Consider the following 115,343-nt stretch of genomic DNA (forward strand, 5'->3'; position numbering starts at 1 on the left):
AGGAGCCAGTGTCCAATGATTAAAGCTTGATGCCAGAGAAAACACAGCCGCCTGCTCAGTTCCTGGTTCAATCCCTAATTCTTCAGGCGGAGCACTGAAGTGAGTAATAGGTTCAGCTAATCCCCAAAACAGAATTCCTACTCCAATTCCAGCGGTTAATGAGATGGCAAACCATGTGTATTTGTTTAAAATAGGCTTAGCATCCGGACCCCCGAATTTGATCGAACCGTATTTAGAAAATCCTAAATACAAACATAGAAATATAAGAAAAAGAACCGTTAAATTAAATAACCACCCAAAATTTATGAAAGCAAAATCCACAATCTTTGTCTGCACATTATAAAACCCGGTCGGGCTAACCACCCCCAGGATTACCGTTGCTGTAAGCAAGAGGGCCATCGGTAAAAAAACTGACCATCGTACTTTTTTAGATTCTTCCATATAAACTACAAACCTCCTATTTCGTAACATTCTTATCCTTCTACCCTAATTGTTTTACTAATATCTTATTTTTGCAAATTTTTATGGAAACCGTCTTAATTATCCATATAAAAAAGACGAGCATCAGCTGCTCGTCTCTTAGGTTTTTCTCTACTCATTATTAGCATGAAACATATTTGTTTTCGAGAAAAATAAAGTCAATCCTACAGTAATAACAAAAGTAATTCCCATTCCGATAAAATAAGAAGCCCAATGTTCAGGGTAGACGGATAAGAAAGAAAGTACGCCTCCTACACCCACTGATGTCGCTTTCACCTGTTGAAATGCGATAAAGGCGCTTCCGAAGGCGCTTCCAATCATGACCGCAATAAATGGGTAGCGAAAACGAAGGTTAATCCCATAGATTGCAGGTTCTGTAACTCCAAGCCAGGCTGAGATCGTGGCTGTCAGTGATACCCCTCTTAGCTTCGCATTATGCTTAAGAATGAGGAACATTGTAAGTGTTGCTGCTCCTTGAGCGAGCGTAGCCGTTTCGCTTACTGGCCATAATGTCACATACCCCAGTGTTCCTGCCATTTGAAGGTTCACACCGAGAAAGATGTGGTGCATTCCTGTAATAACCAGAGGCGCTGAAATCAAGCCGTAAATTCCACCAGCAAATGCAGGAGATACTTCAAATAAATATAGAATACCGTCTGTAATCCAGTTGGACCCTGTCATTGTAATTGGGCCGATAACGATAAATGTTAACAGTCCAGCAAAAATAAGAGCGAACGGTGCGACAAAGATCATCTGCAGGTTTCCTGGAATAAAATTCTTTAAATGCTTCTCTGCCCAAACGAGCAGCCATGTAGCAAATATTACCGGCAGTACCTGTCCCTGATAGCCTATTTTAGCAACTTCCCAGCCGAACATATTCCAATACTCTACATCTCCTGGATTTTCAGCATAGGCATAGGCTGACATAAGATCTGGATGTACTAACAGCAGCCCAAGGACAATTCCCAGAAGAGGACTTCCGCCGAATTTCCTGGCTGCTGACCAGGTAATTAATACAGGCAGAAATGTAAAAGCCGTATTGGCAACTACTGCTATAAACTCAGCAAACCCTGTCCACCCCGTATAAACATCCAGCAGAGACTGCTCATCATAAAAGATTCCCGGATTTGCGAGTAAGTTGTTCAGTCCTAACAGTAAACCGGCGGCCACAATAGCAGGCAAAATTGGAATGAAAATATCAGCAAGTACACGGACCCCTTTTTGAAGAAGGTTCCCCTTTTCTACATTCCTTTTTTTCATCTCATCTTTACTCATTTCTTCAGCATCCGTCTGCTTCATAAATTCGTTGTATACCTTCTCCACTGTTCCTGGCCCTATTATAACCTGGAACTGCCCGCTGGCAGAGAAGACCCCTTTGACCAGATCATTTTCTTCTAATTTCTTTATATCTACAGCGCTTTCATCTTCAAGGATTAAACGCAGCCTTGTTACACAGTGTGTCGCACTGTTTACGTTACTGGCTCCGCCTACATTTTCTATAATCTTGGTAACGTTTTCTTTAAAACTCATAAAAAAATTCCTCCTCACCTTATATTGTTTCCAAAGTTTTTTGACGACTTGTTTAAACAAGTTCATTATAGTACAGTGAGAATAGTTGTCAAGAAAATTCGATAAAGGAGTGTTGTCATTTGAATATTAAAAATACCCCTATGAGCCACTTCGGTTCTTATATGGCATTGACTTACCAGACTAGCCATGAGGCCGAAAAAGACGGCTTATACATTAATTCTGTAAGAGGAAAATCGAAACAGCATCAGAATGCTCTTAAAGTCATTCCCACAAAGAATGGTAAGCCTGCTGCTTACAAATACAAGGCAGATGAGTTTCAAATTGTCATTACTTTAGACAGCGGAGAACTCCGAATCTGCTTTGAAGATGATAAAAGAATCTTCGTAAAAGGGACAGGGAAAGGTGTCGGTCTTTCTTTAGATACCCAGCCCGTCTATAACTTTGAATATAATTATCTGCTTGGAAAACAAGGCGAAGAATACTGTATCGTAAATAGTTATAAAAATCTGACTAAATACATGATTTTTGCACCAGAAGGAACGGTTTCTTTAAAGCAGAATGTGTTTATGGATACAACAGGAAGCACAAACAAAGCGGATAATTTATCAACTATACAAATTGAAGCTGATACAGATCAATTCTTAGGTATTATTGAAGATGTACCGACAAACGGTGCCGTGCCTGGTGACCGTCATTACAGCTTTCAACAAGCTCTCGAGAAAAGCACTAGACACTTTGAAGAGTTTCTCTCTAAACAGCCAGATGTTCCCGAAGAGTATCAGTCCACCCTAAGAAAAGCCGCTTATCTTAACTGGACATGTACAGTTAATGAAGAAGGCCTGTTAAAGAGGAAAGCGGTATATATGTCCAACAGCAATTTTCCAGGTGTGTGGAGCTGGGATAACGCCTTTAATGGATTAGCGCTGGCCGGTGTCGATAACCAGCTGGCATGGGATCAATTTCAGGTACTCTTTGATCATCAGGATGAATTAGGTCAGATACCAGGATCTGTCAGCGATTCGACCATCCGCTGGAATTTTTCCAAGCCGCCAATCCAGGGCCTATTTATTTTAAAAATGATGAAACAATTAAACCTATCAAAGGAACAGCTTGAACAAGCCTATAAACAGATTAAGGTGCATGTAGAATACTATTTCCACTATAAGGATTCCAATAACGACGGAATTTGTGAATACCATCATGGCAATGATTCCGGGCAGGATAACAGCACGGTTTTTCGCAATGCGGACGTCATCGACTCGCCAGACTTAACGGCCTTTTTAATTAAATCTATCGATATGCTTGCTGTTGTTGCTGATAAGCTGAATCACTCTGAAGATAAAAAATACTGGGAGGAAGAATCGAAAAAGCTGACAGACCGATTCTGTGACTATTTTCTTGTAGATGACCTGCCTGTAGCACGGTTTATGAGAACAGGAGAAGTTATTGAAAGTGAAAGCTATCTGCCGCTAGTATCTATTATTCTTGCTGATAAACTACCAAAAGCTACAAGAGAAAAAATCATTTCTATATTAAGCAGTGATAAACATTTAACAGACTGGGGCATTGCCTCTGAAGCGCTAAGCAGTCCTTTTTATAATGAAGATGCCTACTGGAGAGGACCGATCTGGGCACCAACTACTCTTCTATTTATAGATGCTTTCGAGGCATGCGGAGAGCATGAATTAGCTCAGGAAACCGCTAAAAAATTTTTAGAGATGTGTAAACAAAGCGGATTTGCAGAAGTTTTTCATGCCGAAACAGGCGAAGGATTAAGAGATCTGGCGCACACATGGACTTCTAGTGTCTTTATCCATTTAGCTGCAAGACAGAATGAGAGGAAGTAAAAAAGAGTATGAGGACACCCCTTCTGGGAATCCTCATACTCTTTTTTTATTTCCTCTGCTGTGTTTGATCGAAAAAAACAAAATTACCAGGCGTATGACGGGACTGTGTGCGTTCGAACATAACACCGTCTTCGTTATAAATATAACTCGTTACTACAACGACACAGTTATATCCTTCAAGATTAAGATACTTCTCATCCAAATCTGTCGTCTTCTCAACAACCATTTGCCTTTTTGCAGTAACCATCCGTTGGTTTAACTCTTTTTCCATGTATTCGTAAATAGAATCCTCAGCAATTTCTTTCGTGAGAAATTGAACGATGTCTCTTCTAAAGTAATTATGGTCGATAATGACAGGATTTTCATCAAGATAACGAACCCGCTGTAAATGGTAAAGCTCCGTCCCAACCGGCATAGAAGTAATGCCCTGAATCTCTTCATCCGCTGTTACTTCTTCAAACAGAACGACCTCTGTACGGTGCTGCTTATGGTTACGCTGCGCAAACTCTTTAAAAGTTTCTGTTTCTCCAAACATATATTCGTTCTGCTTAAAATCCTGATAAATCACTCGGACACCTTTGCCATGCTTCGTCTGCAGATATCCTCTGGCCACAAGTTCAGCGATCGCTCTTCTAACCGTATTCCGCGTACAGCCGTATTCTTTTGCCAGCGTGTTCTCCGACGGAATCATCTGCTGATACTCGAATACATTTTGCTCTATTTTGTCTTTTAAATCTTCATATATATCCATAAATTTTGTTCTAGGCATAGCAGCCTCCTATATGTAAACCTAATATATGTCTACGATAATCATATAATTAGTTCTTAGCTGACTGCAAGCCTCTCGCTAAAAGTAATACCGATATTCAAGATATAATTTACTTCGCATTTACATTACAAAATTGTTGAAGGAATTCATTCTTTTCTTTTTAGCTACGAAAGACTGTTGTTGATAATGGGTGGGAGTTATACCTTCATATCGTTTAAAGACCCTTGCAAAATAATTTGAATCAGTAAAACCGCACTTCTCACTTATCTCAGTTATATTATCCTGTTGGTTCCTTAGATATTCTTTCGCTTTATCCAACCTTCTAGCTGTAATATACTGAGTAATCGTACAGCCTATTTCTTGTTTAAAGAGCCTGCTTAAATATTGATCACTAAGATGGACAAGTTCAGAGAGACTTTCCAAAGTTAAATCTAGTTGAAGGTTTTTTTCTATATGACTAATAAGAATTTGAATATGATCGCAGGACACATCAATTGAAGGTGGATATGGATAATTTACTTCTGGAATAAACTTTAATAAGGCTTGCCTTATTTCTTTCGGATGAGCAGGTTTCAGCAAATAATCCTCTACCCCCAGTTTAATTGTTTGAAAAGCGTAATCAAATTCATTATGAGCTGTAAGAAAAATAATCCGACAGTCTGGAAAATCTTTTTTTATTAATTTAGCTGCCATCAAGCCGTCCATAACAGGCATTTCAATATCCATAAGAATGAGATCCATTTTCTCCTGCCTCACTTGATCGACAGCATCAGCTCCATTTACAGCAGAGAATAAACGGCTAATTTGCAAGTTTTCCTTTTTAAGCATTAAGGTTAAAACCTCTCGTTCTAAAGGTTCATCATCTACAATCATAACCTTCATTTATTGCACCTCCTTAAAAGGGAGCTCCAATCGAACCTTTGTCCCAGTCCCAATTTGACTTTCAATCGCAGTAATTCCATATTCTTCGCCATAATAATATTGCAGCCTCTTATGCACATTAGGAATTCCTATTCCTGTATTATGGCCGTTTCTAAATTTGTCTGACTGCGAGAGAATATGATCTAATTTCCCTTTGTGTATACCAGTCCCCGTATCAATAATTTCTAAAACAAAACACTCATTATCTACATAACCATGAATTTTAATAACTATATGATCATCCCCATTTTTAAGACCATGTTTAATAGCATTTTCAATTAAAGGTTGGATGGTAAGGATGGGTAACTTTATCATTTCTGAATCAATATCTATTATCTTTTGAAATTGGACACGGTCTCGGTATATAGATTGCTGAATATTCAGATAATTATTGATATAATCTACCTCTTCTTTTAACGTAACAAGTTGGTCTATATTACGAAGACTGTACCTCATAATCTTTGAAAGAGAATAGGTTACACTTTGGGTTTGCTCCGCATTCTCTAAGTACGCAAGATGCGCAATAGTATTTAATGTATTGAATAAAAAATGAGGGTTAATTTGTGATTGTAATACTTTGAATTGAGTTTGCTTAAGAGTTTTCTCTAAGCTGATACGAAGTTTTTCTTCCTTCCCCAGCAATTGATTCTTTTCGTTTGCCTCATCTTTAGCCATACGAACTGCACCAAATTTGGTAATGTAGTTTGCAACAAGCTGCAGCATTCCAGCTGCTGACTCAACCTGCTGCTCACTTGTAAATTCAATCTTAGCAAGAAAAAGATTTAAAAGATCCTGGTCAATAGGTATCCTTTTTATTTTTTCTCGAATATCACTTAAAAACTTTTCATCCTGATCTTTTATCAATACCTGGCCACATAATACCGAACCAAGATGGTTTCCGTTATAAACTATAGGCGCAGCCATATCAACTAACCCAGAGTGACAATAATGTTTGGCCACTTTTCCTTCTTCAACTGCCAGCAAACCTACAGTTTTATCTGATAATATACAGCATTGTGACCCCTCTGGGGAAGAGCGTATTTTCGTACAAAAGCTTGTGAAGTTTGTTGGCTTTGTTACAGGTATCCCTTGGTTATCTGCAATAATTACAGCAAAACCAGTAGCATTTGAAAAGCTTTCCTGAATCTCTTGAAGTTCCTCAACATCCACAATGTTACGTAAAGTCAATACACTCAACAGCTTGCCTCCTCTTAAATTAATGGTAGAGTCTCAATTATATCTCAATAATATATTCAATGTAACCGCTTACTACTGTATAAACGATATGTAATAGGATATTTCCCCCAAACTTTAATAACAAATACCCTTAGAACCAGAAGGTCATAACCTCCTGGTTTCATAAGGGTATTTAAAGTAAAACTGCGTATTTTATTTAACTTTGAAATAAGCTGGATTCATCGAACATATTAACAGCAGCTTGAGCAACACGTATATCTTCTTCAACAGCTCCCCCACTCACCCCAACTGCCCCAACTATTTTGTCTTTCTTACGCAGTGGTATCCCTCCGCCAAAAATTACTATTCTGCCATTATTGGTTGTATTAATTCCATATAGCTCATCTCCTGACCCAGCTGCTTCAGCTAAATCTGCGGTAGGCATTTTCATGGCTACTGATGTCCAAGCTTTGTTCTGAGCAATTTCTACACTAACTAACAAAGCATCATTCATTCTATGACAGGCTATGAAGTTTCCGCCTTCATCAACTATGCTGATCACCATTGGGATCCCCAATTTTTCAGCTTCATTCTCTGCACTTTCAATGAGCTTTTTTGCTAACTCTAAATTAATTTGGTCCATCTTTTGATCCTCCTTTAATAATATAGGGGCAGCCCTTTTATCAATCGGCCCGCATTCTTCCCCGAAATTCGCGCATTTTTTATATTATCCTGCAAATATGGTTTATCAGGATTTAGCTTTTGATGGTGTACACAAATACTCCCCCTCTTATCAATTCCCACACCTACTTCTAACGGGGACATTGAAGCTGCCTTCCACCCAATTTCAATAAAATGACTGTTGTTCTGATGCTCCCTTAGTAAATAAGGAACCCCTTCTTCTTCAAGTCCAGCAGCCACTTCTTGAATCGACGCTGCTGGAAGAGGACTTTCATATGAAATCACTATATAAACATTATGTTTTTTCATTTAACCACCTCTTTTTGAACAGAGGATAATACTAAACCAGTAGCAACTGCATTGCGCGGTCCTTCTTTTCCACGTATATTTGCAAAACCAGCTACAATTCCATACTTACCTAATTCTTCTGTTAACATTTGTGGAATTTCAAAGTCTAACGCGGAGCCTCCTAGCATTACGACAAAAGATATATGGTTTAAATTTCCTGTTGGTACTACTCCCTTTAGGGACCGAAGTACATTTGTTACAAACACTCTACGTTTTGCACTTCGTCGTATATCCTTAATTCTCTCCATAGGTGTGCTACCTGCCAGAGGAGTAAGTTCTCTATCTTCTCGAATCACGACTCTTCCAAAAGTATAAGATGGAAATGGATCTTCAGAAAATAAAGTTGTTCCATCTTCTAATTGCATATGGAATAAACTTACTACTTTTCCTAAGGGATATTTTTTTATTTTTTCGGCAAGTTCAATATCCTCTAGTGCAAGCTCTGAATTGATCAGCATGGTAACCATGTCTCCTGCACCAGCCAAGTGTGTTGTTGTAATTTTTCCTGATTCATTCATCATCGCAGCATCAGTAGAACCGCCTCCCATATCCAGGATAATGATCGGCTTCCTAGTACCAGGAGTCGTTAACGCTCCCCGAATCGCCATTTCTGCTTCTACTCCGCCCACTTCCACAGGAATGCTTAGATCACTTTCTAATCGATCAGCGACTTTTTGAACAGGGATCTTATCCGTTTTTACCATTGATGCTAGAGCGACGCCGCTTTCCATAGAAAGTTCACCAGCTATTGCCCCACTAATAGAAGTCGGAATTACTGCATTAACTGCTAGAAAATCCGAAATTGCTATTTCATTTGCTGATTGCCCAGTAAGGGAGGCCAAATCATGTCGAAGCCTATTAAACATTCCTCCAACATTTGTCCCTGTTTCTCCCTGAACGTCTTGCAGATCTCCCAGCTTTTCATACGTATTCATAATGGCCTCTGCTCCATCATTGATGGATACACTTAATTGCTGACTCGTCGGACCTTTTAAAATTACATTGCCTGCTGCAATTTTTCTTTCAACAACTTCGCCTTCTGGAGTCCTGATTACTACAGCTGACCTGTTTCCTACTAACGCTTTAGCGACTAAAGATACTTGTTTTGTTTGGTCTGGATCAAGCTCAAATACGGTAGATAAACCATAGGGATTACTTAATGTTCGAATCACATAGCCAGGCAGAGCCACTTCTACTGCTGCTAATTTAGAAAGAGGAACTTTTTCTATTAATGATACTTCGTCAACAATAGGTATTTTATTGTTTAAACGATTGTAAATTAACACTCCGTCATCTTTTTGAACCACAGCACCTGTAATAGATAATCCTTTTTCTGCAGCTTTGTTTAAACGATGGGCCACCCATTCATAATCAAATGTTTTTGGTATAACTACTATAAAATCTTCTTTTTGTCCTTTGATCTCATCTAATTGATCAATCAAGATGGTTACTCCAATCCCTAAGCCTATACCGCCCGGAGTATCAGGATTGTGACCGATCATAGAAGATTCCGTTATAACTGTTTCACTTATCAAGTCCATAGCCAGGTCCCCAATGACAGGAACTGCATCATTTAACCGAATAAGATCGATATCCTGAAGATCCATTTCAGCTTTTTTAGCTGCTTCCCGCAATGCCAACCGGATTCCATTAATATTTTCTTCCGTTCCTTTTATTCCTGTTGTTTTCACTAAATGCTGGGAAACGAACTCACAGCGTTCTCCGTAAACACGTGCAATTGCTACTTCAGTGGATGAATTACCGACGTCTACTCCTGCTAAAGTTGTATTCATAACTTCACTATTCTTCACTTTTCTTTAAACTTCCTCGTCTTTCATATACATCTGCAGCTTCTCTGATTAATTCTGCATTTTCTTTTGCTGAATAATCTTTTTCTAGTTCATCGGCAATCATAAGAAGCTCTTCCTTAGTTGACCGATTAGGCCGTAAAGCATTATAAATTTCTAAAATTCGAGCATCAGATATGTTGATCATTTCAGCAGCTCGCCTAAAGTTCTTCGCAAGCTGTGTTCTTCCCAAGCTATCGCTTATTTCTGCATGCATCTCCAGCGTCTTTGGACTTATCCGTAAATCGTCTTTAGTTATTTCTCCATTTAAAGCAGCATCTAACGTTAAATCGTTATAAGATTTATCTTTGGGGGTATAAACTAAATCAGGTCTTTTCTGCCCGAGTGGATAGTCCTTTTTTGTTAAACTTGTCATTATCTTTCCTCCTATTCTTTTATTGAAAAGTCTACTTTTAGTTCGCTGGGTTTTTGATCAGGAATTCGAGATTGACATTCTTTTAAATAGAGCAGGGCTGCCGCTGCCTGATATTTAGGCCTTGCCATTTGATCATTTGCTACTGGCACAGGGCTTGGACTCTCCCCCAAAGCATACATAGCAGCATTTCTTCCAATCATTCGGTAAGTTTCTAAAGTAATTAAAGGAGACTGAGGAAATAACTCAAAATTACTGAGTGGATCAAGGTTTTTCTGATGGATCACTGCCGTACCTCTCGATTGCAGTCCAATGCTGATTCCTGAACCGCTCATTTTTGCTGCCCCATGAGCCATAAATGCTAAGTCTGCTATACTCACACTTCGAATCACTCTCGATTCTGCTCCTTGCTCTTCAATCCCTGCAAGAATTTCACGCAGAACGGAGGTATGAGGGACACCTACAATGGTTTTGTTCATTTCTTTTCCGAAAGCCGGGCCAATAGCTACAATTACTTCTTTTGGATTTGTTCCTTTTGCTGCTTGACTAATTTCCGTCAGTTTCATCTCTATCGAAAAAGTTTCTACAGTCATTATAGTTTCCCCTCTCAATCAAAGTCTCTCGGACTGATAGCCTGGCGAATATTCTTAATCTCTTCCCATCTTTCGGGACTTAGTCTATATCCTGTTCCCGGTCCTTTGTAATCGTTTTCATCATTAATTGCACTAACTACTATATTTTCTTTATTAATAATCGCTGAAGTATGAAGATAATCTCCAGCAACTCTTTGTTTTAAAAGGTTAAAAATTCTTTCCGCTGTTGTGCCATATCCACGTTGAGCTAAAATTAAAGCAATATCAAATCCAGAAATACCATCTTGTAAAATTCTCTCTGCTGCTTTTAAGTCTTCTACCACATTCCTTTGAGGCATATCTTCACTACTATTACCATAAGTTGCTGCATCTACTTCTTCATCGGTAATAATAGGAAATCCCAGCTCTTCAAAAACTACTTGGAGAGATTTAGCAGCCTGATAACGAGCTTCAATTACCTTTTCTTCGTCTACTGGTTTTAAGCCGCCATCAACCATCATATCTCGCTGAATAATTAAATAATCGTCTAGATCACTTGAATCCATATTTGACCCCGCAAACATATCTTCATTATTTGGAACAGCACTATATCCAGAAAAAATAAAATCTGTGCCCGGAAGCATTTGACAAAGCATTTTGGCACTCCGCCTTATTTCTGAATGAGAGAAAGTTTGGTCATTGCCAGAAGCCACTTCCATATCAAACAAGGTAGTAGCTAAGTTTTCCGCTAAAACTGCTCGAATACCACTCGGGACAGAAGCAGGTATACCAATACAGCTGATTGAACCATTTTGCAGTCCTTGAACCCCTACTCCCTTAGCCATCATGACACAGCGGATTTCTAAATAAAGCATGGATTTTCCTTCTGCACCTGCCATTTGCACTTCAGAACCTGTCCCTGAAGTGAAACGCATTTTCGCACCACGTGAAGCATAGGCAGAAGCTAAAAAGGATTTCGACCAAGGTGTATCGTCACCATCTATAAACACTGATTCTGTGCCATAGATAGAAATAGTTTCAGCATATGAAGTTAATCCAAGCATTGCCAGACGGAGTTCTGTAGCTTCCTCTAAGGAATCTTGAGTTAATATTCCACCTCTAGCTGTTTGGGAACCTATAAGTAATGCCAATGCATTAAAAGGAGCATAGCGCACAACACCTACAGTGGTTTCTTGTTCATCAAACCCATAAAGTCCCGCTTCCGCTGCATCTGCTGCCATAAGTACTGGGTTATCACGAACATTTGTAACATGACATTGATTAGAAGGAGTTTTTCTTGCCCTCATCTTTTGTAAGGCCATCATCATTTCTACCACATTCATATGATTAAGCACTTCCAATACCTTAGCAGGAGTCATACCTTTAGAAATTTCTATTATTTCGGTACGGGAAACGTTTATATCAACCATTTTGCGGGCGATATCTAAACTATCAAGCTCCATAACTTTTTCAGCAGCAATTGGATCAATTGTGTAATCCGCAATAAACTGATCAAGCATGTCAAAGTCTTCTCGTTTCTTTTCATCCAATTCAATTATTCTTCCATTCTCCACTTTAACTGTGGGCTTAGGATCATTTGGACTAGCCATAGCTACAAAGCCCATTTCCGGCCATTCAGTTACAAAACCATCTTTGTTTACAGGTCTTTCTTTTAAGATTTCAAATCTTTTTGAATGCTTCATTTAGAAATTATCCCTCTTTCTATAATTAGTTAACATTCATAAATCATGAAGGACCAGATACTAAATAACGGTTGGCCTTACACTGCCTAATGAACTTGCTAGCTTTTCACTCTCCTTTTTGTTTTGCGTCCATTATAGTACTCCAAATCAAAAAAGTCCCTAGAGATAACATACATTTCTTAGGACTTTATTAACCTGTTAATGAAAACTTTGCTTTTTAAAAGCTACTTCACAACATTTATGTAAACCCTTACATATTACCTATTGTTTTTAAAAATTCTATTAGTTATAGTAACGATAAAGTTAATCAATCAATTGGAATAAGTTTTACTATTTAACCTTAATAAAGGTTGTTATAAAGAATTAAGTTCTTCAGATTTCGCTGACTTATTAACCCTATTGGAGAAAGGAGGTTATTTATGAAAAGAAGAGGGTTTAAACTGGTACAGGAACTTAATCAGTTTCGAATACTTGATATGATTCGAAAGAATGGCCCAATTTCCAGAAGTGATCTTGCCAAAAATTTAAATCTTAGTCCAACAACTGTAGCAACTGCAATTAACCAGTTTGTTACAGAAGGACTCGTCGTTGATGGGATGACAGGGCATTCCAGGGGCGGGAGAAAGCCAATTTTAGTAAGTTTTGTTCCGTCCAGTAAATATTTAATTGGTGTTTCCATTACAAATTCTTTGATCACGATCGCCTCGATGGATATGGAAGCAGCCATCCTTCACAAATCTACTTATGTCCTTAATATATTGAAACAAGACAACATTGTAGATTCGATCGTTTCGAGGATAAATGACTATGTGGCAAAAGTTCCAGAGCTGGAGCATTGTCTGGGAATTTCTATTATTTGCCCAGGTATTGTAGATGCTGAGCATGGGATTATTCGCAAGAACACGAAGCTCCAACTTGAAGATGTGCCTTTAAAAGCTCTCGTTGAAAAACAAACAGGTTTAAAAACGTGGGTCGATAATGATGCAAATGCTATTGTGCTAGCTGAAAAACAATTTGGAGACTTTCAGGATAAAAGAAATGTACTTTATATTCAGCTGGGAGAAGGACTTGGGGCTGGAATCATTATTAACGATGAAATTTTTCGGGGAAAAAGCGGTGGTGCTGGAGAGCTGGGGCATATCAGCATTAATAAGCATGGTCCTGTATGCGAATGTGGAAATACCGGCTGCCTCGATCATTATGTTGGCTGGCCGGCGATTTACGGAAAAATTTTATCTTCTCTCACCCGCGGACATTCTTCTGCCATGCTTTCACTGGCTGAAAATGAAATGAGCCGTATTGATGTATCGATCTTTTTGAAAGCGCTAGCACAGGAGGATGAAATGGCTTTGTCAATTGCCAGCGAAATGGCAGAAGATTTAGCTTCCGGCTTAGTGACACTGGTGCACCTGTTCAATCCCGATGTGCTCCTTATCGGCTGGGAAGCTGTTCATAAAGAGCCATCGTTAATGAGTCAAATAGAGAAAAAGCTCAGGGATCATTCTTTCACTCTATTTACGAATAAACTCGAAGTTCACCCTGCCACCCTTGGGGATAATCCCGGACTGAAAGGAGCAGCAGCTGTACTATTGCAGGATATTTTCAATTTTTCTATATAAAGGAGCGAACGTTGTGAAAAACATTTTATTAATTGGTGCTGGCACGATGGGAACGGTGCATGCCCAAACCTATCAGTCTATAAAAGATGCTAATTTAGTTGGAATTGTAGATTTTAGAAAAGAGAAAGCCAATGAACTTGCTAAGGCTTCAGAGACACAAGCCTTCTATTCTCTTGAAGATGCTGTGGAAGAACTTGAACAAATCGATTTGATCGATATTTGTCTACCCACCCACCTGCATAAGGAGTATGTACAAAAAGCAGCAGACCTGGGTGTCCATGTATGCTGTGAAAAGCCATTGGCACTCACTTTAGAAGAAGCTGACGAAATGATGAATTATTGTGATGAAAAAGGCGTCCGCCTTTTTGTAGGTCATGTCGTACGATTCTTTCCAGAGTATGTACAGGCTAAGGAGAAAGTTGAGCAAGGTGTCATAGGTAAACCAGCAGTGGTACGGACATCAAGAGGCGGTGTATTTCCTACAGGATGGACTGACTGGTATGCCGATTTTAATAAGAGCGGCGGCCTCTTACTGGATTTAGTCATTCACGACTTTGATTATTTACGCTGGTGTTTTGGTGAGGTTGAAAGAGTATTTGCAAAGAATCTCTCCAGCAGAAGAAACGACCGAAACGATTATTCCTTAGTTACTTTAAGATTCAATAATGGGATCATCGCCCATGTGGAAGGAACGTGGGCCCATGAGGGATTCTCTTCTAAGTTTGAGTTTGCCGGCACTAAAGGCATTATTGATTACGACAGCTCAGAAGTCTCCCCCGTAAGAGCCGTTAAAAAATCACCCGTCCAGCAAACAAGCGGAGTGGTCGTACCTGAAAGCCCATTAAAAGCTACCCCATTCTATAAGGAGTTAAGCCACTTTATTGAATGCCTGGAGAAAGATCAGGAGCCTATCGTTACACCTCAAGATGGTTATAAAGCTATGGAAATTGCTTTTGCAGCCAAGAAATCAGCAGAAACTGGCGAACCCGTATACCTTAATCATAATTCATGAAGGAAAGGAAGTTAAATGATGAAAGTTGGAATCATTAGTTTTGCTCATATGCACGCCTATAGTTATGCAGAGGCACTGCTTAACCAGGACGACGTTGAAATTTCAGGTATTTATGACAGTAATGCGAAACGCGGAAGAAATGCCTCCTCTAAATACTCAGCCACTTTTTATACAAGTCTTGAAAGTTTACTATCATCAGATATTGAAGCAGTCGTTGTTACTTCCGAAAATGTGTATCACCGGGAACACGTAACAGCTGCTGCGAATGCAAAGAAACATGTACTCTGTGAAAAACCAATTGCAACTACAATCGAAGACGCAAAAGCTATGATTCAGTGCTGTGAAGAAAACGATGTTCTCCTGCAGACAGCTTTTCCTGTACGGTTCAGCTCTGCGATCATTAGAGCAAAAGCGATTATTGATGAAGGCGAGCTTGGGGATATCTTAGCAATAAAAGGAACGAACCGCGGCACAAATCCAGGAGGCTGGTTTAACGATAAAGAGCTTTCCGGCGGCGGTGCAGTAATTGATCATACGGTCCATGTCGTTGACGTTATGCGTTGGATTCTGAAATCAGAAATCACTAGTGTCTATGCAGAAATCGATCATTTAATCAGTGAAAAGCCGATTGATGACTGCGGAATTTTAACGATGGATTTTGATAATGGTGTTTTTGCTTCCTTAGACTGCAGCTGGTCGAGAAACGATGCCTATCCTACCTGGGGAGATGTAACTTTAGAATTTGTTGGAACAGAAGGTACTCTATCTGTCGATGCATTCGCTCAAAAAATTAATGTCTACAGCAATGACAGCGGTGTGCACTGGAGTTTCTGGGGTGATGATATGAATCAGCAGCTCATTGCTGATTTCGTTGAAGCCATTCGTGAAAAACGCCCGCCTTTCATTACGGGAGAAGACGGTTTAAAAGCTGTAGAAGTAGCTTTAAAAGCATACGAATCTTCGAATAAAAAATCATCTGTTCATATGTAATTTTCACAAGGAGGGAGCATTATGAATAATTTCACATTTCTCGACTACTCGATTCTGATTGTCTATATTCTTGTTGTAGCGATCGTAGGTGCTTTGTTCGGAAAAAATCAAAAATCTACAAAAGATTATTTCCTTGGCGGCAGAAGCATTCCATGGTGGGCGATCGGCCTTTCCGTTATGGCGACACAGGCCAGTGCAATTACATTTATCGGTGCGCCCGGCTGGGGATATGAAGGCGGGCTGGAGCGGCTGATTATGTATTTAAATGTGCCTCTTGCTATTGCATTTTTAATTGTAACCATCGTTCCTTTTTTCTATCGTACGGAAGTTTATACGGCTTATGAATATTTAGAAAAAAGATTTGATGTGAAGACTAGAAGTTTTGCCGCTTTCTTATTTCTTGTAGCCCGAGGCCTGGCTACCGGTGTGGTATTATATGCTCCTGCCCTGGTATTGTCAGTAGTGACAGGTTGGGATATTGCTTTCACTATTATCTTAATGGCTGTATTGGCGGTTGGCTATACCGTTTTGGGAGGCATCAGCGCTGTTATTTGGACTGATGTCATCCAGATGTTCGTCCTTTGGTTTGGTGCGATTATCAGCATGATTGTAATTTTTACAAAAGTGCCAGGCGGCTGGGAGCAGATTGTCTCAACCGCTTCAACTGCTGGACTGCTTGAACCACTCAACTGGTCGATGGACCTGTCTGTAGAATATAGTGTGTGGGCTGGAATTATAGGAGGCTTCTTTCTTCATATTGCTTATTTTGGCACAGACCAAAGCCAGATTCAGCGAGTATTGACGAGTAAATCCATTAAAGAAAGTAAACTTTCCTTGTTATTAACGGGTGTTCTCATTATTCCGCAAATGCTCTTATTCTTATTTATTGGAATTCTGCTTTATGTGTTCTATCAGTTTAACGGAAATCCTGAAATTTCTGATTTAAATGAGCTGTTTCCAATGTTTGTCGTCAATGAACTTCCTTCTGGAATCTCAGGTCTAATTATCGCGGGCGTATTCGCTGCCGCCATGTCCAGTCTAGATTCGGGGTTAAATGCATTATCAGCGGTTACGATTCGCGATTTTTACAGCAAATTCTTTAAAAAGAATGCATCTGAGGAGCATTATCTTAAAGCATCAAGGTGGGCGACTCTACTCTGGGGAGCCTATGCTACCGTATTTGCCTTTTTCGTTGCAAATTTAGGCCCCGTTATTGAAGCGATTAACAAAATCGGCTCACTCTTCAATGGTGCATTACTTGGCGTATTTCTTTTAGCACTATTTACGAGAAGAACAAACGGGACCGGGGCATTCGCCGGCCTTATCGCAGGTATGGCCTCAGTATGGGCGGTCACTCAATTTTTTACCATTTCTTTTTTATACAATAATATTGTCGGCGCTGCAGCGGCATATATCATCGGGTATGCGATAAGTCTAATAGGATCAAAACCTGAAGAATATAAATTGAAAGGGTTAACAATGAAGGAAAAAGAAGTTTCCACCCAGGAAAAACTGGCTAAAAGAGCGGAATCTGCTGCTTCAGTAGAAGAGATGCAAGAAGAAGAACCTGTAAACAGATGGCCGTTTTACTTAATTGGTTACTTTGTCATCGCCCTTATCTTCTTACTGATTATTCAAGCAGGATAAAAGCTGTGAAGGAGTGAACCCCATGAAGCCCGAATATTATATAAAGCCGGAAGTAACACGTGAAGAAGCTGTATGTAGAATCAGCGAGCATATGTCGAATAAACTAATAAAGATAATAAAAAGGAGACAGAAGCTTGTTTCCATGGAACTAGTCTATCTCCCCTTCTGGTGCTACGAATATACTCTAAATACCTCTTCCCTTAAGGAAGAGATTAGAGGGAAAATCGCTATTGAAACGATTGCAAAAACACCGGCAATTCTTCCAAGCAGCTATCCTCTTGAGCCTTTAAATGAAGAGGTTAACAAACTGGCTGTCATTGGGCAGGAAGATCAAGAAGCGGCGCGAAAGGCCATTTACTGGGAAGCCTTTAATAAGGAAAAACGAAAAAAGTCAATAGACCTTACACTACATTCCTCGTGGATTCTCTATATGCCTTACTGGATTGGTTATCTGGAGGGTAAAACCTATGAGATTCTTCCTGTTGACGGTGTTTCAGGCAGGCTTGATTTTACAGTGAAAGATGCTTTCTTAAAGATATTTAGTGAAGCGGGATAACTTTTCACAGTGAGCCGGTGAGCTAGCTTGTTGCACTCACGGATCTCACCATAGAACTAACTTCCTGCAAGAGTCTCGCCATTTTCTCGCTTTTTCTCAATAGTAATAGAGAAAGAACAGTTCCGTTTATCTCGTGTGGAGAAACGAGGCTGGGAAATAGCTCGCTTTCCGCGGGGAGCCGGTGAGCTAGCTCGTTCCACTCGCGGATCTCACCTTGGCTCTATCTCCCTGCAGGAGTCTCGCCATTTCGAGCAGCTTTATCATTGATGGTATAAACAGAACGCTGTAATTTCAGCAACCGCTCTAAAGGAAATAGTCTTCTCTTACTCAATGTTCCGTTACTCCAAATAACATAAAGGGCCAGGGGAAACGGCGAGACTCCTATGGGAGAATAGAACATGGTGAGATCCCGGAAGGCTTTAGCCTGAGGAAGCTCACCGTTCGCCCATGGAAAGCGAGTCTTTCCCCAGGCCCGGGTCTCTATATTCAGATAAACGGAACTCTCTTCCCCTTTAATCGAGAATCAAAAAGCTTCCTTGGGAACACAGAGAAGGGTGAGCCTACGGAAGGCGTCAAGCGTGAGGAAACTACCGTTGTAAAATGAACTACTCTCTCCTTAAAAAAATAAATTCCAACAAAAAGGCTGGCGAGTGTATCCTCGCCAGCCCTTTTAAATGTCAGTTGGAACTCTAAGGCAGGTCGTTCCCTGCCGAACGGTAAAGCTCATACCATTCTTCTCTTGTAAGCTCAACATCAGAAGCTTTAACAATATCTTGCAGCCGTTTTGGATTCATCGTCCCGACCACTGGCTGAATATTGGCTGGATGTCTTAATATCCATGCTGTCGCAATTGCGGTATCTGTAACACCTTTAGCTTCAGCAATTTCCTTCAGCTTTGCATTTACTTCCGGAAACTCCTTATTTCCAATAAATGGACCTTCAATCATCCCATGCTGGAATGGAGACCATGCCTGGATCGTTATATCATTTAGCCGACAATATTCAAGGACCCCGTTGTCACGGACGACGGCCGGCTCATTCATCATGTTAACGTTAAATCCGGCATCTATCATTGGCGTATGTACAAGACTTAACTGAAGCTGATTTACAATAAGATCCTCATTAAAATACTTTTTAAGCAGCTCAATCTGTATTGGATTCTGGTTGCTGACGCCAAAGTGTCTGACTTTACCGCTTTCTTTTAATTCAGTAAAAGCCTCAGCTACTTCCTCAGGCTCCATCAATGTATCCGGGCGGTGGAGCAGCAGGCTGTCCACATAATCTGTTTTTAAACGGCGGAGGCTGTCTTCCACTGATTGTAAAATATGCTCTTTTGAGAAATCGAAAAATCCGTCGCGAATGCCGCACTTCGTTTGCAGCTTCATTTTCTCCCTGAGATCATCATTCATAGAAATGGCATCCGCAAATACCTCCTCGGACTTTCCTTTTCCGTAAATATCCGCATGATCGAATAAATCTACGCCTAGTTCTAACGCATTTTCGATAACATAAGCAGCATCTTTTTTATCAAGTTCACTGATCCGCATGCATCCTAAAGAAATTTCCCCAACTTCCAAATCACTTTTGCCTAATTTAAGATTTTTCAAGCCACAGCACCTCTTCCTCTTTTTTTCTATCCTATCACATGAAAGCCTTAAGTCCTTTCTATTTGCATGGGACTTCCTCTCTTTTTCATAAAATTGAAAAGGATATGGCCCTAAGAAAGGGGGGGAGCTATGAAGAAAGTGGTTAAAATAGGAGCTGTTTATCCTCTAAGTGGTTCGCTTTCATCGATTGGGGAAGATATTAAGAAAGCATTACTCTTAGCACAGGACATTTCCAATCATTCGAAACAGCTGCCCGAAGGACTGGATACATTAAACTGCTTTACCTCCACTAAATATAAGATTGAACTCGTCTTTGGGGATTCACAGGGTGATCCCGTGATCGGAGTTCAAGAAGCAAGACGTTTAATCAGCGAGGAAGGAGTCTCTGCCCTGATCGGCGCTTATCAGAGCAGTGTCACGGATGCCACTTCTCTGCTTGCGGAAACACTGGAAATCCCTTACGTGAACCCTGAATCTTCTGCTCCAACTTTAACTCAGCGCGGGCTTAAGTGGTTCTTCAGAACTGGAGCAGATGATGTCTTATATACACGTCTGATGTTTGAATTGTTCCGTTTTTTAAAAGATGTGCAAGGACAGGATCTTTCAACATTCGGCATCCTATCTGAAGGATCTGAATTCGGACTTGAGGCATCAGCTGTTGAAATAGCTGATGTGAAGGGGTTTGGAGGGGAAGTTACAGCTTTTGAACCATACAGTACGCCTTCTTCTCTTGAGGCTGCGATCTTGCGAATCCTTCGTGCAAATCCTCAGGTTGTTTTAGCCCAGCAGTTTTTAAGCGACGCAATAATGACGGTTACTACATTAAAAGCTGTCAATTGGTTTCCTGATGGTTTTGTCGTTCAAAACGCCGGCTACGTCATTCCTGAATTTCTTGAAACCGTCGGTAATGATGGAAACTATATCATAAGCCGCGCTTCCTGGGCGCTGGGACTTGGAAAATTCAAACCTATAGTAACAGAGGTTAACAGACTTTATAAAAAGCGTTATCAAGAAAATATGAATGAAACGAATGCCCGAAGTTTTACAGGGATGATGGTGCTGATTGATGGGATTAACCGGGCTGGAAGTCAAAACCCTTATAAAATAAGAAGAGCATTAAGGCTTACTAATATTCCTGGCAGTCAATTAATCATGCCATGGCAAGGAGTTCGTTTTAATGAGGAAGGACAGAATATCCTCGCGGACGGGCTGCTTGTACAAATCTTAAATCAGAAATACCGGATAATCTGGCCGCTTCATTTCAAAGAAAAAAATGTAGTATGGCCGGCACCCTCCTGGGAGGAGAGAGGTATAAAAAAAACCAGGGCTTAATTACAGCCCTGGTTTCATCTTTGAAATTTTTAAATGTGAACTTCCACGTCACCTTTTTCTCGAAGGTCTTTAACCATTTTCTGAACAGCTTCTCCTTCTTTTTGATTCTTCAACTGCTGTTCGATTTGAGGCTTGGCCTCTTCATAGGAAGGAACTTCCCCAGCTCCTTCGCCTTTACCTTCACTTTCACTAGCTGCTTTTTCCTGCTGAGCTTTCATTTGCTCATACATTTCCTTCATTTCTTCTTCACTAGGTTCCGTATCACCAGCTTCTTCTGCTACAAGCTGGTCCACTTTCACCTGCTTTTCAATCTGTGCCATTACTTCTTTTTCCTCCATGCCCTGTTCTTTCAGAGCAGCTAAGAAGTCATCTGGAGATTCCATTTGGTTCATTTTTGCTAATTCTTCAAGTGATTTCTGCTTCTCTTCTTCTGAAGCTTCATATCCCTTATTATTAGCTTCCTGGATGAGCAATTCCTGGCCTACGAGAGACTCAGCCACTTGTTTTTTAATCTCATCCTGATTTACCTCTTGGCCAGTCATTTGCATCTGCATTGCCATCTGCTGGAATTGAGGTTCATAAGTTTCTGTGAATTCATTCTTATCTATTTTTTCACCATTCACTTCAGCAACGACATCGGGGATACCCTCAAGATCGGGCTCAGGAAGCTCCTGCTGTTCCCCGCCTTGTGCGGATTCTTCTTGTTTTGCCTGTTCTTTCTCTTTGCTTTCTTTTGATGATTCCTCATCATTATTACACGCTGCCAACAGCGCTACGAGAGCTGCAAGCAGTAAACTTACTAACCATTTTTTATTCAAAGGTATTTCCCCTTTCTTTTTCGATAGTAGTTGCATTGTAACATCAGATTCCATTTCCTCAAACATGTCATTTTGTGGAATACCCAGCTTGTAAATTATCCATCCCTTGTCCTGCAAGGGGTCAGAGCATAATTAAGCCTTGCTTATTACAAATGTAGAATTTTTGTGTAAACTTTCTCACTTAATAAAACTGCAAGGTAAGCAATGAAACAAGGACGCCTATAAACCCATAAATCAGACTATATGGCAGATTGGTTAAAACAATTCGATAAGGATTTACTCTTAGCCTAACCGATGTCATCGTTATTATAAGTCCATAAGGAGCTGACGAAACTGTAGCGATTGCGCAGCTTGCAAGCAGCACGGTCAATGTAACAGTTGGCATAGTCTCCATAAGAAGGCCTGTAATCCCTCCAAAGATCCCCATAACAGCCAGTGGATGTATGCCTAATAAAGTCATCACAAGGAATGTAAATTGAATAAACAGCATGATGAGCAGCGGATGTCCATCCAAGGCTACGATTGGTTGTTGAAGGTAATCTAAATAAGGAGAAACGTTAAGCGACTCGGTAAAAAAAGATAAAGGAACTAACAAAACAATAAAATTGCTTAAGTGGTTAGTCTGACTGACCCATGAGGGCCATCCGAGTTTAAGAAAGCTTTTACTTCGTTTCATTATAACAGCCCATATCCACGCAAATGGAAAAATCGTTATAGTTACAGCAAATAGAAAATCAAATTGCAGCACATTAGCCACAAAGACGACAGCGGCCAGGAAAAGCACCAGTCCTGTAATAAATGCAGCAAGTTTCTTCTTAGGCACGGATTGACCAGGCCGGGAAGTTGAAGATTCCTCCAGCCACTCATTCCGAAACCTCCACTTTCCGATACTTGCATCCACTATAAACCCAAGAACTGCTATAAGAATCATCCAGGGCAAAATCGAAAGAAAGTTTACTCCCGTTACAAAAACTGCAGTAACTAGTAATACTTCTAGAGGACTCCATGGGAGCGCCATCGAATAACCTCTTAAGGTCGTAAGAAAAATGAATCGGTTTCGCACTTTTCCGGGTAGTGTCTTTAATTGATTAACCAATAAATCCTGAGAAATAATAACCGATGTTAAATTTAGAAAAGCTGCAAGCGAAACCATTGTGGCCTGGCTGCGTACATATAGTGAGCCAAGTGACTGCCTGCCGCTCGAACCTAAAAGCCCCTGTAGAAGCTGGTTATATCTGCCTGCTTTTACGACACTGTTCATCCAGGGAAGCATGGAAATTAAAAACAACAGCCCTATATTTTCTGCAAAGAATCCCGGTATGGATGTGAGAGATTCACTGCTCGAGGAAAAAAAGAAAATTCCGGCCGATAACAGAATTACACCGATGATCTTAAACACCCTATCAGCCAGAGCAAAGTTAAGCACAACCATAACCATTCCCAACGCCCCTATCAGCGCTATAAGAACAGGATGTGGCCAAAAAACGTGGAGGATAAATAAAAGAAAAACAAAGGCATTAAAAAAGTAGAGATGATTTCGTATATATGACAACCATAATCCTCCTTCATACAGACCGAGTGCCTATCTGTAACGATTTCAAGATGAACTCATCGTACCGATAAACCGATTTATTTTCAAGAAACGTGCAAGATGGACAACGGTTTTGGCATCTTACCCTTCCCATCCTGCGTGTTGCCTTACAGTCGGTGACATTTGAATATAAGCGATCTATACTATTTTTATAAGCCTCATACAAAGGAGGATTCATATTGAATGAAAATTTTACTCGACGTTAATTCCCATCACGAAGAAACAACGGTAACGATCCACTGTAAAGAATTAAACCCATCCATCCAGGAAATCCTCGAATATCTCAACAAGACGGAAACTGATCTTATCGTTGGAAAAGATGGAGAGAAACAGCATCTAATCAAGCCGGAGGACGTTCATTACTTCCGCACAGAAGGAGACATTGTAACAGCAGCCACTTCTAAAGGGGCTTTCAAAATAAAAGAAAAGCTGTATGAGCTCGAACAATCGCTTTCCTCTCGCAGGTTCATCAGGATCTCTAAGTCTGTCATCGCCAATTTATATGCCATGAGTCACTTTGAGCCATCGTTTAATGGAACACTGTGTGTTCATTTTAAGTCTGGTGAAAAGGAATATGCTTCAAGGCACTATGTAAGCAAAATAAAAGAAACGTTAAAAATGAACAGGAGGGGCAGCAAATGATGAAGAAATTTTTGTTCAGGAGCCTTATCGGAGTTTTCTTTGGAGCATTCATTACTGTATTTGCTACAAGTGCTTTTATATATTTCGCTGAGCATCCTTCCATAGACAGCGCGGCTTTTTTAAAAAACGCCTTCGGCTACATTTTTTGCGGCTGGTTGTTTTCTGTCACCCCGCTTTACTTTGAAATTCGTTCGCTCAGCCTTCCGATGCAGACAGCTTTGCATTTTCTTACAGTTACCACTATATATTTACTGTTAGGACTTGGAATTGGCTGGATTCCCTTTAATTTAAATCACTTTTTGATTTACCTAGCCATTTCTATAGCTGTCTACACAATCGCATGGATTGGATTCTATCTCTATTTTAAAAAGGAGTCGAAGAGACTTAATAAAGACCTTGAATGTATTGAATAATGTAAAGGAGGAACCTGTATGGAACAGGTAATTACAGTAAAAAACCTATCGAAAAGCTTTGGCGCTACACAAGCGGTGAAGGATCTTTCTTTTTCCGTTTACAGAGGAGAAATATTTGGAATTATTGGTCCAAATGGTGCAGGGAAAACAACCACATTAGAGATTCTGGAAGGAGTTTCTAAGCCTAATGAAGGTGAGGTTGATGTAATGGGTCTTGTGCCGAGCAGACAGCTGAGCGAACTCAACAAAAAAATCGGTGTTCAATTTCAAGCGACTTCTATTCAAAAGAAAATGAAAGTCAAAGAAGCATTGGACCTTTTTTCATCCTTTTATAAAAAATCTACCCAGAAGAAGTATTTTATCGAACTTCTTGGATTAAATGAAAAACTCAATGTTAGATTTGAAGATTTATCCGGCGGCTGGAAGCAGCGGGTAACACTTGCTCTGGCTACACTGCATGAACCTGAAATCTTATTCCTCGATGAACCAAGCATGGGATTGGATCCTTCGGCTCGTCGGGAAATGTGGTCACTGATTCAGTTATTACGAGACCGCGGATGTACGATCGTTGTGACGACTCATTATATGGAAGAAGCCGAACAGCTTTGTGACCGTGTAGCTATGATCTACAGCGGCCAGTTAAAAGCTTTAAACACTCCAAAAGAATTACTAAATGACAGTGCAGCCCGCTGCCTCGTTTTTGAAAGTGAAGCACTCACTTACGAATATTTAATCTCTCTTCCTAACATCGATCGTGTGGAGCAAAAGGGGAATGTATTTAAAATTTTCTGTGAAGACCAGCAAACGACAGCTTATTATATTTTTAGCTACTGTCATGAAAACAACATTGCATTAACCAATTTTACATTTGAAAAAGGTTCTCTCGATGATCTATTTGTTCAATATTTAGAAAAGGAGAAGATCGGATGACAGCCATTGTAAAGCTTGCCAGTATAGAAACTAAAATGTTCTTTAGAGACCGTTTAAGTGTGTTTTGGACCTTTCTTTTTCCTATCGTTATGATCTGGCTGTTTGGTTCCATGTTTGTCGATAATAATATGAGCCAGCAAGCCTTTGCTGAATATTTTGTACCCTCATGGATTGGTGTTAACATCGTGACTACTTCCTTTTTCACATTAGGAACCGTATTGACCAATTACCGAGAAACAGGAGTACTGAGAAGGTACCAGTCTACACCGCTTCAGCCATGGAAAATTCTTGCCGCCCACACTTTTCAGGGCACAGTTATTTTTGCAATTTCAGCTGTGCTGCTTCTCGTCTTCGGCATGGCGCTTTATGATTTGTCTCTCCCGACTTATGCAGGCAGCACCTTACTTGCTTTACTAATCAGCATTCTGGCCTTTTTCCCATTTGCTTTATTTATCACTTCCCTGGCGAAAAACACCCAGTCTGCGGCAGCTATCAGTTCTTTATTTCTAAACCTGATGTTGTTTTTGTCAGGGGCGACATTTCCACTTGAAATGCTGCCGACCATTCTACAGTATACAGCCAAAATCCTTCCACTTTATTATGTTATCCAGCTTCTTCGCGGCACATGGACAGAAGCGCCAATTACAGAATATGGTTTTGAGGTTGCTGTTTTAATTGGGATTGCTATTGTATCTGTATTTCTTGCTTCTAAGTTCTTCCGCTGGAGCGGAAAATAAAAAAGGAAATCATCCAAGAATGATTTCCTTCGCACAAAACTTGAACCCTACTTCTTTCTGAGTAGGGCTGCTTGTTTTCTGCGCTCATTTAAGAGCTCATCCAGCGTTTGCGACACCTCTATCACCTGGGGGTTTAAAGGATCTTCCCGATACATTCTGTACATACGCTGACGAAGCTCTTCAATTTGTTCTTCTAAGTCTCTTATGCAAATAGTTCCCACCCCCAATGATTAAGGTATACCCTAAGGGGAGGAATAATAGTAACACAATTCATTTACAATTTATTACAAACCTAACTATTCTCCAGCCTGCGTTTTTCTGCAAGCAGCTGCTGAAATTCTTTATCCAACTCCTCAGAAGGTTCTAAGCTTAAACGACTGAGTACTTCAGATATTTTCGTCTGCAGGATAAGCTTCTGCTGTTTAGATGTATCCTCGTTTGTCTGCTCGGATTTCCTTTTAAACTGCTCATACGTTCCTTCAAAAATATTAATTTCCTGGTCTTTTATCTGAAGAATACGAGTCGCAATGGTGTTAACAAAACGCCGGTCATGGGAAACGAAAATTAAGGTGCCATCATATTCCTTAAGCAGAGATTCTAATGCTTCCGCAGCTTCGATATCCAAAAAGTTCGTCGGTTCATCAAGAATCAGCGTATTTATTTCACTCAGCAATAATTTTGCCAGTGCCACTTTAACCCGTTCTCCACCGCTTAACACACCCGCTTTTTTAAATACATCGTCACCGTAAAAGTGAAGCCTTGCGAGCACAATCCGAATCAGACTCTCCTCCTGCCTCGAACTAGAGCTTACATTCTCTAAGATTGATTTTTCCACATCTATAATATTTAGATTCTGGCTGAAATACCCGATTTTCACGGATGGATTAATCGAAATTCCTTCCACTGTATTTAGAATTTCTTTTACAAGAGTGGTTTTTCCGCTTCCATTTGGACCGATAATCGCCATCTTATCACCTCCGCTCACATGAAAGCTCTTTTTATTCCAGAGGAGTCTTTCACCAGCTTTCCCGGATACCCCTTCCACTCGCAGGATGATTCGTCCCTTCATTACTTCCATATTAGGAGGATTCATCTTAATAGGCGGCATTTCTTTTGGTTTTTCAACCTTTTCTAGCTGCTCCAGCCTCTTTTCAATCGCTTTGCCTGTTTTCTGAAGCTTTTTCTGCTTCTTCGCAAAGTATGGTTTCGATTCTTTGGCTTCTGATTTGCTCACACTTTTAGGCTTTTTCGTTGCTCTTTCAGCTTTTTTCTCCTTTGATTTCAAAGCTTCCTCCAACTGTTTTTTCTTAGCCTCATAATTTTGAAAATCAGCCTGCTGCTGCCTGACTCTCAAATCCCTCTGTTTCGCATATTCACTGTAGTTCCCCACGTATTCCTTTAAAACCCCATCCGTGATCTCCCACACTTTAGTGCAGACATTATCGAGGAATTCCCGGTCGTGGGAAACGACAACAAAAGCCCCCTTCCACTTCATGAGATTCTTTTCCACCCATTCGATATGTTCTGTATCCAGATGGGTAGTAGGCTCATCAGCCAGTAAGATTTCAGGAGCCTTAATAAAAGCATTCGCAATATATTCCTGTGTGACTTCGCCCCCGCTTTTCACTGGATCCGTACGTTTAAGCTGCGGCAGTAGAGCTGCTTCTGTTTGACGGAATACTCGTCCTGCTTCCGGAGCCAGCTCTCCAGCCAATATATTCAGTAAAGTTGTTTTTCCACTGCCGTTTTTACCGACAAGTCCTATTCGATCTCCTCTGTGGACTTTCAACTGATTAATATCGAGTAATAGTCTGTCTTTTACATAATGCTTTAATTGATGAGCTTCTAAAAGCAACATAGGATTCATCCCCCATTTTCCGTTTATCAGGGACAAAAAAGCCCCCTATCTGTTTTCAGAATAGGAGGCATAGGTACAGGTGAACACAAAAAAGAGACACGTCTCCTTTTCACGCAGCCATAGAAATCCCAATCCTATTCTGAAAACCTGAGTGAAGGCATTACAAATAAAGCAGAAATCTGCTTCTATTTAAATGACCTTCGATTCATGGTTTTGTAAAAATAGGATTAGTACTTCACTAGCTTAAGTCACCCTTCCGTCGTTTATTTAAAATTACTTTACCTGATCTGTGAAAAAGTGTCAAATTCTTCTGTGAGGAATATATACTCTCCGAAAGGGTATGTAATTATATCAGCATAGCAAAAAGGAGGATAACAAATGGATAAAAGAATTCTCGGCGGTGTTTTTTCGCAGGTAGGAGATACCGAAAGAGCGATCAGCGATTTAAAGAAAAAAGGATATGGGGCTGATGAAATTTCAGTCTTCGCCAGAGATCGAAATAAAGTAAATGTACTTGAAGATGAAACAGACCTCCTAGTAACGACTAATCAAGGAAAACGCGGGCAAAATGCCGGCAGAGGAGCAGGGATCGGCGCTGCTTCAGGCGGTGTGCTCGGAGGGGCAGCGGGCCTAATTACCGGTCTTGGTCTCCTTGCTATTCCTGGGGTTGGACAAATTGCCGCAGCAGGACCCATTGTTGCTGCCCTTTCCGGGCTGGGCATCGGCCTTGGAGGAGGCGGAATTGTAGGTGCTCTCGTTGGAGCCGGCCTGCCGGAAGAAGAGGCCAAACAATACGATGAACATTTAAGAAACGGGAAAATCATCGTTATGGTTGAAGCTGATGAAAGACATGAAAATACAATTTATCAAACCTTTTTAGCCAATAAGACAGAGCACAATTCCATGTATTCAAATAAAAAAGACCACGAGCCCTCCGCCCGTGAGCAGGAAGTTCAGTCAAACACCTCTAATAATCCTGGAGTGGGAGAAAGAAGAAGCAGAAGGAGCTTAAAGTGATAGGAACGTACTCGTTCCTTTTCTAAAAAAGAAGCCCTTCTGCGAAAAGCAGAACGGCTTCTTAGTTATACTTTCATTCGTTTACATACTTCATTGGCAACTTCTATTGTTGTTGAACGGCCGCCTATGTCTCCTGTTTTCACGCCTGCTTCTGTCGTTTCTTCAACGGCTGTCAAAATGCTGTCTGCCATCTTTGTTTCTCCAAAATGATCGAGCATCATTTTCGCCGTCCAGATCTGTCCAATCGGATTGGCAATCCCTTTTCCAAATATATCAGGAGCGGAGCCGTGAACGGGCTCAAACATTGAAGGATGATCCCCTGTCATGTTCAAATTCGCCGCCGGAGCAATCCCAATACTCCCCATGATCGCCCCTCCAATATCTGTGAGAATGTCTCCAAATAAATTACTCGCCACAATAACGTCAAAGTCCTGTGGTTTAGATACGAAGAAAGCAGCTAATGCATCTATGTGATTCTTATTAGCTTTGATCTCAGGGTGCTCCTTGCTGATTTCAGCAAAAATCTCATCCCAAAAAGGCATGGAATGGACAATACCATTGGACTTAGTGGCACTGGTAAGCTTCCCTCTTCTTTCAGAAGCAAGCTTAAACCCATAGCGAATCGCCCGTTCTGAAGCTTTGCGGGTAAATACAGCGTTTTGAATAGCCATTTCATCCTGACCCTTATGTATGCGGCCGCCAACCTCGCTGTATTCCCCTTCACTATTTTCTCTTACGACCATAATGTCAAAATCCCGCGGATTTGCCAGTGGAGATTCCAATCCTTTAAAATGCTTGGCTGGCCGAATATTAAGCGACTGATCCATCCCCCCGCGGATTTTAATTAATAACCCCCATAACGAAATGTGATCGGGCACGCGCTCAGGATCTCCTACAGCTCCAAGCAGGATAGCATCAAACTTTTCAAGCTGTTCAATCCCATCTTCAGGCATCATTTCTCCATGTTCTAAATAATAATCACAGCCCCAGGGGAACTCTGTAAAATGAAAGGATACATCTCCAAATAATTCTGCTGCATGGTTCAGCACGTCCAGTGTAACAGGGACGACTTCTTTTCCAATCCCATCTCCAGGGATTACGGCAATATTATACTGTTTCATAAGCTCCTCCTTAATTCGTTATATAATCCTGCACTGCTTCTCTCCACGTTTTAAACATCAGCATATTTCCAGTTGTCGTCATATGTACTCCATCAGTCGTTAAGGGAACCGGTCCATTCTTCTTAAGATAGCTGATAAATACTTTATGCAAAGGGACGAGGATGGCGTCATATTCCTTGGCGAGCTGATCAACGATTTCTACATATTCCTTCAACAGCTGATTTCCTTTTGATGAAGGTTTCTCTTCAATTACCGTCGGCTGCATTAAAATCAAACGGCTGTCCGTTTTCTCAGCTGCTTGCTGCAGCAATCTTCTATAAATCGTTAAAAACTGCTCAGGCTGAACCTGATCCATTCCCGGATTGTCAAGCTGACGCCAAACGTCGTTAATCCCGATAGATACAGACACCCAGTCCGGTTTTTCCTCCAGGACATCCTCCTGCCACCTCACCTCAAGATCTGTTATCCGATCTGCAGACACCCCTTTATTTACGAAAAGTAATTCCTTTCCCGGAAAGGATGTTACGTAGAAATCCCTCAAAAGACGGACATAACCGTCCCCCAAACCTTCAGGATCTGCTCCGCGGTGAGAATCCGTAATACTGTCTCCAATTAAAACAATCTTGCTCACGTTTATCAGTCCCTCTTCTTTGCGATATAGTAAACCTAAAACAAGAATTCAGAAAAGTCAAACGAAGAACCAGAACAGCTGTAAATAGGTCTGGACGAACAGATAAAAGGCAATGGCATACAAAATATTAAATTGAAAACCGTTTTTGAAAATACTCAAGCCATTTTCACTGCTCAACACGATCGCCGGCAGGATAAAAGGAGAGATTAAGGCAGAAACAACGCTCCCAGACGTTATGGAAAGCACGAGCAGTTCAGGCGGATATGGCAGTTCCACATTTTGCAATACTCCACCGACAAGAACTAAGACAGGGAGAGGGCCAATCCCGAAAAAGCTTAAAATCATCGGAACAAATGGTAAAAGACTTAACAGATTAATAACTGGAATAGTTTCCTCCAAAACCAATATGCCGTCAATAAGAATCCTGCCCCATCCTGATAAATTCAGCGCCACAATGACAAGCCCCACCGATAAAAGGATACTGAACTGCTGGGCCTTTCCCTGTAAGTAACCGGTAAAATAAAATTTCACATTCTTTTGCAGGCTTGGTATGCGTTGTTTAATTAAGAAATAAAGAAGAGTATAGCTTAATATGACCGGTGGGATGATGATCAGGATTTCAAATTCATACACACCGTGAAGGAAAAATATCGTTCCGAAAATCAGCACAAACAAAGAGAAAAACTCGACTACTTCCCTGCTCATTCTCCCCTTCTCCTGTGTACCAATTGCTTTTTGAATTTCTTCCTGCAGCGCCAGCGTAATATTAATTTTATAGTGCTTTTCTTCGAAATAAGAAAAAGCAACAGCTAATAAAACGGCTCCAAAGGAAATCAAAGCTCCCTGCAGCATCGACATCCATAGAGAAGCATCTAAGAAATTCACAATAAACACAAAGCTTGGAATACTAATAACCCAGAGCGTACAAAGTGAAAACGCCCGGAGCAGAGCCGTACCTTTAAAATTCTCCCATCCTTCTCCCTTTCGATTGCCGAGAATTCCTTGAATAAAATGATAAACCGTCTGGATGGATCCAAATAATAGAAAGAACGAAAGAATCTGTGTAATCATCATGATCCCAAAGTAAAATCTCCGGCTTGTATTTAGAACATTCCCAGCAAGTGACATGATTTTTTCAATATACGGCTCTTCTTTTAAGATCCAGCTGATAATGGGAACAATTAACAGAATGGCAATTAAGCTCGTCATCTGCCGGAAGCCTTCGAAGAGTCCTTCCGTTATCGGAGCGTCTGACATAATAAGAATGAATAGAGCAAACGATACTAAAAAGAACGGCAGCATCCTTTTTTCAGTTGTCAAATATAGAAAGGAAAACACCAGTGACAGTAGACCTAAAGAAGAAAGTAACAACAGGATGCTATGACTTTCGATAAATTGGGTGATGTAAAATAAAACAATATATGAGTTAATGATTGCTGCGTATGTAATAATGGAAATCTTTTTCATTTTAAAACTCCTGACCCTGTTGGATAATTTCCATTATATGCTTGGCCGGCTTCAGAGTCTAATGATTAAAGCCTCATAAGAAAAGGGCTACTGGGATAAGGAAGCCCTTTAATAAAAATCTTTAGATGCTTGCAGATCTCTTTATATTTTTGTTTTTGTACCGTTTCATATTCCAAAATTTCCAAGCTTTATTCTCATAAGAAATACTGCCTGAGTTTTGTTGAGAACTCATCTCGTCCATCCGATCGGAATTTCAGCATTTGATTTTTGTCATATTGTAAATACTCATTGAGCATAGAACAACAGAAACTTTCTAAAATTAGAGGGCTCTAGGATTTAAGAAGTTGAGCTGTTTTAATGAATCAGCCATTACTACATAAGATTGGCGTTTAACCAATCAGTCTTGGTTTTTTTATTTGGTTTTTCTGTTATTTACCATCCACCATTCCTCTCCTCTCCTGCATAAGAAATTACCTGCAAAGATACACTAATTTAAAACGACAGATTCGTTTATTTTTCTACAAAGCGGGAGTGAGAGTATGGAGCATATTATAAAAAAATTAACAGCCGCTACAATAAGTGTCTTACTTGTTATGGTTCTTATCTCCCATGTGACTTCAGCTTCGAACGAGGAGCCTCCTCCATCCTCCACCGCCAATGCGGAAGTTAAAGCAAATTCACCATATGATTACACACTTGTCTGGATGACAGACACACAATATTACACAAAAAGTTACCCCCATATTTACCGGCAAATGGTCGATTGGATAGCCGCTAATAAGGACTATCTCAATATTCCATACGTTTTCCATACAGGCGATGTCGTCAACAAGTGGGACAGTGAAGAACAATGGCAGTATGCTGATCAATCTATGAATGTGTTGGAGAAAGCACAAGTTCCTTACGGAGTGCTTGCAGGAAACCATGATGTTGATTTAAAAAATAACAATAGCTATGAGCAGTTTTATAAACATTTTGGAGAGAACCGGGTTAAAAAACAGAAGGCTTTCGGTGGCTCTTATAAAAATAATCGCGGCCATTATGATTTGATTGAGGAAAACGGTGAAAAATATATTATGGTTTATATGGGATGGGGGATTAAGCAGGGAGAAATCAATTGGCTTAATCAGGTGCTTGCCAAGCATTCTGACCGTATTGCGCTGCTGAGTTTTCATGATTATTTATTGGCTTCAGGAAAGCGAAGTCCCATAGGTGAAGAGATTTTTGAAAAAGTTGTAACACCTAACAAAAATGTTGTCGCCACACTAAATGGTCACTACTACGGAAGTGAATCAGTCGTCGACGAAATTGATGATGACGGTGATGACGAACCTGACCGTAAAGTATTTCAGATGGTCGCTAATTACCAGAGTGAACCTGAAGGCGGACAAGGCTATATGCGCCTCTTAAACGTAAACTCCCGCCAGAAAAAAATCTATGTAAAAACCTACTCTCCTTATTTAAATTCATACAGTTATAATGAAGCAAAATCCAAACCTGGAGAAGGCGAACTAGTCATCGAGCTCCCGGAATTAGGATAAATTCAAAAAAAGTCTCTGCCGGGCCAACAGCAGAGACTTTTTTTGCTTAACCATTCATATTTTTATCAATTTGATTAAAAATGTCGTTTAATTCCTTTTCAAGCTTTTTCATTAAATTTTCTGTTTCCCCATGCTGTTTCTCCATATAATCCTTTAAGCTTTCAAACTTCTTCGGCTGCTCTTCGTTGCTCACTTGAATTCCCCCTTATTAGGTCTCCATTTATGTATAGTCTTTTTTAAAGAAATGGATACATAGTAAACCTAAGAATAAGATTAAAAAAGAGACCTGTAAGCAGAGGGAAATATATTAAGAATCCCTCTTCATTTGAAGAGATAGGAGAATCTTTCCAGCAACTGCAAGTGCTAATCCAAGCAGCAATAAATTTAAATAGTTCGTCGAGGTTTTCGGTAATTCCCCTCCTTCTTCAGCTTCCTTAAACACTTCTTTAAAGTCATCTTTTCTGATTAAAGCATGAATCCCTTTTGTTTTATCGACCACTTGTGAAACTTCATAATCCGTGGCTGCACTAAGATAAGCCAAAGCATTAGCTCGATCCATTCCATGCTCTTCTGAAAAGTAGTCAATAGAATCTCGCACGGCAAACTCTTGGTCCTACACATCTAAAAAACCCAGAGAACCAAACATTCTCTGGGTTTTTCACACTGCCTTTTCTCTTAATCGTCGAATTCAGAAGACGGTATAGGCGTCGTTGGATCTAAGCAAAGAATTCCACAGAAGCAATTTAAATCTACTGTTAAACAGATCCCCGTAGCTTGCAGGTTTCTAATCGTATCTCCTGGGAAGAAATCGCAGATATTTTTGCCTTTATTGCTTGGGTCAGGCGTTTCGCCCTCACTATTAACTGGAAGCAATAGTTCTAATTGAACACAGCACTTATGATCATCTACAAATTTCTTCGCTCGGAAAATAGGGGTTCTTACACATTGTAGTGACATGCCTGAGGCGTTAACAGGGGATGAGTAAATCCCACTTCCGATAAACGGTTCACAGTCGCCTTTACAGTAAAGGGCAAAGGGAATCGTAGTTGGCCTATTTCCATTAGAGGAAGGCGAAAGCAAATCTGAAATAGATTGATCACACCCTGTATTGCAGCAGTCAGTGCCAGCTACTTCATTTTGAGCTTCTACAATTTTACGGACTGTTTCGCAGACACAGTTGTCAAAGCCTTTTCCTTTTCCACAGCTCATTTTATTCTCTCCTTATTCATAAAATTGGTTCACTGATACTATATGAATAGGGCAACAGGATGCCTGTATAATTGTCTATTTTTTATAGAAAATAGGATAGAGACACATAATCTCCTTAAAATGGGTGTATGGATATGGCTTTTTGTCCATTCATTTTAATTAAATTTTAATACTATACAGTTAAGAAGGCTTTACTTGATAAAATCTTGTAATTCCTTCTTTCCTCGTGAAGGAAATGGAACCCTTCATCTCCTTTAAAATATAGCTTATTTATTTGTATGCACGGAATAAATAACAACAGAGCAAGCAGCCCCTTCTCTGTTGTTATTTGCATGGGTCCATATTTATAAAAATAAGTTTTTATCTAGTCACAACTGGCCACTAATTAACAGTTAATCATTTTATAGTTTTAATATATTTTTGATTCTTCCAGACTTTTTACATGGATAAAAATCACTATTTTTAATTTTAATTACCTAAATTATGCAATAATCCTAAGATATTGATTGATCAAGTTGAAAATTCTTTTATACTGAAGAATAGAACGACTTGAAAGGATCGTGATTTTATTGCTTTATATTTGGCATATTGAGAAAATCATTCAAGATACATTAGAAAAACACAAATTAAGTAAGTATATAAAATATGAAGCTAACAACGCTCTGCCTTCACCTATGAGCTTTAATATTTCCTATAATACAATTACTTTTAATTATCTTGAAGTGAATGGATACATGAGCAAAATCAAAGTAAAGGAAACCGAAGAGAATTTTGTAAAAATTATGATTTACCATGAAATCGGGTATTTTCTCACATTTCGAAAACATAGTCATGACCTCAGGACGCTGATGTACGGAGAAGATGACGAGGTGGAGGCCCTTAAGACAGAGATTGAAGCCAATGCCTGGGAATACGGAAGAACAATGGTGCCTGAGGAGCTTCTGGAATCATATGATCAAGTGCGTGAAAAAGATAAAATGTTAATTAAAGGACTTTAAAAAAGGGAACCCTGGCGCAGGGATCCCTTTTTTCACAAATTAATACAATTTTTTCAAAGATGTTTTTTCAAATGGATTCAGGTCGTCTTCTCGACCTTCCTTCACTTTTCTTACCCACTCGGGATCCATCAATAAAGAACGACCGATAGCAATTAGATCAAATTCTTCGTTTTCCAGTTTTTCAATAAGGCCGTTCAGACTAGTGGTTTCTGCACTGCTGAAGCTTGTGAATTCTCCATTAAGACCTACAGACCCTACAGAAATAACCGGCTTTCCTGTGATCTTCTTGGTCCATCCTGCCAAGTTTAAGTCTGAACCTTCAAATTCCGGCTCCCAGAATCGGCGTGTGGAACAGTGGAAAATATCAACACCAGCCTCAACGAGCGGCTGAAGGAATTTTTCAAGCTCTTCCGGAGTCTTCGCCAGCTTCGCTTCATAATCGTTCATTTTCCACTGAGAAAAGCGGAAAATAATCGGAAAATCAGGTCCGACTTCACGACGGCAGGCTTCGATCACCTCAACTGCGAACTGAGTTCTACCAACAAGGTCACCACCATAGCGGTCTGTGCGTTTATTTGTCTGCTCCCAGAAAAACTGGTCGATCAAATAGCCATGAGCGCCGTGAAGCTCTATTCCATCAAAGCCGAGTCGTTTTGCATCAGCTGCTGCCTGTGCATAGGCTTCTACAAGACCGATGACTTCTTCTTCTGTTAACGGTTCGGTTACTTGCTCACCATTAAGGCTTAACCCTGAAGGACCGACAGGCAGAGCTTCTTCGTTAGGAAGTTCCCCTTTTTTGCGCGTCATCCCTACATGCCACAGCTGTGGGACAATTTTACCTCCCGCTTCATGAACTTGTTTAACGACGTTCGCCCAGCCTTTTAAAGATTCTTCGCCATGAAAAAGCGGAATACTGTCACCAGAAACAGAGCTTGGATGATTAATACCGGTTCCTTCTGTAACGATTAGGCCTACTTCGTTTTCCGCACGACGTCTGTAGTAAGCCGCCACATCTTCTCCCGGTACACCATTTGGTGAAAAACCGCGTGTCATCGGTGCCATTACCGTTCTATTTGTTAAATGTAATTTATCGCTGTTAAATGTTTGAAATAATGATTGAGTCGCTGTAGTAGTATTGCTCATTGATTTTTCCTCCTTCACAGGGTGTATTTGAAATTATTGCAAATTCCCTGCAGAAAGGAAAGAAATCTGTTTGAAGTTAATACCCACCTTCATTTGACTTTCCCAAGCTATATTTATGCCGTATAAATCCTATGTGAAGGAAGCTCAAGCATTGTCAGTTTCCAGCCATAGGCAGCCCCCGTATCGATATCCACCTGATCTTCAATATAGGCAATTTCTCTTACCGGTGTATGACCATGAACAACCGTTTTACCAAGCCCTACTCTTTCATTGTGCCTTGTCCAAATCATCGTGTCCTTTTCCTGGTCTTCTAACGGAATACCCGGCTTAAGTCCAGCATGAACAAAAATGTAGTCATTCGTTTCGAAGTAGAGCTTTAAGTTGTCCTCCAGCCATTGCTGGTCACTCTTCATATCTTGAGATGCGCCTTCATAAGACTTTATCGTTTTTGATGCTCCATTCATTTCCCAAAGTCTATTGGCCCGGGAGTCATACGGAGCCCTGATAAACATATCATCATGATTCCCCATTATGGCAACGGCTCTATCTTTTTCAACTAGCTGTTTTACTCTCGCAACAACATCTTTTGACTTTGGACCCCTGTCCACATAATCTCCAAGTAAAACTAATTGGTCTTCAATAGGATTATAGGAGGCTTGTTTTAAGACTTCTTCCAGCTTATCAATTTCTCCATGGATGTCTGAGACGATAAGGTACCTTAGTGGATCCTTAACATAATCGGCACTCATCAAGAATTCCTCCCAAAATAATGATGGTTATATTTACCACCTTTTGAGGTGAAATTAACCTCTTTTGAATAAAAGACATAGGGAAAGTATGCTAAAAGACTGTCACTTTATGGGTTTAAACAGTGAACTAAGAAATCCTTTTATTCCGCCTTCCTGATTTCCTTCATCTTTAGACACTTTTTCAATTTTCAATTCCACATCTTCTTTTTCAATCGCATAATCGACTGTCAAAACTGCACCAACATCCGTCTCTGCCTCCTGATTGGAAACAGTCGTGTGCTGAATACTATTTTTAGCAGCTATCTGACGATAAGGCTTGCGGAAACGATAGCTCACTTTTCCATTTAGCAGCAGTTTTGCATCCTTATGCTTTTTCATGGCCTGTGATAGCTCATTTATTCCTTGCTTTTGCATGACTTGACCTTTTGTTAAGACAAGGACGATCCGTTCCCTTAGTGTACCGAGGTATTGCTTGCGTTCTGCTGGCTTTGTCTGCCTGCTGCCATATATACCTTCCTGCAAATAATCGTCAACGTTAGGTTTTTTCATGATGATTCTCCTTACTCTTTACATTTCATCTCCATTATTTATGTCCTATCCTCGCATATCTTTATTCGGGGCTCAAATAAAAAAACTTTCAAAGAAGGGCTGAAAGTTTTTCTAAAGATCTGGCAGCTGATCTTTCTGCGAATGTTGTTTAATGGGAAATCTAAAGCAGCAAACCAGCCAATAATCAGCCAGCCTAACAATAGATTTGCAATTCGATTATGCTTTTTCTTTTTTACAGATAAATATGATGGGATTGAAAATTGACTAGAAAGGATACTAGGTCTTGTTACCTTCCTTTTATAAGCATAAGGAGCTATATCCATAACCATTATTAAAATCATGTTTTTGAAGAAATTGAATTAAGATTATTTTTCTACTATCACTTCATCTATCTTCTCACCAAGATGCCTCCCCGGCTTATCAAGCAGGGCGAGTATTTTTTGACCCTCTTTTAAATCCAGAATGGAGATTTCTCCATCGCTTTCTTCCATTAAGTGGACGCTGGATGATTTTTGCAGAGTAGCTGAAATTGTCTGTTCTCCCCTGCCAGCTTCTACTCTTACAAATGGACGCTTTTCTATTTTCACACGGCCAATAGCAATCTCCCGCTCGGATTCTTCATCCGTGATTTTCAGCTTTTTGCCTGGCTGCAGTTCATGAAGGTAATAGGTTTTTTCTTCCTGATAAAGATACTGATGGAAGGAGCCGCAGTTTAATCGAAACGGACGTGGTGGATAACCATCTGACTCGCGGTTCTCAGCAAGTACTTTAACGTATCCATGGCCAGTATTGCCGACATATACACCGTCTGTCGGTTTTAAAATATCAATAAAATCAAGGCAGACTCTCATACCGTCACCAATTTCTTCAATCTTAGTTATTTCCACAAACTCATTTCTCTTTTCATTAACCATTCAATTCCGCCTCCTTTTTCTCTACTTCTCATTGTCCTATTAGATCTCCTCATTTGTCCAATGATGATTAATAGATTTTTGAATATTCCACATAAATATATTGACGAACTCTAAATTTATTGCTATGATCACAACTAACTTAATAAATGACGTAATTCTTATCCAGAGAGGTGGAGGGACTGGCCCTGTGAAGCCCGGCAACCGCTATTTTTAATAGCAAGGTGCCAAATCCTACCGAGCTTATGTTCGGGAAGATAAGAGAATGATAATATCTCTTGAACCTCTCTATTGTTATAAATAGAGAGGTTTTTTAATTGAATAATATTCTTATCCAGAGAGGCAGAGGGACTGGCCCGACGACGCCCGGCAACCTTCAGACAAGTTCTGAAAAGGTGCTAATTCCTGCAGGAGAAATCCTGAAAAGATAAGAAGAGTCTGAACAGCTCTCTTCTTATTTAGAAGAGAGCTGTTTCTATTCCAAGAGCAAAAAAAAGGAGCTTTAACCATGACATTAACTGTAACCTCTAAGCGTTCTTCCTATTTATGGGAGCCATCTGAAGAGCGTTTAAATGAATCAAATATAAAAGCATTTGCCGAGCTGGCTGAACAGCCTTTATTTCCATATGAACGACTGCACCGCTGGTCAACTACCCGGCTTGATGAGTTTTGGTCTAACGTCTGGGACTTTGCCGGCGTTATTGGTGAAAAGGGCCGTACTATTTACACTCCTTCTACTTCGATGCCTGATGCTGAATGGTTTCCTCATGCACGTTTGAATTTTGCAGAAAACCTTCTTCGCGGTTCGGTGGACAGGATTGCAGCCTATGAAGCCGATGAAAATGGTGTAACACGCAGCATCACATTAAAAGAATTAAAAGAAGCTGTCGCAAAAGCTCAGGAAGGTCTTAAAAAACTAGGTATTAGAAAAGGGGACTGTGTAGCCGGCATTACAACTAACGATATTCACGGGCTTACCGCGTTAATCGCTGCTGCTTCCTTAGGGGCAATATGGACGTCCTGTTCTCCTGACTTCGGGACAAAAGGAATCGTTGACCGCATCGGACAGGTAAAACCAAAAGTGCTCATCTCAACACTACATTACCAATACAAAGAGAAACCTTATAATATTGAAGAAAAAGTTAAAGAAACGGCGGACAGCCTTGAAGGGCTGCAAGCTGTTGTTACTTTAAATGGAAACACAGATCTGGCCGGTGTAAAGACATTAAGCTGGGAAGAACTTTGCGACAATAAAGCAGTTGAACCTGTTTTCACCCCCACCGGTTTTAATGACCCGCTCTATATTTTATATACATCAGGAACAACAGGGCTCCCTAAAGCAATTGTTCATTCTGCCGGAGGGACACTGCTTCAGCATGTAAAGGAACACCAGCTGCACTGTGATGTTAAAAAGAATGATGTGCTGTTTTGGTATTCCAATACAGCCTGGATGATGTACCCCTGGTTAGTTACAGGATTAGCCAGTGAAGCAGCCCTTCTTTTATATGACGGCTCACCTGTAAGATCTGATAACCTTTCCCACCTTTGGGATATCGCAGAGGAAGTCGGGGTCACCCATTTTGGTACAAGTCCTAAGTATTTAGAAACACTCGCTAAAGCCGGTGTGCACTTAAAAGAAACACATGCTCTTCCCTGTTTGAAAAGCATTTTGTCTTGCGGAGCTCCGCTGGCTCCCGAGCAGTATGACTGGGTTTATCAAACGATAAAACAAGACCTCTTCCTTGCTTCGATCTCCGGAGGGACGGAAATCATTGGCTGCTTTGTTATGGGGTCACCGGTTCACGCTGTTAAACGAGGAGAAATTGCCTGTAAAGCATTAGGCATGGCCGTTGACGTATTCGATGAAAGAGGGGCTTCTGTTTATGAAGAAAAAGCTGACTTAGTCTGTACCCAGCCTTTTCCGAGCATGCCGATTACCTTCTTTGGAGAGGGTGGAGATGAAAGGTACCGAAAAAGTTACTTTTCAAAACGTCCAGGGATATGGACACATGGGGATCTAGCGGAACAGACCATTGATGAGGCTTTTGTCATCTACGGTCGTGCCGACACCACTTTAAATCCAGGCGGTGTAAGAATCGGAACCGCCGAAATATATCGGGCCGTTGACCATATTCGCGATGTAAAGGATTCAATAGTCTTTGGCCATCCAAAAGAAAATGATGAAGAGATCATTCTTTGTGTCGTCACTGATCACTTGAGCAATACTTTAGCAGGAGAAATTCGCCATAAAATCCGGGCAGCCGCTTCACCTCGGCACGTGCCGAAGGCCATATATCAAGTCAGTGAAATTCCTTACACGATTAATGGCAAAAAGGTTGAAGGAGCTGCTAAATCGGCAGCTTCAGGAAAAAAGGCAAGTAATGAAGCCTCACTGAGAAACCCATCCAGCTTGCAGGCATTCCGGCAGCTTTTAGAAAAGGAGTATTTTTAATGACACGCAGACCTAGAGGGGCTCTCATTGGTATCGGTGAGTTGAAGCCCGAACGATATTCAACAGGAAAAACCACATTAAGCCTGATTGCAGAATCTGTCCGGCTGGCACTGAACGACGCCGGCATTACGAAAGACGAAGTCGACGGACTGCTCGTCGGCCCGCAAGTAGGAGAAACACCACAGCATGTACCGGCTACCGTATCGGAATATTTAGGAATCGATCCCACAATGTCTAATGTAGTCGACCTTGGCGGTGCCTCAGGTCCAGGTATGATCTGGCGGGCAGCGGCCGCAATCGAAGCGGGTATGTGTGAAACGGTCGTTTGTGTGCTTGCTAACAAAAATGAAAAAGGAGAAACGTTACGATCGCCAAACCGCAACCCCATCCGGGAATTTGATGTTCCGTTTGGTGCTTCCGGTGCCAATACTTCCTACGCGCTTCTTAAGCGTCAGCATATGGAAGAGTATGGTTCTACACAAGAAGATTTTGCAAGAATCGCCTGCTGGGCGAGAAAAAATGCACAGTCTAATCCAGAGGCAATTTTCTACGGCAAGCCTGCAGAACTGGAAGACATCTTAGCCTCTCCATTGATCTCTGATCCTCTTCATTTATTGGAGATTGTTATGCCTGTAGCCGGAGGAGCAGCCGTTGTCGTAACCTCAGAGGAAAAAGCTGCGCGAATCGGCAGGCATAAGCCAATTTTTCTAAAAGGAGCCGGAGAAAAAATTACTCACCGCGCTGTCAGCCAGGCACCGGCGATCGATAAGCTTCCGTTCAGCTATTGTATCCCGCGCGCTCTTGAACAGGCTGGAATATCGATTGAAGAAATAAATCTTTTATCCCTCTATGACTGTTATACAAGTGTAGTTGCTGTACAGCTTGAAAGTGCCGGGCTTTGCAAGCCAGGGAATTTTGGGGAATTCGTTAAAAACCATACTTTTGGACATGACGGTGACTATCCTTTAAATACACACGGTGGACAGCTTGGATTTGGCCAGGCGGACCTTGCCGGCGGTATGTCCCATGTCATTGAAGCGGTTCGCCAGCTACGGGGCGAGGCTGACAAACGGCAGATTAAAGATGCCAGACTTGCACTAGTTACAGGTAATGGAGCGACGCTTAGTGAAACAAATGCTCTTGTGTTAGGAGGAGAACAATGAGTGAAAATATATCTCTGCCGTCACCAACAATAACACCTGTCAGCCGGCGCTTTTGGCATAACCTTAAGGAAGGCAGGTTTACCCTTCAACAGTGCGATTCATGTGAAAAGTATATCTTCTATCCGCGGGATCACTGTCCGCACTGTTTCCACCCTTCTCTAACGTGGAAAGAAGCCTCAGGCGAAGGAGCGCTTAAGACGTGGAGTGTTATTCATAGAGCAGGACATCCCGCCTGGCAGGAACATACTCCTTATACGGTAGGAGTAGTTGAGCTTGCTGAAGGCCCTTCATTATTAACTCACCTGATTATTGATGAAAAGAATCTAACTTATAACATGGAAGTGACCGTGGATATTGTAAATATCAACTCACAGCCGCTCCCATTTTTCAAACAGAAAAAGGAGGAATTTTTAAAATGATACTCACCTATTTTGCATGCATCGCTTTATTTTGGGCGGGAGGACTTGTGCTATGGAAGTACTTATATACGGGGAAAAAAGGAGAGAGATAAACGATGGTCAGCGAATCTAGTTTGTTATTGTGGACTTTAATTATACTCATGACCGCATATTTTGGGTTTGTTACATGGATTGGAAAGAAAGGAAGCAAGCATAGTAAGTCCATGGTCGGATTTGCTACAGCAAGAGGAAAAGTAAACCCATGGCTTGTCGGTGCGAGTTTTGCTACCTCTTACGCCAGTGCGAACCTGTTTATTGGTGTACCTGGTTTAGCTTATCAATATGGAACTGCCGTACTCTGGTACACGCTCGGATGCTTCGGAGTATCCTGGGTCGCCCTGCTTCTTTTTGCTAAAACGTTCTGGCGATATGGAAAAAAGTTCGGCCGTGTCTCTACCCTGCCTGAATGGCTGGGCAGACGATATAATTCCAAAGGTTTGCAAGTTCTGGTCTCATTACTGATTTTATTTAATGTGTATTATATTGTCGGCCAAAATGTCGGACTAGCTACTATTTTTGAAACCGTCATTGGAATTCCTTATTTCTGGGGTATTATTATCGGTGTTACAATTACGATTATATATATTGGTCTAGGCGGCGCTTTCGCCCAGATGATTACAGATGGCATCCAGGGGATTCTCATGGCGGTGACTTCTATTCTAATTGTCGTCTCGTTTCTATGGACAATCGGCGGCGGACTGAATGTTTTCGGCGTATTAACCGATCGCTTAAACGCTATTGATCCAAGCTTAACAGCTCCAATTGCGAACGGCGGCCCCTATAACAGCGCCCTGGCAATTATGGCTGTTCAGTTCATGCTGTTCAGTTTTGTACTCATGCCTCACTTGTTAAATAAAGTATTATCACTAGAAAACGAAGAGGACCTTGCGCCATTTACGCTATCATCGGGCTTAATCCTTTGCATTATTTCAACTCTAATGGTTTTAGGCGGACTTGCGGCACGTACGATCTTTCCAAATTTGGCAAGTGCCGACTCAGCAATACCTGCCTATGTAATGGAAGCATTTCCGGCAGTTATTGCCGCGATAATGATCGTTGGGATCATTTCAGCGATTCTTTCCAGTACAGACAGCCTATATTTAGGAGTTACGACAAGCATCGGTAATGATTTATACCGCGTAGTCGCGCCATTGCTTTCTTCTAAGAAAATCAGCGAGAAAAAACTGGAAAAGCAGTCTTTAAATGTGGCCAAAGGATCACTACTTTTTATCGGACTGGCTTCCCTTTACATTTCACTAGACCGTCCAGACTCACTGGCTTTTCTTATCCAGTTCAGCTACTCGGCAATTATTTCCGGAATTATTGCACCGATCACACTAGGTTATTTCTGGAATAAGGCAAACAACTATGGAGCGATCGCTTCTTTAATTACTGGAGCTTCTTTGTATGTGCTTATCACAAGCCAGAGTCTGATCGGAAATATCTTTATTGCTATGTTTATTAGTTCGGCTGCTGCCTTCCTTGTGATGGGAATTGTAAGCAGTTTAACGGTACAAGCCAGTGACAAAGAACTGGCTCTTGAAAAAACGAGTTAAAAAAACCGGCTTCCTTTATTGGAAGCCGGTTTCTTTCATATCCCTAAATCTAAAACGCTGTGCCATTTACTGTATAAAAAGAAACAAGGGGAAAAGACTCGCTTCCCGCTAAATACCATCTAGTATGTTCTCATTTGTAAGAAGAGTATTAACTGTTCCTTATACATATAAAATGGATCGAGGCTGGGAAATAGCTCGCTTTCCGCGGGGAGCCGGTGAGCTAGCTCGTTACACTCGCGGATCTCACCCTGGCTCTATCTCCCTGCAGGAGTCTCGCCATTTCCCAGCCTCTTTACCATTGATTGTATAAACGGAATGCTGTAGTTTCAGTAATCCTCTAATAGGAATAGCCTTATCTTACTCAGGTTTCCATTACTCCTAATAAACGCAAAGGGCCTGGGAAAACGGCAAGATTCCTATGGGAGGATAGAACAGCGTGGGATTCTGAAAGGGTTTATCCTGAGAAGCTCTCTGTTCACTCGTCGAAAACCAGTCCCAGAGTCGGTTTTTGTTCTTTTATTTCCCGGGAAATCCTTTTTTATCGATTTATGTCTTAATACTTCTCCCATTTAACTTTTTTTGCTTTTTGGTAACGGTCATTCACTGCCTCCCAGTTAATGACGTTCCACCAATTATCTACATATGCCCCGCGGTCATTTTCATATTGCAGATAATAGGCATGTTCCCATACATCCAGCGGCAGCAATGGAATGATGTCCTGCTGACTTAAATTCTGGTGTTTTTCAGCCTGGAGAATTTCAAGCCTGTGGGATCTTGGAGACCATACAAGAATTGCCCAGCCCACACCTTCTACTTTTTTAGCCGCTTCCGAGAAATGTTCTTTGAACTTTTGAAAACTGCCAAAGTTTCTCTCTATCTCTCTTAAAAGTTCTCCAGCGGGAGTACCGCCGCCATAAGGACTCATAATTTCCCAAAAGATTGTATGCAGATAATGCCCCGCTCCATGGAACGCAGCTTCACGTTCCCAATGCTTAATCAATTCGTAGTTTTTTGAATTCCTGGCTTTCTCCATTTCCTTTTCAGCTTTGTTTAAACCATCAACATAGCTTTTATGGTGCTTATCATGATGCAGACGCATTATCTTCCCGCTGATGTAGGGTTCAAGTTCATTATACCCATACAGAAGGGGCGGCAGTTTATGGCCTCCTATCGGAACAGGGGTGTCCTGCCTATCGTGCGTAAAACGCTGATTCACCTTTACTGCAATTTCTTCAAGCTCCCAAGCCTTTTCCAAATTAAAAGCCATTAAATCCTGGCTGCATTCCTCGATTTGATCGAGAAGAATTTCAAGATTTTCCTGCAGGGTATCATCTTCTTTCGTTTGATTTCCGCTTGCCAAGTCATTGGCCCAAACTTCCATATCCCGAAGGTATTTTACAAGCGCTTGATTATCACTCACAGACGCTCCCTCCTTTTTTCACTGTATTACTATATGCACTCCTATAAGTAAAAAATTACCCATTAATCTCCTACCAAAAAAGCCTCCGCAATTAGAGCGGAGGCTTTCTGATTACTTTATTTCTTTACCCAATAAGCTACATCTTTTGATAATGGCCCTGAAGGGAATTTCTCACCTTTTTTCAGTTCAATTTCTGTATGATCATTATCTACCGGAGCAAAAACTAACTTTTCAACTTTATATGTGCCGTCTTCTGGTACTGATTCACCTGTTCTGTACCTTTCAGCCACAAAGTTACACCTCCGAATTTTTAGTGATCTTAACTATGGTAATGTGTTTAGCCCATAATTATAGGATTAAACATACAAAGTTAGAACAGTATTTTAAAAGACGGCAATAATTACAGATGAATTAATGTGAAAAATTCATTTAAACAAATTCAACTCCTCCATCTATTAGAACCGATTGACCTGTCATGTAATTAGAATCTGAAGATGCTAAATAGGAAACGAAATTGGCTACATCTTCAGGTTCTTCCGGCCTTCCCAAAGTGATACTCTCAGAGAATTTTTTAAAAGCTTCTCCAGTTTTCAGGCCCAGATAAGGAGCCATTTTTTCATCAATTCTCTCCCACATGGAAGTACCAACAATACCAGGGCAGTATGAATTTACATTTATATTAAATTGTGCAAGCTCCTGTGCAGCTGCTTGAGTGAGACCTCTTACGGCAAACTTTGTTGAAGAATAGACACTAAGCAAGCTATATCCTTTATGTCCGGCAATACTGCAGGCATTAATAATCTTGCCGCGTCCATTCTGTTCTTTCATTTGTTGAGCTGCCGCTTGCATACCGTAAATTACTCCAAAAACATTCACTCGATAAATATTTTCCAAATCTTTTTCCGTTACTTCAAGCAATGGTGCTACTTGATCAATACCGGCATTATTAACAAAAACATCTAATCTTCCGTAATTTTCTACCGTTTGTTTAACTAAAGAAAACTGGTCTTCTCTATGGCTTACATCTCCTTGAATAGCAAGAGCCTCTTTTCCCTGAGAGCTCAGCTCATTTGCCGTTTCTTCAGCGGTCTCTCTGTCCAAATCGTTTATAACAATATGGAATCCATCATTAGCAAGCCTCATTGCTATTTCTTTACCAATACCTTGTCCAGAGCCGGTAACTACTGCAACTTTATGATTAGACATAATTACCTTCCTCACTTATATTCTTTCTTCTATAAACTATGCACAGGAAAACCAATGGCTTTATCAGCGGCTTCCATGATACTTTCACCCAAAGTAGGGTGTGCATGAACAACAAGAGAGATATCTTCTGCTGTTAAACCTGATTGAATGCTGACAGCGAGCTCATTAATTAATTCAGGAGCTCCTAAACCGGCTGCCTCCGCACTTAAAATGGTTTGATCCTCGGGGTCGATCATCAGCTTCACAAATCCTTTATCTTCTCCGAGCGTCAGAGTTCTTCCATTATGACTAAACGGAAAGGAATGCACTTCAAAATCTATGCCGGCTTTGTCCATTTCTGCTTCAGAAAGACCGACAGCCGCCAGCGGAGGATCAGAGAAGACGACAGCAGGAATGACATAATCTGAAACATCACCTGCTCCGCCGCTGATGACCTCTGCTGCTAATTTCCCTTGAAGAGAAGCCCGGTGTGCAAGGGCATATCCAGGAGTGACGTCCCCTATCGCAAAAATGTGAGGCTGATTTGTTCGGCACTCATTATCAACGGGTATATAGCCTTTTTCCGAAATATGAATTCCTGCCTTTTCCAGCTGCAATTGGTCAGTATTCGGCTTTCTGCCTATAGTAACAAGGGCATATTCCGCTTTGACAATTTTACGCTCTCCTGCTACTTCTGCTTCAATTTCCACCTGCTGATTCCGGCTGTCTGCTCTGATCACTTTTGCACCTGTATAAATCGTCACATTTTCTTTCTCGGCAAGTTCACTGTATACAAGTGAGGACATATCCTCAGAAAAGCCTGATAAAATACGAGGAAGTCCTTCAAAAATTGTGACCTCTGTGCCCAGGTTTGCAAATGCGGTTCCAAGTTCGATTCCGATATATCCTCCTCCAATTACGGCAAGGGAAGATGGTTTCTCACTCAAATCGAGCGCTTCTTTCGAAGAAAGAATTCGGTCATCAAACGAAAAGGATGGCACGTTTACCGGCTTAGATCCTGTAGCTATAATACAGTTAGAAAAAGAAACCATTTCCTCTTTTTCTCCACTTATCGCTGCTGTATAAGGATCAAGGAACGACGCTTCCCCTTTAATAATAGACACGTTCCGGCTGATAAGTAATCCTTCTACTCCGCTCGTCAATTGATGTACAATGGCATCTTTCCATTTTTGCAGTTCTCCAAAATGAACGGTTACCTCCCCGTAATGGACACCTGCTTGAGCCGCTTTACTTGGCAGAGCTGCATAATGGCTTGCTTCAATCAGGGCTTTTGAAGGAATACACCCTTCATTCAGACATGTCCCTCCAAGCCCTCCTTTTTCAACAATCGTCACCTTTTTTCCTAATTGAGCTGCTCGAAGCGCTGCCACATATCCGCCTGGTCCCGCTCCAATAATTAATACATCTGTTGTAATCATTTCTCCCCATCCTCCCTTACAAGAGCATCTGGTAAGGATGTTCTAAATAATAAACCACTTCGTTTAAAAAGGAGCTGGCTGGATCTCCATCTAAGACGCGATGATCAAAAGTCAGGCTTAGAGGCAGTTCTGTCCTTTCCTCCACTTCTCCACCCTGCAATACAAGATTCTCTCGATACGCTCCCACTCCTAAAATTCCCGCTTCAGGAGGGTTTAAGATCGGTGTGAAGTATTCAACACCGGAGGCTCCAAGATTAGTAATGGTAAACGTCGACCCCTTCATTTCATCAGTTGTAAGCTGATTGTTTCTTGCTTTTTGACTTAGGGAGTAAATATTTTCTGCCAGCGATAATGTAGATTGTTTATCAGCGTTAAACAACACAGGCACGACCAAACCTTCCTCTAAAGAGGCAGCCATACCTAAATGGACATCCTCATATGTTTGGATCTCATTATCGATATATGCGCTGTTAATAGAAGGATGCTTTTTAATTGCCTGTACAACAGCTTTTGCTAAAAAAGCCGTCAAGGTCAAGGAAAATTCGGTCCCGGCATCTTTCAGTTCTGCTTTTGCCTGCTTTTGAATAGCGATAAGTTCGGTAATATCAGCTTTTCTCATGAGGGTGAGCTGAGCGCTTTGCTGCAAGCTCTGGTGCATTCTTTCGGCAATAACCTTTCTCATGCCTCTGACAGGAGTACCGCTGCCGGACGGCTGAGCGGATACCGCTTCTTCAATATTACGCTCTTTTTCTTCCATTTCAGGTTCAGTCTCGTTTTCTATAAAGTTCTGTACATCCTGTTTAGTAATCCGCCCCTGAGGCCCGGTACCAGTGAGCTCCTCGATCTGTATTTGATGGGACTTAGCTAATTTTTTAGCCGCCGGAGAAATCTTTATTCTTTTAGTCTGAACGGTTTCTGGGGGCTTCTCTTTTGTCATGACCGCGGCCGCGACTTCACTTTCAGCAGAAGAAGCTTCGTTTTCTTCTTCCGTCTCTCCTGAATTTTCGCTGATATTTTCCCCTTCTTCACCGATATAAGCTAATGTCTTTCCAACGTTTACGGTTTCATCAACATCGGTCAATATTTTCAACACAATTCCTGAAGCAGGTGCTTCTAATTCATTAGTCAGCTTTTCAGAACTAATCGTAGCGATCGGTTCTCCTTTTTTAACGGACTCGTTTTCCTGCTTTAACCATTCCGCAACGGTGCCTTCCTTCATGCTCATCCCAAATTTAGGCATCACCACTTTCTCTGCCATGGCCTTCACTCCCCTTTATTGATTAACTGAAAATTAAATAGCTACAATTGATTCATCATCAATCAGCTCGGCAACTACGGTTAAGATTTTCTCAGCTGAAGGCAGATATAAATCTTCTAAGGCGGGTGAAAAAGGTACTGGACTGTGTGGAGCTGTTACCATCTTAATCGGAGCATCCAAAAAGTCGAAGCCTTTATCTGCTACTAATGCTGAAATATCGGTCGCTGCATTGCAGCGAGGATTCGCTTCATCGACAATAATCAGCCGGCTTGTTTTCTGAACTGACTTTAAGATTGTGTTTTCATCTAAAGGTGAAAGGCTGCGAGGATCTACCACTTCTGTTTCAATCCCTTTAGCCGAAAGTTTCTCTGCAGCATCAAGTGCTGTCTGGACCTGCTTTCCGATTGCTACAATGGTCAAATCATCTCCCGCACGCTTGATTTCCGCTTTACCGAGAGGAATTGTATAATGCCCCTCCGGCACTTCACCTTTTACGTTATAAAGTGTTTTATCTTCAAAGAAAACGACGATGTCATCATCTTCAATAGCTGAAATTAACAATCCCTTCGCATCGGCGGGTGTAGAAGGCACCACTACTTTCACACCCGGAATCGCCGTAAACAGACCGTAAAGACTCTGGGAATGCTGAGCCGCAGCTCTAAATCCGGCACCGTGCATCGTCCTGATAACGAGTGGGATTTTTGCATGTCCACCAAACATGTAGCGTAACTTTGCTCCCTGATTCATGACTTCATCTAAACAGCTCCCGATAAAGTCATTAAACATTAATTCGGCAATTGGACGCATACCAGTTGCAGCAGCACTAACCGCAGCTCCTACATATCCCGCCTCTGCGATAGGAGTATCAAGGATACGGTCACGGCCAAATTCCTGGACAAGCCCTTTCGTAACACCCATCACGCCTCCCCAGGCCTCTTCATTCTGCAGGTGATCCACTTCTGCTCCACCTGCTACGTCTTCTCCTAGTAAAATTACATCTTCGTCATTTCTCATTGTTTCCCGAATAGCTTCATTTACGGCGTCTGCAAACGTAATCTCTCTGCCCATTATTTATTCCTCCCCGCCTGGAATGTAGTTAACATAAACGTCTGTAGTCAGCTGATCCGCTTCCGGCATTGGACTTTTTTCAGCAAATTCAACAGCATCTTCAATAGCCTGGCGGACATCATCATCAATAGAATGCAAATCTTCTTCAGAAGCTAAATTATTTGAAATTAGATTTTCTCTGAACCGGATAATTGCATCGAGCGCATCCATGTGTTCCTCACGTTCCTCGGACTGCTTGTAAGTTTGGGCATCCCCTTCAAAATGGCCGTAGTTTCGATAAGTCTTACACTCTATCAAACTTGGTCCTTCCCCTCGGCGCGCACGCTCCACAGCACGCTGTGCCGCTTCATAGACTGCCAGTGTATCTTTTCCATCAACTGTTTCTCCAGGGATGTTGTAAGCACTCGCCCGATCAGCGATTGAAGTACAGCTGGACGCGTATTCAAACGGGGTAGCTTCGCCATACCCATTATTTTCTGCTACAAAAACAACGGGAAGGTCCCAAATGGCTGCCTGGTTAATTCCTTCATGGAATGTTCCATGGTTGTTAGCACCATCTCCGAAGAAACAGACAGCTACGCCTCCGGTATTTTTTAATTTGGCCGTCAGCCCGGCTCCGGTTGCCAGTGGAAAACCACCGCCTACAATACCGTTTGCCCCCAGCATTCCTTTACTGACATCAGCAATATGCATGGATCCGCCTTTTCCTTTACACAGTCCGGTCGATTTCCCATAAATTTCAGCCATCATCCCTTTAAGGTCACAGCCTTTAGCGATACAATGTCCGTGTCCCCTGTGTGTACTTGTAATAAAATCCTTGTCGTCTAAATGGGCACATACCCCTACAGCGACTGCTTCTTCTCCTGCATATAAATGTACAAAGCCTGGAATTGTCCCTTTACTGAACGTTTCATGCACCTGGTCCTCAAACCGGCGGATTTCCACCATTTTCTGATACATCCACTTCGCTTTTTCTGAGGTTAAAGAACTTTGCTGGATTTCCGACACATTCATACATGTCGCCCTCCTTTTAATTTGATGCGCCCCTTTGGACGCTCTTACTTTTATAGATGCAAGAAGCATGCCAACTAAGAAAACGCTTACATTCTAAGGTTTTATAAAAATTTCTCCAACAAAAAATGAGACAATATGAGAAATTGTCCCATTTTGTCTCATTCTTTCTCAATCAGTCCAGCTTATATTTCTTCAATTTCCGATAAAAAGTGCTTCTTGGTATATTCAGCTGTTGGGCGGCAGCTGAAGCACGCCCTCCATGCTGTTTCAAGGCTTTCTCAATATAATCCCTCTCCATTTGTTCCCTGTAAGATAACGAGTCATGAATTTTCTTATTTTTTTCAAAAGGAGTGATCCTTTGAATAGATGATTCCACTTGAGATACACTCGGTTTTAACCCGTGTTCTGTAGTAACGCCTTCTATAACATTAAAAAGCTCCCGGATATTGCCCGGCCAATGATAGCTTCGCATCAGTTGAATGGCTTTCTCTGACCAGAAAAAAGGTAGATTCTTTTCTATAAAATAGAAGCGGATCAAGTCTGGTATGTCATTTATTCGTTCCCTTAATGACGGCATATGAAGCGGATAGACGTATATACGGTAATATAAATCTTCCCGAAACGTTCCGTTCGTCACAAGCTCCCCGAGGTTCTTGTTAGTTGCTGTAATTAAGCGAAAAGATACAGGGATCGGTTTCTTCCCCCCAATTGGAATCACTTGTTTCTCCTGCAATACACGTAGAAGAGCGACCTGAGTCTTTAACGAAATATCCCCAATTTCATCAAGAAATAGAGTACCGCCATCAGCTTGAACAATTTTCCCTTTATAGCCGCCTTTCTGTGCATCTGTAAAGGCACCGTGCACGTACCCAAACAGTTCACTTTCCAGAAGATTTTCCGGTAATGCTCCACAGTTTACAGCGATAAAAGGAGCTTTTGGGTTAATACTGTCATGAATCGATTGCGCCATCACTTCTTTTCCTGTCCCTGTTTCACCGGAAATATGAATGGTCACATTGGTGTGTACAGCCTTTTCCGCTCTCTTTAATACAGTCTGAAACACATCACTCCGGCCAGCAGCCCCATGAAAAGTAAAGGAGTTCCACCTTGGAATATTAGAAGCTTTTAACGGGTGTTTCGGCCAGGAAACCTGATGGCCAATAAGATCATCTTTTTCTCCGGAGTAAACAGGGAATTTACTGGCCTCTTTTACATAATCAGGTTCCGCCTCCTCCAATGGATCTGGGAGTTCCCGTGATTTATAGACAATATGATGGCTTCGGTTATAAATAACAAAAGAGCTTGAGCCTTTTCTTTCTTCCTTAATTCCATAATTTACGAGCTCCAGTTCCTCTTCCTTTATTCTATTTTTCCACTCAGCTTCGATAGCATAAGCAGCTGAGACAACAGCTGCTAATAAATGTTGATAGTGATCAGGAATATAGGGACTTGAAATATCGAGCACCCCTATCATCTCGCCATTTTCATCTGTAATCGGGGCAGCTGAACAGCTCCAGTTTTGTGAGGCTACCGAAAAATGCTCCATTCCTTTGATACAAATTGACTCACCAAGCGAGAGAACGGTCCCAATCGCATTTGTCCCCACTTGTTCTTCCGTCCATTGCACACCTTCTCTAAAGTTAATATCTTCTGCAAAAGCTTTTACTCTTTTTTCTCCCTCCATACGCAGGACATATCCCTCACGGTCCACTAGAAGTAAAACCACATTAGAATCTTTGTACATGTTTGTAAGTTTTTTGATGAAAGGTTCAGCCAAATTCATTAAACGACTATTCTCTTTACGTCTTTTTCTTAAATCATCGAGTGACAACAATTGATTTCCTACACCGTTGTAAGGGTCTACACCAAGTTGTTTACAATAATTCCAGGACGCAGCAATTCGTTCACTTATCCGCGACTCATTCATTACACCTTCCTGCACAAACCGCTTCCAATCTCCTTTTGTGGTTTGGTCCAGCACTTATTTTCACCTCTTCCATTCCATTAGGACCTTTTCTTCTATAATTCGATTCCACCCCTTTTAAACCCTTTTTCATGGAAGCAAAATCTGATAAAACAAAAAAACAAACCTCTCAAAGGCTGTAAACTTTGAAAGGTTTATTTTTGCGTAGCTAAATGTGTGTAAACATCCTGAAGGTTAGTAAAACCTAGTTCCTTAACTTCATGAATACATTTTACCCATAATTCGGCTGTGGCCAGCGCATCATAGAGAGCGTGGTGCCGCTGTTCATTAACAATACAATAATGCTCGCAGCATTCATCAAGACTGACCAATTCCTGATGGGCGATCTTTGTTAAAAAGGAAGTATCTACGATTCTATGCTGAAATTTCTTTTTGAGGCCCAGCCATGTAGCATGATCCATGAATTGCTTTTCATGACTGGCATGATGGGCCACTAACACATCATGCTTTATAAAGTCATAAAATCTTTTTAAAACATCTCGTAATGGATCTGCATTCATAATCATTTCCTTTGTAATACCTGTCAACTGTTCAATTTCTTCAGAAGGTTCTGCTTCACTACTGACCAGGGAATAGAAGGTTTTTTCTCTGAGAATTTCTGTCCCCTCTACCTTAACAGCTCCAAAGGATAGAATTTGGTCTCCTTTATAAGGGAAAAATCCTGTAGTTTCAAGGTCGAAAACGACAACGTTCAACTCATCAAATGGGACGTCAAGTGCGTTTTGACTCTTCATTTCCCGTTCCAGATTCCGTACGTACGCAACTTTTGACGGATCATTCTGATTAATGGAAGAAAAACCGCTGCCGATTCGGCCGGATAAATCTTTTACTAATTGAACGAATGGATTCATGAGGCGATCTCTTCTTTAAGCACCGTTTTTGTTTTGGTATATAACTCTTTCCCGCGTTTAATTAAATATTTCATTTTCTGCCTTTCCTTTTTGGATAAGCTGTCAAGCGGGACGAGGTGTACCTCATCGTAAGTGTCCACGTCTTTTGTAAGCCTTAAACGGAATTCCAGCAGTTCCTGAAAGTCCTTCTCATAAGCTTTAAGAAAAGGATAAGACCACCTTAACGAGTGAAACCTTTCTATAGTGGATGCTGTATTGACTTCTTTCTTGAAGGCTAGAATCCTCAGAGCATTCACATAAGGAAAATACACGGTTTCCTTTAAGTGAATGTCACCTCTCCTACCATTGCTTTGTTCCGTAAGCAGCTGTCCAAAAAAGCCGATACCCTTTTTCATAAATTCAAAGTTGTCAATCAGCCTTTCATACAAATGTGGATTTTCCCCTAATAACGAAAATCCTTCCTGCTTTATTTCATGCAGCAATCGTTCTTCCCCTGTCAGTACTCGGGAATCAAACAGAATCGAATAATTTCGAAGCGACTGCCAGCTTGCTTCTTCCAGCCAATTGGCGATTTGTTTTTTATAGGAAGAGACGGACTGGCACCATAATGGATTGGAAGCCATCACTTTCCCTTCACAAAGTTCATACCCGACGATCGCCAGCCCCCTGCTCACCTCTGAACCCAGCTTTAGAAAATAATCCTGATCATGGTCCTCTCCCTCAAAAATAATTCCATGATCCTGATCACTCCACACCTGCTGTTCAAACCTTCCCGCACTTCCCATTAGAAAAAAAGCAAAAGGAGCAGGCGGTTTTCCCTGCTCTTTCTCTATCTTTTCTTTTGCTATCACAAAGGTTTCCATCATCAATTCGTCATGAAATTCATTAAGTTTTAAAGGAGTGGAAGCTGCAGACTGAATCTCCTGCTGCCTCCGCATTTTTAATTCTTCATAGGTTTTACCCATAAATTATCCTTTCCTTTATGCTCCAGCTCTATTTTTGTCTTGTTTCGCTTCAGGCACTGCCAGGTTTTCCGGATAACCATAACCACCGTGCTCGCTCAAATCTAGTCCCATAATTTCTTCTTCTTCCGTAACACGCAGGCCGCCCATCGCTTTGTCCATCACTTTTAAAAGAATCCAGGAAACGATAAAAGCGTAAAGGCCGCACGCTACAACGCCCATCGTCTGTACACCAAGCTGTTCAAATCCGCCACCGTAGAATAAACCCGGACGACCTACTGTAGCCAATTCCGGAGTCGCAAATAATCCATTGGATAGGGTACCCCACACACCTACGGTTCCGTGTACGGATAAAGCGAAGATCGGATCATCAATTCTTCTCTTGTCGAAAAATCTCATACTGAAAAATACAATAGCTCCCCCGATAAGACCAATAATGACAGCAGCCCATGGCTCAACAAATGCACAGGAAGCGGTAATAGCTACAAGACCTGCCAGCGCACCATTCAGAGTCGTAGGTACATCGGCTTTCCCTGAAACCGCCCAAACCATCAGCATCGCACCGATTGCCCCGGCCCCTGCAGCTAATTGAGTGTTTAATGCCACATATCCGAAGAAAGCATCCTCTACTCCAAAAGTACTGCCGCTGTTAAAACCAAACCACCCTACCCAAAGAATAAGTACACCTAGTGCCGTAAACACCTGGTTGTGTCCGGCGATCTCATTAGAAGATCCATCTTTATTATACTTCCCGATACGCGGTTTTAAGATCATCGTTGCGGCAAGAGCTGCCATTGCACCTGTTAAGTGAACAACTGTAGAACCTGCGAAGTCCTGCTTTCCATGTTCAGCTAACCAGCCCCCACCCCAGATCCAGTGTGCCACAACTGGATAAACAAGGATTGAGAATAAAACGGCGAAGATTACATAAGCCATTAACTTTGCACGCTCTGCAAATCCGCCAAATGCGATAGTCATGGCAATTGCTGCAAATGCCAGCTGGAAGAAGAAATCAACAGAACCTGCGAGTCCTTCACCCATCGTTGTGGCATCTCCAAAGAAGAAATCAGAAAAACCTATAATGGCATTACCTTCCCCATAAATCAGACCATAACCAACTGCCCAGAAAACTAACGATACAATTCCAATCGTAAACACTGTCTTTCCTGCAATGTGCCCGGCATTTTTCATTCTTGTCGAACCAGCTTCAAGAAGAATAAAGCCGCCCTGCATAAATAATACAAGAACTGTACACACCACAATCCAGAGGTTGTTCATCAAAAAAGTAGCATCCATTAAAAGATCTCTCCTCTTATGTTAGGTTTTGTAACATGTAATGTTATAAAATATGATACCAAAGACTTAATAGTAACACAATTGTTTTTTGAATTTTTTTTCAAATTAAAAAGCCACCCGGTTTAGAGTGACTTTTTAAAATGACTATTTTCTTCATTGCCAGAGAGGTCAGAAGCTGTTAAAGAAAAAAGATGGTTTCGTTTATAGTGGACGGTGAAAACAAAAAAATGCTTTATGATTTGCTTCCGCCTGGCTGGATATTTTTCTTCCCCTTTACTTTTTTCTTAATAAGCGCACCTACTAATATCAACAACGGCAGCAGCAAGCCATGGGTTAGTTTGTAAGGAAATACGTTCTTTACAAAGTTTTCGAAATAAGCTACATCCGGATATACAATGATAGATAAAACGATCAATCCCATACCTAAAGGCAGCAGCAGAGGACGATAATCTTCCATATTTAAGAACTGAGCAAGACCGACTGTCCCAGCATAATAGAGAATAACCAATTTAAAAAATATAGTAAGCATCCATACGATAGCAACTATGATTTCAATCCCTTCCCAGAAGCCCGCAATATTAATTTTGCTAGCAATTTCGTAGATGGGGTACTGGTTTAACTTCGTCAATTCTCCTCCCAAGATGAGAATTGAAAACAGAGTAATTAATACTAAAAAACCCCCGCCGATCAGCAAGGCTATAAGCCATGCTTTCTTCGCTTTAGCTTTTTCTTTTACTTGAGGATAGATCATTAAGAATACGACCATCTCAAGTACGGGTGTATTTAATAAGGTAAACGAACCACCGGTAATGGCCTTAAACCCACTGTCAAACACAGGCTTAAGATTCTGCATTTCAATTTGCGGCAAGAGGGAGATGAATAAAAACAACAGCAAAAACACAACCCATATGATAAACACTTCTGCCGACCTTCCCATTACCTCAATTCCTAGACGTGCTCCCCATATAACAACCAGCAAAAAAAGAATATGAGTGAATTGAAGAGGGGTATGCACTAAAATCTGTGTTGTCATAAAATCCCCGATATTTCTTAATACCAGAGAGGCGAGAAGAAAGATAAATGACAAATGGAAAATACAAATTATCCGCCCTACCCAATTTCCATAAACGTCAATTGCAGCTTCAACAAAGGTTTGATTATCGAGCACGACTCCAATTTTATGGTAAAGAAAGACAAGTAAAAAACCGATGACCATTCCAAGCAATGAAGCTGCCCATGCGTCTTGACCGGCTATTACAGCCAATGGAGTAGGGATAATAAGAATGGAGCTGCCAATTAAAAAAAATATGACCAGATACATAAATTGCCGCGGACTGATGGTCTTGTTTTCCATCTCAATTCCCCCTCTCGCTGTTTTAGGAGTAGAATGTTTTTGTCAGCCAATTGTTAATAGGAGCGTAAAAGGCTTGGATAAGATCAGCAGGATTAGGGAGATCAGCTCCCCTAGCCTCCATGATGCTGGCTGCTGAACCAGCTGCAAGTAAGACACAAACATAAACAATTTCTTTCTTTTTCCTATCTCGTTTTAATTTAGGGACTTCTATAAAAAAGATTGACGCTGTAACTAATAGAATCACTATGACCGGCCACATAAAGTTCACCTACTCTTTCTTTTGAACAGGCTGAGTAATTGTACCTTTTCTTCGAATATTGGCATGGACATCGAAAGTAACATCAACCTCTTTAAATTCTGAATCCCAATTCTTTTCAGCTTTTTTCCAATACTTAGGGTGCTGTTGTTGAATTACACTCCCGAAACCGAAAATATCGCTGTTATACTTCTCCTGGGCACTCTGGACAGCATGTTCCATCCGTTCTTTAAATTTCTCCTCGAGCTTATCATCGATCTTTTGAATAGTCTCCGGCTTTCTTAAATCTATATCACATTGGACTTCACCGACATTTGCTTCCGCTTCGAGTGAGACTTTGATTTCAGGCTTATTATTTTTTATTTTTGAATTAATAGAAGCATTTGTTCGCAGTACTTCAATTCCAATCAACCCATCGTCCTCTTTTTCGCAAGCAAGGTTAACAACCGTACTTTTTACATTTCCTTCAATATCGTTAAATCCCTTACTTTCGTCTTCGTTCAGCCATCCAATTAATCGATCTCCTTTGAAAATTCCCAGATCATCTACTAAAAGACGTGCAGGTGGGTTTACATTCTCCACATTACTAATATTGTTTCCTATCTGCTCATCTCCAATCATCATAACTCCAGTCATGACCGGGTTTTTCCCTTTGCTTTTCAGTTCTGATATGATGTCATCCACATAAACCCCATGCGTAGCCGCCCAGCTATCTTCTGCATTCTTAATTGTATCCATTATTTTATTGGCCGGAATTTTTTCATAAGCTGTAATGACACTGAGGATTTCTTCTACATTCGAATCTTTAGCAACAGTTATAAAGAAACTTGTCCGTGCATTATGATCTCGGTACAACAAGTCAAGGGCAGGGTATATTCCTTCCTCTGCAAGTGAAGAACCAAGAACGACTAAGCGGAGCTGAGATAGATATATTTGTCTTGGAGAAGTCTGCGTCATCTTTCTTAACGCTTCAAATAAAGTCTCACCCTCTGTTTTATACATGGAAACAGGCGGTCGTGTCGTAGGAGAATCTGTTGCGATTTCTGAAGGATTAATGATCTGGGTATAAAGGGCATATTTGCCTTCTTCTGTTTTATCAATTCCTAAAGCTACCGCAATCCCTAAATCATCCAATTCCCTGCTATCCCAGCAGCCACTTAATAAGACACAGCAGATAATCAAAAGTAATATAGCTTTCTTGCTCATTTAGTCTCCTCCTTAGATTTAGAAGGCTCACTCATTCGTTTCTGGTTATTTCTAGCCAGAGGCTGCGGCCGTGTAAAGAGACCCCAATGCGGAAATCGAACAAGTACATCCTTTTGGTCTTTTACCACTAGTGGGGCAAAAGGAGAAAGGTAAGGAATACCAAATGAGTTTAAGCTTGTTAAGTGGAGAACGAGAGCAATCAGCCCTAGAATGATTCCATACAAACCAAATACAGCCGCCAGAAGCATCAACAAAAATCTCAGCATTCGAACGGAAATTGCCATATTATAAGACGGTATGACAAAGCTGCTGATCGCTGTAATCGCAACAACAATGACCATAGCCGGTGACACCAAACCTGCCTGTACCGCTGCGTCACCCAACACCAGGGCTCCTACAATAGAAACAGCCGAGCCTACAGGTCTTGGGAGCCGGACACCTGCTTCCCGGAGCACTTCAAACGCCAGCTCCATTAACACCGCTTCAACAAATGCCGGAAAAGGTACACCCTCTCGCTGGGCCGCTAAGCTGATAAGTAAAGGTGCAGGAATCATTTCCTGATGAAAAGTCGTTACTCCGATATATAAAGCCGGCATAAATAATGAAACAAATAGAGCAAATAAACGCAGCAGCCTAATCACGGTTCCTATATCAAATCGTTGATAATAATCTTCACTTGACTGCATAAAGTGCACAAACAGTCCAGGAACAAGCAAAACATTCGGTGTTCCATCCGTTATAATGGCTACCCTTCCTTCTAAAAGTCCTGCAGCGATTGCATCCGGCCGTTCTGAATAATACACTCGTGGAAATGGCGAATACGGCGGATCCTCGATATATTCCTCGATATAGCCGCTCTCCAGAACACCGTCAATATCTATCTTATCGAGTCTTGCGTGGACTTCATCAACGATACTTTGATCCGCTGTATCCTTAATATAAACAACGACTGTATCTGTTTTTGTCATTCGTCCGATTCTCTTTGCATCCATTCTAAGGTCAGGATCTTTAATTTTTCTGCGCAGCATCGAAGTATTAAACCTTAGTGTCTCCGTAAATGCCTCCTTAGGCCCACGGATTACACCCTCTGATGTATTCTCCTGAACGCCCCTGTTCGCCCATCCCTTAGTACTTGCCGATAACCCCTTTTTCTCATGATCGATTAGGACAATCGTCTCACCAGATAAAAGCTTCAACAGCAAATCATCAAATTGAGAGGTCTCTGTCAACTCCCCAATTGGCAGGGCAGAATCTTTTAACGTATCATACACGTGACGAAATGAGAGTCCAGTTTTTGGGGCTTCAAGCAGCAGCGCATCCATAACATAATGCTGGACCGTATCCTTATCTACCATGCCATCTATATAAAGAACACCACACCTTTTACTTTTATCCAGTGTAAATCGCCGGATGACAAGATCAGAACTTTTCCCGAGAGTTTCTTCCAGGAAAGTCAGGTTTTCCTCCAGATCCTTAAAGAGCGGCTTGGCATATTTCTCTTCTACTTTTCCAGTAGATTCCTGTGTTTGCTGTTTCTTGCTGCTGCGCTTCATGTTTATGCCCCTTTTAAATGCTTTGTTTCTTAGCATGTACTTTTCATGGACATTTATGAATTTTTTACCGGGGATGAATCGTTGGCCTAAGGAAAAAGTTTCAAAATAAGGAGTTAATTCATGATACACAGGGGTATAAACCAACTAAACATTGAACAACTAATAAAAGGAGATGGATAGTTTATGGCTTTGAATCAAAAGTTGGAAGGAAAAGTTGCTTTAGTAACAGGCGGAGGTTCAGGTATGGGGAAAGCATCAGCAATCCAGCTTGCTAAAGAGGGAGCCCGAGTGGCTCTTGCCGATATAAAGGAAAAAGATGCACTAAACACAAAAGAAGCAATCGAAGCAGCCGGAGGAGAAGCTGTTATTATAGAAACCGATGTTTCTAAAGAGGAAGATATCGAGAATTGTTATAAGCAGCTGATTGACCGTTTTGGAAAAATAGATGTTATCTTTGCCAACGCGGGGATTAACGGAAAAATCACCCCTATTGAAGACATGGCTGTTGAAGAATGGGACCAGACGATTGAAACGAACTTAAGAAGTACATTTTTAACTGTAAAACATGCAATTCCCCATATGAAACAGAATGGCGGAAGTATCATTATTACAAGCTCTGTAAATGGAAATCGAATTTTTTCTAACTTTGGATTTTCCGCTTACAGCTCATCTAAAGCTGGGCAAATGGCATTTGGCAAAATGGCGGCACTTGAGTTATCGAAGTATAATATTCGGGTAAATGTTATCTGTCCTGGCGCCATTGAAACGAATATTGATGAAAATACTCACCCTGAAGAAGATAACTTGAAGAAAATTGAGATACCAGTGGAGCATCCTGAAGGTGACCAGCCTTTACAAAATCGGCCAGGTAAGCCAGAAGAAGTCGCTGATTTAATTGTGTTTTTAGGTTCCGATGCTTCACGCCATGTTTCGGGGACGGAGTTATACATTGATGGAGCAGCATCATTGCTGTAACAAAATTAATAACCCCTCAATGAGTCGAGCCATTGAGGGGTTATTACCTGCTAAAGTATTGAATAATTAACGTCGTCTTTTTCTTGCCCGACAGTATCCATATAAGTACGTCCCCATTCATACATAGATTCTAAAATGGGAAGTAATGTTTCACCGTTTTTCGTCAGTGAATACTCGACTTTAGGAGGTACTACCGGGTAGATTTCCCGGTGTATGAGCTGGTCTTCCTCTAATTCCCGAAGCTGCTTCGTCAGCATCTTTTGAGTAATTTTAGGAAGCATTCTCTTTAGTTCACCGAACCGTTTAGTTCCTTCTTTTCCTAAATGCCAAAGGATGATCATTTTCCACTTGCCTCCAATTAAAGACAATGTCAGTTCTTTTTCACAGTTGAATTCCTGTTCTGATCCTCTAGTCATTTCTCTCGCCTCCCCATCCAAAATCGACTGAATAGTATCTTCAAGGATACTACGTGATTCCAAAGTGCGTACTATCATGATACAGCTTTAGGCTATACAATGGAAACTGAAACACATTATCTAACTTTAAGGAGGCTCTTATTACTATGAGTCGATTTACGATCCCGCGGGATATATTTTTCGAAGATAACGCCCTGGAAGTACTGCGAACTTTTGAAGGAAAAAAGGCCGCACTAGTGATAGGCGGCGGTTCTGTTAAAAGAAACGGAAACCTTACACGTATTCAGGAACATTTAGCTGCTGCTAATATAGAAACAGAAGTTCTAGAAGGTTATAACACAGAACCTACGTCTGAAATGGTTAAAGAAGGAGCAAAAAAACTGGAAGGGTTCCAGCCTGATTGGATTATAGGCATTGGAGGCGGATCCGCTATGGACGCAGCAAAAGCGATCTGGCTCTTTTATGAGCATCCGGATCTTTCTTTTGAGGATGCTACGAAACCTTTTGAGCTTCCACGCCTTCGCACAAAAGCTAAATTTGCCGGCATTCCGACGACAAGCGGAAGCGGATCAGAAGTTTCTAATCTTTCTGTAGTAGCCGATGAAAAGACGAATATCAAATATCCATTAGCTGACTTTGAACTGACTCCGGATATTGCGATTATTGATCCGATTATGATCGAAGACCTGCCTAGTCACATTGCGGCTTATACAGGAATGGATGCTTTCACGCACACAATCGAAGCTTATGTAGCCAAGCCAAGAACCTTATATACGGATATTCTTTCTCTAGGTGCTGCCGAAGTAATTAAGGATAATCTGCTTGCATCCTCTAAAGGTGACAAGGAAGCAGGCAAGAAGATGCATAGTATTCAAGCTATGGCCGGTATGGCTTTTGCAAACGCCGTACTCGGAAACGTTCACAGTCTGGCCCATAAAAGCGGTCCGACTTTTGATATCCCCCATGGTTATGCAAATGCTATTTACCTTCCTTATGTTATACAGTTCAACAGGGCTGTGGTTGAAGATCGATTTGCCGAAATTGCACGTCGTCTTGGACTGAATGGGAATAATGATGCTGAATTAACTGATGCTCTTGTAGAGTATATTTATCAGCTAAACAAGGACCTTGGTCTTGCTACTACCCTGCAAGATTACGGTATCTCAGAAGAAGACTTCAACAAGCATGTCGACACTATGGCAAAAAACGCTATGGAAGACCCATGTACCGGCACGAACCCTCGTGAAACATCTGTCGAGCAAATGAAAGACCTTTATAAAGCTTCCTATTACGGTGAGGAAGCCTTAGTAAAAGCGTAAAATAACAAAAAAAGCTGAGTAATCAGGTAGTACCCTGGCTCAGCTTTTTTTATTTATCGCACCTTTCGTTTATTTTTAATTACATAAACAATGACAGCAAGCAAAATTATAACTGCCAGTATATAGGAAGAATAAACGACAAGCGGAACATCTCCGTTTTGATTTTTAACTCCTATCCCAATAAACGCCCACACAAATACGAGCGGGTAAACCCAGTCCTGTTCACTTACCATAAAATAGAGCGCAAGACCTGTTGCAATAAGTAATAATTCAAATGTCCAAATTGAAGCCGGAATCCCGAAGCCGTTCCATTCAATGTAATTTAGGAAATAACTTACATTAGCGATCGTTGCGACACTAACCCATCCTAAATAAACAGAAAAAGGAAGTCTGTCAAAAAAGGAAGCTTCAGACTCCTGCAGCCTTACGTACAGATGAACTAGCGTAATAAGCAAGGAAATCATGACGAGAACTGATAATCCGAAGAATTCATAGTGCCACATAAAAATCCACAGACTGTTCAAAACACTGCTCAGCACAAACAGTGCACTCGTTTTTTGATAGACAGGTAAACCCCGTCTGCTTGCAGGAATTTGACGGATAATCCAGACGGCAAGAAGGAGGTAAATAAGTCCCCATATACTGAACACATAGCCCGCTGGCGTGAATAACACGTTTAAGCGATTAGAGATTTCACCGGTCGTCTGCCCATTAAGCGGTAAGGCATTGGCAAGACCATTAACCGTGACGACGAGAAGAAAGGCGATAATATTAAAGATCAATTTCCCCATACTTACACTCCTTTTCATTTAACACATTGATACATAATATTCCTTTCCCATTATTGATAAAACATCCGATTGTAAAAATGAACACATTACCAGACGATTTCAATACATAATTTTGGAAGTTCACAATCATTGGTGATAACCTTAAATTAAATTCAAAAAAGGGGCGGATCATTTTGAACAGTCAAATCCCTGTAACTACACTTAATGACGGGATGAAAGTCCCAATGCTTGGCTTTGGTACATATACAATGAATGGAAATCAAGGGGCACAAGGTATTCATCATGCGATTGATGCAGGTTACCGATTGATTGACAGTGCCTATAATTATGAAAATGAAGGAACCGTAGGAGAGGCCGTTCGACGCAGTTCTGTACCGCGCGAGCAGTTAATGATTACTTCAAAACTGCCGGGACGCTATCATTCTTACGATAAAGCCCTAATCACGATCCAGGAATCCCTGTACCGAGCGCAGCTCGATTATTATGATTTTTACTTAATCCATTGGCCAAATCCTAAACAGGAGATGTATGCAGAAGCATGGCAGGCGTTAATTGATGCAAAAAGGTGGGGACTTATCCGTTCAATTGGCGTGTGCAATTTTCTGCCAGAACATATCGAACGCTTAAAGAAAGAAACAGGTGTGCTGCCAAGTATTAACCAGATAGAACTGCATCCCTATTTCAATCAGGAAGAGCAGCGAATGTTCCATGAAGAGCACCATATTGCTACACAGTCCTGGAGCCCACTGGCCCGGGCTAAAAATATTCTTGGAGAAGAAGTCCTACAGGAAATTGCTCGTGCACATAATAAGTCCATCTCTCAAGTGGTGCTGCGCTGGCAATATCAGCTTGGTTCTATTGCTATTCCGAGATCTTCCTCTCATGAAAGACAGTGTGAAAATATGGCGATTTTCGACTTTTCCCTCAGTGAAACTGAAATGAGCAAGATCGCATCCCTAACCCGTGCTGACGGCCGCCTTAAGGATCAGGATCCTGCTGAATATGAAGAGTTTTAGTTTAGATTTACATTTAAGTACTGCAAGATTATAAATAAAAAAGCACCCGATCGTGAACAGGGTGCTTCTTTCCATTGTTCTTTTATTAATCTGAATATATTCAAGATTTAAACACTTAGAATCATTTATAATGAGGACAGACTTCACATGTTAAAGGAGATAAAGTTTCATGGATGATTTTTTCTTAGCTATCACAGTTATGGCCGTTGGTACCTTCCTCTTATTTATCTTATTTGTTCTTCTTCTGCTTAAGCGGGCAAAAAGAAAAGAAAGAGACGAACGCAATCAATAGAAGAGGACGGTTCTAACAAGCAAAATACTCTTGTGTAGAAGCGTCCTCCTATCTGTTCTTCTATTCCGAAAAGATTTTCATGACCTTAGATTACGCTGTTATCCAATACCGTAATCTGCCTGTTGCCGCTGATTAAGCTGCGCAGCCGCCGATCCATTTTTCTTGCCCTCCAAATAATATGAGAGAAGTTTTCGGGAGTAAAATTATAGTGATCAATTAAATATTTTTTGAATTCTTCATGATCTACCTGGTTATGATGTTCTCTAGCATATCCTATTAAAATATGAGTAAGTTCTTTATAAGTCATCGTTTTAGTTCGGTCTTCTGAAAAAGCTACAGGATCTGTCGGCATAATATACTCATCTTTCGCCACTTCTTGCGGTTTAGTTTTTTCTTTAACAGGAAGTTCTATTTCTGGCGAAAGGTTCGATTTTAATTCCTTTAAATCCTCTGGATCTGCGGCCGTCTCTTTCTTCCCCTCCATTCGCTCTAGGCGGGCAATCAGCTCATGCTGTTCATCAGTCAGCTGCTTGATCATTTCTCTAAGGTGCTTTTTCTCCTCTTGTATATCCTCTAACCGCATCCCGATCGCGTCTCTTAAAGTGAACATGGGCAGGGGCCTCCTTTAAAAATACTCAATATAGAATATGATAGCATATTCAAAAGGTCGTTTATGCTAAATAATATTTGAATATATAAATTCTATATTAATAGAAAGGATCACTCCATTTAAAAAGTCAGAGAAAGTTTTTCTCTGACTTTGAAATACGAGCAGAACATTTCCATCTTTTAAATGATTAAAGTCCACCAGTTATTATAGCGCTTCTTTCTCAAGCATTCGATTCATGCTCCCGCTTTTATACCCTTTCATATCCAATGTTACATATTTAAAATCAAGATTTTTTATATAGGTGTCGATTTCCTCATGATGCTCCAGCAGACGAATCATATCGGAAGGCTCTACCTCAATCCTGGCAATGTCATCATGTATTCGGACCCGAACCTGTCTAATGTTAAAGCCTTTTATAAACTGTTCAGCTTCATCCACTTTTTTCAGCTTCTCAATTGTAATTCTCTCACCATAGGCAATTCTTGAAGACAAGCAGGCAAGAGAAGGTTTATCCCAATTATCGATGCCCAGCTCTTTAGCGCGGATACGAATATCATCTTTTGACATATCGGCTTCAGCTAAAGGACCTCGCACATTATTCTCAACCGCAGCCTTGACTCCTGGACGATGGTCCCCCAGATCGTCTTTAATCAAACCAAACGTCAAGTTATTAAATTCTTTTTCCTGAAGCAGTGGGTACAGGCGTTCAAACAGTCCTTTTTTACAGAAATAGCAGCGGTTCTCATCGTTTGTGGCATAGCCCGGTATCGCTAACTCAGACATTTCTATAATTTGGTGAGGAGCGTTTAGGACAGCCGCCAGCCTTTTTGTTTCTTGTAACTCAGAAGGAGGAAAAGATTCTGAATCTGCTGTCACAGCTAATACATTTTCCTGGCCAAGCGTATCGAGTGCAACTTTAAGCAAGTAGGTACTATCTACTCCTCCTGAGAAAGCAATGATCACCCGCTCCATCTCCAGAAGAATTTCTTTCAGCTTCTTCTCCTTATTTATAGCTTGATTTGTGTCCATAGATGTTACTCCTCTCTCTTAGGATTCTCCTAAAACAAACCGGACAACATTCGGGTGGTTGTCAAAATCCTTCGCACCTGCTCCATAACCAATTTCATTCACCTTCATCGCCGGTATCGTACCGAATTCAGTAGTTAATGTGCGAATAATAGCTGCCCCTGTTGGAGTGGTCAGCTCTCCTTGTACATCTGTATGATGCAAAGGAATATTCTTCAAAATTTCAAGCGTGGCAGGTGCTGGTACGGGGTACAAACCGTGTGCCATATGAATATAACCATTTCCGGCAGCAACAGGAGTTGTGATCACCTTTTCAATGTCCAACTGATGATAGGCGATGGCCGTTCCAATAATATCTATCATTGAATCGACCCCTCCTACTTCATGAAAGTGTACTTTCTCTAATGTAGAGTTATGAATTTTAGCCTCTGCTATGGCAATTGTTTCGAACATGGAGAGGGCGGTCAGCTTCTCTTCTTCTTCAAGTGAAGACTGCTCAATAGCTTCTTTAATATTTGTATAATGACGGTGTGAATGCTTTTCTTCTTCCGTATCAATGATCAGCTGAGAACTGGAAAGCCCCTTCTTGACTACTTTTTCTACAGAAAGGGAAAAATCTTCTTTTATAACAGAATGAAGTTTATCTGATATAACGGACAAATCCGCTCCTATTTCTGTAAAAGCCGCCAAGGACATATCACCCGCTATTCCTGATATTCCGCAGTCAATAAATAATGTTCTCATATAAAATATCTCCCTTAATTTTTATTACACACGCACCATCAGCGAGGCGGCATACCCTGCTCCAAAACCATTATCAATATTGACAACGGTTACACCGGATGCACAAGTATTTAACATACTTAAAAGTGAAGTGATACCGTTCATATGAGTGCCATACCCTACACTGGTCGGTACTGCAATTAAAGGAACCGATACCAGGCCTCCGACAACACTCGGCAGAGCTCCCTCCATGCCGGCAACCACTAGCAATACATCGCATGATCTAATTTCTTCCAGCTGATTAAACAACCGGTGAATACCTGCCACTCCAATATCATAAAAGCTTTGGCAGACATGTCCCATTGCATCAATGGTTACTTCCGCTTCCCTGGCTACCGGTATATCAGAGGTTCCCGCACAGATAACTCCTATTTTTTTCGTTTCGTTCTTCTTAACATATGTATCCGGTTTATAAAGCAAAGTTCTTCCGGCAGGATCGTAATTGACATCCTGTATTAATGCACAAACTTTTTCAGCTGCTTGGTCAGTGATTCTCGTGGCCAAAACCGTTAGATTCTGTTCAACGAGATGACTAAAAATACTTGTTATTTGTTCAGGGGTCTTGTTCGCCCCAAAAATAACTTCAGGAAAACCTTGTCTGAATACTCGGGCGTCATCGACTTTAGCAAAACCGTAATCCGTAAAGCCTTTTAACTTTTCCTCTGCTTCCTCAATCGATAGAACCCCTTCTTGAAATTGTGCTAAAATGTGTTTAGTATATGAGTTCATTTGTCTCTACCTTTCTATGAAATTACTTTTAATACAGAGACAGGGCGGGAAGGAGCTAAAAATGCAGCACCAGTATGAACACACAGATCATGAGATGATTAAAATGGAAGTTAATTTGGATGATATACCTGGAGAATGGCTCGGTCATGTCATGGAACTGCTGTTAGAAAAAGGTGCAAACGATGTCTTTTATATACCTATTTACATGAAAAAAAACCGCCCGGGCACTATGCTGCAAGTATTATGTTCAGAAAAAATGGCTGAGGAATTGATGAATATTATTTTCCAGGAAACCACCACTCTTGGAGTAAGGTACTACCCGCTTTCAGTCAAGCGCCTTGGAAGACAATTTACAGAAGTCGAAACCCCGTGGGGATCAGTCACAGTAAAAGAAGGCCTGCTGAATGATAAAGTGGTCCAGAGAGCTCCTGAATACAGCAGCTGCAAGGTAATTGCTGATAAAAATCATATCCCTCTTAAAAGAGTATATGAGGAAGTTTGGAAAAAAATAGATAAATAAACTTCCTATACCGCTCCATCCTGCCCGGCAGTTTTTAAATTTTTTCCCGGCAGAATTACTTAAGTTACAGCATAGGGTGTCTTTTCCCCGCTCAGCACTTGCACGATATTAAGAGCTGCTTTTCTCCTTAATTCTACCATAGCTTCTTCTGAATACCACGCACTGTGTGGTGTAATGATAACGTTTTCCATTTCAAGAAGCTCGTTGTCGAATCTAATAGGTTCTTCTTCCATTACATCTAACGCGGCACCAGCTATTTTCCCTTCTTTTAGTGCCTCCGTAAGGGCACCTTCATCAATAATTGGGCCGCGTGCCGTATTAATAATTACGGCGTTCTTTTTCATTCTGTTAAGTCTCTCTTCATTAATTAAATGAAAGGTATCATTAATCAGCGGAACATGGATAGAAAGATAATCGGCTGTCTCAATAATTTCTTCGAGTTCCATTTTTTCAACACCGGCCGCTTTCATTTCTTCCGCGGAGACGAAAGGATCATAAGCTGCCAATTTAAATCCCAAAGGCTTCAGCTTACTAATGAGACACCTTGGAATTCTTCCAAATCCTAATACACCTACTGTCTGATCATTAAATCGGTGAATGGGCACTCCCTTTTTAAAATCCCACTGGCCTTTCTTCACTTCATTATTTAATAGTGTTATTTTCCGCGCCCATGATAAAAGCAGAGCTAGTGCATGGTTTGAGACTTCTTCCATACCATAATCAGGAACATTGGCTACTAATATATCTTTCTCTTTCGCTGCATCTAAATCAATCGTATTTACTCCTACGCCATAACGGGATATAACTTTGCAATTTTCCAGGGACTCAATGACTCGTCTGCTGACAGGTGCGTATTGGTTTAAAAGGGCATCCGCATCTCTAGCTTGTTCTATAACTTCTTCTTCTGTTTTACATTGAGCTTTTACAAAAGTAATAGGAAGATTACTTTCCTTAAATACTTCTTCCTCATAATTTAAATGATCAAATTCATAGTCAGTTATCAATACTTTAAAAGCCATTAAAACTACCCCTTTTCTTAGTTTATATGAAGAAGTTCCTGAGCGGATGGCCCCGACTCAGGAACTATTAGACTAATAAACAGCTGAAGTTGACCCTGTCTTTGGAAGGCCCAGACCTTCAGCTCCTAGTTTGGAAGTTTTCGCTTCAGGATAATAACGCTTAATCATTTGCACACCAATTGATGCTCTTCGGACACGTTCTTGAGCCAATGAAATATTTGTGCTTTCCCACTGTTTTCCTGAAGGATAAACATCTGGATGGTTACGCAAACCAAACTTTATGTATACAGGAGCAAGCACACGGATAATTTCAGGAATTTCATAATACCTCAGGAAGCCTCCAAAATTATCAGGCACTTCCACATACATATCCATCGGAATATCAATTGCCTGGCGGATCGAAGCCAGTTTAGCTAGTGTCAGGGCAGGCGGCACATTATAAGTATCCGCACCTAAATCTTCCATAATTTTAACAGAAACCGGATTGGCTGATCCCATTTGAACAGATACTTTCACGACAAAGTCTTCAGGCAGCTGCCCGTTCTTTTTCATTTCTTTTGTCATAAGCAGCAGGCCTTCATCTGCTACAAGGGCTCCACGAAGTCCTAGCTCCGCTCCTCTTTTTAAATCTTCCATTGCATAAACCAGCTGGTCAGACCCTTCATGTCTTAATGCCTGTGATTTTCCTGCATCTGTTAAAGGGCCTGCACTGAGATCCCACGTTCCACGAGGTCCTGCGAATAAACTAAGCTCCATCCCCCGTTCTGCTGTAAGTTCACACATCTCTTTAATTTCATCATCTGTCTGCAGCATAATACCGCTGCCCTGTGATACTCGATGTACGGTTAAACCATATCTGTCAATTTCCTTCAGGGTTTCTTTTAAAGCTTTCGGTCCTTCCACACTTGGAAGTTCAATACGGTATTGAGCGCCATCTGGAAAGGTTTTTGTGGATGTAGGCAGCTCTTGTAAATCTTTTGAAGGATAGCCCAGTTTTTCTAATAGTTCACGAGATTCATTCACGATTTAATCCCTTCTTTCAGATTAATAGAAATTAAAAGGTTAGATACTTGATCAGCCAGTTCTTTTGGATAAACGTCAAACGGGGCTCTATGTCCTGTCGGGTATTTAGGGAACCACCTTTGATGCACCGCTTCTTTCATCGTAGTAAAGAAAGAAGGGCAAAACGTATATAAGTCCATTAAGGCAGTCAGCTTCTTGTGCTGCTCTTCCGCTTTTTCTACATCGTCTTCTAAAAAATGTTTATATAATTGGGTCGAAATTTCAGGAGCAAATACGGCACTTCCATTAATGCTTCCAGCAGATCCATGAGCTAACCCCGGAAATAAATGCGCATCAAATGCGGAGAAAACGGCAAAGTCTTCGCGGACCTGTCTCATTACTTCAATCATCGAGCTGATATGGTTGAAATCATCCACCGTTTCTTTAATCCCACAAATATTAGGATAGTTCTCAGCCAGCTTCTTAGTCAATTCAACGCTGAGCGACACTCCTGTAAAGGAGGGGATATTATATAACAATACAGGCAGTTTGGAATGATTAGCGACAACCGAATAAAAACGGTAAAGTTGTTCTTCTGACAGCTTCCAATAATAAGGGGAAACGACGAGCAGGCCGTCCGCTCCCTGTCTTGTTGCATAATCACTTAGTTCAAGCACGTTTTTTAAAACAGTGTCTCCCACTCCGACGAGCACCGGAACCCGCTTGTCGATATGTTTGAGCATTTCCCGGATATACAGCTTCCGCTCTTCAACCGTTAAGGAAGTAAATTCTCCGGAGCTTCCCATCAGTAAGATTCCATGTACATTATTTTCGATCAGCCGATCCATATATTTGCGATTCAGCTCCAAATCCAGGTTGCCTGCTTCATCAAATAAGGTAACGACCGGCGGAATAATTCCCCTGAACTTCATGTTTTTCTCCCCTTTCTCAACTAAGTACTGCCTTAGGTATTCGATAGAATTCCAGGGGATTTAAGTAAAATCCCCTGAACCCATTCTTTATACGCCTTTAACAAATACCGTTTTAGTTTCAGTGAAGAATTCTTTTGCAGCTTCTCCTTGCTCACGGGAACCAGAGCTGGAACCTTTCATACCGCCAAATGGAGCTTGCAATTCAACACCGGCACTCTCGGCATTAACTCGAACTAAACCAGCTTCAATCTCATCAACAAATTCCAATAGTGAAGTAATATTAGATGTGAAGATAGAAGCACTCAGGCCATATTTAGTATCATTCGCCGCTTCAATTGCCTGTTCAAGGGATTCAGCTTTAAATAGCGCGATCACCGGCCCAAAGATTTCTTCACGGGCAATGGCCATATCATTAGTAACTTCTTCAAAAATAGCCGGGGTAATATAAAAGCCTTTTGCACGAGCTTCATCTGTCAGCTCTTCACCGCCATATAATAAAGAGGCCCCTTCAGCTCTACCTTTCTCTACATACTCTTTTACAGTATTAAACTGGCTTTCACTAGCGCAAGGTCCCATCCAGACGCCTTCCTGCAATCCGTCTCCGATGGTAATTTTTTGTACAGCATCGATTAGTTTCTCTTTAAACTCTTCATAAATTTCCTCTTCAACAATGACTCTGCTCGAGGCTGTACACTTCTGGCCTGTAGAACGAAGTCCTCCACTGATCACAGCTTCTACTGCTTTATCGATATCTGCATCAGCAGCCACGATGACCGGATTCTTTCCTCCCATTTCAAGCTGAAACTTAATTCCTCGCGCTGCTGATGACTTAGCGACATTACTCCCAACTGTTTCGGAACCGGTAAAAGTGATAGCGTTTACTTTTTCGTGATCAATTAAGGATTGGCCGACAATGGAACCAGAACCCGTAACGAAGTTAAGCACACCCTCTGGCAGTCCCGCTTTAGTAAAACATTCTACAACTTTAGCAGCAGTGACAGCCCCTTCAGTTGCAGGTTTAAAAACAATCGTATTCCCATAAACGAGAGCTGGAGCCATTTTCCAAATCGGTATGGCAACAGGGAAATTCCATGGAGTAATCACACCGACCACACCGAGGGGAGTTTTCTTAGTAAACATAAGGGCGTCTTTATCAGTAGACGGGATCACATCCCCTTCTTTTCTCATTCCTTCTGCTGCATAATAGCGTAAAATAGCTACCCCGCGTGCTGTTTCTCCCTTTGCTTCAGGGAGAGTTTTCCCCATTTCTCTAGTCATCGTCTCAGCGACTTCATCCAGGTTTTCTTCGAGAATATTAGCGGCTTTATACAAGTATTGGCCTCTTGCTGCCTGTCCGGCTTTTCTCCAGGACTTTTTAGCATTATGTGCTGCTTCTACTGCTTTATTTAAATCTTCATTTGTGGAGCTTTGGACATATCCCACCACTTCTTCTGTGTTTGCAGGATTAATGCTTTTAATGGTCTTCTCGGAATTAGAATTAACCCACTCATTATTTATATAGTTTTTAAAAGTTTGGCCTGTTAGTGTTGTTTCCATAGCTACCTCTCCTTTTTACTAGTTAGAATGTCGGACCAATTCTCCAAATGCCGAAGTCATGCTGTTTTAATATTTCTGACTTTGTCATTTTCCCATTGGCTACATGCTGAATTTCTTTAATTATTCTTTCACCAACTTCATCTACCGTCTCTTCCCCATGTATAATTTTCCCTGCATCCACATCCATATTTTCGCTCATACGTTCATACATAGGAGAATTTGTTGAAATTTTGATAACTGGTGCAATCGGTGATCCTGTTGGAGTTCCCCTGCCGGTTGTAAAAAGAACAATTTGGGCGCCGCCGGCTACCATTCCGGTAAGCTGCTCAATGTCATGACCGGGAGTATCCATCCAGACTAGCCCCTTTTTCTTTGGAACTTCTGCATAATCCACGACTTCTTCTAAACGACTGCTTCCCGATTTTGTAGAAGCACCCAGAGACTTTTCTTCCAATGAACTAAGGCCGCCCTCAATGTTACCGGGACTAGGGTTACCTGTACGAATATCAACCCCCATTTGCAGGGAGCGGTTTTCCATAGCTCCTATTACTTCATAAACTTTTTTGACAACCTTATCGTCAGCCGCTCGCTGGGCAAGCAGATGTTCCGCTCCTATAAGTTCCGTTGTTTCAGCTAAAATAGCGGTGCCGCCTTGTTCGACAAGTAAGTCACTTGTTTTTCCAACCGCTGGATTTGCCGTCAAGCCGGAACACGCATCGGAGCCGCCACATTCGGTTCCTACTATTAGTTCACTGAAATCACAGAGCTCCTTTTGGACCATTGACGCATCCTGTACCATCTTTGTAGCAATTTTGGCAACTTCTGCAATCGTTTGAAGTGTGCCGCCATTTTCCTGAATGGATACTACTTCTACAGGTTTATCGGATAGAGCAATATCTCCAGCTACCGTGTTGGCCTGGTGAGTCTCACATCCAAGTCCTAAAACAATGACTCCATAAACATTAGGGTTTTTTCCTATTCCTGCGTATGTTCTAAACGTCTGCTCATAGTCCTCACCTACTTGGGCACAGCCATGCTGGTGAATGAAGGTGACCGTTCCGCTCACTAACTCTGTTACTCTTTGTGCTGTCTGTGTGGCACACGTGATTGTCGGCAGTATTAATACGTGATTTCGGACTCCAACCCGGCCATCCGGTCTACGATAACCGTAAAATTGCAGTTTATCATTGAACAAGTTTGTCACCCCTTCCTCTTTTTCCTTCCAGGTTATGGACGTGAACATGGGATCCGGCTTTAATATCCGAAACCGCCGCTCCGATAACCTCTCCATATTTGATGATATCTTCGTTTTTTTTAATATCACGAACAGCAAATTTATGGCCAAAGCTGATAGATTCTAAGATTTTCAACTGAATTTCTAAATCTTTGTTCACAACAGTAACTGACGTCTGTGCAGGTATTTCTGACAAGGCAACGGCCACATTATCTGCTAGATTTAAATAAAGTGTTTTATAATCTCCCATTATCTCCTCTCCTTAATTAGCATTCGTCAATAATGGGCTTGTCTTTTTCACTGAGTTACTTAATATACCGATTCCCGGAATCTCAATCTCCACCCGATCGTTTTCATTCAAAGTAAATTCATTTGGCGGAACAATGCATGTCCCCGTAAGAAGGACAGTTCCATCGAAAATATCATTATCCAACACGAGGTAATCAATCAGCTCCACTAATTTCCGTTTCAATTGTCCTACTTTGGCATCCCCTTCAAACACCTTCACATCATCTCGATAGATGCGGCAGATGATCTGCAATTCATAAGGGTCGGCTACGGCCTCTTCAAGCAGGATTGCAGGGCCAATGGAGCAGGAGTTCTTCCATACTTTCGCCTGCGGCAGGTATAAAGGATTCTCTCCTTCAATATCACGGCAGCTCATATCATTCCCGGCGATATATCCAAGAACCTTGCCTTCTTTATTAAGGACCATGCCCAGTTCCGGTTCTGGAATCTGCCAATTAGAATCAGAACGGAGAAACACAGGATCATTCGGACCAACAGTCCGGGCAGCTGTAGATTTAAAGAAGATTTCCGGTCGTTTGGCATCGTATACTTTGTCATAAAAAGTCTGGCTGTCCAGCTTCCCTTGAGTCGCTTCATAGTTCCGGGCTTCCTTGCTCTTTTCATAAGTTACTCCAGAAGCCCAAACTTCGGGAGCATCCAGCGGTGTGGTCAAATATACATCTTCCAAAACTTTTTTAGCTTCGCTATTATTCATGACTTTCTGTGCATATTCGACCGGTGTCTGATTTTGATCTTGTGCATAATTGATGAACGGGATAAAATCTGCAAAAGGCAAATCATAAACTTCATTACTATTTGACAGCGCTGCCAATTGTTTTTCGTTTTGTTCGTTGATATATCGAATGATCCTCATTTAATGGCCTCCTAAAAATTCATGAATTATATTTTTTCATATTCAAATCCCAGCTCTCTGGAAATTTTATCTGTACAGTCTTTCAGTAAACTCACGTGATGGGCTATTTTTTCATCTGTAGCAGAGCTCGCTGGTGTAGACATGCTGATAGCTGCAATCGTTTTACCGGAGTAATCTTTAATAGGTACAGATACACAGACTATCCCAGCCTCATTTTCTTCATTGTCGATAGAAAATCCTCTTTCACGAATGTTGTTTATTTCCTCGTAGAATTCTTTCGCTGAACCTATCGAGTTATCTGTCTGCTTCTTAAATTTATAATTCTTCAGCAGTTTCTTAAGTTCTTCATCGCTTTTAAAAGCTACTAAGGCTTTTCCGACAGCGCTCGTATGAATGGGTACTCTTCTTCCTATTCTGGAGTAAAAAACAGTAACACCGCTTCCTTCCACCTTATCAATATAAACTCCTTCTTTTCCATCCAATATGACGAGGTGGACCGTAAGACTTGTCGTTTCCGATAAGTTCTCCAGATGCTTTCTTGCGACTGAACGCAGATCAAGATTACTGACGACTAAGTTTCCTCTTTCAAAAAGCTTTAACCCGAGCATATATTTACCGTTTTCTTCACTTTGAGCAATATACCTGTGAGACTGCAATGTTTTTAGCAATGAATGTACGGTACTTTTATGAAGGTTCATTTTTTTGCTGATGTCTGTAATAGATAGTTCTCTTGTCCTGTCATCGAATAAGTCCAGAATCTTTAGTGCACGATCGATCGATTGAATAATGGGCATAGTGAATGTCTCCTTGTTCGTTTTCTTCTATTATATATGGTTTTCACCCATTACGTTTTTATGACGATTGTTATCGAGCGGCAGGACTTTCTTCATACAAGAGAATATCCGATTTATAATCAAGCTCAGCATTTTCGTAAACGGCTAACGGCACAACGCCATTTGCGGCATCGGTGTGTCCATACATCCTGTTGCTTGCTGCGACCAATTTCTGGCGCTCTTTCATTCTTTCCTTACGTTCTTTTACGAGAGGAAGTCTTTCCTTCTGTAAATCATCAGGGAAATTATAAACAAGTTCTCCCTGGACCAGCTTTTCTGCATCGACGAATTCAATTCTGTTCTCACGAAGCCCGAGATATAACACGTCGCCTGTTTGCAAATAGCCAATTCTTCCATCTTGTGAGGCTTCTGGAGTCATATGGCCAATTGCCGCTCCATAAGTAACTCCCGAATATCTACCATCACTAATAATGGTGGCAAGCTGCTGCATCGTCCGGTTTGCATTGATATGCTGCATTGGAGTGAACATTTCCGGCATCCCAAAAGCCAGAGGCCCCTGCCCGGCTATGATGACAGCAATCTTCATAATCCCCTCGGCAGCCATAGCATCAAACAATTCATCATATCCTTTATCTTTCAAGCGCTCCCATACTTCATCACTATTGAATTTCAGTGTTTCCAATAGACGGTCATGTGCAAAAAGTCTTTCATTACGAATACGAGTCAGAAGGCTTGAATCCAGTAAGTTTCGGTTCGCCTCATCTTCGTTTTCAAAATACAGCACGAGGGCGAGAGTACGATCAAATTTATTTAGCTGCGGAGTCGGCATGCCGCTGATTTTCACTACCGCACTTTCAAAGAAATTGCCCTTAAGCACATCTACACCGCTGTATTCCCTGCGGCCTTCGCCCAAAATAACCGGATTTTCTTTCACCGTTTGGGCTTGAAGGCTTCTAGTGGTTTCAAGCCTTTCTGTCCACGTTTTAGCAGCAACGGTTGGAGCTGTCACATCCATAGGCACGCCATTTTCTATCAGCTCATGAAAAAGTGTTTCCATCCCCCGGCTTGTTCCGCTGCAGCATTGCATCGCTAATGAGTAGATATCTCTGCCTTCGGTCAGGCTGTAGTCAAATAAGTCTGGAATCGGATAAGCATGATGAATTTCATCAAGATCCCACAAGCTGAACTTGTATCCGGCATACAGCATCCCAGCAACAATATGCATCATCAGGTTCGTCGAGCCCCCGGAAGCGCTATGTATACGGATAGCGTTTCTAATATTTGCAGCAATAATATTAGAGACCCCATATTTTTCTTCATTAATCATGGTAGAAAAGCTGTCTAATGCCGCATTAATCTGTCCCTGTGTCGGCGGATCAGTCAGTAATTCCAGGGCAGGATGGACCAGTCCCATTCCAGCCACAAGGTGTCTGGAGCTGTTACCTGTCCCATTAAAGGCACATACGCCTCCTTGACCATCACATGTAGCAACAGCCAGCCGCATTTCATAGTATTTGTGTTCTCCTTTTGTAATTAACCCCCTTTCGTGCGCTCTTTCAAGTACGCCTTGGAATGCCGTGTTGGAAGAGCACTGCAAAATATAAGCCATCGTATCCCGGAGGTCGACGGCAATATCTGCCGCACCTTGCTCTTCTGCTCTTTTAGCTAAGTTTTCAAGTTCCTTTGCTACGTCATCCGGAATGGATCCTCCTTCAAGCACATGAGCAGGAGCAAATGTTGCAAAGAAAGGAGCTTCGCCTCTACTTCTGCGTAAGCGGTCAATGTGTCCAAGCGCACTCACTACTCCCAGCGGCTGCTTATCACAACCTTGGATAACAAAAGCTCCATGATAGCTGTGGGCTTCCAGCTGATTAACAATCATTTGAGCAACGGCATTTCTACTTTGCAAAGAATAACTCATTCCCTGATTGCTCTGGGCAGTGCCATCGCACATGACAGGTGTAGAAAAGTAAAAAGGCACCCCTCCATTCTGCCAAATGCGAATTGCTGCTCGAGCAGAGGTTTGAAAATCCATAATATGTGCCGGGTGGTCTGATGACCCGCCAATGATCGCTATACGAGGAGCATTTTTCTCCAGGCGCATATAGATTTCTTCAAGTGTCCAGTCCGGCTTGCCGCCTTCATACGTATTTCCTAAAATCAGCTTTGACCTGTCAAGTAGGCCAGCCACTGTTATCGGTTCATTTGCCTTCCCCTGCACATTATCCCTGTAAGGGTTTACACTGTTGTCGATGAGAGGGTATAAATGTTCCATAGTTCCACTCCTTAATTTAGTGTTGTGAGCTGTTTATCAATTCAATCGTCAAACTAACAGCTCTTGCGGTGATGAAAGAACATCGATTTCTTTTACCTGCCTTGCTTCTGCTACCAAACTTTCGGAGATCCAAATCTCCCCAATATCCAGCGTATTTTTAATTCTGACTACTTTAGCTTTCTTAAGATCAAAGGCATTACACGATTTAATAGCCGCTTTCACTGCTAATTCTTTTGTATCCAGTACCATCGGCAGTTTCACCACATCAATGACTGTACTTGTTAGTGCATTGGCATAGCCTTTCTCCCACGAGATTTCATCCATCACTTCTTGTGTTGTCATATCTGCCATACCAATGCCGTTAGCATTTCCATGGGTTTTCTTAGTCAAACCAAGTACAGCAATCCTTTTTACATCTGGCCCCCCGGTTGCATACGGTGTCGCATATCTTCCTGTTATGTTAGGATCCATCCCATCCCCGGAAATATCTTTACCTAATTCATCTACAATCAGGACATCTATGGAATCGAAATAAATTTTAGGCATGAGAGCTTTTGCTTCCTTTAATAAATCAGGTTCTCTCATTTCTATTTCCTCTGCTGGAATAGCAACTACCTTTGCCGGCCGGTCATAAGCGTTCTCAATGGAAGCAAGACCGAATATTACAGGAGCCTTTGCTAAAGTTATTTTCGCCATTTCCCATACATGTTCTGCCATATATTTAAAGCTGAAGGAATGGGCAGCCTCTGCTCCCTTTTGCTTGCCCAGGCCGATCGTAATCATCTTCATCAGACCGCTTTCAACCTGCCCCCTAAAAGCAGTGTGAGGCTTCACTCTGTTAATAACGACTACTTTATCAGCTTCAAATGCGTATTTATCCATATAAACGGGAAGGCCGTTAGGAAGTTCACCTAATTTGACAACTTCCATCGTTGCGTTGACAGGTGCCCCTACAGTCTCCTCTGTCACTCCAAGCTGTGCCAATACATCAATCTGTCCTTCAGCAGTTGCTCCGCCATGGCTTCCCATCGCCGGCACAATAAAAGGTTCTCCTCCGGCTTCTCTAATAGCTGCTACTGTTTCCCTTGTCAGGACTGGAATATCAGCTACCCCTCTACTCCCAACAGCAATGGCTACTCTATCTCCCTGTGAGATCCTTTCAAGTACTTTGTTGTGATCTAATGTTTCCCGAACGGCTGCAGCGACATTCTCCAGCTCTGATGCCTGAAAATTTTGTTTCACTTTCACCATCTTAGGTATTGGGATGTCCTGCAAAATTTCTTCTATTATATTGATAGACTCCACCCTCCTTAATGAAGAAAATCTATAATCAGTTTCTCTTTAATTAAACCAGCTGAGCGGAACAGTAATAATTTCTGGAAAAATGACTAAAAGGATTAAAACTACGGCATGAATCACTAAGAATGGCCAAATCCCTTTTGTAAGCTGACCAAGACTGATTTTACTGATTCCACAGCCCACATATAATACAGTCCCTACCGGCGGTGTGATCAATCCGATACATAAATTGATAACCATCACTATTCCAAAGTACACTGGATCAATTCCAGCCATTTGTACAATTGGTAATAAGACGGGTGTAAATATTAGAATGGCAGGAGTTAAATCCATTACAAGGCCAACAAATAAAAGCAGAACAGTGATTATAAGCATTAATAGGAGGGGCTGGTTTATTAATCCGCCTAATAATCCGGCAATTTCGCCTGGAACATTAGCTACAGTGATCAGCCATGCAGATACCATAGCTGCAGCTGCTACAAACATCACCACACTCGTAGTTTTTGCGGAAGTAATCAACACATCATAAAGGTCACTTATTTTTAATTCGCCATAAATGATTAAACCTACTAAAAATGCATAGAATGCAGCCACTACAGCAGCTTCAGTCGGAGTGAAAATCCCTCCTCTTAATCCGCCAATTATAATCACAGGGAGCATAAGGGCAAATCCCGCCTGCTTTGCAGCATTTAAAATTTCTTTCTTTGTTTTTCTTGCCGGGAGTTCGCTCGTATCTTTCCTGGAGATAAAAGTCCAGACTATGATTAAACCTAGCGCCATTATGATGCCGGGAATAATCCCTCCCATAAATAAATCAGTGATGGATACTCCTGCTGTCACACCGTAGAGAATCATCGGAATACTTGGCGGTATGACAGGAGCGATGATCCCCGAGGAACAGATAATACCTGTTGAACGATTGACGTCATATCCTTTCGCTATCATCATCGGTATTAAAATCGCCCCTAGAGCAGCCGTATCAGCAACAGCTGAACCCGATAAACCCGCAAACATCACACTAGCAATAATCGCTACAAATCCCAATCCGCCTCTAATATGTCCTACTAGGGTCATGGCAAATTCGACGATCCTTTTTGAGATTCCTCCAGCGTTCATCAGCTCGCCTGCAAGTATAAAAAAGGGAATAGCCATTAAGGAAAAATTATCTGCCCCGCTTATTAAATTTTGAGCAACAATTTGACTGTCAAATGTCCCCATAACTAACATCAGCACTACACCACTTAGAATAAGCGCAAAAGCAATGGGAACACCTAAAGCCAATGATCCAAATAAAGACCCTAAGAATACTCCTATCATTTCTTAATCCTCCCCTTTTGGCTAAACCCTTGATTCTAAACCCTTAAGGTTTTTCGGATTCTCACGATTCCTTTCAGGATCCCCCTCTAATACTTCGTCTGTAGATTGTACAATTTTGAACGAATCTTTTTTTCCTGTTAAAGTCTTGACCATATTGAAAATGGTTAAAGCCATCATAGATATACTGGTTACCACTCCAATTCCATACAAATAAGAAAGAGGCATTCCAGTGGCCGGACCCGTACTATTCGCGTTTAAAACAGTCATTCTCCAGCTTCCTTCCAGCAAAAGCCACAATAAATAAAGAACAAGACCGTTACTGATGAAGAAAACTACTTTTTTGGCCTTATCAGGAAGAAGATTAACGACAAGATCAACTCCAAGATGCATTCTATCCTTTAGTGCAGCAATCGCTCCTAAGAAAACGAGCCATACAAAAAAGTATCGTGACATTTCTTCTGACCAGGTGATGCCTGAATTAAATAAATACCGCAGCACTACGTTGCCAAAGACGAGTATAGACATGGCAGCCAATGAAAAAGCTATAGCCAAATTAAGAAGGTTATTTGAAGCTTTCACTATTTTATGAAACATGTCATTTTCATCCTTCCATGAACCGATTGCTCAATAACACAGCATAGCGGCAAATCGGCATTAATTAGCTTCTTCTTTAATCCGGTTAACAAGCTCTTCTGCCCACTCGTATTCCTGAAAAATTTCTTTATACAATGGATCTGCAGCTTTTTCCATGTTTTGTTTAAAATCATCACTTGGGTTAGTAAACTTTACTCCTTCATCTTCAAGGAACTTTTTATCATCTTCATAACTTTTCTCCATTAACTCAAACTCATAAGCGGCAGATTCTTCGGAAGCTTTCTCAATAAGTTTCTGCTGCTCCTCCGTTAATCCGTTATAGAACTCACTGTTAATGATATATAGGTTAGGACTAAACATATGTTTGGACTCAAGAACGTCACTTTGGACTTCGTACCAGCCCGAATTTCTCAAGGTAGCTATTGGGTTGTCCTGTCCATCCACTACTTTCTGCTCTAAAGCTGTAAAAGCCTCTGAAATCGGCATTGGCGTTATATTAGCTCCTAATAATTCACCTAATTTAATATAGTTAGGTATATTAGGCATTCTCAGACGCAACCCATTAAAGTCTTCCATCTTTTCGATGGTCTGATTGGAAGAAAACATTCTGAACCCATTAGCACTCCAAGCCAGAGGCTTAACCCCATGCTCAGATTCTAAATCTTCCGTAACTTCCTCACCAATCGGTCCATTTAAAACATTTTGCACATGCTCATAATCCTCAAAGAGGAACGGCCATTCAGGGACAGCCATTTTGGGCACATCTGCCTGCATAATCAAACCTGGCACACCCATTTCAATTGTTCCGTTGCGTACACCATCATAAAATTCTTTCTCAGCTCCTAATGTGCTGTTGGCATAAATTTGAACTTTTAATTCTCCACCGCTTTCTTCTTCAACAATTTTTTTGAATTTTTCTCTTAAAGCTACATTTTGCGGGTGGTCTTCAGCAAAGTAATTCGCCACTTTAATAGTTTTCGCTCCGCCTCCACCGCCACTTGCTGCATCTCCACATGCTGTTAACATAAAAATACTTGCTAAACTTAAAGCGAAGGCGACTGCCAGGATCTTATTTTTCATATTTTTATGACCTCTTTCCTTTTCAAAAATTAAAGTCACTTGGAAAACTAAACGAATGAGTTTTATATTATAAAACTCAGTTTCGTTATCAAGTCATGGGGAGTTCATACAAGTATTCTAATCACTCGATAACTCAAGTTCTTTCATTAGATATGAGCGGTAATTAACTAAAGTTAAACCATTAATTACCGCTGTAGCTTTTATAGAAAAATTAGTGAAAGCTGAGGCAGTAAGATAATCAGCATTAGAGATATCAGCATAGCAAAGAAAAACGGTACTATAGCTTTTGCCAAAGCTTCCAGTGGAACTCCTGAGATTCCTGACCCAACGAATAAATTTACTCCCAGAGGCGGTGTTATAAAGCCAATCGCTAAATTGGCAACCATAATAATTCCGAAATGAATGGGATCATACCCGATCTGAAGAGCAACAGGTAATAGAATTGGTGTTAAAATAATGATCGCAGCTACTGTATCCATAAAACAGCCGACAACAAGTAATAAAAGAGTAATCATCATCATGACAATTATCGGTTCACTTGAAACAGACATCATCGCTGCAGCAATTTTATTAGGAATCTGTTCCATCGTAAGCAAACGTCCAAAAGCTGTTGCTGCCCCTACAATAATTAACACTGTCGCCGTAGTAGTAGCAGCATCTACAAATACTTTAGGCAGATCTTTTATTTTCAACTCCCTATACAGCACCAAACCTGCAAACAATCCAAATACAACGGCTACTACACCAGCTTCGGTGGGGGTGAAAATCCCTCCATAAATTCCTCCTAAAATGATGACAGGAATAAAAAGAGCCCATTTTGCTGCCCATAGGGACTTTGTAATCCCTTTGACTGTTACTTTCTCATCGGATCCTTTATATCCTTTTCGCTTCGAATGGATATAAGCATAAACGATTAGCCCTAATCCTACTATAATTCCAGGCAGTATCCCTCCAATAAACATGTCTCCAATTGAGACACTACCGGAAACACCATAGATTACCATTGGGATACTCGGAGGAATAATAACACCAATCGAACCCGCAGCCGCTACTACAGCGGTTGAAAACCGTTTGTCATATCCTTTTTCAATCATGGCCGGAATCATAATTCCGCCAATTGCTGCAACGGTAGCGGGTCCTGATCCGGAAATAGCGGCAAAAAACATACAAGTAATAATCGTTGCAATGGCGATACCGCCTGTTCTATTTCCAACTATTGAATCAGCGACACTGAATAATCGCTTGGAGATCCCTCCCTTTCCCATAATCTCTCCCGCTAAGATGAAATAGGGGACTGCAAGTAAGGGAAAAGAATCTACTGAGGTTGTCAGTTCTTTCATTAAAAACTCAATCGGTATTGCTCCTGTTATCGTTATCGCTAAGAGAGTTGCTAGACCAAGGGCTATTCCAATAGGGACACTAAGCAGAAGCAGGGCTGCAAACGAACCAAATAAAACCGCACTCATAAAAATCATCCCTCATAATTTATTGAATTTACTATTTTTCTTAAGCTACTGTATGGATTGAGGACTTCGAGTTAGATTTAAAGTGGCGGATTCTATTAATATCTACAATGATATTCTGAATCAGCCTTATGCCTGCCAGTCCCATACCAACTGGAGGCGCTGCGTATACAATAGCTGTAGGGATCTGCAGTGCTGGAGTCGTTTGTCCAAAGGCCAGCAGTTGAGATACGATTCCCGATCCATAAAAAACGACAAAGCCGCAAAAAACAAGAAATAAAACGTTAGCAAGGATTGAAAAATAGATCTTTGCTTTATCTTTGAAAAGCAGCATCATTGCATCAACACTGATATGCCTCCGTTTCTTGACACCATAACTAATCCCGACATATATCACCCAAATAAAACAATAACGTGCTAATTCTTCTGACCACGATAAGGAGTTATCCATAATATATCTCATGAACACCTGAAGAAAAACAACAACTACCATCACCGCTAAAAGAATAAACATGAGGTATTTTTCTAAATTCTCATCGACCCACTTCATTGCTTTTACCATAGCTTCCTCCTTTCATTTAAGGAGCTGGAAGTCAAAACAGAACTTCCGACTCCATCCTCTATTTGGAATATTTTTCAATTTCACTGTAATACTCGTCTACAATCTCGTCACCGATTTCGCTCTTATATTTGTCGATTACCGGCTGTACCTTCTCCTGAAATTTCTTATACTCTTCATCTGTTACTTCTGTAAAAGTCATATCTTCTTTTAAAGTTTCAAGTGATTCTTCTGCGGTTTTTCTGTTCAGCTCACGGTTGTATTTCCCTGCTTCTACAGCCGCGCTTTGGACGATTTCCTGCTGTTCAGAAGACAATTGACTCCATATTTCCTGACTAAACAGGAAAATAAACGGCGTGTATACATGGTTAGTATTAGAGACATGTTCCTGAACTTCAGGATAGTTACTTAGCAAGATGGTTGGGTATGGATTCTCCTGACCATCAACTGTCCCTTGCTGGAGAGCAGTAAATAGCTCCGTGAAAGCCATTGGCGTAGGATTTGCTCCAAGTTCTTTCCAGGCGTCTAAATGAATTTCGTTTTCCATTGTACGAATTTTTAAGTTGGCGACATCATCAACAGTGGCTACAGGGCGTTCATCATTGGTAAGATTACGGAAGCCATTTTCCCACCACGCCAGACCTACCAGTCCTTGATCTTCTACCATATCCAGCATCTTATCTCCAAACTCGCCATCAAGAACCTGATCGGCCACCTCTTCATTTGGAATAGAGAAAGGAAGATCGAAAACACCATATTCAGGAATAAAGTTAACAAGTGGTGATGTAGATGGAATAGTAATATCTAATGTACCGAATTGAAGCATTTCAATAGCAGATCGGTCATCAGCGATCTGGCCAGAGTGATAGACTTCTACTGTTAAGTTATCGCTCTTACTTTCAACCAGTTCCTTGAATTTAACGGCCGCATCATATTCAGGGTGTTTATCGTTGACCCCAATACTTACTCGGAGATTTCTAGCTTCCCCTTCTCCTTCTCCAGCCGAATCTCCAGATGCTTCGTCACTCGAACCACACGCCGCTAAAAACAGCAAACATACCATTATCATGCTAACCAGTAATAAACTTTTTCTTTTCATTTTAGCCCTCCTCAGTTTTTATGTAATTAAAATGTAGTAATAATTCCATGGCATAAGCAGCGTACGAATTGAAGACTCCCCTCCTTATTTTGTTTCACATTATAAAACAAGGTTTTGGAATATAATTAATGATAAAGCGCTTTCATAAGCGCTCAAAAATTTTATAATGTAAAACTAAGTTTTGTAAACCTGAATCTATTAATGATTATATAGACAACTTTTTTGAATTGTCAATAAATTTCGGCAAAAAATAAAATATCCACCAGATTTACTAGTTTATTAAATAATTGGTCGTAAAACCCAATTTTATTAATCCTGCAAACCCATTAAGGACTATAAAATTACTTTGTCTTTTACTTATATAAACAACCAGCGATAAGGACTTCTCTTCACTTTTTGGTGTATCAAAGAGATGCCAAATAAAAAATTTTTTACAAACTAAATTACCCACAAGCTAATCTGCCTATGGGTATAAATAACTGTTTATCGTAATAATTAAATCCGATTTACAAAGCTATCTGTGGACAAAAAACGCTAAAATCAGAAAAACAAATTTCTCTAATTAAAGCTGTGATTTATCGTAGTATTACATTTTCATTTTAAAAATCCCCCCTTCCGCTCTATTCTCCTGTACATATACTAAAGACAAAGGGGGTGTTTTTTATGAGTGGATATATTGGCTGTCTGCCTATAATCATCGTACTTTTTCTGCTGATGATAGTGATATTTAGTTTAATTTCCAGAAGCTCACGCAGGCGAAAAAAGCGTTATAGGAGACGTTCATGGTGGCTGTTAGGCTGCAATCTCTCACTTTTTATTCCTTATTTATTTAGCCTATAGCTTAGCCGCTCATTGTTTTTTTATTAGACTCCATGTTTGACTAGTTCCTCTTTTCTTTTCCTCAGGCAGCTTTCTGCTGGCATCCGGAACATTCTGCGGATCATAATTAATGACATCGGAAGAATAGATCGTGACACTCATCTGGCCTCCATAAACCTTTGAACGGATTAATAACGGCTGGTTATACTGATTTTTAAATGTAAAATCAGGACCATACCAGCTTACCGTAGCATCTCGGCCGGGTGGTACATAAGGTACTCGTTTACTGTGGGAATAACGCTCCATAATGTCCAGTCCAGCCTTGTCCACTGAATTAAATAAGGTAGACGAAAGCTGACAAATTCCGCCTCCAATTCCTTCCGTCACCTCTCCTTTTACGATAACCGGAGCATTTTTATAACCCTTTTCTTTCGTTCGTTTGCCCACCGCTTTGTTAAAAGAAAAAACTTCACCAGGAAAAACAACATGGCTGTCCAGAGCTTCTGCCGCTAGTCGAATATTGTGGGACCGTTCTTTATTATTCGAGTTAAAATATGTGACATAATGACCAATCTGCTGTGTTCGGATATCGCCGAGCAGTTCAGCATCTACTCTGGGAGAAAGGACGATTTTAGGTACTTCAAGCTTACCTGCTTCTGAATCAAATAAATATTGATAAAACCCTTCTAAAAATTTCTTGTGGTATAGTTTATGACCATCTTTGCCAGGAAGAATTTCTCCGGACTCCCCGATTTTTGCATTAATCGGCTCTTTCATTATTTTTAGATCGAGCTGTTCTAGCAGTGTTTGAGTTTTTGACTGATTTACAAAAGGCTTACCGAGAAATTCGTCTTCAAATTCATTTCGGTTTACTTTCATAATTTCTTTTCCTTCATCTGTGATCATTAAGTTATCTTCTTGAATAAACGGCTGTGTTAACAGCAAGAATAAAGACATCATAATTATTTTCATAAGTCAGGCCTCCTACCGTTAGTTAGTATGAGTAGAAGACTGAGAATCATGTGATATTTTTATATATATCCTTTAATACTTTAACCGCTTTTAGAATACATATGGAATGGATTTGTATTTCGTCTGAATGGAGGGATTCTATTGACGATGCAGACGAAACAAGCCATTCAGTGGATAATCGATAAATTGAGAGAAGACCAAACATCTGACGGCTCATGGGACTACGCTTTTGAAACCGGAATCTTAACCGATGCCTATATGATTGTTTTAATTAGAACGCTGGAGCTTAAGGATAAAGAGGAATTAATCAAAGGACTGGCAGGGAGAATTTTAAGCAAACAACGGGATAATGGGACATGGAAACTATTCCCTGACGAAAAGAACGAAGGAAATCTGGCTCTCACGGTAGAATCCTATTATGCCCTCCTCTACTCAGGATATTATTTAGAAAATGACGCCAGGTTACTTTCAGCCAAAGAATTCATTAAAGCAAACGGCGGACTGGAGAACGTAAATATTTACACAAAAATTATGCTTGCGATTACAGGTCAATACAAATGGCCCGCGTTATTTCCCATTCCGGTAGAAGTCATGCTGCTTCCGTTGTCATTTCCAGTGAACTTTTATCAACTATCCGTTTACGGCCGAACAAACCTGGCTCCGATTTTAATCTTATCTGAGAAAAAATTCAGTAAGATGACACCTCTCAGTCCAGATCTCTCTGATTTATATACAGATCGGTCAAAAGATGAAGAGTGGGCATTTCCAATGGAGTATCGTTCAATTTTTTCAACCATTGACCAAGGAGTAAAGAATTTAATCGGGCTGCCGGCTCAGCTTCATTCTATGGCAATGGATCAAGCCAAAAGCTACATGCTTGATCGCCTGGAACCGGATGGGACATTTTACAGCTATTTCAGTTCTACCTTTTTAATGATCTATGCTCTGCTTTCACTCGGGCACCCAAAGAACGACCCTGTCATTTTAAAAGCAATGCAAGGGTTACTTTCAATGAAAACAGAGATTGAAGGTTTTCCTCACATTCAGTTTACAACAGCAAATTTATGGAACACCTCCCTTATCAGTACCGCCCTGCAGGCAGCTGGAGTCCCATCAGACGACCCATTGATACTAAATGCTAATCGTTACTTACTCAAGCGTCAGCACGTCAAATTCGGGGACTGGGTAATTCACAATCCTCAAGGAGAGCCGGGGGGATGGGGATTCTCTAATATAAATACAATGAACCCAGACATGGATGACACTACGGCTTCCTTACGTGCCCTTAGAGAACAAGCCGTTGAAAATTCCTCTGTACTTGAAGCATGGGACAAGGGGACATTATGGCTGTGTACGATGCAAAATGATGATGGGGGCTGGGCTTCTTTTGAAAAAAACATAAGAAACCAATGGATCGCAATTCTGCCGATTGAAAAAGCAGAGTATATGTTCAGTGACCCTTCTTCGGCAGATCTTACAGGAAGAACGTTAGAGTTTTTCGGAAATTATACAACTCTTCCAAAATCAGACCCCTTAATTAAGCGAGCTGTTAACTGGCTATTAAGCAATCAGGAATCCGATGGTTCATGGTACAGCCGCTGGGGAATCTGTTATATCAACGGTACATGGGCCGCCGTTACCGGTCTCAGAGCAGCCGGCATGCCAACAAACAACCGAGCCATTCATTCTGCAGCAAACTGGATAAAATCCATTCAAAATACTGACGGCGGGTGGGGAGAATCCTGCTTAAGCGACATACAAAAGAAATACGTGCCTCTTCAGACAAGTACACTAACGGATACATCATGGGCGCTTGAGATATTAATGAATGCAGAACAACAGTTGAGCAAAGAAATAAGAGACGGAGTGCAGTATCTTCTTTGCTCCGTAAAAAAAGAAGACTGGACGACAGAATATCCAAAAGGGCAGGCCATGTCGGGTACCTTCTATATTCACTACCACAGCTACCGTCTTATATTTCCTTTACTAGCTCTTGCCCATTACAGAGAAAAGTATGAAGAAGACGAGGGAATTTAACGCAAAAATACCCAGGGCCTTTATCACACAAGGACCCTGGGCTTTTAGATAAATATATTAAAGTGATTTCACGGCTTCCTGAACAGGTGTTGATCCTCCAACTACCTGAAATTCCTTACCGATCGTAGAGTCATTTTCCAAGACTGCTTTAAGAACAGAAGCTATATCCTCTCGAGGTACTTCTCCTCTTTCCACTTTTTCAGCAGCTTCTACTTGACCCGTGCCTTCGTCATTTGTAAGCTTTCCAGGATGAACGATCGTATAATCCAGGTCTGTATCCCTTAACCAAACATCTGCATAGTGCTTAGCTGCTACGTATGGGGCAAAAGAAGAGTCAGCATTTAAGATCGCTTCGCGTGTCGTATCAAATGAGCTGACCATAACAAAACGTTTTACGCCAGCTTTTTTAGCAGCTTCAATTGTTTTTACCGCTCCATCAAGATCAATTAAAATCGTTTTATCAGGCCCTGTATTAGGTCCAGAACCAGCAGTGAAAACAACGGCATCCATACCCTCTGCTGCCTTAGCAATTGTATCGATATCATCTTCCAGGTCGACAATTGCGGTTTCTGCGCCCAGCTCCTTGAAATAGGAAGCCTGTTCCTCTTTACGAATCATGGCTTTTGCTTCAAGGCTTTCACTTTCTTGGATATATGAAATTAGTTGTTTTCCAATTTGTCCATTTGCTCCTGCGACTAGTACTTTCATTTCTATCATCCTTTCCAAATTATTATTCTGGTCACTATTAATTAATATCGTAAATCTAATGAAAGACATAAGTCTACTCATATGCTTTTTCAGTGTTCTTAAAAAAATTCATTAGTCGATTCTAAACATAGCCTCAGCTTTTACGGATAAACTAATTTGAAATAACTTTTGAGGGGCCACGAAATGAATTTTATAGGTGATATTATATCCGGGGAATTTGATCAGTTTACCGATGAGTTTATTCTTCATCAGGTCAAGCAGTTTTCTACGTCTTCCATCCTTAATCAAGATCAATTTAATGCCATTTATAATTATTTAATCAGCCATAAGCATGAGCTTGATGGACAGGTATTGACCTTAAATGAAGAAATGCTTATTCGTTTGAGTCAGCATGAGACGGATATATTTATTAGAGATTTAGATAAAATAAAAGGTTTTTATCATTAATTCGACTTTAATATACAAGAAATCCTTCTACATTTTTGTTACGTTAAAGTTAATTAAGGGAAGAGGAATAGTGGAATTCAATTAGAAAAGGAGTGGAAGAATGAACAATCAGCAATTTGAAAAAGTAAAAAACGGCAAAGGATTTATCGCAGCACTTGATCAAAGCGGCGGCAGTACACCGAAGGCTTTAGAGTCTTATGGAGTGCCTGCCCATTCTTACTCTGGAGAAGACGAAATGTTCGACCTTGTTCACGACATGCGGACAAGAATCATTACCTCCCCTTCTTTCGATGGAAATCGTATTCTCGGTGCCATTCTTTTTGAACAGACGATGGATCGTGAGATTGAAGGGAAATATACGGCGGATTATCTAGCTGATAAAGGCATTGTTCCCTTTCTTAAAGTTGATAAAGGACTGGCCGATGAGGAAAATGGCGTCCAGCTGATGAAGCCGATTCATGACTTGGATGAAACACTTCGCCGTGCAAATGAACGAAACGTTTTTGGTACTAAAATGCGTTCCGTTATTAATGAACCAAACGAAAGCGGCATAAAAGAGGTTGTAGATCAGCAATTTGAAATTGGAAAACAGATCATTGAAGCTGGTTTAATTCCGATTATTGAGCCAGAGGTTAATATTCACAGTGAAGATAAGGAAAAATGCGAGGAAATTCTTCGGAATGAAATTCTGAGTCATTTAAACGACTTATCTGAAGACCAGAATGTAATGCTCAAACTATCCATTCCCACAAAAGCTAATGCTTTTAAAGAATTGATTGATCATCCGCGCGTCGTTCGCGTTGTCGCTCTTTCCGGCGGCTATTCCCGTGATGAAGCAAATGAGAAGCTGAGAGAAAATGACGGCCTGATCGCAAGCTTTTCCCGGGCACTCTCAGCAGAATTAAGTGCCAATCAGACTGCGGAAGAATTTGATCAAAAGCTGAAAGAAGCTGTTGATACAATCTATGATGCTTCCGTAAATAAAAAATAATGATGACAAAAGATACGCCTATTACAGGCGTATCTTTTATCTTTTCCCCCACTTCTTCTGTAACTGAAGAATTTCCATTTTATGAGGAATAACTTCTTTAGGAGTCTCTACAATAAACGGTATCTTTTTAAGAAGGCTGGATTTAAACAGCTGTGCAAATTGGTGTTCTTTTATATAGCCATGACCGAAAATGTTAGCGTGCCGGTCTTTTCCTGAACCTGTATCATATTTAGAATTATTCAAATGAATTGCCGTTAGATGCTTGAAATACCCCAGCTTCTCCCCTTTTTCCTCTATCTGTTTCCAGTTCTCCCCCGTCCAGAGTCCGCTTGCAAAGGCGTGACAGGTATCCAGGCAGAAACCAATTTTTTCTGGATATTCACTTAATCTTCGAAGCTGAACGAGCTCTTCCAAAGTCGTTCCCATTGTACCCGGCTTCCCAGCTAAATTTTCTAAAAGGATCTTACACTCACCATCCCATTGTTTGAGCACTTCATTCAAAACTTCAATCATTAACCGATAGCTCGCGAGCTGATCCCCTTTAAAAACGTCTTTTCCAAAATGGACGACTACTCCAAGAGATCCGCATGCATCGGCAATCGCTAAATCATTTAAAAGGGATGCAGCCACCTGCTCTCGTTTCCTGGCATCAGCCGGTGTTAATGTTGTGGGATAAGGCGTATGAGCGACTGATACTAGTCCATTCTGATTACAAAAATCTCTGCACAGCCTGGCGTCTTCCTTGTTAAATGACTTTTCTGATAAGCTTCTAGGATTCTTTGGAAAGTATTGGAAAGCCTCCGAATTTAGAGACAACGCCCGTTTTGCCGCTCCTAAATATCCTTCTTTTATAGAAACATGACTGCCGAAAATCATAGTGATCCCTCTTTTCTTCGGTAACAAGGTTATAATCTGTTATTTTTCCACTATATTCGCTTATCATTCTCTTTCATGATGAAATGTTATAATAAGGAAATCACTATTACATAAGGCGGTGCAACATGTTTGAAAAACGAACGACAGCTTATAAAACCTATCCTATAAAAGTGAATCTTGGTGAAAAGAACCCATTAAAAACCGTGAATTTCTATCTTCTCGCCCTTGATAATCAGCTCATTCTTTTCGATGCCGGCTGGAATGATCAGAAAAATTGGGAAGCTTTGCAGGATATTCTGAAAAATAACGGTTTTTCATTAGAAGATTTAACAGCCATTATTATTAGTCATAATCATATCGACCATTGCGGCCTCGTTAATAAAATAACTGAACAACATGCTCTTCCTGTCTACGCGCATGAAAAAGCCATCGCCCGACTTAAACGAAATCCTGATTTTCTGCAAATGCGCATCCACTTTTTTGAAGAATTATATGAAAAGTTCGATTGTGGGGATAAAGGCAGACAGCAGGTTGATTATTTAAATAAATCGCTGGATAAAAACCGCCATGCTGCTATCCAGCCTCCGATTTCACTCATCGAAAAAGCAGATATAGATCCACTGGAAGTTCTCCACTTTCCCGGTCATGCTCCTGACCAAATTGGGTTATGGCATAAAGAACATAAGACCCTATTTGGAGCTGATGTACTGATCCAGCATATTTCCAGTAATGCTTTAATCGAACCTGATGAAAATGGAAAGCGGCTGCCGACGCTTCATCAGAGTATACAATCTCTGAACAAAATCGCTTCCTTACCAGTAGAACTTATGTATTCCGGTCATGGCGATGTGATAACTGATCCCCATGGTTTGATAAAAAAACGGCTGGAGCGTATTGAAGAAAAAGGAGACAAGATTATAAAACTTATCCAGAACGGGTCGGTGACCGGCAGCGATATTGCTCAGTCTTATTATGGAAAGACATATGAAGAACAATTCTCCCTTGTCATGTCGGAAGTGATTGGGCAGCTGGATTATTTAGAACAAAGAGGGAAAGTTTTTAAAACGGAAGAAAACGGAGTTTTTCACTATTCTGTTAAATAACCAGACACCTTAGCCCTGTTAGTTTTCCAGTAAATAAATTGTTTATTTTCAAAATTTTTGATATATTGAAGGAGTTCAAATTGAATACGTTTAAAATTCAGGTACAGATAGGCTGTTAAGCTTATTTGTTTAAAAGGGAAATCGGTGTAAATCCGATGCTGTCCCGCAACTGTATTTGGGAGCGAACTGAAACGACCCACTGTTCTCGATCATAAGAGAATGGGAAGGAATCAGGGAGCGATGATCATAAGTCAGGAGACCTGCCTGTTTTTAGCGAACATCAATACCTACGAGGATAGGGGGTGTTAAGTGCGAGTGAAAAGAGTATGGACTGGTATGTCTCGGCGTCCTATACTCTCTGTAAAATCTAGAATCTCAACTTAACAACTTCTCTGGAAGTTGTTTTTTTTATTTCATTTAACTAGAGGTGTTAATGTGGCTCCATCAACGGATCATTATGTAAATCAGTTCAAATCTTGTATTATGAATCATTTAATTTCTTCTGCTTCCGGATCTACTCTTGAAGAAACTTACAGTAATCTAAAAAAAGACCTGCTTTTACAAGAAACAGATCAACAAGAGCTGCACTCTCTGAAGAAAGCATTTGCGATCGTTCAGGAAGAAATATTCGGTCAGCCAAATCGATCGTCCATAAAATAATTTCGTCTGTTTTTTTGAAAGCGGTTACTAATGAGGAGGGGTATTATGGCAGAACAAACCGCCTACAAACCCGGATTAGAAGGTGTCATTGCAACAGAAACCAAGCTTTCTTATTTAGATGTTGATGCAGAAGAAATCGTTTTTCGCGGATATGAACTTATTGAGCTTAGCAGGAAGAAAAGTTATATAGATGTTGTTCACCTTTTATTGCACGGAGAGCTGCCTGAAGAAAGTGAGCGTCTTGCCCTTGAGAAGGAATTGAAGCAGGAATACAGCCTTCCTGACGAATTCTTCACATTAATTCGTAAGCTGCCTAAGAAAACTCATCCAATGGACGCTCTTAGAACTGGAATATCTGTACTCGCAGGTTACGAAAAAAACTTAAAAGAGCGGGATGCAGAGCAAATTTGCCGAACAGCTATCAAGCTGTTAGCCAAGATTCCTAACATCGTAGCAAACAGCTATCATGTGCTTCACGATGAAGCGATAGTTGTGCCGAAGGACGACCTTCCTTACAGTTCCAATTTTTTATATATGATTACAGGAAAAGAGCCGACTCCAGCCGAAGCTGCCTTTTTTGATCAATCTCTAACGGTATACAGTGAACATGAAATGCCTAACTCAACCTTTACAGCTCGTGTTATAGCATCTACCAATTCAGACCTTTACGGGGCTTTGACGGGAGCGGTTGCTTCTTTAAAAGGCAATCTTCACGGAGGAGCAAATGAAGCAGTGATGTATATGCTGCTGGAAGGAAAAACAACCGACGGCTTCCGCCGCCTCTTATATGAAAAGCTCCGCAGCAAAGAGAAGATCATGGGATTTGGACATAGAGTCTATATGAAAAAAATGGATCCTAGAGCCGTTTTAATGAAAGAAGCATTAAGAGAGCTTGCTGAAAATAAAAAAAGAGAAGATCTTTTTGAGATGTGTGAAGCAGGAGAACAGCTGATGAAAGAAGAAAAAGGACTATATGCGAACCTTGATTATTATGCCGCTCCTGTTTATTACCTGCTTGGCATCCCTATTGATTTATATACACCCGTTTTTTTCAGTGCCCGTACGCTCGGGCTGTGTGCACATGTCTCCGAGCAGTATGCTAATAACAAGCTGTTCAGACCAAGAGTTCTTTATACAGGCCCACGCGGACTGCATCCTTAAAAAATGCCGGGTCCGCCCCGGCTTCCATTTAGAAATACATCATTTGAAAAGGTGGAGATAAATTTGTCTGAAGTGAAAGTAAAGCGTGCCCAGACTACGGATCAAGTGTTAGAGAGAATCGCTGAATATGCCGTGTATGGAGAAATTACAAGCACAGAAGCACTGGAAACATCTCAATATGTGCTGCTCGATACGTTAGGTTGTGGTTTCCTTGCCCTGCGTTACCCGGAATGCACAAAGCATTTAGGCCCTATAGTTCCAGGAACAGTCGTCCCTAATGGTTCCCGCGTTCCCGGGACATCTTATGAACTTGACCCTGTCCATGCCGCTTTTAACATTGGATGTATGATCAGATGGCTTGATTATAATGATACTTGGCTCGCAGCAGAATGGGGGCATCCGTCTGATAACTTAGGAGGCATTTTAGCCATTGCTGATTATATCAGCCGCAGGCAGATCGCTGATGGAAAAGATCCGCTTACGATGGATACAGTGATGGAATATATCGTCAAAGCTCACGAAATTCAAGGAGTGTTAGCTTTAGAAAACAGTCTGAACCGTGAAGGTCTTGACCATGTTCTTTATGTAAAAGTGGCGACTACAGCTGTCGTTACAGCAATGCTCGGAGGCAGCAAAGAGGATGTTACGAACGCTGTTTCTCAAGCATGGATCGATAACTCCAGCCTGCGGACATACCGCCATGCGCCAAACACAGGTTCCAGAAAATCTTGGGCAGCCGGTGATGCCACAAGCCGCGGTGTACGTCTTGCTCTAATGACGATGAATGGAGAAATGGGCTATAAGACCGCTTTGTCTGCTCCTAAATGGGGGTTTCAGGATGTCCTCTTTAGCGGTAAGGAATTGACGCTTGCCCGACCATTTGGTTCTTATGTCATGGAGAACATTTTATTCAAAATCTCCTACCCTGCTGAATTTCACGCACAAACAGCTGCAGAAGCAGCCATAAAACTTCATAAGCAGATAAAAGGACGAATTCAGGACATTGAAAAAGTTACGATTACCACACATGAATCGGCCATTCGAATTATTGATAAGGAAGGGCCGCTCCACAACCCGGCGGACCGTGATCACTGCCTGCAATATATTACAGCCATCGGACTTTTATACGGTTCATTAAACGCAGACCATTACGAAGATGAAGTCGCCCGTAATCCTGAAATCGACCGATTAAGAAGCACAATGGTAACGATTGAAAACGAACAATACAGTAAAGATTATCTCGACCCTGAGAAGAGGTCCATTTCCAATGCTGTGCAAGTATTTTTTAATGATGGAACTTCTACCGAACAACTAGCGGTCGAATATCCAATCGGTCACCGCCGCCGTCGCGAAGAAGGGCTTCCCCTGCTGTTAAACAAGTTCAAGGATAACGTAAAGACACGCTTTCCTTCCCGCCAGACAAATCGGATTCTTAACTTGTGTGAGGATTATGGCTCTCTGACAAGAACACCAGTCACTCATTTTATGGAAGCTTTTCGGATTTAACTCAATAAGGTAAGGAGGATGATTTCATGACGTGGATGGTAGAACCTAAATCAACCCAGCCGGAAAGAGCACAAGCCTTTAAACAATTAATGAAGCAACCCGAAATATTAAAAATACCAGGTGCACATGATGGAATGTCAGCCAAAATCGCCAAAGATACAGGGTTCCAGGCGATCTACTTATCAGGTGCTGCCTATACAGCGAGCCGGGCGCTCCCGGATCTTGGGCTTATTTATTCCAATGAAATGGCCGAGAAAGCTCAAGAGCTAGTCAGAGCCTCTGACCTCCCGCTGCTCGTTGATATCGACACAGGCTACGGCGGAGTGATCAACGTGGCACGCGCCGCTAGAGAAATGGTTGAGGCCGGAGTCGCCGCTGTGCAAATTGAAGATCAGCTTTTACCTAAAAAATGCGGACATTTAAATGGAAAAAAACTGATTGAGACGGAAGAGATGATGCAGAAAATCCGGACAATTAAAGAAGTAGCACCTTCTTTAGTAATCGTTGCGAGAACTGATGCCAAATCAGTCGAAGGTATCGATAAGGCGATCCAACGCGCTAATCAATATGTAGAGGCCGGCGCCGATGCCATTTTCCCTGAAGCTTTGACCAGTGAAGAGGATTTCAGACAGGCTTCCTCCTCTATCCATGCACCGTTGCTCGCCAATATGACCGAGTTCGGGAAAACGCCCTATTTTTCGGGTGAGTATTTTCACTCCTTTGGCATGGATATGGTGATCTATCCTGTAACTTCTCTTCGGGTTGCGGCTAAAGCTTACGAGCGAGTTTTCACAGAAATTATGCAGAAGGATACCCAAAAAGGGAAACTTGAGGATATGCAGTCACGCGAAGAACTTTATGAAACTATTAAATACTATGATTATGAAGCGTTAGATGAAAAAGTAGCGAGGACGATTCTTCCGGAGATCGGTAAAGAAGATAAGTAAAAAGTTTAGCCTGTCACACTCAGTTTTCACTGAGTGTGGCAGCCTTTATTAATGAAAGAAAGTATTCTATTTTCTTTTGTATCAATAGTGAAGAAAAGAGTAGTTAACTAGACTTTTTTCTATTTAAAGTCAAAATAAAGACTCTACATCCATTTCCGCTCCAAAAACCTCCACCAAAGTCTTCTTATCTTTGTTATCCATCTGCGGTATGATTCCCAGCACAGGCACCTTGCAAAAATGCTCAATTAACTCAGGATTTGTTTGTTCTGCCAGCCCTGCCGTTTCGGGATTAAAGCCATTGATTACAACCCCTATTACGTTCAATCCGCACCTTTGGGAATAATCGACCGTCAAATAAGTATGATTAACGGTACCTAAATCGGGACGGGCTACAATAAGGACGGGAAGATTCATATCTTTTATCACATCACTGACGAGAAAATCTTCTCCATAAGGAACGGCAATACCTCCCGCTCCTTCTACAATAGTAAAAGAATGCCTGTCTTTCATACGCTCCCAGGATTCTTTCACATCAGATTGAGTGACATACACACCTTGCCGCTTAGCAGCTAAATAAGGGGCCAGCGGTTCATCGAATTGAAAAGGAGTAATATCCGATGGCAGAGATTCATCGCCAGACATCGATTTTAAGATCATTGTATCACTTTCCGGGTCTTCTCTGTTATCCCCGCTTAACATCGGCTTGAATACACCAACATCTACCTCTTTTGCTGACAAAGCTGCTGCAATTCCTGCCGCTACAAACGTTTTCCCAATTCCTGTGTCTGTACCTGTAACAAAAATTCCTTGAGCCAATTAAATCACCTCCAGCTTTTTTCCGACTTTATAAAAGGCCTGGCAGATTTTCTGAATATCTCCTTCTGTATGTATGGCCATAACCGTTAACCGAATTCGGCTTTCCCCTTGTGGAACAGTAGGTGGCCGTATGGCTGGAGCGAATACCCCGTTATTTTCGAGTTCTCTTGAAAATTTCATTGCTTTATTAGAGTCACCAATTAGGACAGGTATAATGGGCGTTTGTTCTCCTTTGACGTCAAATCCGTAATAGAGCAGCTCTTTCCGAAGCCTGTAGGTCAAGTTCTGTAATTGATGCTGAAGCTGTGGGCTGCTTTCGATAATATCAATGGCTTTAATTGCTGCCGCCATAGTACCCGCCGGCAATGCTGTCTGGAAAACAAAAGACCTCGCCCGGTTTCTCAAATAGTCAATCAAAGATTTCGTCCCAGTAACAAACCCACCTTCCGTGCCGATTGATTTACTAAGTGTCCCTATAATTACATCCACAGATACACCAAAATGATCAGCTGTTCCTCTTCCGTTTTTACCTAAAATTCCCGTGGCGTGAGCATCATCTACAATGACATAAGCATCGTATTTATCTGCCAAAGCTTTGATCTCGAATAACGGAGCCATGTCCCCGTCCATACTGAAAACGCCGTCAGTTATGATAAATCTTCGTTTATAATGCTGACTATCGATTAACTCAGCTTGTAAATCTTCCATGTCTACATGTCGGTAAATATTTGTCTGAGCACGGCTGAGCCTGCAGCCATCAATAATACTGGCATGATTATACTGATCGCTTAAAATCATATCTCCTTCTCCGGCCAGGCTGGATATTACGCCTACATTGGCAAGATATCCGCTTGAAAAAACAAGGGAAGCCTCTTTCTTTTTAAACTCGGCGATACGCTTCTCGAGCTTCTCATGCCAGATCGTATTACCTGTAGTCAACCTTGATCCGGTGCTTCCCACTCCATATTCTTTCATTACCTTCACAGCTTCATCCGTGAGCCTCTGATCTCCTGCCAGGCCCAAATAGTTATTGGAAGAAGCCATTATGTTTTCCTTTCCTTCTACAAGAGATCTCCCTGATTGTACTGAAGGAGAGATCGTTCTAAGCTGCCTGTATAGATTCTGACCCTTAATTTGGTCTACTTCCCGTGCCAGCCAGTCAGTAGCTCGTCGCAGCAACGTGAAGCGCCTCCTCTATTGTCACGCTGTTAATGGCTTGTTTCATAATTTGAACCATTTCTTTTAATTCTGCTTCTGTACTGGCAAGAGGCGGCATAAAGACAACGACATCTCCCGTAGGTCTTGTTAAAAGTCCTAATTCCCTCATCTTTAATGATGCTTTATAAGCGGCTCTGCTTTCGAATGGAAAAGGCTCCTTCGTTTTTTTGTCGTATACTAGTTCAATCCCGCACATGAATCCAAGCTGCCGGATGTCGCCGACATGGGAAAGATCCAGTATATCTTCAAATAATTCCTGCAAATACTCAGCCTTTCTTGCCACCTGCTGATTAATTTGCTCTTTCTCAAATAACTTTAGGTTAGCCAATGCTGCTGCACATCCGAGCTGATTGCCCGTATATGAATGACCATGAAAGAAAGTCTTCAGATTGGTGTATTCGTCATAAAAAGCCTCATAAATTTTTTCAGTTGTATATGTAATCGCAATCGGCAGGTAACCACCGGTAATTCCTTTTCCTGCTGCCATAAGATCCGGCTCCACACCTTCATGCTCACAAGCAAACATCTTTCCGGTACGTCCGAAACCTGTCGCTACTTCATCAACAATCATAAGCACATCGTATTTACTGCACAGTTCCCGAACACCGGATAAGTAACCTTCCGGCAGGACAATCATACCCCCGGCTCCCTGAACCATCGATTCAATTGTCAGACCGGCTATTTCCTTATGATACTCCTTCAATAAGTTCTCCAGTGTTTCAAGCGCTTCATCCCGGCATTTCTCAGGGTCATTTTCTGGATAGCGATAAACATGAGGAACTGCTGTTTTAAACCCTTCGAACATTAACGGGCCGTATACTTTATGAAAAATATCAATAGCCCCAACACTAACTGCCCCAATGGTATCACCGTGATATCCATTTTTAATCGAAACAAATTTCTGTTTATCTTTTTCTCCAATATTCTGCCAATACTGATAAGCCATTTTTACCGCAATTTCCACGGCTTCTGCCCCGCTGTCCGAATAAAAGACTCGGCTTAAGGAACGAGGAGCTATTTTCACCAGTTCTTCCGCCAGCTCTGTAGCCGGAACATTTGTCATTCCAAGTAACGTAGAGTGGGAAATCTTTTGGAGCTGCTCACGTACCGCATCATCCAGTTCTTTCTTGCGATGTCCATGTACATTCAGCCAGACAGATGAAAAAGCGTCAAAGTATTCTTTTCCATGGACGTCCTTCACTTTAATTCCTTTACCGCTTTCAATGATTAATGGGTCACTATCGTAATCTTTCATTTGGGTAAACGGCAGCCATAAGTATTTTTTACTTTTTTCAATTAAATCCATTTTTCTCCTCCGCTTCTTTTAAGAACATTGAAGTTGTATCGCCTTAGATGGAACTTTCAGAGTATGAAACACCCTTCCTAAACTTATTGTTAACTTTATATTTTTAAAGTTTACATTATTTGATTATTTTTTCAAGGAGCTTTATCAAAATAAGTTAACCTAAATTTTATTAAGTTGACATAAAGACATTCCTTCTTCTATGCTTGTTCTATAAATAAAAAGGAGGGAAATCATGGAATCTTGAAATCTGTGAAAAAAATAGCCCTTATAAAAATGATATAAAGGTGGGATTACATGACAAATTGGAATTTAATAGCTGAAAAAGCCATTGACGGAACGGAAATAACAGATGATGAAGCTCTCTCTGTTTTAGAGTGTCCTAAAGAGGAATTACTGGAGTTGTTACATAGTGCGTATCAGGTTCGCAAGCATTACTATGGGAACCTCGTTAAATTAAATATGATCATTAACACCAAATCTGGATTTTGTCCTGAAAATTGCGGGTACTGTGCCCAATCCCGGGATTCCTCTGCTCCCATTCAAAAATACCGCATGATGGACAAGAACACGATTATTGAAGGAGCCGAGCAGGCTCACCGGCTGAAATCGGGAACGTATTGTATAGTGGCCAGCGGACGCGGGCCTTCAAAACGTGAGCTGGACGTTGTTACTTCGGCCGTAAAGGAAATTAAAAATAAATACGATATGAAGGTTTGCGCATGCCTTGGTTTGCTGAAGCCTGACCAGGCACGACAGTTAAAAGAAGCCGGCGTCGACCGCTACAACAATAACATCAACACTTCTGAACGCCATCACGATCAAATCACGACAAGCCATACATATCATGACAGGGTGGCCACTGTTAATCACACGAAAGAAGCGGGGATTTCCCCTTGTTCGGGTGTCATTGTCGGGATGAAAGAATCTAAGCAGGATGTGATTGATATGGCTCGGGCATTAAAAGAACTGGACGCTGATTCAATCCCTGTGAACTTTTTACATGCGATTGATGGAACACTATTGGAAGGTACAAATGAACTTACACCAACCTATTGCTTAAAGGTGCTGTGTTTATTCCGTTTCATAAATCCTTCAAAAGAGATTCGAGTATCAGGAGGAAGAGAGGTTAACTTAAGAAGCCTTCAACCGTTCAGCCTGTATCCGGCAAATTCGATTTTTGTCGGTGATTATCTCACGACTGCCGGTCAGGAAGGCACGAAAGACCATCAAATGCTTGAAGACCTTGGGTTTGAGGTCGAGTATACAAAGGAAACCGTGTGACTTTCTCTGGAGGAAAATAAGATGAAAAACAACAATACTCTATCACTTACACTAGTTGCCATATTTGCAGCGATGACTGCAATTGGCGCTTTTATAAGAGTACCTCTGCCCATGGTCCCTTTCACACTTCAAATTGTGGTGGTATATTTAGCAGGGTCTTTATTAGGAAGCAAGCGTGGGGTGCAAAGTCAGTTAGTCTACCTTTTCGTCGGTTTAGCCGGACTTCCCGTCTTTACTCAAGGCGGTGGGCTGGCGTATGTTCTGCAGCCTACATTCGGATATTTAATTGGCTTCTGCGCGGGAGCTTATGCCATCGGATTTATGATCGAACGCATTCCACAGCCGAATGTTAAACACATTATTGCCGCGAACCTACTGGGAACAATCATTATTTATGCGATCGGGGTTCCTTACCTCTATGCAGCTTTAAATCTATGGCTGAATATACCAACAACTGTTTCACATGTGCTGGCTGCCGGGTTGTTCAGTACTGTGGGCATAGACCTTGTGCTTGCTATATTCACGAGTATGCTGGCTGTGCGGCTGTATCCTATTTTTAGAAAGAGCCATTCTCGAAGGAAAGTAAGACAAGATAACTCGGAGAATGTTCGATCCATAGGTTAATAATAAAACAAATGAGAATACAGTATTACTGCATTTAGAAGAGGTTTATTCAGCCTCTTCTTTTTAATGCTTTCATTTACATGTCCATATCTTACCTGACAATCTGGCTTTATCCTCAAGTCTCTCATCTTCAAAGTTATGGAAGCTATCCCCCACACAATCACAACTGGTTGAATTTTTCAGATAATTATGTATAATTCGTCTCAGTAGCATTTTGCTATTCATAAAGGGGGAGACGAATGAATTCTATCAGCACCTTACTGGAGGTTTTTAAAAGCTTTTTAAGAGACGATCAAGTTTCTACTAATGAAACAATACGTGAACACCATAGTAAAGATGAATCTTACCATTTAGGCAGTCTGCCTGATATAGTGGTTTATCCAGAAAATACAGAAGAAGTTAGTTCTATCGTTAAAGTGGCGGATGCTCATAATATACCGATTACTCCGTTTGGTCTGGGATCAAGCCTGGAAGGTCATGTAATCCCTTACAACAAAGGAATCACTATAGATTTCACTTTAATGAATAAAGTGTTAGAAGTGAGAGAAAAGGACTTCCTCGTTAAAGTACAGCCAGGGGTTACCCGTTCACAGCTGAACAAAGAATTAAAAAAATATGGATTGTTTTTCACTGTTGATCCGGGTGCTAATGCAACTCTTGGGGGAATGGCTGCCACGAATGCCAGTGGAACAACCTCCGTTAAATATGGAGTAATGAAAGACCAGGTAAACGATTTAGAAGTCGTCCTGCCAGATGGTGATATCATTCATACCGGTAACTTGGCACAAAAATCAGCCTCTGGTTATGACTTAAACAGTCTGTATGTCGGTTCTGAAGGAACCCTGGGCTGTATCACCGAATTGACCCTGAAGGTTTATGGAATTCCTGAACATATAGTGGCAGGAAGAGCCTCTTTCCCTACGGTTGACGATGCGGTAGAAGCTGTTGTTTCCATCCTTCAGGCGGGAGTGCCAATTGCCAGGGTAGAGCTGGTCGATGAAGCATCGATCCGGCAGGTAAACCGCTTCAGTGACACTACCTATCAAGAAAAGGCAACATTGTTTCTTGAATTTCATGGAAATGAAGCTGGCTTACAACATGATGTCGACTTTGCAAAAGAGCTGGTTTCTGATCATAAATGTGAAGAAATTTATTTTGAGAAGGATAATGCTTCACGAAATCAATTATGGGAAGCCCGCCACAATCTAGCTTATGCTTATATTCACGGAAACCCTGGCAGGAAACTAATGGTTACTGATGTCTGTGTCCCCATTTCTGAATTAGCAGGAGCAGTGAAACATGGCAGGGAAAAAATTAAAGAATTATCGTTTGAAGCTGGAATCTTAGGTCACGTAGGGGACGGGAACTATCATGCTCTCTTAATGATTGATACAGAGAACTTAGAAGAAATGGAAAGAGCGGAGCTTTTTAATGAAGAAATTGTTAAATATGCTTTAGAACGGGGCGGGACTTGTACCGGCGAGCATGGGGTTGGAAGAGGGAAAATGAAATACCTTCAGCAAGAACATGGAAAAGCCCTTAATGTCATGAACAATCTTAAATCAGCTCTTGATCCAAAAGGTATCATGAATCCAAATAAATTGGTACAAGGGAGAAAACAATGAAACTATTAGAAACCATCAGTAGAATTGCCGGTAAATACTTTGCATTCTGGGTGGTCGGAATAGCATTAATCGCTTTCTTTTTTCCATCACCATTTGTCAGCTTAAACGATTATATAACCATATTGCTAGGGGTAGTTATGTTCGGAATGGGACTTACTCTTAAGCCGGTGGACTTCAAATTAGTCTTAAAAAAGCCAATTCCCGTTATTATTGGGGTAGCAGCACAATTTATACTAATGCCTTTAATAGCTCTAATGCTTGCCTATATTATGAATTTACCTGCTGAACTCGCTGCTGGCTTAGTGCTGTTAGGTTCTGTACCTGGGGGCACAGCTTCCAATGTAATGGTCTATTTGGCAAGAGGTAATCTGGCCCTTTCTGTTGCCATGACTTCTTTATCTACCATGCTTGCGCCAATTCTGACACCACTTATTTTATTAGCTCTAGCTGGTCAATGGCTGCCAGTAGACCCAGCAGCCATGTTCTTATCCATTGTTCAAGTGATCATCATACCTATCACTCTAGGCGTTTTAATCAGAAAATTTTTCCCTGTTATAGTGGATAAAAGTACCGCTGTTATCCCTTTGATTTCTGTAACAGCAATCATTGTCATTGTCTCTGCCGTTGTAGCTGCCAATGCAGGAAGCATTGCCACTTCTGGATTGTTAATCTTCTCAGCAGTTATGCTTCATAATCTTCTCGGCCTTTCTTTGGGGTATCTCACTGGTTTGCTGATGCGCTTAGATGAAAGTAATCGCCGGGCAATTTCCATTGAAGTTGGCATGCAAAACTCCGGTCTGGGCGTTGCCTTGGCAACGGCACATTTTGGACCGCTTGCTGCCCTGCCAAATGTAATTGCTGCCGTTTGGCATAATATTTCAGGACCAATTCTGGCAACCGTTTGGTCAAAAAAGCCAGTAGATCAAAAAGACATAACCACTGGCTCTGAGGACTTAAAAACAAGAGTGCAAAATACAGGAAACTAAGTGACTCGACTTTCAGCTAAACACCTCAAAGAGGAGCTGCCTAAAGTAGAACAGCTCCTTAGTAATATCTCTTTATTCACTTTCCGTATCATGCGTTCTTGCCCCTATATAACGGGAAGGCCAATAATCACTTGTCGTTAAATCAATAACTGTTACTCCTTGAGAATTCGTCGTTACTATAATCTGATTGTTCCCTGCATAAATCGCCGGAATAATACTGGAGCCTTGAAAGAAAAAGATATCGCCAGGCTCTGCAGATTTTCTGGAGACCTCTGTTCCTTCTTTCCATTGCTGACTGCCATACCTCGGTAATTCGTACTGTAGTGCTTGCTTATATACATATTGAACAAAACCGCCGGTATCAAAGCCTTCTTCAGGCGACACGCCTCCTTGAGTGTATTTTGTTCCAGTTAGCTGATGAGCTTCATATACCGCTTCATTCTCATATTGAATGGCCGTATCATCGAAGCTTTTAGCACCGGTATAATGGTCACGCCAGTACTCACTCATATAAGAGATTGTAGTCTGTCCCTCTTCACCTGTTGCATGGGCGATATAATCATCACCCAGATAGATGGCCGAGTGGGAAATTCCTTCCTGCCATGTCCCGGAGAAAAACAGCACATCTCCCGGCTGGAGATCTTCATTGCCGAGTTCATATTCTTCAACATCCAGGTCCTTGCCTACTTTCCATTGTTTATAAGTAATCCTTGGGAGATAGACATCCATAGATTCACGGAATATCGTTTGAATAAGAAAAGAACAATCAAAAGCCTCCAGCGTACTTCCGGTCATTAAATAAGGCGTCCCTAAATAATTCATAGCTTCTTTTACAGCAGGGTGATCATGGTCTTCGTACATCTCCGGCTTCGATTTTTCTAGAATCTCATCCGTAAAACGTGAAGCACCCACATAGCGTTCCGCATAATAACTGTGATAATTTAAGCTTCTTTCCTGTACCCCGGATGGTGTGGAAATAATAACCTCATCATTGCCTGAATAAATGCCTGAAATTAATTCCTTCTCATTGTTTTCAAAAAAGACGAGGTCTCCAGGTTCCAAATCTTCCCGGGCTACCTTCATACCAGACTCATATTGGGAAGAAGGATGCTTCGACCTCCAGCTTCCGGTAACCTCTTTAAACACATAATAAATAAAACCGCCGGTATTAAACCCCTCTTCTGGATTGGAACCATTTCGTTTGTAAGAACTCCCAATAAGCTCTTTGGCCTGTGCTACAATTTCATCATCTAAAGAAGGCGGTGACCCATTTTCTGTATAACGTTTAGCCCCTTGATAAGCGTTCGACCAATACTCACTGGTTTCCAGGTTTCTCTCAGATATTCCATTACTCGTCACGATAACAAAACGTCCATCATTTATGTATATCCCGGACATTAAATACGTTCCTTTAAAAAATACGATATCACCCGGCTGAAGCTCATCTACACTATTTCCCTTTACCCACTGGTCGGCTGCACCTCTGGGAAGAGAGATTGATTTCGTCTCCTCATAAATATACTGAACAAGTTCAGAAGTAATATAACCTTGTTCATTATCACCGACCATTTCCAGAGCAAGTTCAGCTGCAGGGTCCAGTTCCTCCGCTTCAGCTACACCAGGAATAATTAAAAAACTGAATAAAACCATTGAAAAGAAAATCTTCTTCATAACTTTACACCTCCATAGCCTAAATTAACTATCATTAAAGAATAAGAGTAAACCACTCATTGTTTAAGCATACAGTCGGAGATCCCTGAGGGTCTATGGGTATTTTCAGTCAAAAGATTATCCTTCTGTTCCAATTTTCAAATAAACACACTCTCACTTATTCCCCCTTTTGGTCCTTTTAATGGAAAAAAGCAGAAGCCCCAATGAACGGGCTTCTGCTTTTTAGGAACTAGTGTGCCATCATTTCATGGGCAATATCATGACCATCCATATTTGATGGATAATAAGTCGGCCAGTGGTTAACTTCATCTAGTAAAGCTTCTCGGTCATCACCCCAATACAGGTGGTAGTGATCAGCTTTCGTCGGGTAGATACTATGATCACTAAATTGAATGTATTTCGGAAGTCCTTCTGTTTCTTCTTTTAATTCAAAAATGTATCTTACCCCACGATTACCGGCATCGTACGTAAGAATTTCATAACCATCTGAGACATACTCCCCAGATCGCTCTTCTCCATTTTCATAGAAAGTGACAGTTTCTCCATCTATGGCAATACGATCAACATCTGTCTGGTATCCTGTTTCATAATATTCCTTGTACTCTTCAGCTGTTTTGTCTCCTTCTTGCTCGGCTTTATGTTCATAAACTTCATCAAGAGTACCGTCCTCGTGATGTGGATATACGGACTGCCAGTCTCCTTCCCAATCGGAAAGCTCTCGATCCTTCACTTGACTGTCTTCAAAATACCCATCATAAATCTTTTGTGCTTCTTCATCATGAGCATGGCTGTGATCGTGGTCATGATCTTCGTTAGATTCTTCTGAGGCTGATGAAGGCTCTGATAGAGCGGTAGATAGGACTTCTAAGTTTCTCTGCATGAGTGTAAAGTAATCATCTTTATTTTCAAGATCTTCTTCTGTTAAAACTGATAAATTGTGGATACGTAAAGTCTCAGCATCAATTTCCTTTCGAACAACATCTGCTACTCTCGGTGTAATGTTCTGTTCGAACAGCACATAATTTAACCCGTGGTCTTCAGCAGTTTCTACAATATTCTGCACTTCTTTTTGAGAAGGCTCGTTTTCAGGGCTTAATCCTGAGACAGAGATCTGCTCAATTCCATAGTTTTTCTCCCAATAGCCATAGGCCGCGTGAGAAACGATAATTTTATTTCCTGGTAAGCTTTCAATCTCTGTCTGAAACTCTTTATCTAGATTTTCAAGTTTTTCTTTCAGATTTTCAAAGTTTTCATTAAACGTTTCTTCCTGCTCCGGATTTAATTCAACTAACGTATCTTTTATATTCTCTGCCATTTCAATGGAACGAACAGGATCAAGCCACACGTGCGGGTCCTGATCACCGTGATTATGTCCATCATGTTCCTCCTCATGACTTTCTTCGTCGTGAGCATGTTCATCTTCGTGACTCTCTTCTTCCCCATGACTGTCGTCATGTTCATCTTCATCGCTGTGAGCATGCTCTTCCAAATCAATTCCCTTCGTTGCTTCAAGAATTTTAACATCTTCTGATTCAATAGATTCAGAGATATTGTCCGCATAAGGCTCTAATCCAGCACCATTGTAAATAAAAGCATCCGATTCAGCGAATTCGATCATCTCTTTTGTAGTAGGTTCATAAGTATGAGGATCTGTCCCCGGCGGCAGAATAGACTCTACGGAAGCAGCATCTCCTGCGATTTGTTCAGTAAAGAATTGAAGGGGGTAAACCGTGGTAAATACCTTTAACTCTACTTTAGAATCCTGAGATGCTTCTTCGCTTCCATTCCCGCCTGTCTCTTCCCCGCTGCAGGCAGCCAATGTGAAAATGACAATAAATAAACTAAGTACTCCTGTTAATTTCTTAAACAATTGCTCTCCTCCTTTTATCCCATGAATATTTTATCGTAATCATTACGTTTTGTAAATAGTAATCATTACACTTGTCGTATAGACTTAGGGACATTGAGGACAGATCCCATATACTTCAAATTTGTGATTTTCAACGTAATAACCTTTAAGGGTGTTTTTCACAAGCTCCATTGGACATAGCTCGATGACTTTGGCTGCCCGGCAAATCTTACAAATAAAGTAATGCTGATGATCAGGTCCTGCTGCAAGCCGAAAATGCTTTTCTCTATTAAGCTCTGTAGTTTCTAATAATTCTTCATCTGTAAGTAGATATAGATTCCTATAAACTGTTTCATAGCTTACGCTTGGAAAATATTCCTGTATTTTATTTATAATATCCTTTACTGGGTTATAGTGATGCTGATCCATGAAAATCTCCAGCATTCGTTCCCTTTGCTTTGTATGTTTTTATCCTTTTTCTTTCAGGGTATTAATGACAGTTTGTAAATCCACAGTATTTCACCCTTAACTAAAAATGATAGATTTATATGGTGCGGTTTCCTAAATAGACATAGCAATTTTTTCTTTTACCAGCTTGCCTTCTTCACTCCTGGAATCTGCCCTTTATGAGCATATTCTCTAAAGGCAATACGAGACATTTTAAACTTTCTCATATAACCACGCGGTCTTCCTGTCACTTGACACCTTCCCGTGAGCCGTGTCGGAGAGGAATCCCTCGGCAGTTTTCGCAGGGCTTCATAATCTCCTTTTGCTTTAAGCTCTCTCCTCTGTTCAGCATATTTCGCTACCATTTCCTGTCGTTTCTTTTCTTTAGCAATCTTTGATTTTTTCGCCATGTTTCTCACCTTTCTTCCATCATATTATATTTACTATTTGCACAAGTGACTCTCCACATCTTTATAAACAGCACTTGGTGTAGTACTCGATTGTCCTGCATATTTGCCACTATAGGCTGTGGTTGGCTGATCCATTTCTGCCATAACCAATTGACAGATTCTCCACCCTTCTATCAGTTCAATCGGAGAACGATTTGCATTGAAAAGCTCAAGAGTTATACGGCCTTCAAATCCCGGGTCAACCCATCCCGCATTCTGAACAAAGAGCCCCATTCTTCCAATTGAACTTCTTCCTTCAACAAACGCCGTTAAATAATTTGGAAGTTTGATCCACTCTTTCGTTGTCGCAAGCATAAAAGAATGGGGTGGAATTATAATAGATTCCTGTTCTCCGATATAAATGTCGCGATAGGAAGCACTTTCTCTCATTGATAGTCTGCCTGTACTATGCTCCTCTAAAGTCACAAAATGGCTTCCAAGTGTTAAGTCTACAGAAGCTGGCTGAATATGGGAGTGTTCCAATGGGGTAACTATCAATTCTTCCTTTTCCAAATAGTGGCGAATAGTTTGACTTGATAGAATCATTTCTTCCACCTGCTTCTTTCCTATTGTGTAGAAACTTCCCATGTAAATGGATCTTGCATGTCCGCCCATTCCTGGTCCATTTCCCTTGGAGTCAGTAAACATTGATCCAATTCTTTAATGATCGCTTCTTTCTCCAGGTCTACTCCTATGAATACTAGATTTGTTTTGCGATCGCCAAATTCCACGTCCCAATCGTTTAATATCTCAGGATTTTGTTTGATCGTACGGTCTTTTTGTTCTTTAGAGAGTGAAGCTACCCAATAGGAAACAGGTTCAATTGAGACAGACGGACCGGCCTGGGATAATAAGAGAGCCAGTTGATTTCTTGTAGCACACCAGGCAATCCCTTTTGCCCGTACAATTGATGCAGGCATTCGGCTGATCCAGTTATAAAACCGCTGCGAGTGAAAAGGAAGTCTTCTTTGATACACAAACGAGTGAATTCCATATTCCTCGGTTTCAGGAGTATGTTCCTCCGGTCCTGACATCAGCTCTTTAAGCCAGCCAGCCGATTGACTTGCTGTTTCAAAATTAAAATGATGGGTGTTTAATATTTTTTCTAGATCAATTTCACTAAATGTTGTACGAATGATTTCTGCTTCGGGCTGCAGGGTTTGTATCACATTAGTCAGTGCCTTTAACTGTTCTTCTGTCACCATGTCACATTTATTGAGCAGGAGAACATTACAAAATTCGATCTGGTCTATTAGTAAATCTGCTAGATTTCGTTCATCATCTTCTCCAAGAGACTGCTTTCGGTCAAGGAGACGATCCCCAGACTCATAATCATGCCAAAAGCGGTAGGCATCCACAACGGTAACCATAGTATCGAGACGACAGAACTGGGTAAGATCAATGCCCATTTCTTCATCTATATAAGAAAAGGTCTGGGCAACTGGCACAGGCTCGCTGATACCTGTAGATTCAATGACGATATAATCAATGTCCCCGGCCTTTGCAACCTTTTCAACTTCAAGGAGTAGATCCTCTCTTAACGTACAGCAGATACATCCATTAGACATTTCCACTAAATTCTCTTCTGTTCTTGATAAATGCCCCCCTTTCTCTACTAATTCTGCATCAATGTTAATTTCACTCATATCATTCACGATGACTGCGATTCTCATCCCATCACAATTGTTTAAGATATGATTAAGCAGTGTTGTTTTTCCCGATCCTAAATATCCACTTAAAACCGTAACAGGAATTTTTTCACTCATATTAAATCCCTCCATTTTTAATTAAATAAAGTAAATAAGATTATGGCCAGCAGCCATGTGCTCATTAATGAAGTCATCATCTGCCTTCCCATCAGCCTCAACGCATGTCCTCCTCCCATTTCCTTGTAAATGGAGAATAACGTCACTAAACAAGCGGACAAAGTGGAAGCTAAGTATACCGTGATGAACACCTGCCATATTTCCAGGGTATGAAGAAGGGAACCCTGCCCTTCATTCAGCACCATTAATCCGTCTTTCCTAAATATGGAGAAGATGATTCCAGGCGCCACATCCGGCGGCAGCGAAAACCCGGTTAATAAAGGAGCAATAAGTGCAGCCAATCCATTCATCAAGTTTAAATAGTCGAGGGTCGAAGCAGCCAGACAGATGATGATGAAAATCGGCATAGCCTGGACGATAAACTGTTTAAGAATTCCCTTAAGACGAAATATAGTGCCTTGCCATGTAATGGGCTGCAAATAAGGCAGGGAGGATACCGCAGAATGAGGGATAGACTTTCTCTCCCACATCCTCGTGTGGACTGCTCCTACAATAAGCAGCATAAAAATGTAAGGAAGAAATAACATCGGCACTCCAGCTGATCCAAATAATGATAAAGAAGCTCCAATCTGGTAGCTGCATGCAGAACCGAAAGAGATCATAGAAATGCAGGCCCCTCTCGTACAGCTGCTGCAGCTTCTGCTTTGCATCACCGCGACAACATTACACCCAAACCCCGTTAAAACAGGAGTTAAATCTCTTCCTGTTAGTCCAATTTTTATCAGCCAGGGAGTCAGGGCATGAGTAATGTGTTCCTGTACACCCGTCTCCTCAGTAATAGATACGCTTAAACCAATAAGAATAACGACAGGAAATGCCCACAAGAAGGAATACCAGCCTAAAGTTAATGCTCCATAATCTCCTATCAAAAGCTCCTGGAAGAACCGGGGGACATTCATAAGGCTGTTTGTTAAAGGATCTACCAGCCAATTTTCGGAAATCGGCTGAAAGTAACTTGAAAACAAATAGGCAATAAAGACTGGTAAGGCAAACATCCCGATAACCATAGATAATGCCAGAAGCGGACCTATCAACCGTTTGGATAGGAGTTGTTCAAGCCTGTGTTTCTGTTTTTCTTTTTGAGCAGTTGGAAGAAAAGTCAGCAAGTGATGGTTGAGATCCCAACTTGACGAGAATTGAATAGCCTTCCATAACTCTTCCTGTTCGTCCTGACTCATAGAGCGGCTGTTACACCATACTACTGGAACATTTAACAACTCTTTTATAAAACTTTTTTCCTGATCATCGGGGTTATATTTATCTTTATGGGTCGCTACCACCGTAACTTGCTTTCCCCTTAAATCCAGCTGTTCATCAAGTAGAAGGAGTTCATCTTTCAAATGAG

The 115,343-nt window shown here is 41.2% G+C and carries 110 protein-coding genes, 2 pseudogenes and 3 riboswitches (2 of these 115 cut by a window edge); of the genes and pseudogenes, 35 read left to right on the forward strand and 77 right to left on the reverse strand.

Translation table 11 applies throughout. The features are described 5' to 3' along the window. Positions 1 to 471, reverse strand: a pseudogene (locus tag B7E06_RS18120) (BCCT family transporter) (it extends 1,146 nt beyond the left edge of the window). Between the two features lie 120 nt (positions 472 to 591). After that, positions 592 to 2,010: a PTS transporter subunit EIIC gene (locus tag B7E06_RS18125; RefSeq protein ID WP_082235335.1), complete on the reverse strand. Its 1,419-nt coding sequence runs from the start codon at positions 2,008 to 2,010 to the stop codon at positions 592 to 594. A gap of 119 nt (positions 2,011 to 2,129) precedes the next feature. On the opposite strand from B7E06_RS18125, the gene B7E06_RS18130 reads away from it, so the two are divergent. After that, on the forward strand, positions 2,130 to 3,857 hold the full coding sequence (locus B7E06_RS18130) for an amylo-alpha-1,6-glucosidase (RefSeq protein ID WP_082235336.1): 1,728 nt from the start codon (positions 2,130 to 2,132) through the stop codon (positions 3,855 to 3,857). Positions 3,858 to 3,903: 46 nt separating this feature from the next. On the opposite strand, the gene B7E06_RS18135 is transcribed toward B7E06_RS18130, so the two are convergent. The 9 genes from B7E06_RS18135 to B7E06_RS18175 form a co-directional block, all read right to left on the reverse strand. Then, positions 3,904 to 4,626 (reverse strand): UTRA domain-containing protein, encoded by a 723-nt coding sequence (locus tag B7E06_RS18135; RefSeq protein ID WP_082235337.1) that lies wholly within the window; start codon positions 4,624 to 4,626, stop codon positions 3,904 to 3,906. Between the two features lie 120 nt (positions 4,627 to 4,746). Continuing rightward, entirely contained in the window at positions 4,747 to 5,508 is a 762-nt protein-coding gene (locus B7E06_RS18140; RefSeq protein WP_082235338.1) for a response regulator transcription factor, read from the reverse strand. Beyond that, on the reverse strand, positions 5,509 to 6,744 hold the full coding sequence (locus tag B7E06_RS18145; RefSeq protein WP_082235339.1) for a sensor histidine kinase: 1,236 nt from the start codon (positions 6,742 to 6,744) through the stop codon (positions 5,509 to 5,511). Positions 6,745 to 6,940: 196 nt separating this feature from the next. Then, complete coding sequence (locus B7E06_RS18150; protein ID WP_082235340.1) at positions 6,941 to 7,366, reverse strand: GlcG/HbpS family heme-binding protein; 426 nt, start codon at positions 7,364 to 7,366, stop codon at positions 6,941 to 6,943. Positions 7,367 to 7,380: 14 nt separating this feature from the next. Next, positions 7,381 to 7,713, reverse strand: coding sequence for a glycerol dehydratase reactivase beta/small subunit family protein (locus B7E06_RS18155; RefSeq protein ID WP_082235341.1), 333 nt, complete (start codon positions 7,711 to 7,713; stop codon positions 7,381 to 7,383). Further along, positions 7,710 to 9,545 carry a diol dehydratase reactivase subunit alpha gene (locus tag B7E06_RS18160; RefSeq protein WP_082236055.1) on the reverse strand — a complete coding sequence of 612 codons (1,836 nt, stop codon included), beginning with the start codon at positions 9,543 to 9,545 and terminating at the stop codon, positions 7,710 to 7,712. The genes B7E06_RS18155 and B7E06_RS18160 overlap by 4 nt, the downstream gene beginning before the upstream one ends. A 7-nt stretch (positions 9,546 to 9,552) precedes the next feature. Further along, positions 9,553 to 9,975, reverse strand: coding sequence for a diol dehydratase small subunit (locus B7E06_RS18165; RefSeq protein WP_082235342.1), 423 nt, complete (start codon positions 9,973 to 9,975; stop codon positions 9,553 to 9,555). Between the two features lie 11 nt (positions 9,976 to 9,986). Then, entirely contained in the window at positions 9,987 to 10,565 is a 579-nt protein-coding gene (locus B7E06_RS18170; protein WP_082235343.1) for a propanediol/glycerol family dehydratase medium subunit, read from the reverse strand. Positions 10,566 to 10,579: 14 nt separating this feature from the next. Then, a complete protein-coding gene (locus B7E06_RS18175) occupies positions 10,580 to 12,247 on the reverse strand; it encodes a propanediol/glycerol family dehydratase large subunit (RefSeq protein ID WP_082235344.1) in 1,668 nt (555 codons plus the stop codon). Between the two features lie 419 nt (positions 12,248 to 12,666). Here B7E06_RS18175 and B7E06_RS18180 point away from each other — a divergent pair, with 419 nt between their 5' ends. From B7E06_RS18180 to B7E06_RS18200, 5 genes are read left to right on the forward strand one after another with little or no spacing between them, the layout of a single operon-like run. Then, a complete protein-coding gene (locus B7E06_RS18180) occupies positions 12,667 to 13,866 on the forward strand; it encodes an ROK family transcriptional regulator (protein WP_082235345.1) in 1,200 nt (399 codons plus the stop codon). 13 nt (positions 13,867 to 13,879) lie between these two features. Next, on the forward strand, positions 13,880 to 14,878 hold the full coding sequence (locus B7E06_RS18185; protein ID WP_082235346.1) for a Gfo/Idh/MocA family protein: 999 nt from the start codon (positions 13,880 to 13,882) through the stop codon (positions 14,876 to 14,878). Between the two features lie 18 nt (positions 14,879 to 14,896). Beyond that, positions 14,897 to 15,868 carry a Gfo/Idh/MocA family protein gene (locus tag B7E06_RS18190; protein ID WP_082235347.1) on the forward strand — a complete coding sequence of 324 codons (972 nt, stop codon included), beginning with the start codon at positions 14,897 to 14,899 and terminating at the stop codon, positions 15,866 to 15,868. A gap of 21 nt (positions 15,869 to 15,889) precedes the next feature. Further along, positions 15,890 to 17,515, forward strand: a complete 1,626-nt coding sequence (locus B7E06_RS18195) for a sodium:solute symporter family protein (RefSeq protein WP_082235348.1) — start codon at positions 15,890 to 15,892, stop codon at positions 17,513 to 17,515. A gap of 22 nt (positions 17,516 to 17,537) precedes the next feature. After that, on the forward strand, positions 17,538 to 18,071 hold the full coding sequence (locus B7E06_RS18200; RefSeq protein WP_082235349.1) for a hypothetical protein: 534 nt from the start codon (positions 17,538 to 17,540) through the stop codon (positions 18,069 to 18,071). 689 nt (positions 18,072 to 18,760) lie between these two features. Here B7E06_RS18200 and B7E06_RS18205 read toward each other — a convergent pair. Beyond that, positions 18,761 to 19,678, reverse strand: coding sequence for an aldo/keto reductase (locus B7E06_RS18205; protein ID WP_082235350.1), 918 nt, complete (start codon positions 19,676 to 19,678; stop codon positions 18,761 to 18,763). Between the two features lie 129 nt (positions 19,679 to 19,807). Between B7E06_RS18205 and B7E06_RS18210 the strand changes: the two genes are divergently transcribed. Next, on the forward strand, positions 19,808 to 21,010 hold the full coding sequence (locus tag B7E06_RS18210) for an ABC transporter substrate-binding protein (protein ID WP_082235351.1): 1,203 nt from the start codon (positions 19,808 to 19,810) through the stop codon (positions 21,008 to 21,010). Between the two features lie 29 nt (positions 21,011 to 21,039). On the opposite strand, the gene B7E06_RS18215 is transcribed toward B7E06_RS18210, so the two are convergent. Beyond that, positions 21,040 to 21,828 carry a SurA N-terminal domain-containing protein gene (locus tag B7E06_RS18215; protein WP_245807770.1) on the reverse strand — a complete coding sequence of 263 codons (789 nt, stop codon included), beginning with the start codon at positions 21,826 to 21,828 and terminating at the stop codon, positions 21,040 to 21,042. Between the two features lie 181 nt (positions 21,829 to 22,009). Further along, positions 22,010 to 23,380 carry a hypothetical protein gene (locus B7E06_RS18220; protein ID WP_082235352.1) on the reverse strand — a complete coding sequence of 457 codons (1,371 nt, stop codon included), beginning with the start codon at positions 23,378 to 23,380 and terminating at the stop codon, positions 22,010 to 22,012. Positions 23,381 to 23,602: 222 nt separating this feature from the next. Here B7E06_RS18220 and B7E06_RS18225 point away from each other — a divergent pair, with 222 nt between their 5' ends. From B7E06_RS18225 to B7E06_RS18240, 4 genes are read left to right on the forward strand one after another with little or no spacing between them, the layout of a single operon-like run. Continuing rightward, positions 23,603 to 24,061: a LytTR family DNA-binding domain-containing protein gene (locus tag B7E06_RS18225; protein WP_082235353.1), complete on the forward strand. Its 459-nt coding sequence runs from the start codon at positions 23,603 to 23,605 to the stop codon at positions 24,059 to 24,061. Further along, a complete protein-coding gene (locus B7E06_RS18230; RefSeq protein ID WP_342743639.1) occupies positions 24,058 to 24,474 on the forward strand; it encodes a DUF3021 domain-containing protein in 417 nt (138 codons plus the stop codon). The genes B7E06_RS18225 and B7E06_RS18230 overlap by 4 nt, the downstream gene beginning before the upstream one ends. An 18-nt stretch (positions 24,475 to 24,492) precedes the next feature. Next, positions 24,493 to 25,404, forward strand: coding sequence for an ABC transporter ATP-binding protein (locus B7E06_RS18235; RefSeq protein ID WP_082235354.1), 912 nt, complete (start codon positions 24,493 to 24,495; stop codon positions 25,402 to 25,404). Next, entirely contained in the window at positions 25,401 to 26,141 is a 741-nt protein-coding gene (locus tag B7E06_RS18240) for an ABC transporter permease (protein ID WP_082235355.1), read from the forward strand. The genes B7E06_RS18235 and B7E06_RS18240 overlap by 4 nt, the downstream gene beginning before the upstream one ends. 47 nt (positions 26,142 to 26,188) lie before the next feature. On the opposite strand, the gene B7E06_RS22275 is transcribed toward B7E06_RS18240, so the two are convergent. Together B7E06_RS22275 and B7E06_RS18250 are read right to left on the reverse strand one after the other, a co-directional pair. Beyond that, positions 26,189 to 26,362: a Spo0E family sporulation regulatory protein-aspartic acid phosphatase gene (locus tag B7E06_RS22275; RefSeq protein WP_281249160.1), complete on the reverse strand. Its 174-nt coding sequence runs from the start codon at positions 26,360 to 26,362 to the stop codon at positions 26,189 to 26,191. Between the two features lie 71 nt (positions 26,363 to 26,433). Further along, positions 26,434 to 27,999: a Vga family ABC-F type ribosomal protection protein gene (locus tag B7E06_RS18250; protein ID WP_082236058.1), complete on the reverse strand. Its 1,566-nt coding sequence runs from the start codon at positions 27,997 to 27,999 to the stop codon at positions 26,434 to 26,436. Between the two features lie 378 nt (positions 28,000 to 28,377). Here B7E06_RS18250 and B7E06_RS18255 point away from each other — a divergent pair, with 378 nt between their 5' ends. Next, positions 28,378 to 29,016: a general stress protein gene (locus B7E06_RS18255; protein ID WP_143414522.1), complete on the forward strand. Its 639-nt coding sequence runs from the start codon at positions 28,378 to 28,380 to the stop codon at positions 29,014 to 29,016. A gap of 65 nt (positions 29,017 to 29,081) precedes the next feature. Here B7E06_RS18255 and B7E06_RS18260 read toward each other — a convergent pair whose 3' ends face one another. From B7E06_RS18260 to B7E06_RS18270, 3 genes are read right to left on the reverse strand one after another with little or no spacing between them, the layout of a single operon-like run. Beyond that, positions 29,082 to 30,137 carry a tartrate dehydrogenase gene (locus tag B7E06_RS18260; RefSeq protein ID WP_082235357.1) on the reverse strand — a complete coding sequence of 352 codons (1,056 nt, stop codon included), beginning with the start codon at positions 30,135 to 30,137 and terminating at the stop codon, positions 29,082 to 29,084. A 10-nt stretch (positions 30,138 to 30,147) separates the two neighbouring features. Continuing rightward, positions 30,148 to 30,768 (reverse strand): SGNH/GDSL hydrolase family protein, encoded by a 621-nt coding sequence (locus B7E06_RS18265; protein WP_342743640.1) that lies wholly within the window; start codon positions 30,766 to 30,768, stop codon positions 30,148 to 30,150. A 57-nt stretch (positions 30,769 to 30,825) separates the two neighbouring features. Next, entirely contained in the window at positions 30,826 to 32,235 is a 1,410-nt protein-coding gene (locus tag B7E06_RS18270; RefSeq protein ID WP_082235359.1) for a hypothetical protein, read from the reverse strand. A gap of 539 nt (positions 32,236 to 32,774) precedes the next feature. Here B7E06_RS18270 and B7E06_RS18275 point away from each other — a divergent pair. Then, the gene (locus B7E06_RS18275) at positions 32,775 to 33,776 is read left to right on the forward strand and encodes a metallophosphoesterase (RefSeq protein ID WP_082235360.1); all 1,002 of its coding nucleotides are present in this window, start codon (positions 32,775 to 32,777) and stop codon (positions 33,774 to 33,776) included. 46 nt (positions 33,777 to 33,822) lie between these two features. Here B7E06_RS18275 and B7E06_RS21950 read toward each other — a convergent pair whose 3' ends face one another. The 3 genes from B7E06_RS21950 to B7E06_RS18285 all read right to left on the reverse strand — a co-directional run bounded on the left by B7E06_RS21950 (position 33,823) and on the right by B7E06_RS18285 (position 34,985). After that, a complete protein-coding gene (locus B7E06_RS21950) occupies positions 33,823 to 33,969 on the reverse strand; it encodes a hypothetical protein (RefSeq protein ID WP_179134090.1) in 147 nt (48 codons plus the stop codon). A 114-nt stretch (positions 33,970 to 34,083) separates the two neighbouring features. Continuing rightward, complete coding sequence (locus tag B7E06_RS18280; protein ID WP_082235361.1) at positions 34,084 to 34,374, reverse strand: LPXTG cell wall anchor domain-containing protein; 291 nt, start codon at positions 34,372 to 34,374, stop codon at positions 34,084 to 34,086. A 77-nt stretch (positions 34,375 to 34,451) separates the two neighbouring features. Then, positions 34,452 to 34,985 carry a CotY/CotZ family spore coat protein gene (locus tag B7E06_RS18285; RefSeq protein ID WP_082235362.1) on the reverse strand — a complete coding sequence of 178 codons (534 nt, stop codon included), beginning with the start codon at positions 34,983 to 34,985 and terminating at the stop codon, positions 34,452 to 34,454. Between the two features lie 560 nt (positions 34,986 to 35,545). On the opposite strand from B7E06_RS18285, the gene B7E06_RS18290 reads away from it, so the two are divergent. Further along, a complete protein-coding gene (locus tag B7E06_RS18290; protein ID WP_342743641.1) occupies positions 35,546 to 35,983 on the forward strand; it encodes a hypothetical protein in 438 nt (145 codons plus the stop codon). A 39-nt stretch (positions 35,984 to 36,022) separates the two neighbouring features. On the opposite strand, the gene B7E06_RS18295 is transcribed toward B7E06_RS18290, so the two are convergent. The 5 genes from B7E06_RS18295 to B7E06_RS18310 all read right to left on the reverse strand — a co-directional run bounded on the left by B7E06_RS18295 (position 36,023) and on the right by B7E06_RS18310 (position 39,338). Continuing rightward, entirely contained in the window at positions 36,023 to 37,126 is a 1,104-nt protein-coding gene (locus B7E06_RS18295) for an NADH:flavin oxidoreductase (protein WP_082235364.1), read from the reverse strand. Between the two features lie 113 nt (positions 37,127 to 37,239). Continuing rightward, positions 37,240 to 37,875: a metallophosphoesterase family protein gene (locus tag B7E06_RS18300; RefSeq protein ID WP_082235365.1), complete on the reverse strand. Its 636-nt coding sequence runs from the start codon at positions 37,873 to 37,875 to the stop codon at positions 37,240 to 37,242. A gap of 102 nt (positions 37,876 to 37,977) precedes the next feature. Continuing rightward, positions 37,978 to 38,424, reverse strand: coding sequence for a YueI family protein (locus B7E06_RS18305; RefSeq protein WP_082235366.1), 447 nt, complete (start codon positions 38,422 to 38,424; stop codon positions 37,978 to 37,980). A gap of 38 nt (positions 38,425 to 38,462) precedes the next feature. After that, complete coding sequence (locus B7E06_RS21615) at positions 38,463 to 38,765, reverse strand: superinfection immunity protein (RefSeq protein ID WP_342743642.1); 303 nt, start codon at positions 38,763 to 38,765, stop codon at positions 38,463 to 38,465. 24 nt (positions 38,766 to 38,789) lie between these two features. After that, on the reverse strand, positions 38,790 to 39,338 hold the full coding sequence (locus tag B7E06_RS18310; RefSeq protein WP_082235367.1) for a 3-dehydroquinate synthase II domain-containing protein: 549 nt from the start codon (positions 39,336 to 39,338) through the stop codon (positions 38,790 to 38,792). A gap of 155 nt (positions 39,339 to 39,493) precedes the next feature. Beyond that, positions 39,494 to 39,599: riboswitch (SAM riboswitch) on the forward strand. A 63-nt stretch (positions 39,600 to 39,662) separates the two neighbouring features. Beyond that, positions 39,663 to 39,769: riboswitch (SAM riboswitch) on the forward strand. 74 nt (positions 39,770 to 39,843) lie between these two features. Here B7E06_RS18310 and B7E06_RS18315 point away from each other — a divergent pair. The 4 genes from B7E06_RS18315 to B7E06_RS18330 all read left to right on the forward strand — a co-directional run bounded on the left by B7E06_RS18315 (position 39,844) and on the right by B7E06_RS18330 (position 44,964). Beyond that, complete coding sequence (locus B7E06_RS18315; protein ID WP_082235368.1) at positions 39,844 to 41,787, forward strand: acetoacetate--CoA ligase; 1,944 nt, start codon at positions 39,844 to 39,846, stop codon at positions 41,785 to 41,787. Next, positions 41,787 to 42,950 carry a thiolase family protein gene (locus B7E06_RS18320; RefSeq protein WP_082235369.1) on the forward strand — a complete coding sequence of 388 codons (1,164 nt, stop codon included), beginning with the start codon at positions 41,787 to 41,789 and terminating at the stop codon, positions 42,948 to 42,950. The genes B7E06_RS18315 and B7E06_RS18320 overlap by 1 nt, the downstream gene beginning before the upstream one ends. Further along, positions 42,947 to 43,369, forward strand: coding sequence for a Zn-ribbon domain-containing OB-fold protein (locus B7E06_RS18325; RefSeq protein ID WP_082235370.1), 423 nt, complete (start codon positions 42,947 to 42,949; stop codon positions 43,367 to 43,369). Before B7E06_RS18320 ends, B7E06_RS18325 begins: the two co-directional genes overlap by 4 nt. A gap of 95 nt (positions 43,370 to 43,464) precedes the next feature. Then, positions 43,465 to 44,964: a sodium:solute symporter family protein gene (locus B7E06_RS18330; RefSeq protein WP_082235371.1), complete on the forward strand. Its 1,500-nt coding sequence runs from the start codon at positions 43,465 to 43,467 to the stop codon at positions 44,962 to 44,964. A gap of 553 nt (positions 44,965 to 45,517) precedes the next feature. Here B7E06_RS18330 and B7E06_RS18335 read toward each other — a convergent pair. The 15 genes from B7E06_RS18335 to B7E06_RS18405 all read right to left on the reverse strand — a co-directional run bounded on the left by B7E06_RS18335 (position 45,518) and on the right by B7E06_RS18405 (position 61,810). Next, positions 45,518 to 46,384 (reverse strand): superoxide dismutase, encoded by an 867-nt coding sequence (locus B7E06_RS18335; protein WP_245807771.1) that lies wholly within the window; start codon positions 46,382 to 46,384, stop codon positions 45,518 to 45,520. A 116-nt stretch (positions 46,385 to 46,500) separates the two neighbouring features. Then, positions 46,501 to 46,674 (reverse strand): YjzC family protein, encoded by a 174-nt coding sequence (locus tag B7E06_RS18340; protein ID WP_082235372.1) that lies wholly within the window; start codon positions 46,672 to 46,674, stop codon positions 46,501 to 46,503. A 139-nt stretch (positions 46,675 to 46,813) separates the two neighbouring features. Beyond that, on the reverse strand, positions 46,814 to 47,590 hold the full coding sequence (locus tag B7E06_RS18345) for an acetoin reductase (RefSeq protein ID WP_082235373.1): 777 nt from the start codon (positions 47,588 to 47,590) through the stop codon (positions 46,814 to 46,816). A gap of 29 nt (positions 47,591 to 47,619) precedes the next feature. After that, on the reverse strand, positions 47,620 to 49,008 hold the full coding sequence (lpdA, locus tag B7E06_RS18350) for a dihydrolipoyl dehydrogenase (RefSeq protein WP_082235374.1): 1,389 nt from the start codon (positions 49,006 to 49,008) through the stop codon (positions 47,620 to 47,622). Positions 49,009 to 49,024: 16 nt separating this feature from the next. Beyond that, entirely contained in the window at positions 49,025 to 50,266 is a 1,242-nt protein-coding gene (locus tag B7E06_RS18355; RefSeq protein WP_082235375.1) for a dihydrolipoamide acetyltransferase family protein, read from the reverse strand. Between the two features lie 33 nt (positions 50,267 to 50,299). Next, positions 50,300 to 51,334: an alpha-ketoacid dehydrogenase subunit beta gene (locus B7E06_RS18360; protein ID WP_082235376.1), complete on the reverse strand. Its 1,035-nt coding sequence runs from the start codon at positions 51,332 to 51,334 to the stop codon at positions 50,300 to 50,302. A 3-nt stretch (positions 51,335 to 51,337) separates the two neighbouring features. Continuing rightward, positions 51,338 to 52,348 carry a thiamine pyrophosphate-dependent dehydrogenase E1 component subunit alpha gene (locus tag B7E06_RS18365; RefSeq protein ID WP_082235377.1) on the reverse strand — a complete coding sequence of 337 codons (1,011 nt, stop codon included), beginning with the start codon at positions 52,346 to 52,348 and terminating at the stop codon, positions 51,338 to 51,340. A 172-nt stretch (positions 52,349 to 52,520) separates the two neighbouring features. Beyond that, the gene (locus tag B7E06_RS18370) at positions 52,521 to 54,329 is read right to left on the reverse strand and encodes a sigma-54-dependent Fis family transcriptional regulator (RefSeq protein WP_245807772.1); all 1,809 of its coding nucleotides are present in this window, start codon (positions 54,327 to 54,329) and stop codon (positions 52,521 to 52,523) included. Between the two features lie 137 nt (positions 54,330 to 54,466). Further along, entirely contained in the window at positions 54,467 to 55,183 is a 717-nt protein-coding gene (locus tag B7E06_RS18375; RefSeq protein ID WP_082235378.1) for an exonuclease domain-containing protein, read from the reverse strand. Continuing rightward, positions 55,180 to 56,148, reverse strand: a complete 969-nt coding sequence (locus tag B7E06_RS18380) for a DUF294 nucleotidyltransferase-like domain-containing protein (protein ID WP_082235379.1) — start codon at positions 56,146 to 56,148, stop codon at positions 55,180 to 55,182. The genes B7E06_RS18375 and B7E06_RS18380 overlap by 4 nt, the downstream gene beginning before the upstream one ends. Before the next feature lie 15 nt (positions 56,149 to 56,163). Next, on the reverse strand, positions 56,164 to 57,441 hold the full coding sequence (locus B7E06_RS18385) for an ammonium transporter (protein WP_082235380.1): 1,278 nt from the start codon (positions 57,439 to 57,441) through the stop codon (positions 56,164 to 56,166). A gap of 232 nt (positions 57,442 to 57,673) precedes the next feature. Next, positions 57,674 to 58,795 (reverse strand): GerAB/ArcD/ProY family transporter, encoded by a 1,122-nt coding sequence (locus B7E06_RS18390; RefSeq protein ID WP_082235381.1) that lies wholly within the window; start codon positions 58,793 to 58,795, stop codon positions 57,674 to 57,676. 22 nt (positions 58,796 to 58,817) lie between these two features. Then, entirely contained in the window at positions 58,818 to 59,054 is a 237-nt protein-coding gene (locus B7E06_RS18395; protein ID WP_082235382.1) for a hypothetical protein, read from the reverse strand. Between the two features lie 9 nt (positions 59,055 to 59,063). Further along, entirely contained in the window at positions 59,064 to 60,257 is a 1,194-nt protein-coding gene (locus tag B7E06_RS18400) for a Ger(x)C family spore germination protein (protein WP_082235383.1), read from the reverse strand. Further along, positions 60,254 to 61,810 (reverse strand): spore germination protein, encoded by a 1,557-nt coding sequence (locus B7E06_RS18405; RefSeq protein ID WP_082235384.1) that lies wholly within the window; start codon positions 61,808 to 61,810, stop codon positions 60,254 to 60,256. The genes B7E06_RS18400 and B7E06_RS18405 overlap by 4 nt, the downstream gene beginning before the upstream one ends. 183 nt (positions 61,811 to 61,993) lie before the next feature. Between B7E06_RS18405 and B7E06_RS18410 the strand changes: the two genes are divergently transcribed. Continuing rightward, positions 61,994 to 62,785 carry an SDR family oxidoreductase gene (locus B7E06_RS18410; RefSeq protein WP_082235385.1) on the forward strand — a complete coding sequence of 264 codons (792 nt, stop codon included), beginning with the start codon at positions 61,994 to 61,996 and terminating at the stop codon, positions 62,783 to 62,785. A 50-nt stretch (positions 62,786 to 62,835) separates the two neighbouring features. Here the strand turns inward: B7E06_RS18410 and B7E06_RS18415 are convergent, their stop codons facing one another. Beyond that, positions 62,836 to 63,201 carry a winged helix-turn-helix transcriptional regulator gene (locus B7E06_RS18415; RefSeq protein WP_082235386.1) on the reverse strand — a complete coding sequence of 122 codons (366 nt, stop codon included), beginning with the start codon at positions 63,199 to 63,201 and terminating at the stop codon, positions 62,836 to 62,838. Positions 63,202 to 63,347: 146 nt separating this feature from the next. On the opposite strand from B7E06_RS18415, the gene B7E06_RS18420 reads away from it, so the two are divergent. Then, complete coding sequence (locus B7E06_RS18420; RefSeq protein WP_082235387.1) at positions 63,348 to 64,520, forward strand: iron-containing alcohol dehydrogenase; 1,173 nt, start codon at positions 63,348 to 63,350, stop codon at positions 64,518 to 64,520. Between the two features lie 53 nt (positions 64,521 to 64,573). Here B7E06_RS18420 and B7E06_RS18425 read toward each other — a convergent pair whose 3' ends face one another. Continuing rightward, positions 64,574 to 65,311 (reverse strand): TspO/MBR family protein, encoded by a 738-nt coding sequence (locus tag B7E06_RS18425; protein WP_082235388.1) that lies wholly within the window; start codon positions 65,309 to 65,311, stop codon positions 64,574 to 64,576. A 212-nt stretch (positions 65,312 to 65,523) separates the two neighbouring features. Between B7E06_RS18425 and B7E06_RS18430 the strand changes: the two genes are divergently transcribed. Then, positions 65,524 to 66,327, forward strand: a complete 804-nt coding sequence (locus tag B7E06_RS18430; RefSeq protein WP_082236061.1) for an aldo/keto reductase — start codon at positions 65,524 to 65,526, stop codon at positions 66,325 to 66,327. A 169-nt stretch (positions 66,328 to 66,496) separates the two neighbouring features. Continuing rightward, positions 66,497 to 66,619, forward strand: coding sequence for a hypothetical protein (locus B7E06_RS22280; protein WP_281249125.1), 123 nt, complete (start codon positions 66,497 to 66,499; stop codon positions 66,617 to 66,619). 85 nt (positions 66,620 to 66,704) lie between these two features. Here the strand turns inward: B7E06_RS22280 and B7E06_RS18435 are convergent, their stop codons facing one another. The 4 genes from B7E06_RS18435 to larB form a co-directional block, all read right to left on the reverse strand. Next, positions 66,705 to 67,229 carry a hypothetical protein gene (locus tag B7E06_RS18435; protein ID WP_082235389.1) on the reverse strand — a complete coding sequence of 175 codons (525 nt, stop codon included), beginning with the start codon at positions 67,227 to 67,229 and terminating at the stop codon, positions 66,705 to 66,707. A gap of 204 nt (positions 67,230 to 67,433) precedes the next feature. Then, positions 67,434 to 68,258, reverse strand: coding sequence for an ATP-dependent sacrificial sulfur transferase LarE (larE, locus tag B7E06_RS18440; protein WP_082235390.1), 825 nt, complete (start codon positions 68,256 to 68,258; stop codon positions 67,434 to 67,436). A gap of 18 nt (positions 68,259 to 68,276) precedes the next feature. Then, positions 68,277 to 68,999 (reverse strand): nickel pincer cofactor biosynthesis protein LarC, encoded by a 723-nt coding sequence (gene larC / locus B7E06_RS18445; protein ID WP_082235391.1) that lies wholly within the window; start codon positions 68,997 to 68,999, stop codon positions 68,277 to 68,279. A 24-nt stretch (positions 69,000 to 69,023) separates the two neighbouring features. Beyond that, positions 69,024 to 69,767 carry a nickel pincer cofactor biosynthesis protein LarB gene (larB, locus tag B7E06_RS18450; protein WP_082235392.1) on the reverse strand — a complete coding sequence of 248 codons (744 nt, stop codon included), beginning with the start codon at positions 69,765 to 69,767 and terminating at the stop codon, positions 69,024 to 69,026. A gap of 61 nt (positions 69,768 to 69,828) precedes the next feature. On the opposite strand from larB, the gene larC2 reads away from it, so the two are divergent. Further along, positions 69,829 to 70,287: a nickel pincer cofactor biosynthesis protein LarC2 gene (gene larC2 / locus B7E06_RS18455; protein WP_082235393.1), complete on the forward strand. Its 459-nt coding sequence runs from the start codon at positions 69,829 to 69,831 to the stop codon at positions 70,285 to 70,287. 59 nt (positions 70,288 to 70,346) lie between these two features. On the opposite strand, the gene B7E06_RS18460 is transcribed toward larC2, so the two are convergent. The 17 genes from B7E06_RS18460 to B7E06_RS18540 all read right to left on the reverse strand — a co-directional run bounded on the left by B7E06_RS18460 (position 70,347) and on the right by B7E06_RS18540 (position 89,464). After that, positions 70,347 to 71,306: a C-terminal binding protein gene (locus tag B7E06_RS18460; RefSeq protein WP_082235394.1), complete on the reverse strand. Its 960-nt coding sequence runs from the start codon at positions 71,304 to 71,306 to the stop codon at positions 70,347 to 70,349. 72 nt (positions 71,307 to 71,378) lie between these two features. Then, complete coding sequence (locus B7E06_RS18465) at positions 71,379 to 72,329, reverse strand: U32 family peptidase (RefSeq protein ID WP_082235395.1); 951 nt, start codon at positions 72,327 to 72,329, stop codon at positions 71,379 to 71,381. Then, a complete protein-coding gene (locus tag B7E06_RS18470; RefSeq protein ID WP_082235396.1) occupies positions 72,326 to 73,240 on the reverse strand; it encodes a dihydrodipicolinate synthase family protein in 915 nt (304 codons plus the stop codon). Before B7E06_RS18470 ends, B7E06_RS18465 begins: the two co-directional genes overlap by 4 nt. An 87-nt stretch (positions 73,241 to 73,327) precedes the next feature. Beyond that, the gene (gene gucD / locus B7E06_RS18475; protein ID WP_082235397.1) at positions 73,328 to 74,797 is read right to left on the reverse strand and encodes an alpha-ketoglutaric semialdehyde dehydrogenase GucD; all 1,470 of its coding nucleotides are present in this window, start codon (positions 74,795 to 74,797) and stop codon (positions 73,328 to 73,330) included. Positions 74,798 to 74,819: 22 nt separating this feature from the next. After that, positions 74,820 to 75,992, reverse strand: coding sequence for a UxaA family hydrolase (locus B7E06_RS18480; RefSeq protein ID WP_245807773.1), 1,173 nt, complete (start codon positions 75,990 to 75,992; stop codon positions 74,820 to 74,822). Further along, entirely contained in the window at positions 75,982 to 76,281 is a 300-nt protein-coding gene (locus B7E06_RS18485; protein ID WP_082235399.1) for a UxaA family hydrolase, read from the reverse strand. The genes B7E06_RS18480 and B7E06_RS18485 overlap by 11 nt, the downstream gene beginning before the upstream one ends. Positions 76,282 to 76,293: 12 nt before the next feature. Further along, the gene (locus B7E06_RS18490; RefSeq protein ID WP_082235400.1) at positions 76,294 to 77,193 is read right to left on the reverse strand and encodes a fumarylacetoacetate hydrolase family protein; all 900 of its coding nucleotides are present in this window, start codon (positions 77,191 to 77,193) and stop codon (positions 76,294 to 76,296) included. Between the two features lie 26 nt (positions 77,194 to 77,219). After that, on the reverse strand, positions 77,220 to 77,987 hold the full coding sequence (locus B7E06_RS18495) for an IclR family transcriptional regulator (RefSeq protein ID WP_082235401.1): 768 nt from the start codon (positions 77,985 to 77,987) through the stop codon (positions 77,220 to 77,222). 70 nt (positions 77,988 to 78,057) lie between these two features. Further along, positions 78,058 to 80,262 (reverse strand): dihydroxy-acid dehydratase domain-containing protein, encoded by a 2,205-nt coding sequence (locus B7E06_RS18500; protein ID WP_082235402.1) that lies wholly within the window; start codon positions 80,260 to 80,262, stop codon positions 78,058 to 78,060. 48 nt (positions 80,263 to 80,310) lie between these two features. Beyond that, positions 80,311 to 81,558, reverse strand: a complete 1,248-nt coding sequence (locus tag B7E06_RS18505; RefSeq protein ID WP_082236062.1) for a nickel pincer cofactor-dependent isomerase, group 22 — start codon at positions 81,556 to 81,558, stop codon at positions 80,311 to 80,313. 45 nt (positions 81,559 to 81,603) lie between these two features. After that, positions 81,604 to 82,878, reverse strand: a complete 1,275-nt coding sequence (locus tag B7E06_RS18510) for a TRAP transporter large permease (RefSeq protein WP_082235403.1) — start codon at positions 82,876 to 82,878, stop codon at positions 81,604 to 81,606. A gap of 21 nt (positions 82,879 to 82,899) precedes the next feature. Then, complete coding sequence (locus tag B7E06_RS18515; protein WP_082235404.1) at positions 82,900 to 83,472, reverse strand: TRAP transporter small permease; 573 nt, start codon at positions 83,470 to 83,472, stop codon at positions 82,900 to 82,902. A 60-nt stretch (positions 83,473 to 83,532) separates the two neighbouring features. Beyond that, positions 83,533 to 84,552, reverse strand: a complete 1,020-nt coding sequence (locus B7E06_RS18520) for a TRAP transporter substrate-binding protein (protein WP_082235405.1) — start codon at positions 84,550 to 84,552, stop codon at positions 83,533 to 83,535. Between the two features lie 200 nt (positions 84,553 to 84,752). Further along, positions 84,753 to 86,018, reverse strand: a complete 1,266-nt coding sequence (locus B7E06_RS18525) for a TRAP transporter large permease (protein WP_082235406.1) — start codon at positions 86,016 to 86,018, stop codon at positions 84,753 to 84,755. Positions 86,019 to 86,058: 40 nt separating this feature from the next. After that, a complete protein-coding gene (locus B7E06_RS18530) occupies positions 86,059 to 86,577 on the reverse strand; it encodes a TRAP transporter small permease (protein ID WP_082235407.1) in 519 nt (172 codons plus the stop codon). Between the two features lie 58 nt (positions 86,578 to 86,635). Then, complete coding sequence (locus B7E06_RS18535; protein ID WP_082235408.1) at positions 86,636 to 87,673, reverse strand: TRAP transporter substrate-binding protein; 1,038 nt, start codon at positions 87,671 to 87,673, stop codon at positions 86,636 to 86,638. Between the two features lie 849 nt (positions 87,674 to 88,522). Then, complete coding sequence (locus tag B7E06_RS18540; RefSeq protein WP_082235409.1) at positions 88,523 to 89,464, reverse strand: VanW family protein; 942 nt, start codon at positions 89,462 to 89,464, stop codon at positions 88,523 to 88,525. A 147-nt stretch (positions 89,465 to 89,611) separates the two neighbouring features. On the opposite strand from B7E06_RS18540, the gene shc reads away from it, so the two are divergent. Continuing rightward, complete coding sequence (shc, locus tag B7E06_RS18545) at positions 89,612 to 91,501, forward strand: squalene--hopene cyclase (RefSeq protein WP_082236063.1); 1,890 nt, start codon at positions 89,612 to 89,614, stop codon at positions 91,499 to 91,501. Between the two features lie 57 nt (positions 91,502 to 91,558). Here the strand turns inward: shc and B7E06_RS18550 are convergent, their stop codons facing one another. Beyond that, positions 91,559 to 92,209 (reverse strand): SDR family oxidoreductase, encoded by a 651-nt coding sequence (locus B7E06_RS18550; protein WP_082235410.1) that lies wholly within the window; start codon positions 92,207 to 92,209, stop codon positions 91,559 to 91,561. Between the two features lie 183 nt (positions 92,210 to 92,392). On the opposite strand from B7E06_RS18550, the gene B7E06_RS18555 reads away from it, so the two are divergent. Beyond that, positions 92,393 to 92,656 (forward strand): hypothetical protein, encoded by a 264-nt coding sequence (locus B7E06_RS18555; RefSeq protein ID WP_082235411.1) that lies wholly within the window; start codon positions 92,393 to 92,395, stop codon positions 92,654 to 92,656. Positions 92,657 to 92,756: 100 nt separating this feature from the next. Beyond that, positions 92,757 to 93,647, forward strand: coding sequence for a fructose bisphosphate aldolase (locus tag B7E06_RS18560; protein ID WP_082235412.1), 891 nt, complete (start codon positions 92,757 to 92,759; stop codon positions 93,645 to 93,647). A 36-nt stretch (positions 93,648 to 93,683) separates the two neighbouring features. On the opposite strand, the gene B7E06_RS18565 is transcribed toward B7E06_RS18560, so the two are convergent. Continuing rightward, positions 93,684 to 94,523 (reverse strand): deoxyribonuclease IV, encoded by an 840-nt coding sequence (locus tag B7E06_RS18565; RefSeq protein ID WP_082235413.1) that lies wholly within the window; start codon positions 94,521 to 94,523, stop codon positions 93,684 to 93,686. Positions 94,524 to 94,648: 125 nt separating this feature from the next. Here B7E06_RS18565 and B7E06_RS18570 point away from each other — a divergent pair, with 125 nt between their 5' ends. The 5 genes from B7E06_RS18570 (at position 94,649) to prpB (ending at position 99,900) form a co-directional block, all read left to right on the forward strand. Next, the gene (locus tag B7E06_RS18570; protein ID WP_082235414.1) at positions 94,649 to 95,626 is read left to right on the forward strand and encodes an MBL fold metallo-hydrolase; all 978 of its coding nucleotides are present in this window, start codon (positions 94,649 to 94,651) and stop codon (positions 95,624 to 95,626) included. A gap of 82 nt (positions 95,627 to 95,708) precedes the next feature. Beyond that, positions 95,709 to 95,908: riboswitch (cobalamin riboswitch) on the forward strand. A gap of 153 nt (positions 95,909 to 96,061) precedes the next feature. Next, a complete protein-coding gene (locus tag B7E06_RS18575; protein ID WP_082235415.1) occupies positions 96,062 to 96,286 on the forward strand; it encodes a hypothetical protein in 225 nt (74 codons plus the stop codon). Positions 96,287 to 96,331: 45 nt separating this feature from the next. Beyond that, a complete protein-coding gene (gene mmgD, locus B7E06_RS18580) occupies positions 96,332 to 97,447 on the forward strand; it encodes a citrate synthase (RefSeq protein WP_082235416.1) in 1,116 nt (371 codons plus the stop codon). A 63-nt stretch (positions 97,448 to 97,510) separates the two neighbouring features. Continuing rightward, complete coding sequence (locus tag B7E06_RS18585; protein ID WP_245807774.1) at positions 97,511 to 98,953, forward strand: bifunctional 2-methylcitrate dehydratase/aconitate hydratase; 1,443 nt, start codon at positions 97,511 to 97,513, stop codon at positions 98,951 to 98,953. Positions 98,954 to 98,979: 26 nt separating this feature from the next. Continuing rightward, on the forward strand, positions 98,980 to 99,900 hold the full coding sequence (gene prpB / locus B7E06_RS18590) for a methylisocitrate lyase (RefSeq protein ID WP_082235418.1): 921 nt from the start codon (positions 98,980 to 98,982) through the stop codon (positions 99,898 to 99,900). A gap of 129 nt (positions 99,901 to 100,029) precedes the next feature. On the opposite strand, the gene bioD is transcribed toward prpB, so the two are convergent. Genes bioD through bioA form a run of 3 tightly spaced genes read right to left on the reverse strand, consistent with a single transcriptional unit; the run spans position 100,030 to position 103,240 of the window. Beyond that, the gene (gene bioD / locus B7E06_RS18595; protein ID WP_082235419.1) at positions 100,030 to 100,716 is read right to left on the reverse strand and encodes a dethiobiotin synthase; all 687 of its coding nucleotides are present in this window, start codon (positions 100,714 to 100,716) and stop codon (positions 100,030 to 100,032) included. Next, entirely contained in the window at positions 100,717 to 101,895 is a 1,179-nt protein-coding gene (gene bioF / locus B7E06_RS18600) for an 8-amino-7-oxononanoate synthase (RefSeq protein WP_245807775.1), read from the reverse strand. Continuing rightward, the gene (gene bioA / locus B7E06_RS18605; RefSeq protein WP_082235420.1) at positions 101,876 to 103,240 is read right to left on the reverse strand and encodes an adenosylmethionine--8-amino-7-oxononanoate transaminase; all 1,365 of its coding nucleotides are present in this window, start codon (positions 103,238 to 103,240) and stop codon (positions 101,876 to 101,878) included. The genes bioF and bioA overlap by 20 nt, the downstream gene beginning before the upstream one ends. Before the next feature lie 294 nt (positions 103,241 to 103,534). On the opposite strand from bioA, the gene bioB reads away from it, so the two are divergent. From bioB to B7E06_RS18625, 4 genes are all read left to right on the forward strand, one after another. After that, the gene (bioB, locus tag B7E06_RS18610; protein WP_082235421.1) at positions 103,535 to 104,521 is read left to right on the forward strand and encodes a biotin synthase BioB; all 987 of its coding nucleotides are present in this window, start codon (positions 103,535 to 103,537) and stop codon (positions 104,519 to 104,521) included. A 21-nt stretch (positions 104,522 to 104,542) separates the two neighbouring features. Beyond that, positions 104,543 to 105,145, forward strand: a complete 603-nt coding sequence (locus B7E06_RS18615; RefSeq protein WP_082235422.1) for a biotin transporter BioY — start codon at positions 104,543 to 104,545, stop codon at positions 105,143 to 105,145. A 239-nt stretch (positions 105,146 to 105,384) separates the two neighbouring features. Beyond that, positions 105,385 to 106,770, forward strand: a complete 1,386-nt coding sequence (locus B7E06_RS18620) for an FAD-binding oxidoreductase (protein ID WP_082235423.1) — start codon at positions 105,385 to 105,387, stop codon at positions 106,768 to 106,770. Continuing rightward, positions 106,767 to 107,756 carry a bile acid:sodium symporter family protein gene (locus tag B7E06_RS18625; protein WP_082235424.1) on the forward strand — a complete coding sequence of 330 codons (990 nt, stop codon included), beginning with the start codon at positions 106,767 to 106,769 and terminating at the stop codon, positions 107,754 to 107,756. Before B7E06_RS18620 ends, B7E06_RS18625 begins: the two co-directional genes overlap by 4 nt. A 72-nt stretch (positions 107,757 to 107,828) precedes the next feature. Here the strand turns inward: B7E06_RS18625 and B7E06_RS18630 are convergent, their stop codons facing one another. The 7 genes and pseudogenes from B7E06_RS18630 to B7E06_RS18660 all read right to left on the reverse strand — a co-directional run. After that, complete coding sequence (locus tag B7E06_RS18630) at positions 107,829 to 109,427, reverse strand: C40 family peptidase (RefSeq protein WP_082235425.1); 1,599 nt, start codon at positions 109,425 to 109,427, stop codon at positions 107,829 to 107,831. A gap of 229 nt (positions 109,428 to 109,656) precedes the next feature. Further along, positions 109,657 to 111,297 (reverse strand): metal ABC transporter solute-binding protein, Zn/Mn family, encoded by a 1,641-nt coding sequence (locus B7E06_RS18635; RefSeq protein WP_082235426.1) that lies wholly within the window; start codon positions 111,295 to 111,297, stop codon positions 109,657 to 109,659. A gap of 84 nt (positions 111,298 to 111,381) precedes the next feature. Continuing rightward, positions 111,382 to 111,732, reverse strand: a pseudogene (locus B7E06_RS18640) (Fur family transcriptional regulator); the annotation flags it as partial. Between the two features lie 131 nt (positions 111,733 to 111,863). Beyond that, positions 111,864 to 112,133, reverse strand: coding sequence for a 30S ribosomal protein S14 (gene rpsN, locus B7E06_RS18645; protein ID WP_082235427.1), 270 nt, complete (start codon positions 112,131 to 112,133; stop codon positions 111,864 to 111,866). Positions 112,134 to 112,166: 33 nt separating this feature from the next. Next, on the reverse strand, positions 112,167 to 112,718 hold the full coding sequence (gene dcd / locus B7E06_RS18650; protein ID WP_082236065.1) for a dCTP deaminase: 552 nt from the start codon (positions 112,716 to 112,718) through the stop codon (positions 112,167 to 112,169). A gap of 20 nt (positions 112,719 to 112,738) precedes the next feature. Then, positions 112,739 to 113,938 carry a GTP-binding protein gene (locus B7E06_RS18655; protein WP_082235428.1) on the reverse strand — a complete coding sequence of 400 codons (1,200 nt, stop codon included), beginning with the start codon at positions 113,936 to 113,938 and terminating at the stop codon, positions 112,739 to 112,741. 17 nt (positions 113,939 to 113,955) lie between these two features. Further along, positions 113,956 to 115,343 carry the 3' portion of a nucleoside recognition domain-containing protein gene (locus B7E06_RS18660; RefSeq protein ID WP_082235429.1) on the reverse strand. The gene runs 280 nt beyond the window's last position, so the window shows 1,388 of its 1,668 coding nt (coding positions 281-1,668); its start codon lies beyond the right edge, outside the window; its stop codon occupies positions 113,956 to 113,958.

It is taken from the genome of Halobacillus massiliensis (genome assembly GCF_900166625.1).
Lineage (GTDB): Bacteria > Bacillota > Bacilli > Bacillales > Halobacillaceae > Halobacillus_A > Halobacillus_A massiliensis.

Coding starts and splice junctions, on each gene's coding strand:
- B7E06_RS18125 (WP_082235335.1), bottom strand. CDS start 2,010: ATGAGTTTTAAAGAAAACGTTACCAAGATTATAGAAAATGTAGGCGGA.
- B7E06_RS18135 (WP_082235337.1), bottom strand. CDS start 4,626: ATGCCTAGAACAAAATTTATGGATATATATGAAGATTTAAAAGACAAA.
- B7E06_RS18140 (WP_082235338.1), bottom strand. CDS start 5,508: ATGAAGGTTATGATTGTAGATGATGAACCTTTAGAACGAGAGGTTTTA.
- B7E06_RS18150 (WP_082235340.1), bottom strand. CDS start 7,366: ATGGACCAAATTAATTTAGAGTTAGCAAAAAAGCTCATTGAAAGTGCA.
- B7E06_RS18155 (WP_082235341.1), bottom strand. CDS start 7,713: ATGAAAAAACATAATGTTTATATAGTGATTTCATATGAAAGTCCTCTT.
- B7E06_RS18160 (WP_082236055.1), bottom strand. CDS start 9,545: ATGAATACAACTTTAGCAGGAGTAGACGTCGGTAATTCATCCACTGAA.
- B7E06_RS18165 (WP_082235342.1), bottom strand. CDS start 9,975: ATGACAAGTTTAACAAAAAAGGACTATCCACTCGGGCAGAAAAGACCT.
- B7E06_RS18170 (WP_082235343.1), bottom strand. CDS start 10,565: ATGACTGTAGAAACTTTTTCGATAGAGATGAAACTGACGGAAATTAGT.
- B7E06_RS18175 (WP_082235344.1), bottom strand. CDS start 12,247: ATGAAGCATTCAAAAAGATTTGAAATCTTAAAAGAAAGACCTGTAAAC.
- B7E06_RS18180 (WP_082235345.1), top strand. CDS start 12,667: ATGAAAAGAAGAGGGTTTAAACTGGTACAGGAACTTAATCAGTTTCGA.
- B7E06_RS18190 (WP_082235347.1), top strand. CDS start 14,897: ATGAAAGTTGGAATCATTAGTTTTGCTCATATGCACGCCTATAGTTAT.
- B7E06_RS18195 (WP_082235348.1), top strand. CDS start 15,890: ATGAATAATTTCACATTTCTCGACTACTCGATTCTGATTGTCTATATT.
- B7E06_RS18200 (WP_082235349.1), top strand. CDS start 17,538: ATGAAGCCCGAATATTATATAAAGCCGGAAGTAACACGTGAAGAAGCT.
- B7E06_RS18210 (WP_082235351.1), top strand. CDS start 19,808: ATGAAGAAAGTGGTTAAAATAGGAGCTGTTTATCCTCTAAGTGGTTCG.
- B7E06_RS18225 (WP_082235353.1), top strand. CDS start 23,603: ATGAAAATTTTACTCGACGTTAATTCCCATCACGAAGAAACAACGGTA.
- B7E06_RS18230 (WP_342743639.1), top strand. CDS start 24,058: ATGATGAAGAAATTTTTGTTCAGGAGCCTTATCGGAGTTTTCTTTGGA.
- B7E06_RS18235 (WP_082235354.1), top strand. CDS start 24,493: ATGGAACAGGTAATTACAGTAAAAAACCTATCGAAAAGCTTTGGCGCT.
- B7E06_RS18240 (WP_082235355.1), top strand. CDS start 25,401: ATGACAGCCATTGTAAAGCTTGCCAGTATAGAAACTAAAATGTTCTTT.
- B7E06_RS18250 (WP_082236058.1), bottom strand. CDS start 27,999: ATGTTGCTTTTAGAAGCTCATCAATTAAAGCATTATGTAAAAGACAGA.
- B7E06_RS18255 (WP_143414522.1), top strand. CDS start 28,378: ATGGATAAAAGAATTCTCGGCGGTGTTTTTTCGCAGGTAGGAGATACC.
- B7E06_RS18260 (WP_082235357.1), bottom strand. CDS start 30,137: ATGAAACAGTATAATATTGCCGTAATCCCTGGAGATGGGATTGGAAAA.
- B7E06_RS18270 (WP_082235359.1), bottom strand. CDS start 32,235: ATGAAAAAGATTTCCATTATTACATACGCAGCAATCATTAACTCATAT.
- B7E06_RS18275 (WP_082235360.1), top strand. CDS start 32,775: ATGGAGCATATTATAAAAAAATTAACAGCCGCTACAATAAGTGTCTTA.
- B7E06_RS18285 (WP_082235362.1), bottom strand. CDS start 34,985: ATGAGCTGTGGAAAAGGAAAAGGCTTTGACAACTGTGTCTGCGAAACA.
- B7E06_RS18295 (WP_082235364.1), bottom strand. CDS start 37,126: ATGAGCAATACTACTACAGCGACTCAATCATTATTTCAAACATTTAAC.
- B7E06_RS18300 (WP_082235365.1), bottom strand. CDS start 37,875: ATGAGTGCCGATTATGTTAAGGATCCACTAAGGTACCTTATCGTCTCA.
- B7E06_RS18305 (WP_082235366.1), bottom strand. CDS start 38,424: ATGAAAAAACCTAACGTTGACGATTATTTGCAGGAAGGTATATATGGC.
- B7E06_RS21615 (WP_342743642.1), bottom strand. CDS start 38,765: ATGATTTTAATAATGGTTATGGATATAGCTCCTTATGCTTATAAAAGG.
- B7E06_RS18310 (WP_082235367.1), bottom strand. CDS start 39,338: ATGGTTAATGAAAAGAGAAATGAGTTTGTGGAAATAACTAAGATTGAA.
- B7E06_RS18315 (WP_082235368.1), top strand. CDS start 39,844: ATGACATTAACTGTAACCTCTAAGCGTTCTTCCTATTTATGGGAGCCA.
- B7E06_RS18320 (WP_082235369.1), top strand. CDS start 41,787: ATGACACGCAGACCTAGAGGGGCTCTCATTGGTATCGGTGAGTTGAAG.
- B7E06_RS18325 (WP_082235370.1), top strand. CDS start 42,947: ATGAGTGAAAATATATCTCTGCCGTCACCAACAATAACACCTGTCAGC.
- B7E06_RS18330 (WP_082235371.1), top strand. CDS start 43,465: ATGGTCAGCGAATCTAGTTTGTTATTGTGGACTTTAATTATACTCATG.
- B7E06_RS18345 (WP_082235373.1), bottom strand. CDS start 47,590: ATGTCTAATCATAAAGTTGCAGTAGTTACCGGCTCTGGACAAGGTATT.
- lpdA (WP_082235374.1), bottom strand. CDS start 49,008: ATGATTACAACAGATGTATTAATTATTGGAGCGGGACCAGGCGGATAT.
- B7E06_RS18355 (WP_082235375.1), bottom strand. CDS start 50,266: ATGGCAGAGAAAGTGGTGATGCCTAAATTTGGGATGAGCATGAAGGAA.
- B7E06_RS18360 (WP_082235376.1), bottom strand. CDS start 51,334: ATGGGCAGAGAGATTACGTTTGCAGACGCCGTAAATGAAGCTATTCGG.
- B7E06_RS18365 (WP_082235377.1), bottom strand. CDS start 52,348: ATGAATGTGTCGGAAATCCAGCAAAGTTCTTTAACCTCAGAAAAAGCG.
- B7E06_RS18375 (WP_082235378.1), bottom strand. CDS start 55,183: ATGAATCCATTCGTTCAATTAGTAAAAGATTTATCCGGCCGAATCGGC.
- B7E06_RS18380 (WP_082235379.1), bottom strand. CDS start 56,148: ATGGGTAAAACCTATGAAGAATTAAAAATGCGGAGGCAGCAGGAGATT.
- B7E06_RS18385 (WP_082235380.1), bottom strand. CDS start 57,441: ATGGATGCTACTTTTTTGATGAACAACCTCTGGATTGTGGTGTGTACA.
- B7E06_RS18390 (WP_082235381.1), bottom strand. CDS start 58,795: ATGGAAAACAAGACCATCAGTCCGCGGCAATTTATGTATCTGGTCATA.
- B7E06_RS18395 (WP_082235382.1), bottom strand. CDS start 59,054: ATGTGGCCGGTCATAGTGATTCTATTAGTTACAGCGTCAATCTTTTTT.
- B7E06_RS18400 (WP_082235383.1), bottom strand. CDS start 60,257: ATGAGCAAGAAAGCTATATTACTTTTGATTATCTGCTGTGTCTTATTA.
- B7E06_RS18405 (WP_082235384.1), bottom strand. CDS start 61,810: ATGAAGCGCAGCAGCAAGAAACAGCAAACACAGGAATCTACTGGAAAA.
- B7E06_RS18410 (WP_082235385.1), top strand. CDS start 61,994: ATGGCTTTGAATCAAAAGTTGGAAGGAAAAGTTGCTTTAGTAACAGGC.
- B7E06_RS18415 (WP_082235386.1), bottom strand. CDS start 63,201: ATGACTAGAGGATCAGAACAGGAATTCAACTGTGAAAAAGAACTGACA.
- B7E06_RS18420 (WP_082235387.1), top strand. CDS start 63,348: ATGAGTCGATTTACGATCCCGCGGGATATATTTTTCGAAGATAACGCC.
- B7E06_RS18425 (WP_082235388.1), bottom strand. CDS start 65,311: ATGGGGAAATTGATCTTTAATATTATCGCCTTTCTTCTCGTCGTCACG.
- B7E06_RS18430 (WP_082236061.1), top strand. CDS start 65,524: ATGAAAGTCCCAATGCTTGGCTTTGGTACATATACAATGAATGGAAAT.
- B7E06_RS22280 (WP_281249125.1), top strand. CDS start 66,497: ATGGATGATTTTTTCTTAGCTATCACAGTTATGGCCGTTGGTACCTTC.
- B7E06_RS18435 (WP_082235389.1), bottom strand. CDS start 67,229: ATGTTCACTTTAAGAGACGCGATCGGGATGCGGTTAGAGGATATACAA.
- larE (WP_082235390.1), bottom strand. CDS start 68,258: ATGGACACAAATCAAGCTATAAATAAGGAGAAGAAGCTGAAAGAAATT.
- larC (WP_082235391.1), bottom strand. CDS start 68,999: ATGAGAACATTATTTATTGACTGCGGAATATCAGGAATAGCGGGTGAT.
- larB (WP_082235392.1), bottom strand. CDS start 69,767: ATGAACTCATATACTAAACACATTTTAGCACAATTTCAAGAAGGGGTT.
- larC2 (WP_082235393.1), top strand. CDS start 69,829: ATGCAGCACCAGTATGAACACACAGATCATGAGATGATTAAAATGGAA.
- B7E06_RS18460 (WP_082235394.1), bottom strand. CDS start 71,306: ATGGCTTTTAAAGTATTGATAACTGACTATGAATTTGATCATTTAAAT.
- B7E06_RS18470 (WP_082235396.1), bottom strand. CDS start 73,240: ATGAAGTTCAGGGGAATTATTCCGCCGGTCGTTACCTTATTTGATGAA.
- gucD (WP_082235397.1), bottom strand. CDS start 74,797: ATGGAAACAACACTAACAGGCCAAACTTTTAAAAACTATATAAATAAT.
- B7E06_RS18485 (WP_082235399.1), bottom strand. CDS start 76,281: ATGGGAGATTATAAAACACTTTATTTAAATCTAGCAGATAATGTGGCC.
- B7E06_RS18490 (WP_082235400.1), bottom strand. CDS start 77,193: ATGAGGATCATTCGATATATCAACGAACAAAACGAAAAACAATTGGCA.
- B7E06_RS18495 (WP_082235401.1), bottom strand. CDS start 77,987: ATGCCCATTATTCAATCGATCGATCGTGCACTAAAGATTCTGGACTTA.
- B7E06_RS18500 (WP_082235402.1), bottom strand. CDS start 80,262: ATGGAACATTTATACCCTCTCATCGACAACAGTGTAAACCCTTACAGG.
- B7E06_RS18510 (WP_082235403.1), bottom strand. CDS start 82,878: ATGATAGGAGTATTCTTAGGGTCTTTATTTGGATCATTGGCTTTAGGT.
- B7E06_RS18515 (WP_082235404.1), bottom strand. CDS start 83,472: ATGTTTCATAAAATAGTGAAAGCTTCAAATAACCTTCTTAATTTGGCT.
- B7E06_RS18520 (WP_082235405.1), bottom strand. CDS start 84,552: ATGAAAAATAAGATCCTGGCAGTCGCCTTCGCTTTAAGTTTAGCAAGT.
- B7E06_RS18525 (WP_082235406.1), bottom strand. CDS start 86,018: ATGAGTGCGGTTTTATTTGGTTCGTTTGCAGCCCTGCTTCTGCTTAGT.
- B7E06_RS18530 (WP_082235407.1), bottom strand. CDS start 86,577: ATGGTAAAAGCAATGAAGTGGGTCGATGAGAATTTAGAAAAATACCTC.
- B7E06_RS18535 (WP_082235408.1), bottom strand. CDS start 87,673: ATGAAAAGAAAAAGTTTATTACTGGTTAGCATGATAATGGTATGTTTG.
- B7E06_RS18540 (WP_082235409.1), bottom strand. CDS start 89,464: ATGAAAATAATTATGATGTCTTTATTCTTGCTGTTAACACAGCCGTTT.
- shc (WP_082236063.1), top strand. CDS start 89,612: ATGCAGACGAAACAAGCCATTCAGTGGATAATCGATAAATTGAGAGAA.
- B7E06_RS18550 (WP_082235410.1), bottom strand. CDS start 92,209: ATGAAAGTACTAGTCGCAGGAGCAAATGGACAAATTGGAAAACAACTA.
- B7E06_RS18555 (WP_082235411.1), top strand. CDS start 92,393: ATGAATTTTATAGGTGATATTATATCCGGGGAATTTGATCAGTTTACC.
- B7E06_RS18560 (WP_082235412.1), top strand. CDS start 92,757: ATGAACAATCAGCAATTTGAAAAAGTAAAAAACGGCAAAGGATTTATC.
- B7E06_RS18565 (WP_082235413.1), bottom strand. CDS start 94,523: ATGATTTTCGGCAGTCATGTTTCTATAAAAGAAGGATATTTAGGAGCG.
- B7E06_RS18570 (WP_082235414.1), top strand. CDS start 94,649: ATGTTTGAAAAACGAACGACAGCTTATAAAACCTATCCTATAAAAGTG.
- mmgD (WP_082235416.1), top strand. CDS start 96,332: ATGGCAGAACAAACCGCCTACAAACCCGGATTAGAAGGTGTCATTGCA.
- prpB (WP_082235418.1), top strand. CDS start 98,980: ATGACGTGGATGGTAGAACCTAAATCAACCCAGCCGGAAAGAGCACAA.
- bioA (WP_082235420.1), bottom strand. CDS start 103,240: ATGGATTTAATTGAAAAAAGTAAAAAATACTTATGGCTGCCGTTTACC.
- bioB (WP_082235421.1), top strand. CDS start 103,535: ATGACAAATTGGAATTTAATAGCTGAAAAAGCCATTGACGGAACGGAA.
- B7E06_RS18615 (WP_082235422.1), top strand. CDS start 104,543: ATGAAAAACAACAATACTCTATCACTTACACTAGTTGCCATATTTGCA.
- B7E06_RS18620 (WP_082235423.1), top strand. CDS start 105,385: ATGAATTCTATCAGCACCTTACTGGAGGTTTTTAAAAGCTTTTTAAGA.
- B7E06_RS18625 (WP_082235424.1), top strand. CDS start 106,767: ATGAAACTATTAGAAACCATCAGTAGAATTGCCGGTAAATACTTTGCA.
- B7E06_RS18630 (WP_082235425.1), bottom strand. CDS start 109,427: ATGAAGAAGATTTTCTTTTCAATGGTTTTATTCAGTTTTTTAATTATT.
- rpsN (WP_082235427.1), bottom strand. CDS start 112,133: ATGGCGAAAAAATCAAAGATTGCTAAAGAAAAGAAACGACAGGAAATG.
- dcd (WP_082236065.1), bottom strand. CDS start 112,718: ATGATTCTATCAAGTCAAACTATTCGCCACTATTTGGAAAAGGAAGAA.
- B7E06_RS18655 (WP_082235428.1), bottom strand. CDS start 113,938: ATGAGTGAAAAAATTCCTGTTACGGTTTTAAGTGGATATTTAGGATCG.